98 protein-coding genes and 1 tRNA gene (2 of these 99 cut by a window edge) are annotated in these 113717 nt (G+C 72.7%); 63 read left to right on the forward strand and 36 right to left on the reverse strand.

Translation table 11 applies throughout. From position 1 onward, the window contains the following. On the forward strand, positions 1-1219 hold the end of the coding sequence (gene secA, locus ACWAT2_RS10695; RefSeq protein WP_402375816.1) for a preprotein translocase subunit SecA. 1724 nt of this gene lie to the left of the window's left edge; the window shows 1219 of its 2943 coding nt (coding positions 1725-2943); its start codon lies off the left edge, out of view; it ends in the stop codon at positions 1217-1219. Positions 1220-1254: 35 nt separating this feature from the next. On the opposite strand, the gene ACWAT2_RS10700 is transcribed toward secA, so the two are convergent. Together ACWAT2_RS10700 and ACWAT2_RS10705 are read right to left on the reverse strand one after the other, a co-directional pair. After that, positions 1255-1797: an Rv3235 family protein gene (locus tag ACWAT2_RS10700; RefSeq protein ID WP_402375814.1), complete on the reverse strand. Its 543-nt coding sequence runs from the start codon at positions 1795-1797 to the stop codon at positions 1255-1257. A gap of 53 nt (positions 1798-1850) precedes the next feature. After that, on the reverse strand, positions 1851-2723 hold the full coding sequence (locus ACWAT2_RS10705; protein ID WP_402375812.1) for a LysM peptidoglycan-binding domain-containing protein: 873 nt from the start codon (positions 2721-2723) through the stop codon (positions 1851-1853). Between the two features lie 151 nt (positions 2724-2874). Between ACWAT2_RS10705 and ACWAT2_RS10710 the strand changes: the two genes are divergently transcribed. Next, positions 2875-3426: a hypothetical protein gene (locus ACWAT2_RS10710; RefSeq protein WP_402375810.1), complete on the forward strand. Its 552-nt coding sequence runs from the start codon at positions 2875-2877 to the stop codon at positions 3424-3426. 18 nt (positions 3427-3444) lie between these two features. On the opposite strand, the gene ACWAT2_RS10715 is transcribed toward ACWAT2_RS10710, so the two are convergent. Further along, positions 3445-3654 (reverse strand): helix-turn-helix domain-containing protein, encoded by a 210-nt coding sequence (locus ACWAT2_RS10715; RefSeq protein WP_402375808.1) that lies wholly within the window; start codon positions 3652-3654, stop codon positions 3445-3447. 199 nt (positions 3655-3853) lie between these two features. Here ACWAT2_RS10715 and ACWAT2_RS10720 point away from each other — a divergent pair, with 199 nt between their 5' ends. The 3 genes from ACWAT2_RS10720 to ACWAT2_RS10730 are packed head-to-tail and all read left to right on the forward strand — an operon-like array spanning position 3854 to position 6326. Then, the gene (locus ACWAT2_RS10720) at positions 3854-4504 is read left to right on the forward strand and encodes an SAF domain-containing protein (RefSeq protein WP_402375806.1); all 651 of its coding nucleotides are present in this window, start codon (positions 3854-3856) and stop codon (positions 4502-4504) included. Continuing rightward, positions 4504-5802 (forward strand): CpaE/TadZ family protein, encoded by a 1299-nt coding sequence (locus ACWAT2_RS10725; protein ID WP_402375915.1) that lies wholly within the window; start codon positions 4504-4506, stop codon positions 5800-5802. Before ACWAT2_RS10720 ends, ACWAT2_RS10725 begins: the two co-directional genes overlap by 1 nt. A 26-nt stretch (positions 5803-5828) precedes the next feature. Then, positions 5829-6326, forward strand: coding sequence for a DUF6912 family protein (locus tag ACWAT2_RS10730; RefSeq protein WP_402375804.1), 498 nt, complete (start codon positions 5829-5831; stop codon positions 6324-6326). Between the two features lie 54 nt (positions 6327-6380). Here ACWAT2_RS10730 and hisN read toward each other — a convergent pair whose 3' ends face one another. The 5 genes from hisN to ACWAT2_RS10755 form a co-directional block, all read right to left on the reverse strand. Next, on the reverse strand, positions 6381-7100 hold the full coding sequence (gene hisN, locus ACWAT2_RS10735) for a histidinol-phosphatase (RefSeq protein ID WP_402375913.1): 720 nt from the start codon (positions 7098-7100) through the stop codon (positions 6381-6383). Positions 7101-7202: 102 nt separating this feature from the next. Beyond that, positions 7203-8252, reverse strand: coding sequence for a ribosome small subunit-dependent GTPase A (gene rsgA, locus ACWAT2_RS10740; protein WP_402375802.1), 1050 nt, complete (start codon positions 8250-8252; stop codon positions 7203-7205). Beyond that, the gene (gene aroA, locus ACWAT2_RS10745; protein ID WP_402375800.1) at positions 8252-9574 is read right to left on the reverse strand and encodes a 3-phosphoshikimate 1-carboxyvinyltransferase; all 1323 of its coding nucleotides are present in this window, start codon (positions 9572-9574) and stop codon (positions 8252-8254) included. The genes rsgA and aroA overlap by 1 nt, the downstream gene beginning before the upstream one ends. Before the next feature lie 50 nt (positions 9575-9624). Continuing rightward, positions 9625-10170 carry a DoxX family protein gene (locus tag ACWAT2_RS10750; RefSeq protein WP_402375798.1) on the reverse strand — a complete coding sequence of 182 codons (546 nt, stop codon included), beginning with the start codon at positions 10168-10170 and terminating at the stop codon, positions 9625-9627. 70 nt (positions 10171-10240) lie between these two features. Next, positions 10241-10387, reverse strand: a complete 147-nt coding sequence (locus ACWAT2_RS10755) for a hypothetical protein (protein ID WP_402375797.1) — start codon at positions 10385-10387, stop codon at positions 10241-10243. A 94-nt stretch (positions 10388-10481) separates the two neighbouring features. Between ACWAT2_RS10755 and ACWAT2_RS10760 the strand changes: the two genes are divergently transcribed. From ACWAT2_RS10760 to rsrA, 3 genes are all read left to right on the forward strand, one after another. After that, positions 10482-11447, forward strand: a complete 966-nt coding sequence (locus ACWAT2_RS10760) for a helix-turn-helix domain-containing protein (protein WP_402375795.1) — start codon at positions 10482-10484, stop codon at positions 11445-11447. 112 nt (positions 11448-11559) lie between these two features. Further along, positions 11560-12222 carry a sigma-70 family RNA polymerase sigma factor gene (locus ACWAT2_RS10765; RefSeq protein ID WP_402375793.1) on the forward strand — a complete coding sequence of 221 codons (663 nt, stop codon included), beginning with the start codon at positions 11560-11562 and terminating at the stop codon, positions 12220-12222. Continuing rightward, complete coding sequence (rsrA, locus tag ACWAT2_RS10770; protein WP_402375791.1) at positions 12219-12500, forward strand: mycothiol system anti-sigma-R factor; 282 nt, start codon at positions 12219-12221, stop codon at positions 12498-12500. Before ACWAT2_RS10765 ends, rsrA begins: the two co-directional genes overlap by 4 nt. A gap of 98 nt (positions 12501-12598) precedes the next feature. Here the strand turns inward: rsrA and ACWAT2_RS10775 are convergent, their stop codons facing one another. After that, on the reverse strand, positions 12599-12673 hold the full coding sequence (locus ACWAT2_RS10775; RefSeq protein ID WP_402375911.1) for a 50S ribosomal protein bL37: 75 nt from the start codon (positions 12671-12673) through the stop codon (positions 12599-12601). 100 nt (positions 12674-12773) lie between these two features. Here ACWAT2_RS10775 and ACWAT2_RS10780 point away from each other — a divergent pair, with 100 nt between their 5' ends. Beyond that, a complete protein-coding gene (locus ACWAT2_RS10780; protein WP_402375789.1) occupies positions 12774-13568 on the forward strand; it encodes a DUF4097 family beta strand repeat-containing protein in 795 nt (264 codons plus the stop codon). Between the two features lie 3 nt (positions 13569-13571). On the opposite strand, the gene ACWAT2_RS10785 is transcribed toward ACWAT2_RS10780, so the two are convergent. Next, positions 13572-14183, reverse strand: a complete 612-nt coding sequence (locus ACWAT2_RS10785) for a GDSL-type esterase/lipase family protein (protein ID WP_402375787.1) — start codon at positions 14181-14183, stop codon at positions 13572-13574. A gap of 177 nt (positions 14184-14360) precedes the next feature. Further along, complete coding sequence (locus ACWAT2_RS10790) at positions 14361-15293, reverse strand: aldose 1-epimerase family protein (protein WP_402375785.1); 933 nt, start codon at positions 15291-15293, stop codon at positions 14361-14363. A 75-nt stretch (positions 15294-15368) separates the two neighbouring features. Between ACWAT2_RS10790 and ACWAT2_RS10795 the strand changes: the two genes are divergently transcribed. After that, positions 15369-16364 carry an aldo/keto reductase gene (locus tag ACWAT2_RS10795; RefSeq protein ID WP_402375783.1) on the forward strand — a complete coding sequence of 332 codons (996 nt, stop codon included), beginning with the start codon at positions 15369-15371 and terminating at the stop codon, positions 16362-16364. A 71-nt stretch (positions 16365-16435) separates the two neighbouring features. Here ACWAT2_RS10795 and ACWAT2_RS10800 read toward each other — a convergent pair whose 3' ends face one another. The 3 genes from ACWAT2_RS10800 to ACWAT2_RS10810 all read right to left on the reverse strand — a co-directional run bounded on the left by ACWAT2_RS10800 (position 16436) and on the right by ACWAT2_RS10810 (position 22394). Next, entirely contained in the window at positions 16436-20254 is a 3819-nt protein-coding gene (locus ACWAT2_RS10800; RefSeq protein WP_402375781.1) for a multifunctional oxoglutarate decarboxylase/oxoglutarate dehydrogenase thiamine pyrophosphate-binding subunit/dihydrolipoyllysine-residue succinyltransferase subunit, read from the reverse strand. A gap of 306 nt (positions 20255-20560) precedes the next feature. After that, on the reverse strand, positions 20561-21655 hold the full coding sequence (locus tag ACWAT2_RS10805) for a sensor histidine kinase (RefSeq protein ID WP_402375779.1): 1095 nt from the start codon (positions 21653-21655) through the stop codon (positions 20561-20563). Positions 21656-21665: 10 nt separating this feature from the next. Further along, entirely contained in the window at positions 21666-22394 is a 729-nt protein-coding gene (locus ACWAT2_RS10810; protein ID WP_402375777.1) for a response regulator transcription factor, read from the reverse strand. Between the two features lie 139 nt (positions 22395-22533). On the opposite strand from ACWAT2_RS10810, the gene ACWAT2_RS10815 reads away from it, so the two are divergent. The 3 genes from ACWAT2_RS10815 to ACWAT2_RS10825 all read left to right on the forward strand — a co-directional run bounded on the left by ACWAT2_RS10815 (position 22534) and on the right by ACWAT2_RS10825 (position 25934). Beyond that, positions 22534-23865: a hemolysin family protein gene (locus ACWAT2_RS10815; RefSeq protein WP_402375775.1), complete on the forward strand. Its 1332-nt coding sequence runs from the start codon at positions 22534-22536 to the stop codon at positions 23863-23865. Continuing rightward, positions 23862-24914, forward strand: coding sequence for a hemolysin family protein (locus tag ACWAT2_RS10820; RefSeq protein WP_402375773.1), 1053 nt, complete (start codon positions 23862-23864; stop codon positions 24912-24914). The genes ACWAT2_RS10815 and ACWAT2_RS10820 overlap by 4 nt, the downstream gene beginning before the upstream one ends. A gap of 168 nt (positions 24915-25082) precedes the next feature. Further along, positions 25083-25934: a M15 family metallopeptidase gene (locus ACWAT2_RS10825; protein WP_402375771.1), complete on the forward strand. Its 852-nt coding sequence runs from the start codon at positions 25083-25085 to the stop codon at positions 25932-25934. A 67-nt stretch (positions 25935-26001) separates the two neighbouring features. On the opposite strand, the gene ACWAT2_RS10830 is transcribed toward ACWAT2_RS10825, so the two are convergent. The 5 genes from ACWAT2_RS10830 to ACWAT2_RS10850 all read right to left on the reverse strand — a co-directional run bounded on the left by ACWAT2_RS10830 (position 26002) and on the right by ACWAT2_RS10850 (position 30577). After that, complete coding sequence (locus ACWAT2_RS10830) at positions 26002-26631, reverse strand: CYTH domain-containing protein (RefSeq protein WP_402375769.1); 630 nt, start codon at positions 26629-26631, stop codon at positions 26002-26004. A 26-nt stretch (positions 26632-26657) separates the two neighbouring features. After that, on the reverse strand, positions 26658-27800 hold the full coding sequence (locus ACWAT2_RS10835; RefSeq protein WP_402375767.1) for a bifunctional 2-methylcitrate synthase/citrate synthase: 1143 nt from the start codon (positions 27798-27800) through the stop codon (positions 26658-26660). 48 nt (positions 27801-27848) lie between these two features. Then, a complete protein-coding gene (prpB, locus tag ACWAT2_RS10840; RefSeq protein WP_402375765.1) occupies positions 27849-28772 on the reverse strand; it encodes a methylisocitrate lyase in 924 nt (307 codons plus the stop codon). After that, the gene (locus ACWAT2_RS10845; RefSeq protein ID WP_402375763.1) at positions 28772-30289 is read right to left on the reverse strand and encodes an MmgE/PrpD family protein; all 1518 of its coding nucleotides are present in this window, start codon (positions 30287-30289) and stop codon (positions 28772-28774) included. Before ACWAT2_RS10845 ends, prpB begins: the two co-directional genes overlap by 1 nt. A gap of 215 nt (positions 30290-30504) precedes the next feature. After that, positions 30505-30577: transfer RNA gene (locus ACWAT2_RS10850), tRNA-Arg, on the reverse strand. A gap of 130 nt (positions 30578-30707) precedes the next feature. Between ACWAT2_RS10850 and argS the strand changes: the two genes are divergently transcribed. From argS to ACWAT2_RS10965, 23 genes are all read left to right on the forward strand, one after another. Beyond that, positions 30708-32393, forward strand: coding sequence for an arginine--tRNA ligase (gene argS, locus ACWAT2_RS10855; RefSeq protein ID WP_402375761.1), 1686 nt, complete (start codon positions 30708-30710; stop codon positions 32391-32393). Then, positions 32390-33820: a diaminopimelate decarboxylase gene (gene lysA / locus ACWAT2_RS10860; RefSeq protein WP_402375759.1), complete on the forward strand. Its 1431-nt coding sequence runs from the start codon at positions 32390-32392 to the stop codon at positions 33818-33820. Before argS ends, lysA begins: the two co-directional genes overlap by 4 nt. A gap of 147 nt (positions 33821-33967) precedes the next feature. Next, positions 33968-35347: a homoserine dehydrogenase gene (locus ACWAT2_RS10865; protein ID WP_402375909.1), complete on the forward strand. Its 1380-nt coding sequence runs from the start codon at positions 33968-33970 to the stop codon at positions 35345-35347. 2 nt (positions 35348-35349) lie between these two features. Continuing rightward, positions 35350-36456, forward strand: coding sequence for a threonine synthase (gene thrC, locus ACWAT2_RS10870; RefSeq protein WP_402375757.1), 1107 nt, complete (start codon positions 35350-35352; stop codon positions 36454-36456). A gap of 1 nt (position 36457) precedes the next feature. Next, a complete protein-coding gene (thrB, locus tag ACWAT2_RS10875; RefSeq protein WP_402375755.1) occupies positions 36458-37399 on the forward strand; it encodes a homoserine kinase in 942 nt (313 codons plus the stop codon). A 306-nt stretch (positions 37400-37705) separates the two neighbouring features. Further along, a complete protein-coding gene (gene rho / locus ACWAT2_RS10880; protein WP_402375907.1) occupies positions 37706-39619 on the forward strand; it encodes a transcription termination factor Rho in 1914 nt (637 codons plus the stop codon). A 118-nt stretch (positions 39620-39737) separates the two neighbouring features. Further along, positions 39738-39944, forward strand: a complete 207-nt coding sequence (rpmE, locus tag ACWAT2_RS10885; protein ID WP_106268919.1) for a 50S ribosomal protein L31 — start codon at positions 39738-39740, stop codon at positions 39942-39944. A 158-nt stretch (positions 39945-40102) separates the two neighbouring features. After that, a complete protein-coding gene (gene prfA / locus ACWAT2_RS10890) occupies positions 40103-41194 on the forward strand; it encodes a peptide chain release factor 1 (RefSeq protein WP_402375753.1) in 1092 nt (363 codons plus the stop codon). Next, complete coding sequence (gene prmC / locus ACWAT2_RS10895) at positions 41187-42161, forward strand: peptide chain release factor N(5)-glutamine methyltransferase (protein ID WP_402375752.1); 975 nt, start codon at positions 41187-41189, stop codon at positions 42159-42161. Before prfA ends, prmC begins: the two co-directional genes overlap by 8 nt. A gap of 5 nt (positions 42162-42166) precedes the next feature. Then, the gene (locus ACWAT2_RS10900; protein WP_402375905.1) at positions 42167-42829 is read left to right on the forward strand and encodes an L-threonylcarbamoyladenylate synthase; all 663 of its coding nucleotides are present in this window, start codon (positions 42167-42169) and stop codon (positions 42827-42829) included. Next, positions 42826-44049: a glycosyltransferase family 4 protein gene (locus ACWAT2_RS10905; RefSeq protein WP_402375750.1), complete on the forward strand. Its 1224-nt coding sequence runs from the start codon at positions 42826-42828 to the stop codon at positions 44047-44049. Before ACWAT2_RS10900 ends, ACWAT2_RS10905 begins: the two co-directional genes overlap by 4 nt. Further along, a complete protein-coding gene (locus tag ACWAT2_RS10910; RefSeq protein ID WP_402375748.1) occupies positions 44015-44491 on the forward strand; it encodes a Cg1360 family ATP-synthase-associated protein in 477 nt (158 codons plus the stop codon). Before ACWAT2_RS10905 ends, ACWAT2_RS10910 begins: the two co-directional genes overlap by 35 nt. Positions 44492-44631: 140 nt before the next feature. After that, positions 44632-45519 carry a F0F1 ATP synthase subunit A gene (gene atpB, locus ACWAT2_RS10915; protein ID WP_402375746.1) on the forward strand — a complete coding sequence of 296 codons (888 nt, stop codon included), beginning with the start codon at positions 44632-44634 and terminating at the stop codon, positions 45517-45519. Between the two features lie 99 nt (positions 45520-45618). After that, positions 45619-45855 carry an ATP synthase F0 subunit C gene (locus tag ACWAT2_RS10920; protein ID WP_098464265.1) on the forward strand — a complete coding sequence of 79 codons (237 nt, stop codon included), beginning with the start codon at positions 45619-45621 and terminating at the stop codon, positions 45853-45855. Further along, positions 45855-46439 carry a F0F1 ATP synthase subunit B gene (locus tag ACWAT2_RS10925; RefSeq protein WP_402375744.1) on the forward strand — a complete coding sequence of 195 codons (585 nt, stop codon included), beginning with the start codon at positions 45855-45857 and terminating at the stop codon, positions 46437-46439. Before ACWAT2_RS10920 ends, ACWAT2_RS10925 begins: the two co-directional genes overlap by 1 nt. Continuing rightward, positions 46439-47251, forward strand: coding sequence for a F0F1 ATP synthase subunit delta (locus ACWAT2_RS10930; protein ID WP_402375742.1), 813 nt, complete (start codon positions 46439-46441; stop codon positions 47249-47251). The genes ACWAT2_RS10925 and ACWAT2_RS10930 overlap by 1 nt, the downstream gene beginning before the upstream one ends. A gap of 79 nt (positions 47252-47330) precedes the next feature. Next, positions 47331-48959 (forward strand): F0F1 ATP synthase subunit alpha, encoded by a 1629-nt coding sequence (atpA, locus tag ACWAT2_RS10935; RefSeq protein WP_402375740.1) that lies wholly within the window; start codon positions 47331-47333, stop codon positions 48957-48959. A 4-nt stretch (positions 48960-48963) separates the two neighbouring features. Beyond that, positions 48964-49863 (forward strand): F0F1 ATP synthase subunit gamma, encoded by a 900-nt coding sequence (locus ACWAT2_RS10940; RefSeq protein WP_402375738.1) that lies wholly within the window; start codon positions 48964-48966, stop codon positions 49861-49863. Positions 49864-49930: 67 nt separating this feature from the next. Next, the gene (gene atpD, locus ACWAT2_RS10945) at positions 49931-51412 is read left to right on the forward strand and encodes a F0F1 ATP synthase subunit beta (RefSeq protein WP_402375736.1); all 1482 of its coding nucleotides are present in this window, start codon (positions 49931-49933) and stop codon (positions 51410-51412) included. Positions 51413-51509: 97 nt separating this feature from the next. Next, positions 51510-51797, forward strand: a complete 288-nt coding sequence (locus ACWAT2_RS10950) for a F0F1 ATP synthase subunit epsilon (protein WP_402375734.1) — start codon at positions 51510-51512, stop codon at positions 51795-51797. Positions 51798-51810: 13 nt separating this feature from the next. Further along, positions 51811-52227, forward strand: a complete 417-nt coding sequence (locus ACWAT2_RS10955) for a DUF2550 domain-containing protein (protein ID WP_402375732.1) — start codon at positions 51811-51813, stop codon at positions 52225-52227. 28 nt (positions 52228-52255) lie between these two features. Beyond that, the gene (gene nucS, locus ACWAT2_RS10960) at positions 52256-52951 is read left to right on the forward strand and encodes an endonuclease NucS (RefSeq protein WP_402375730.1); all 696 of its coding nucleotides are present in this window, start codon (positions 52256-52258) and stop codon (positions 52949-52951) included. 66 nt (positions 52952-53017) lie between these two features. Then, on the forward strand, positions 53018-54286 hold the full coding sequence (locus ACWAT2_RS10965) for an N-acetylglucosamine-6-phosphate deacetylase (protein WP_402375728.1): 1269 nt from the start codon (positions 53018-53020) through the stop codon (positions 54284-54286). A 3-nt stretch (positions 54287-54289) separates the two neighbouring features. On the opposite strand, the gene ACWAT2_RS10970 is transcribed toward ACWAT2_RS10965, so the two are convergent. Continuing rightward, positions 54290-57247 (reverse strand): glycoside hydrolase family 3 C-terminal domain-containing protein, encoded by a 2958-nt coding sequence (locus ACWAT2_RS10970; RefSeq protein ID WP_402375726.1) that lies wholly within the window; start codon positions 57245-57247, stop codon positions 54290-54292. 303 nt (positions 57248-57550) lie between these two features. Here ACWAT2_RS10970 and ACWAT2_RS10975 point away from each other — a divergent pair, with 303 nt between their 5' ends. The 3 genes from ACWAT2_RS10975 to ACWAT2_RS10985 are packed head-to-tail and all read left to right on the forward strand — an operon-like array spanning position 57551 to position 61250. After that, positions 57551-59218 carry a type 2 periplasmic-binding domain-containing protein gene (locus ACWAT2_RS10975; RefSeq protein WP_402375724.1) on the forward strand — a complete coding sequence of 556 codons (1668 nt, stop codon included), beginning with the start codon at positions 57551-57553 and terminating at the stop codon, positions 59216-59218. Next, positions 59215-60276 (forward strand): ABC transporter permease, encoded by a 1062-nt coding sequence (locus ACWAT2_RS10980; protein ID WP_402375722.1) that lies wholly within the window; start codon positions 59215-59217, stop codon positions 60274-60276. The genes ACWAT2_RS10975 and ACWAT2_RS10980 overlap by 4 nt, the downstream gene beginning before the upstream one ends. Beyond that, positions 60273-61250 carry a carbohydrate ABC transporter permease gene (locus ACWAT2_RS10985; RefSeq protein WP_402375720.1) on the forward strand — a complete coding sequence of 326 codons (978 nt, stop codon included), beginning with the start codon at positions 60273-60275 and terminating at the stop codon, positions 61248-61250. Before ACWAT2_RS10980 ends, ACWAT2_RS10985 begins: the two co-directional genes overlap by 4 nt. A 22-nt stretch (positions 61251-61272) precedes the next feature. On the opposite strand, the gene ACWAT2_RS10990 is transcribed toward ACWAT2_RS10985, so the two are convergent. Both ACWAT2_RS10990 and ACWAT2_RS10995 read right to left on the reverse strand, forming a co-directional pair. Further along, positions 61273-62298: a LacI family DNA-binding transcriptional regulator gene (locus tag ACWAT2_RS10990; RefSeq protein WP_402375718.1), complete on the reverse strand. Its 1026-nt coding sequence runs from the start codon at positions 62296-62298 to the stop codon at positions 61273-61275. 2 nt (positions 62299-62300) lie between these two features. Then, entirely contained in the window at positions 62301-64817 is a 2517-nt protein-coding gene (locus tag ACWAT2_RS10995) for a glycosyl hydrolase family 95 catalytic domain-containing protein (protein ID WP_402375716.1), read from the reverse strand. Between the two features lie 99 nt (positions 64818-64916). Between ACWAT2_RS10995 and ACWAT2_RS11000 the strand changes: the two genes are divergently transcribed. The 7 genes from ACWAT2_RS11000 (at position 64917) to nrdF (ending at position 75283) form a co-directional block, all read left to right on the forward strand. After that, positions 64917-67025 carry a beta-galactosidase gene (locus tag ACWAT2_RS11000; RefSeq protein ID WP_402375714.1) on the forward strand — a complete coding sequence of 703 codons (2109 nt, stop codon included), beginning with the start codon at positions 64917-64919 and terminating at the stop codon, positions 67023-67025. Then, positions 67022-69322 carry an alpha-xylosidase gene (gene yicI, locus ACWAT2_RS11005; RefSeq protein ID WP_402375712.1) on the forward strand — a complete coding sequence of 767 codons (2301 nt, stop codon included), beginning with the start codon at positions 67022-67024 and terminating at the stop codon, positions 69320-69322. The genes ACWAT2_RS11000 and yicI overlap by 4 nt, the downstream gene beginning before the upstream one ends. Continuing rightward, positions 69319-70770 (forward strand): GH1 family beta-glucosidase, encoded by a 1452-nt coding sequence (locus ACWAT2_RS11010; protein ID WP_402375710.1) that lies wholly within the window; start codon positions 69319-69321, stop codon positions 70768-70770. The genes yicI and ACWAT2_RS11010 overlap by 4 nt, the downstream gene beginning before the upstream one ends. 580 nt (positions 70771-71350) lie before the next feature. Further along, the gene (gene nrdH / locus ACWAT2_RS11015; protein WP_402375708.1) at positions 71351-71593 is read left to right on the forward strand and encodes a glutaredoxin-like protein NrdH; all 243 of its coding nucleotides are present in this window, start codon (positions 71351-71353) and stop codon (positions 71591-71593) included. Positions 71594-71656: 63 nt separating this feature from the next. After that, entirely contained in the window at positions 71657-72088 is a 432-nt protein-coding gene (nrdI, locus tag ACWAT2_RS11020) for a class Ib ribonucleoside-diphosphate reductase assembly flavoprotein NrdI (protein WP_402375706.1), read from the forward strand. After that, complete coding sequence (gene nrdE, locus ACWAT2_RS11025; RefSeq protein WP_402375704.1) at positions 72085-74250, forward strand: class 1b ribonucleoside-diphosphate reductase subunit alpha; 2166 nt, start codon at positions 72085-72087, stop codon at positions 74248-74250. The genes nrdI and nrdE overlap by 4 nt, the downstream gene beginning before the upstream one ends. Positions 74251-74302: 52 nt before the next feature. Further along, positions 74303-75283: a class 1b ribonucleoside-diphosphate reductase subunit beta gene (nrdF, locus tag ACWAT2_RS11030; protein ID WP_402375702.1), complete on the forward strand. Its 981-nt coding sequence runs from the start codon at positions 74303-74305 to the stop codon at positions 75281-75283. Between the two features lie 170 nt (positions 75284-75453). On the opposite strand, the gene ACWAT2_RS11035 is transcribed toward nrdF, so the two are convergent. After that, on the reverse strand, positions 75454-76428 hold the full coding sequence (locus tag ACWAT2_RS11035) for an FKBP-type peptidyl-prolyl cis-trans isomerase (RefSeq protein WP_402375700.1): 975 nt from the start codon (positions 76426-76428) through the stop codon (positions 75454-75456). A gap of 105 nt (positions 76429-76533) precedes the next feature. Between ACWAT2_RS11035 and ACWAT2_RS11040 the strand changes: the two genes are divergently transcribed. From ACWAT2_RS11040 to ACWAT2_RS11050, 3 genes are all read left to right on the forward strand, one after another. Then, entirely contained in the window at positions 76534-76833 is a 300-nt protein-coding gene (locus ACWAT2_RS11040; protein ID WP_402375698.1) for a hypothetical protein, read from the forward strand. Between the two features lie 98 nt (positions 76834-76931). Next, positions 76932-77672 (forward strand): alpha/beta hydrolase, encoded by a 741-nt coding sequence (locus tag ACWAT2_RS11045; protein ID WP_402375903.1) that lies wholly within the window; start codon positions 76932-76934, stop codon positions 77670-77672. Between the two features lie 5 nt (positions 77673-77677). Beyond that, the gene (locus ACWAT2_RS11050; RefSeq protein ID WP_402375697.1) at positions 77678-78463 is read left to right on the forward strand and encodes an alpha/beta fold hydrolase; all 786 of its coding nucleotides are present in this window, start codon (positions 77678-77680) and stop codon (positions 78461-78463) included. Between the two features lie 25 nt (positions 78464-78488). Here ACWAT2_RS11050 and ACWAT2_RS11055 read toward each other — a convergent pair whose 3' ends face one another. Then, on the reverse strand, positions 78489-79931 hold the full coding sequence (locus tag ACWAT2_RS11055; RefSeq protein ID WP_402375695.1) for a coiled-coil domain-containing protein: 1443 nt from the start codon (positions 79929-79931) through the stop codon (positions 78489-78491). A 282-nt stretch (positions 79932-80213) separates the two neighbouring features. Between ACWAT2_RS11055 and ACWAT2_RS11060 the strand changes: the two genes are divergently transcribed. The 3 genes from ACWAT2_RS11060 to ACWAT2_RS11070 are packed head-to-tail and all read left to right on the forward strand — an operon-like array spanning position 80214 to position 83801. After that, complete coding sequence (locus ACWAT2_RS11060; RefSeq protein ID WP_402375692.1) at positions 80214-81737, forward strand: hypothetical protein; 1524 nt, start codon at positions 80214-80216, stop codon at positions 81735-81737. Then, the gene (locus ACWAT2_RS11065; protein WP_402375690.1) at positions 81734-82807 is read left to right on the forward strand and encodes a DUF8094 domain-containing protein; all 1074 of its coding nucleotides are present in this window, start codon (positions 81734-81736) and stop codon (positions 82805-82807) included. The genes ACWAT2_RS11060 and ACWAT2_RS11065 overlap by 4 nt, the downstream gene beginning before the upstream one ends. A gap of 46 nt (positions 82808-82853) precedes the next feature. Further along, positions 82854-83801, forward strand: a complete 948-nt coding sequence (locus tag ACWAT2_RS11070) for a tetratricopeptide repeat protein (RefSeq protein ID WP_402375688.1) — start codon at positions 82854-82856, stop codon at positions 83799-83801. On the opposite strand, the gene glgB is transcribed toward ACWAT2_RS11070, so the two are convergent. Then, positions 83795-86014: a 1,4-alpha-glucan branching protein GlgB gene (glgB, locus tag ACWAT2_RS11075; protein WP_402375686.1), complete on the reverse strand. Its 2220-nt coding sequence runs from the start codon at positions 86012-86014 to the stop codon at positions 83795-83797. The two genes, ACWAT2_RS11070 and glgB, sit on opposite strands and share 7 nt — an antisense overlap. Positions 86015-86125: 111 nt before the next feature. On the opposite strand from glgB, the gene ACWAT2_RS11080 reads away from it, so the two are divergent. From ACWAT2_RS11080 to ACWAT2_RS11110, 7 genes are all read left to right on the forward strand, one after another. Then, a complete protein-coding gene (locus tag ACWAT2_RS11080; protein ID WP_402375684.1) occupies positions 86126-87148 on the forward strand; it encodes a LacI family DNA-binding transcriptional regulator in 1023 nt (340 codons plus the stop codon). A 117-nt stretch (positions 87149-87265) separates the two neighbouring features. Beyond that, positions 87266-88579: an ABC transporter substrate-binding protein gene (locus tag ACWAT2_RS11085; RefSeq protein ID WP_402375682.1), complete on the forward strand. Its 1314-nt coding sequence runs from the start codon at positions 87266-87268 to the stop codon at positions 88577-88579. A gap of 65 nt (positions 88580-88644) precedes the next feature. Next, positions 88645-89592, forward strand: a complete 948-nt coding sequence (locus ACWAT2_RS11090; RefSeq protein ID WP_402375680.1) for a carbohydrate ABC transporter permease — start codon at positions 88645-88647, stop codon at positions 89590-89592. After that, positions 89589-90500 (forward strand): carbohydrate ABC transporter permease, encoded by a 912-nt coding sequence (locus ACWAT2_RS11095; RefSeq protein ID WP_402375678.1) that lies wholly within the window; start codon positions 89589-89591, stop codon positions 90498-90500. Before ACWAT2_RS11090 ends, ACWAT2_RS11095 begins: the two co-directional genes overlap by 4 nt. Further along, positions 90497-93061 (forward strand): glycoside hydrolase family 2 protein, encoded by a 2565-nt coding sequence (locus ACWAT2_RS11100; protein WP_402375676.1) that lies wholly within the window; start codon positions 90497-90499, stop codon positions 93059-93061. The genes ACWAT2_RS11095 and ACWAT2_RS11100 overlap by 4 nt, the downstream gene beginning before the upstream one ends. After that, entirely contained in the window at positions 93058-94041 is a 984-nt protein-coding gene (locus ACWAT2_RS11105) for a glycoside hydrolase family 113 (protein WP_402375675.1), read from the forward strand. Before ACWAT2_RS11100 ends, ACWAT2_RS11105 begins: the two co-directional genes overlap by 4 nt. Continuing rightward, the gene (locus tag ACWAT2_RS11110; protein WP_402375673.1) at positions 94038-96191 is read left to right on the forward strand and encodes an alpha-galactosidase; all 2154 of its coding nucleotides are present in this window, start codon (positions 94038-94040) and stop codon (positions 96189-96191) included. The genes ACWAT2_RS11105 and ACWAT2_RS11110 overlap by 4 nt, the downstream gene beginning before the upstream one ends. Here ACWAT2_RS11110 and ACWAT2_RS11115 read toward each other — a convergent pair. From ACWAT2_RS11115 to ACWAT2_RS11125, 3 genes are read right to left on the reverse strand one after another with little or no spacing between them, the layout of a single operon-like run. Further along, positions 96175-97584 carry a phosphotransferase gene (locus tag ACWAT2_RS11115; protein WP_402375671.1) on the reverse strand — a complete coding sequence of 470 codons (1410 nt, stop codon included), beginning with the start codon at positions 97582-97584 and terminating at the stop codon, positions 96175-96177. The genes ACWAT2_RS11110 and ACWAT2_RS11115 overlap by 17 nt on opposite strands. Continuing rightward, complete coding sequence (treS, locus tag ACWAT2_RS11120; RefSeq protein ID WP_402375669.1) at positions 97581-99377, reverse strand: maltose alpha-D-glucosyltransferase; 1797 nt, start codon at positions 99375-99377, stop codon at positions 97581-97583. Before treS ends, ACWAT2_RS11115 begins: the two co-directional genes overlap by 4 nt. After that, the gene (locus ACWAT2_RS11125; protein WP_402375668.1) at positions 99374-101428 is read right to left on the reverse strand and encodes an alpha-1,4-glucan--maltose-1-phosphate maltosyltransferase; all 2055 of its coding nucleotides are present in this window, start codon (positions 101426-101428) and stop codon (positions 99374-99376) included. Before ACWAT2_RS11125 ends, treS begins: the two co-directional genes overlap by 4 nt. A gap of 411 nt (positions 101429-101839) precedes the next feature. On the opposite strand from ACWAT2_RS11125, the gene ACWAT2_RS11130 reads away from it, so the two are divergent. Continuing rightward, complete coding sequence (locus ACWAT2_RS11130; protein ID WP_402375666.1) at positions 101840-102442, forward strand: hypothetical protein; 603 nt, start codon at positions 101840-101842, stop codon at positions 102440-102442. Positions 102443-102556: 114 nt separating this feature from the next. Here the strand turns inward: ACWAT2_RS11130 and ACWAT2_RS11135 are convergent, their stop codons facing one another. After that, entirely contained in the window at positions 102557-104251 is a 1695-nt protein-coding gene (locus ACWAT2_RS11135; RefSeq protein ID WP_402375664.1) for an FAD-binding dehydrogenase, read from the reverse strand. A gap of 27 nt (positions 104252-104278) precedes the next feature. Then, a complete protein-coding gene (gene glgX, locus ACWAT2_RS11140; RefSeq protein ID WP_402375662.1) occupies positions 104279-106519 on the reverse strand; it encodes a glycogen debranching protein GlgX in 2241 nt (746 codons plus the stop codon). Between the two features lie 176 nt (positions 106520-106695). Between glgX and ACWAT2_RS11145 the strand changes: the two genes are divergently transcribed. From ACWAT2_RS11145 to ACWAT2_RS11155, 3 genes are read left to right on the forward strand one after another with little or no spacing between them, the layout of a single operon-like run. Then, entirely contained in the window at positions 106696-107499 is an 804-nt protein-coding gene (locus tag ACWAT2_RS11145; RefSeq protein WP_402375660.1) for an electron transfer flavoprotein subunit beta/FixA family protein, read from the forward strand. A gap of 14 nt (positions 107500-107513) precedes the next feature. Then, positions 107514-108500, forward strand: a complete 987-nt coding sequence (locus tag ACWAT2_RS11150; RefSeq protein WP_402375658.1) for an electron transfer flavoprotein subunit alpha/FixB family protein — start codon at positions 107514-107516, stop codon at positions 108498-108500. Continuing rightward, positions 108500-109615 carry a ThiF family adenylyltransferase gene (locus ACWAT2_RS11155; RefSeq protein ID WP_402375656.1) on the forward strand — a complete coding sequence of 372 codons (1116 nt, stop codon included), beginning with the start codon at positions 108500-108502 and terminating at the stop codon, positions 109613-109615. Before ACWAT2_RS11150 ends, ACWAT2_RS11155 begins: the two co-directional genes overlap by 1 nt. Here ACWAT2_RS11155 and ACWAT2_RS11160 read toward each other — a convergent pair. From ACWAT2_RS11160 to ACWAT2_RS11185, 6 genes are all read right to left on the reverse strand, one after another. Beyond that, positions 109577-109819 carry a MoaD/ThiS family protein gene (locus ACWAT2_RS11160; protein ID WP_402375654.1) on the reverse strand — a complete coding sequence of 81 codons (243 nt, stop codon included), beginning with the start codon at positions 109817-109819 and terminating at the stop codon, positions 109577-109579. The genes ACWAT2_RS11155 and ACWAT2_RS11160 overlap by 39 nt on opposite strands. Before the next feature lie 3 nt (positions 109820-109822). Next, complete coding sequence (gene moaA / locus ACWAT2_RS11165; RefSeq protein ID WP_402375652.1) at positions 109823-110905, reverse strand: GTP 3',8-cyclase MoaA; 1083 nt, start codon at positions 110903-110905, stop codon at positions 109823-109825. 9 nt (positions 110906-110914) lie between these two features. Further along, positions 110915-111187, reverse strand: coding sequence for a DUF6457 domain-containing protein (locus ACWAT2_RS11170; protein ID WP_402375651.1), 273 nt, complete (start codon positions 111185-111187; stop codon positions 110915-110917). Next, positions 111184-111792 carry a molybdenum cofactor guanylyltransferase gene (gene mobA / locus ACWAT2_RS11175; RefSeq protein WP_402375649.1) on the reverse strand — a complete coding sequence of 203 codons (609 nt, stop codon included), beginning with the start codon at positions 111790-111792 and terminating at the stop codon, positions 111184-111186. Before mobA ends, ACWAT2_RS11170 begins: the two co-directional genes overlap by 4 nt. Beyond that, a complete protein-coding gene (locus tag ACWAT2_RS11180) occupies positions 111789-113084 on the reverse strand; it encodes a molybdopterin molybdotransferase MoeA (RefSeq protein ID WP_402375647.1) in 1296 nt (431 codons plus the stop codon). Before ACWAT2_RS11180 ends, mobA begins: the two co-directional genes overlap by 4 nt. A 74-nt stretch (positions 113085-113158) precedes the next feature. Continuing rightward, positions 113159-113717: the 3' end of an MFS transporter gene (locus ACWAT2_RS11185; protein WP_402375645.1), read on the reverse strand. 665 nt of this gene lie beyond the right edge of the window; the window shows 559 of its 1224 coding nt (coding positions 666-1224); its start codon lies beyond the right edge, outside the window — the gene reads right to left on this strand; the stop codon is at positions 113159-113161.

Raw genomic sequence — 113717 nt, forward strand, 5'->3', positions numbered from 1 at the left:
GGGAGACCCGGGGGAGTCGCGCTTCTACCTGTCGATGCAGGACGACCTGATGCGCCTGTTCAACTCAGGGCTCGCGGAGTCGATGATGGGCCGGGCCGGCTTCCCGGACGACATGCCGCTCGAGTCGAAGATGGTCACCCGCGGCATCCAGAGCGCGCAGTCGCAGGTCGAGTCCCGCAACTTCGAGATCCGCAAGAACGTCCTGAAGTACGACGACGTGCTGTCTCGCCAGCGCACCGTCATCTACGACGAGCGCCACCGGGTCCTCGAGGGCGAGGACCTGCACGAGCAGGTGCAGCACTTCGTCTCGGACGTCGTCACGGCGTACGTGGACGGCGCCGCCGACGACGGCAACGCCGAGGGCTGGGACCTCGACGGTCTCTGGACCGCTCTGCGCTCCGTCTTCCCGGTCTCGATCACGGTGGACGACGTCGTGGCCGAGGCAGGGGGCCGCGACCGCCTGACGCGGGAGATGCTCCTCGAGGAGCTGCTCTCCGACGCGCGGGTGGCCTACGCGGCCCGCGAGGAGTCGCTGGGTTCCCCGGCCATGCGGCAGCTCGAGCGTCGCGTCGTGCTGTCGGTCCTCGACCGCAAGTGGCGTGAGCACCTCTACGAGATGGACTACCTCAAGGAGGGCATCGGTCTGCGCGCCATGGCCCAGCGCGATCCTCTCATCGAGTACCAGCGTGAGGGCTACCAGCTGTTCCAGGCCATGACCGAGGCGATCAAGGAGGAGTCGGTCGGCTACCTCTTCAACCTCGACGTCGAGGTGAAGCAGGCCGGTGACGAGTCGGCGGACTCGGGCGACGAGCCGACGATCTCCGTCAGCGCCGCCGCGGCGACGGCGGGCACGCCCGCCGCGCAGGCGATCGGTGCCGGCGGAGCGACCGTCGTCGGGGCCGACGCCGCCGAGGAGTCCTCGGACGACGAGCCCGAGTCGGCGGGACTTCCCGCGGCGTTCGGCGGCGCGGAGGAGCCGGTCCTGGTCGCGAAGGGTCTGGACGCCCCGAAGCCGCCGCAGAACCTGCAGTACTCCGCTCCGGGCGAGGACGGGTCGGCCACCACCGGCGGGGACTCGCGCGCGGCGCGGCGTGCTCTGCACGGCGAGGCGTCGTCCGCCAGCGCCGACGGTCGGACGTTCCCCGGCACCCCGCGCAACGCGCAGTGCCCCTGCGGGTCGGGCAAGAAGTACAAGATGTGCCACGGCGTCAACGAGTGACCCGCCCGGTGGCGTAGCGGTCTCGGGCGAGCTTCTCAGCCGAGCTCGAGGACCGCGACGCGCCACACGCCGCGCCGTGCCTCGAGCCGGACGGCGGCCGCCCGGACGCGACCGTCGTCCTCCAGGACGACGGTCGCCTCGGCGGTGCTGTCGCCGAGGCGGACCGTGCGGATCCGTCGGACCGACACGGGGACCGCCGTGTGCGGCCCGCGGCGCCGTGCCTGGACGAGCCGTGCACGGTGGACCAGCTGGTCCAGCACCTGCGGGGTCACCCAGCGCGCGATGTGGGCCGCGGGACGCTCGCCCCGCAGGACCTCGACCGCGGCGCGCACGACCGACCCGCACATCGCTGTCGGGTCCGGCAGCCGCGACGGCGCGGCCGGTGCGGAGGGCAGGGGACGACCGGGCACCGGCACGGGATCGGACGGGACGGCGCCGACACGCAGGCGCCGCGGGGACTCCGGGCGGCGGGACGCGCTCGGGGGAGCCGCCGGACGACGACCCCGTGGCGGGCTCGCGACGCGCAGCCGGCGGGAGGCGGCCGTCGGGTCGGGGTTCTCTGAGGTGGTCGTGGTCATGGGGCACTCCGTGTCGGGTAGGGCCGGGCAGGTCGACGTCGGTGGGCGGTCCGTCAGGGCGCGCGGAGCACCTGACCAGGGAGGATGACGTCGGGGTCGTCCCCGATCACGTCGCGGTTGGTCTGGTGCCACGAGGTGACGGCTCGCAGGACGTCGCCGGGGGAGGCGTCGTCCGGGAGCTCGCGGCCGGCGATGTCCCACAGCGTGTCGCCGCGCTTCACGACCACCTCGTCCGCGCCGTCGTCCTGGTGCGACGTGCGCTGGGCGCTGGTGACGGTGGGCGAGACGTCATCGGTGGTCTGGGCCGGCTCAGCGGGCTGCGCCGGTTGGTCCGGCTGTACCGGTTGGTCCGGCTGCGAGGGCTCCGCCGACTCCGCAGGTCCAGCAGGCTCGGCGGGTTCGGCGTCGGGTTCGGGATCGGCGGTCCGGGGAGGTGCGGGCAGCGTCTCGTCGGCCGCCCCGGTCGTGTTCCCGGTCGTCTCCCAGCCGAGCTGCAGCACGACGGCCGGCGTGGTCTCGGGCACGGGCGGCTCGTCGGCGAGCGCGGCGCTGGGCGCGAGCGCGAGACCCGCACCCACCCCTGCCCCGACGGCTCCCCGGGCGAGGCGGCGGACGATCGCCGGCGCCCACCGGCCCACGATCGTCTCGGTGGTGCGGTCGGAGCGACCCCGCCGGACGGCGGCGACCCCCGCGAGCGCGGCGAGGACGCTCAGGAGCATCCATGCGGCGCCGGCGGTCCCGCCGGTCAGGACCAGCAGCTCGACCCACGTCTCGACGCGCGCGGAGCGCACGGCGTCGGCGTCGGTCGGCACGACTGCGCGGAGCCGCAGGGCCAGCAGGAGCAGGGCACCCACGGACGCGACGAGCACGGCGAGGAGCCCCGCCATGCTGCGTGCCGGCCGTGGCGTCGTCGTCGCACGTCCCATCTGCGACCTCCATCGGGTCTTCGTTGATGCGTTTTGGTATCAGTTGATGATGTCTGATGGTGGATATTGAAGCGTAGTGTGGCTCTCCTGTCCAGGGCACGGCATCCTGGGCCGCGGCCCGACCCGGGCCGGGAACCGGAAGGAGACGCGGGTGACGCCGTCGGACACCTCGCGCTGGACACTGCTCTTCGCAGACCTGGAGGCGCAGCTCGCGGCCGAGGAGGCCGCCGAGCGAGAGGGAGCCGTCGCCGAGCTGACGCGCGCGGAGCAGGCGTCCGTGCCGCTCGTCGACCGGCTGCGCGCGGCCCGGGGCAGGCCGCTGCGCCTCGACCTGCGCGACGGCGAGTCGCTCGAGGGGCGGCTCGAGCGGGTCGCGGAAGAGTGGGTCCAGATCGACGCGCGGTCCCCGCGCGGCGGTCGGTGGCAGCACGTCGTGCCGTTGTCCGCGGTCGTGGGCATCGCGGGCCTGGGGCGTCACGCGGCGCCGTCGGCCGCTCGCACGGACCGGCTGGGCCTGGGCACGGCGCTGCGCGGGCTGCAACGAGACCGTGCGCGCGTGCAGGTCCGCACGACGGCGCACGTCGTGCTCGGCAGGATCGCGCGCGTGGGCGCCGATCACCTCGACGTCGAGGAGCTCGACTCGGCGCGTCCCGCCGTGCGCGTCGTGCCGTTCGCCGCGCTGGTCCGGGTCAGCGAGACCTGAACGGTCCCGGGCGACCGGTCAGAGGTCGCCCGCGTCGATGCGCTGTCGGGTGCGGTCGTACTGCTGCGCGATGTACTCCTCGAGCTTCGCGGTCTCGACCCGCCAGACCTTCTTGGGGCCCACCTGGATGGCGGGCAGCTCGCCGCTGCGGACGAGCGAGTAAGCCTGGGCGGCGGAGATGCTGAGCGTCTCCTGCACCTCGGCGAGGGAGAGGAAGCGGCTGGCCATGGCTCGATCCTCCCACAGGGGTCGTTGTTCGTGCCGGTTGTCCACAGGTGATGCGAGATGCTGTCGCGACGGCGTCTCGTCCCGGATGATGGATCGCGCCACCGGCACCCGTCGGGGATCGCTAGCGTGCGAACCGCCCGACGGACAGACCGCCCGTACCGGACGCAGAGGCGCTTCCGGCCGACTCCGAAGGACCACCGTGAGCAACGAAGCAAACCCCGCCCCGGCCGCACCACGCCTGCGCCGGCCGACGTGGCGGGACCCCCGGCTCGTGATCGGGGTCGTCCTGGTGGCGGTCGCGGTCGCGCTGGGTTCGTGGGTCGTCTCGAACGCCGACCGCACCGCACCGGTCTACGCCGCCGCCGGCACGTTGACGCCCGGTGAGCCCGTCGACGAGTCGCAGCTGCGCGTGGTCGACGTCAACCTCGGGGCCGAGGCGGACCGGTACCTGCGAGCCGACGCCGCCGTACCGGAGGGCCAGGTGGCCCTGCGCGTCGTCTCCGAGGGCGAGCTGGTCGCCGCCACCGCCGTGGGTGACGCCGCCACCGTCACCGTGCGATCCGTCGCGGTGCCGGTCGGTGCCGGGCTCTCCGAGCGCATCCACGAGGGCGCCGTCGTCGACCTCTGGTTCGTCCCGGCGGCACAGCAGGGCGCCGACGGCGACGCGGGGGAACCGGAGCCGATCGTGACCGGCGTCGTCGTCGAGCAGGTCGACGCCTCCGAGGGTGGGCTGGTCGTGAGCGACCACGGCACGCTGCACGTCCTGGTGGGCGCCGACGACCTTCCCGCGGTGCTGTCGGCGCTCAGCGCCGAGGGATCGGTGACCGTCGTGCCGGTGGCGGGCGCGTGATGCCCGCCGAGGTCATGGTCCTGTGCGCGGTGAGCGGGCCGTACGAGACCGACGTGGTGCTCGCGCTCGGTGCCCCCGGCGCGGGGACGAGCGTCACGCGGCGCTGCGGGGACCTCGCCGAGCTGCTCGCGGCGGCCGCCGCCGGCGCCGGGACGGTGGCCGTCGTCTCGGCCGACCTCCCGGGCCTCGACCGGGAGGCCGTCGGCCGGCTGCACGGCACGGGGACCCGCGTCGTCGCGATCGCCGACGACGGACCGGCGGAGCGCCTCCAGGCGCTCGGGTTCGAAGCGGTGCTCGATGGTGCCGCCGACCCACGGCTCCTCGACGCGGTCCGTGACACCGCCCGGGTCGACGACCCCCTGGCCACCCACGAGATGGACCTCTCGGCGCTGTCCGGACGCACGCCGGGCGCGCCGGAGCGCCCTGGGGCCGTCGTCGCCGTCTGGGGACCCGTGGGAGCGCCGGGGCGCACGACGACGGCGGTCGAGCTCGCCGCCGAGCTGGCCGGTCTCGGTGGGCACCGCGCCGGGCGTCGCCGACGGCGTCAGGAAGCAGCGCGCCCGCCCGAGGAGTCCGCGCTCCTCGTCGATGCGGACACCTACGGTTCGTGCATCGCCTCCCGGCTCGGTCTGCTCGACGACGCACCCGGGCTCGCGGCGGTCGCTCGGGCGGCGGGTCACGGCACCCTCGACGTCCCCACGCTGGCACGCCACGCGCCGGTCGTGGAGGGCCGGCTCCGCGTGCTGACCGGCATCACCCGCGCGGCCCGGTGGCCCGAGCTGCCCGCCAGCGCGCTCGAGGTGGTGCTCGAGCGCGCACGGTCGCTGGCTGACTGGACGGTGGTGGACTGCGGACCGCTGGTCGAGGCCGACGAGCTGCTCATGTACGACACGCACGCCCCGCAGCGCAACGGTGCGACGCTCGCCGCGCTCCAGGCCGCAGACGTCGTGGTGGCGGTCGGGGCGGCGGACCCGGTGGGGATCCAGCGCCTGGTGCGAGGGCTCGAGGAGCTCGCCGAGGCCCCCGTGCCGGTCTCCGCCACGCGCGTCGTGGTGGCGAACCGTCTGCGGTCCTCCGCCGTCGGGCCGGACCCGGAGCGAGCGGTCGGCGACGCGCTCGTGCGGTACGCCGGGGTCGCCGAGGCGCACCTGGTGCCGGACGACGGCGCCGCTCTCGACGCGGCGCTGCTCGCTGGGCGGACGCTCGCCGAGCATGCTCCGTCGTCGTCCGCCCGGCAGGCCTTCGCCGGGCTCGCGGCGCTGGTGCGCGAGCGGGTCGGCGCGCCCGCCGCGGCCTGACGCCGGGCTCCGGGCACACTGGGGGCATGCGCCTCTACGTGCCCGCGACCCTCGCCGATCTCGACGCCGTCACGGTGACGACGCGCGTCGGGTGGTGGGACGTGCCGCCCCGGGGCGCGCACGCCGTCACCGCCGCCCTGGTGTCCGCGCTGCCCGACGAGGACGACGAGGCCCGGGAGTACGCCGCGTTCCTCGCGGCGGCGGACGCCTCGCTCATGCTCGTCGCCGGGAGCGCCGACGCCGTGCCGCTGCGTGTGATCGTCACCGTGGAGGTCCCGGAGCACGCGGTCTCCGACTCGGCGGGCGACGTGCCGCCGTCCGGTGTCGACGTGGGAGAGGTGCCCGGCACGAAGGTCGAGGCGATCCACGTCGACGAACCGGAGGCCGCTGCCGACGTGCGAGCGGTGCTGGCCGCGGTCGACGCGGACGACGACGCGGCGCTGGAGTCGGCGACCGAGCGCGTCGACCAGCGGGACCTGCTCTGGTACCACCCGACCGAGGCGCACCAGGTGCCGCGTCCGTAGGCCCGCCCCCCTCACCCGCCTCGGTCCGGGGTTGTGGGCGTCGGGGGTCTCGCGTCAGCCGAGGTAGACGAGGGCCTTGTCGTGCAGGTGGCCGTTGGTCGCCAGCGCGTTGCCGCCCCAGGGGCCGTCGGTGCCGTCCAGCGAGGTGAACCGCCCGCCGGCCTCGGTGACGATCGGCACCAGCGCGGCCATGTCGTACAGCTCGAGCTCGGGCTCGGCCGCGACGTCGGCGGCGCCCTCGGCCACCAGCATGTACGACCAGAAGTCGCCGAAGCCCCGCGTCCGCCAGCACTCGCGGGTCAGGTCGAGGAACCCGTTGAGCTTGTCCCGCTCCTCCCAGCCTGCCAGCGAGGAGTACGCGAAGGAGGCGTCGGACAACGACTGCACGCCGGACACGTGCATACGGCTCGCGGCCGCGATGGACTTGCCGGTCCAGGCGCCCGAACCCTTGGCCGCCCACCAGCGCCGGCCCAGCGCCGGGGCCGAGACGAGCCCCATGACGACCTCGTCGCCGTCGGCCAGCGCGATGAGCGTGGCCCACACGGGCACGCCGCGCACGAAGTTCTTGGTCCCGTCGATCGGGTCGATGATCCAGCGCCGCGCCCCGCTGCCCGCCTCACCGAACTCCTCGCCCACGATCGCGTCCCGTGTGCGGGCCCGGGCGAGCTGGGCGCGGATGAACTCCTCGGCGCCTCGGTCGGCGTCCGAGACGGGGGAGTCGTCCGGCTTGGTCTCCACGTGCAGGTCCACCGCCTTGAACCGCGACATCGTCATCGAGTCGACCTGGTCGGCGATCACGTGGGCCAGGCGCAGGTCGTCCTCGTACGTGCGTCCGTGCCCGTGCTGGCTGGAGGTCTGCTGGAAGGTGGCCACGAGTCACACGGTAGCGGTCCGCGAGGCCAGGAGGCGCCGGAACGACGTCAGGCGTGCCGTGCGTGTCGCGCGGGTCGCCTCGTCCGGGGCGTCGGCGGCCCACTCGTCGAGCGCGCAGTCGGGAGCGTCCGCCAGGTGGGTGCAGCCTCGGGGGCACCGGGCCGCGACCTCGTCGAGGTCCTCGAAGGCGGCCAGCAGGTGCCCGGCCTCGACGTGTGCCAGGCCGAAGGAGCGCACGCCCGGGGTGTCGATGACCCAGCCGTCGTGGACGCGCCCGGTGGTCCCGTCGGCCACGGGCAGCCGGAGCGCGACGGCGGAGGTGGAGGTGTGGCGCCCGCGCCCGGTCACGTCGTTGACCACGCCGGTCGCCCGGTGGGCGTCCGGGACCAGGGCGTTGATGAGGGTCGACTTCCCGACGCCGGAGTGCCCGACCAGCACGGACGTGCGGCCGAGCAGGCGCTCGCGGACGGACTCGACCGCGTCGGGCGCGTCACGCCGGGTCACGACCACCTCGACGCCCAGCGGGGTGTAGAGGTCGCGCAGCTCGTCGGGGGAGGCGAGGTCCGCCTTCGTCAGGCACAGCAGGACGTCCATGCCGGCGTCGTACGCCGCGACGACGCAGCGGTCGATCATGCCGGTGCGCGGCTCCGGCTGGGCGAGCGCGGTGACGACGACGAGCTGGTCGGCGTTGGCGACCACGATCCGCTCGTAGGGGTCGGTGTCGTCCGCGGTCCGGCGCAGCACCGAGGTGCGCTCGGTGATGCGGACGATCCGGGCGAGGGTCCCCTCGTCCCCGGAGGTGTCGCCGACGACGTCGACCCGGTCGCCGACGACGGCGCGGGTACGGCTGAGCTCGCGCGCCTTCATGGCGAGGATCTCGCGCTCGTCGGGACCGCCGTCGTCGAGCACGAGGGTGTACCGACCCCGGTCGACGCCGACGACCAGGCCGGTCATGGCGTCGGCGTGCTCGGGTCGCTGCTTGGTGCGTGGCCGAGACCCGTGCTTGGAGGGGCGCGCGTACCGCGCGTGCTCGTCGCGGACCCGGCGGGCCATCAGCCCTGGTCCTCCGCCGGGCGGCCGAGCATGCGCAGCCACATCGCGTCGAAGCCGGGCAGCGTCTTGGCGGTGGTGGCGACGTCCTGGACCTGCAGCCCTGGCACGCGCAGGCCGAGCAGCGCGGCCGACGTCGCCATGCGGTGGTCGGCGTAGGTCCGGAACACGTCGCCGTGCAGGGGGCGCGGAGTGATGACGAGCCCGTCGCGGGTCTCCTCGCAGCGACCGCCGAGGCGCGTGATCTCGGTGGCGAGCGCGGCCAGGCGGTCCGTCTCGTGCCCGCGCAGGTGCGCGATGCCGCGCAGCCGGCTGGGGGAGTCGGCGAGGGCGGCCAGGACGGCGAAGGTCGGGGCGAGCTCGCCACCCGCGTGCAGGTCGACGTCGACGCCGTGGATCTCCCCGGTGCCGGTGACCGTCAGGACGTCGCCGTCCACGGTGGCGGTGCCACCCATCTGCTCCAGCAGGCCGGGGACCATCGCGCCGGGCTGGGTGGTCTGCTCCGGCCATCCCGGCACGCGCACGGTGCCGCCCGCGACGAGGGCGGCGGCGAGGAAGGGGGCGGCGTTGGACAGGTCGGGCTCGACGCGGACGTCGCGCGCGGCGATCGGCCCGGGGGTCACCTGCCAGATGCCGTCGCGGGAGTCGTCCACCTCCACGCCCACGTCGCGCAGGGTCGCGACCGTCATGGCGATGTGCGGCAGGCTCGGCAGGGTGGCGCCGATGTGGCGCAGCACCAGGGGCCGCTCGAACCGCGGCGCGGCGAGCAGCAGCGCGGAGACGAACTGCGAGGAGCCGGAGGCGTCGACGTCGACGGCCCCGCCGGCGACCCGGCCCCGCCCGCGCACGGTGAACGGCAGGTGCGTGGGGAAGTCCGGCCCGGCGCCGGTCACCTGGACGCCGAGGCTGCGCAGCCCCGCGAGCACCGGCAGCATGGGGCGCACCCGCGCCTCGGGGTCGCCGTCGAACCGGACGTCGCCGTCGGCCAGCGCGGCCACGGGCGGCAGGAACCGCATGACGGTCCCGGCGAGGCCGCAGTCGACGTCGGCGTCGCCGGTCAGGGCGCCGGGCGCGACGTGCAGCGTGCTGGCGTGGTCGCCCTCGGTGATGGTGGCGCCCAGGGACCGCAGGGCCTCGATCATCAGGTCGGCGTCGCGCGAACGCAGGGCGCCGCGCAGCGTGCCCTCGCCGTCGGCCAGGGCGGCGAGGACGAGCAGGCGGTTCGTGAGCGACTTGCTGCCCGGCACCTCGACCGTCGCGTCCAGGGGGGCGTCCGCCACCGGGGTGTCCCAGAGCGATGTGGTCTTGTCGGGCGCTGTCGTCATGGGTTCGAGCCTAGTTGACCCGGCCCGGCGCAGGACTCCGCGTCCGGACGTCAGGACACCTTGGCCCGGGCCTTCGCCACGGACGCCTTGGCGTGCTGGGCGGCGGCCTTGGCGTCCTTGGTCGCGGACTCCACGGTGTGCTTCGCCGACCGGGAGGCCGTGGCGCGCGTCTGCCCGATCCGGTAGCCGACGCCCGGGCGGCCCTCGAGGTCGATCCCGGCGATGACCGCGGCGCCGACCGCGCCGAGGTTCCGCACGAACTTCGCCGTCTTCTCCTTGCGCAGCTCGCCCTTGGACGTGAAGGGCTCGTTGACGACGGCCAGGGGGGCGCTGAGCGCCGCCAGCGTGAGGGCGGCGGTCCGTGGCGCGCGGCCGACGGCGAGCAGCAGCCCGGCGGCCACGGTGACGGCCCCGTGGGCGCGCACCAGCAGCGACACCTGGGTGTCGTCGAGCCGGTCGACCCCGAGGGTCTGGGTCACGCGGTCGGCGCCCTCGCGCGCGGCCGGCGTGTGCTCGGCCGGGTGCAGCGCGGCAGAGAGCCCGTCGTACACGAACGGGGCGGCCAGCAGGGGGCGGGCGAGTCGTCGCAGCAGCATGGGTTCACTCTGGCAGAGGCCGCGGATGCATGCGCGGCGACGGTGGTGGCGTGTCGGGACCGCCGTCCGTTCAACCCGACGAGGGCTCGTCCCACCAGGCAGGGTGGGAGCGCGGGGGCTGTCGGGTCCCGAGGCCGTCGCGCCGGACGGTGCGGCCGAGCATGGCGACCCAGGTGGCGAGGAGGAGGGCGACGAGGAGGAGCAGCAGAAGGTTCATGGCAGTAAGTCTTCGCTCGTCTACTTCCAGCCACCAGTGGCAGACATGTCAATGAGCGTCGACTTCCAGCCAACCTCGTGGCAGCATGGCAGGCATGATCCACAAGGTCGCCGCCGTCGTGGTCCCCGGGGTCGCCCCGTTCGAGCTCGGCATCGCCTACGAGGTCTTCGGGATCGACCGGCGCTCCACGGGCGGGCCGACGTTCGACTTCACGCTCTGCACCCCGGAGCCCGGGATGATCCCGACCAAGGGCGGCTTCCCCGTCGGCGTCGAGGCCGGGCTGGACGCCACCGCCGACGCCGACGTCGTCGTCGTGGTCGCCTACGACGTCATCTCCGACGACGGCCGGATCGAGGTCCCACCCGCCTACCTCGAGGCCGTCCGCGACGCCCACGCCCGCGGCGCCTGGATCCTCTCGCTGTGCTCCGGCGCGTTCGTGCTCGCCGCGGCGGGGCTCCTCGACGGCCGTCGCTGCACCACCCACTGGATGTTCTCGGACCGGCTCGCCGCGGTCGCACCCCGGGCCGAGGTCGACCCGGACGTGCTCTACGTCGACGACGGCCGCGTCATCACCAGCGCCGGGACCGCCGCCGGCATCGACGCCGCGCTGCACCTCGTGCGCACCGAGCTGGGCGGGGAGGCGGCGCGGTCCGTCGCCCGCCGGATGGTCGTCCCGCCCCAGCGCGACGGCGGCCAGGCGCAGTACGTCGTCGACCCGCTGCCCTGCGAGGCCGACTCCCTCTCCGACCTGCTCGCCTGGATGCGCGAGAACCTGGCCGAACCGCACACCGTCGCCGCCCTGGCGCGCCGTGCCGTGCTCTCCGAGCGCACGTTCGCGCGGCGGTTCCGCGACGAGACCGGCACCACGCCCGGCGCCTGGCTCACGCGCCAGCGCGTCGCCCGCGCGCAAGAGCTCCTCGAGTCCACCGAGGCGTCGGTGGACGAGGTCGCCCGCCTCGTGGGCTTCGGCAGCGCCCCCGTCATGCGGCACCACTTCGCCCGTCGGCTGGGCACCAGCCCCGTCGCCTACCGGCGGCGCTTCGCGGCGGTCGCGTCGTGATCCGCGAGGCGCCGGGAATGGGACCGGACCTCGGGTCGTTGCACCCATCGTGGCCACGCTTGCACCAGAACGACCGGCCGCCGTCGCGCCGGCTGAACTAGGCTCGACGGTGATGACCGACGAGACCGAGCGCACAGCAGGTGCGCACCCGACCGCGGACGAGATCGGCGAGGACACCGAACGCGCCCCGGAGGAGACGACGGCGGACCGCGCCGCGCGCTTCGAGCGTGACGCGTTGCAGTACCTCGACCAGCTCTACTCGGCCGCCCTGCGCATGACGCGCAACCCTGCCGATGCCGAGGACCTCGTGCAGGAGACGTTCGCGAAGGCCTTCGCGGCGTTCCACCAGTACAAGCCCGGGACGAACCTCAAGGCCTGGCTGTACCGCATCCTCACGAACACCTTCATCAACAACTACCGCAAGAAGCAACGACAGCCCCAGCAGTCGCAGACGGAGGACATCGAGGACTGGCAGATCGCGCGAGCCGCGACGCACACCTCGCAGGGGCTGCGCTCGGCAGAGGTGGAGGCGCTCGACCGCCTCCCCGACTCCGACGTGAAGCGGGCGCTCGCCGAGCTGCCCGAGGACCGCCGCATGGTCGTGTACTACGCCGACGTCGAGGGCTTCCCGTACAAGGAGATCGCCGAGATCATGGGGACACCGATCGGGACGGTGATGTCCCGGCTGCACCGTGGACGACGCCAGCTGCGCGAGCTGCTCGCCGACTACGCCGCGGACCGGGGCCTGGCAGCAGCACGCGGAGGGAAGTCATGAACGCCGACATCACGCCGGTCCCGCACGAGCCCGCGGAGGGCGAGAGCGACTGTCAGCACATCCTCACGCACCTGTACGAGTACCTCGACTCCGAGATGACGCCGGACGACGAGCACCGCATGCGCGCCCACGTGGCGCACTGCTCGCCGTGCCTGGCCGAGCTCAGCCTCGAGGAGCTCGTCAAGAAGCTGGTCAAGCGGTCGTGCGCCGAGCGGGCCCCCGCGGAGCTGCGCGTGCGCATCCATGAGCAGATCACGGTCATGGCAGTGGCTGACTGACCCTGCCGCGTCCGGCGGACCGCCGGACGCGGCAGGGGACGACGAAGGGCCGGACCCCCGTGGGGTCCGGCCCTTCCGTTCGGCTCAGGCCCGGCGGCTCAGGCGTTGGGGCGCTTGCCGTGGTTGGCGGCCTTGCTCTTGCGGCCGCGCCGCTTGCTTCCGCGCTTGCTCATGGCTGTCTCCTCGGGAGAAGGTTGACGGGGGGTCGCTCCATGATCCCACACGGGCGGTCGCCATCGCGGCGCCCTGGCGGTCCGGCACCACGGAGGCACCATGAGCAACGAGTCCTGGGCGGTCGCCGCCCCGCAGACCCTCGACGTGGGCAGGGTCGTCGCGGCGTCCCTGCGGATGCAGGGCGGCCGGGTGGACGTCGTCGTGGACCCCGCCGCCGGACGGACCGTCCTGGAGATCGTCGAGGTCGGCAAGAAGCCCTTGCAGGTGGTGCGCGAGGGCGACCGGCTCCGGGTGGCCTACGAACGGTCGCGGGTCGAGGCGTTCGTCGCGCGGGTCAAGTCCCTGGGAGACTCCGAGCGCGCCGTCGTGCGGCTCGTCGTGCCGCCGGGCGTCAGCGTCGACGTCGGCACCGCGGAGGCCGACATCGACGTCCGCGGCACCACCGGGACCGTCGTCAAGTCCGTCACGGGCGCGATCCGGACCAGCGACACGAGCGGCTCGCTCTACCTCAGGTCCGTCTCCGGCGACGTCGCGGCATCGGCCCACGCCGGCGACGTCTCGGCGCAGGTCGTCTCCGGGGCGCTCGCGGTCGACGGCGCCCTGGGCCGGGTCTCGGCCAGCACCGTCTCCGGGGCGGTGGCGGTCACCGCGACCGGGACCGCGCCGATGGTGACGGCCAAGACCGTCTCGGGCGACGTGGCGCTGCGGCTCGACCCGGACGTCGAGGTCAGCCTCAAGGTACGTGGCGCGGCCGGGCAGGTGGTGCTCGACGGCGAGGTGCAGCCCTCGACGGCGCGGACCCTCGCCGTCGACCGCTCCGCGACGGGCGAGGGGAACGTCGCCTACCTGACGGCGAACGTCACCTCCGCGCGCGTCATCGTCTCGCGCGGCTGACGGTCACGAGCCGTCGGCGTCGTTCGGCAGTCCCAGCCAGGCGTGCCACCCCGTGTGCAGCACGAGCCACGCCATGAGCCCGTAGCCGGCCTGGCCGGGATAGGTCGCCCCCGTCGTCGCGAGATCGGCCAGCCACTGCTCGTGCTGGGCGAGCGGTGTGTACGTGTCCACGTAGGGCACGCGGCGCCGGTTCGCGACGTCCGCGAACGCCGCCGAGAGCTCGGCGATGCGGTCGCCGTCCTCGGGACGTCCGGGCGGGGGCCCGACGACGAACGTCGCCAGCCGGCGGTTGTCGGCCACGTCGAGGATGTTCGCCAGGTTCAGCCGCGACCGCGCCACGGAGAGGTCGGCGTCCAGGTCGTGCCGGCCCAGCGCGACCACGAGGCGGTTGTCGTGGGTCGACTCGGGGCCGAAGCGGGACTCCGTCTCGGACTCCCAGCGCGCGCCGAGGGCCGACGTCGTCTCCCCGGGCACGGCGAGGACGAACGACATCGCCGGCCGGTCGAACCTGGTCCGCGCGAGCACCCGGCCCGTCCAGCCCAGGGCACGGGCGTCCCCGACGCCCACGCCGAGCTCGTCGCCCACCACACAGATGCGCACCTCGCGCTCCGTCACGAACCTTCACCACCCTGCTGTTCCCGTTGGCGCCGCCATTGTTCCGTGCTCGGACGCGGCACCGCATGATCCCACGCCGTCCGGTAGCGCGTCCTGGCGGCCCGCTCGACCACCCGGGTCGCGCCCGCCAGGACGAGGGAGAGCCCTGCGTCCACGCTGATACCCCCCGGGCACCGCTCAGCGCAGCGTCGCACCCCAGCGCACGGTGTGCGAGTCGCCGGGGGCCAGGCGCACCAGCCGGTCACCGGTGTTGAAGGCGTCGGCGTAGCAGCTCATCGGCTCGGCGGCGAGGCCCAGCCGGCGGTGCCCGGCGATGTGGTCCGCGGAGCACACCTGCCAGCAGTCCATCGAGTCGTCCATCCAGACCGCGGGGGTCCGGCCGTCGGGGCAGCCGAGGAGGCACCACGAGAGGCCGTCGGCGTCGCGCGTCGCGCCGACCCAGGCGTCGTCGAGGTCCAGGCCCGCGAGGGAACGGGTCTCGCGCAGGTCGTGGTCCCCGGTGACGGGCTCGACGCCGGTGGGCAGCAGGCGCTCGTCGACCCGCACGTGCTCGGTGGCGTCCAGCCGGACGGTGCACATGTCGAGGTCGGCGCCGCCGGGGGACAGCCACGGGTGGAAGCCCACGCCGTAGGGCGCGGTGCCGCTGCCGACGTTGCGGGTCGTCACGCGCACCTCCAGGCCGTGCTCGGCGTCGAGGGAGTACCGGACCTGGCTCGTGAGCTGGAACGGCCAGCCCTTCTGGGCCGGCAGGGCGAGCTCGAGCGTCACCGAGTCCTCGGACACCTCGACGGGGGTCCAGCGGTACCAGCAGCCGAGCCCGTGCAGAGCCGTGCCACGGTCCGGCTCGCTCACCGCGAGCTGGTGGGTCGCGCCGTCGGCCTGGTAGCGGCCGTCCCGGAGGCGGTTGGGCCAGGGCAGCAGCACGGCGGCGTTGAAGACGGGCGCCGGTTCCGCCTCGTCGAACGGGACGAAGACGTCGCGCCCGCCCACCGTGTACTCCCGGACCATGGCGCCGACCTCGGTGATCGTGGCGGCGTGCGTCCCGGCGGTGAGGCGGTACTGGGTGCCCGACGGCGCCTCGGGCGCAGCGGGGTTCGAGGTCGTGTTCACGGTCACACCGTAGTCGCCGCGCCGATGGGCCCACGTCCGCGTACCGTGTGGTGGTCACTTCAGAGGGGAATTCACATGGATCAGCGGGTACTCGGCCGGACCGGACGGATGGTGTCGGTGGTCGGCCTGGGAACCTGGCAGCTCGGCGCGGACTGGGGCGAGGTCGGCGACGACGAGTCGCGGGCCGTGCTCGAGGCGTCGCTGGAGGCCGGGGTCAGCTTCTACGACACCGCCGACGTGTACGGCGACGGCCGGAGCGAACAGGCGCTGGGGCGGTTCCTCGCGGACCATCCTGGCGAGGGCATCACCGTGGCGACCAAGATGGGCCGTCGAGCGGACCAGGTGCCGGAGAACTACGTGCTGCCGAACTTTCGCGAGTGGACCGACCGGTCGCGGCGGAACCTGGGTGTCGACCGGCTGGACCTGGTGCAGCTGCACTGCCCGCCGACGGCCGTCTACTCCGACGACGAGGTGTACGACGCGCTCGACACCCTGGTCGAGGAGCAGGCGATCGCGGCCTACGGCGTCTCCGTGGAGACGGTCGACGAGGCGCTGACCGCCATCGCCCGTCCCGGCGTCGCGACCGTGCAGATCATCCTCAACGCGTTCCGGCACAAGCCGCTCGAGGACGTCCTGCCGGCGGCCTCCGAGGCGGGCGTCGGGATCATCGCCCGGGTGCCGCTCGCCTCCGGACTGCTCTCCGGGCGCTACACGAAGGACACGACGTTCGCGGAGAACGACCACCGCACGTTCAACCGGTCCGGCGAGGCCTTCGACGTCGGTGAGACGTTCTCCGGCGTGCCGTTCGAGGCGGGCGTCGAGGCGGCGCAGCGGTTCTCGGCCCTGGTCGCGTCGGCCCTGCAGCAGGACCTGACGCCCGCCCAGGCCGCGCTCGCGTGGGTGTGGCAGCGTGCGGGCGTCTCGACCGTGATCCCCGGGGCGCGCAACCCGGAGCAGGCACGCCTCAACGCGGCCGCGGGCGACGCCGACGTGCTGGGACCGCTCTTCGTCTCCGGCGTGCGGGAGCTCTACGACGAGCTGATCAGCGAGCACGTCCACGACCGGTGGTAGACCACCGTCGCTGACGACGAGAGGCCCCGGTCACGCGCTCGGCGTGACCGGGGCCTCTCGTCGTGCGGGCCTCAGCGGGTGAAGACCTCGTCGAGCAGCACCGTCTGCTCCTCCTTGTGGCGCTTGGCCGTGCCGGCGGCGGTGGAGGCGGACGCCGGGCGGGAGATCACGTCGACGCGCGGCATGTCCTCCGGGAGGGCCAGGTGGAGGTACCACCACGCGCCCTGGTTGCGGGGTTCGTCCTGGACCCACACGACCTCGGCGCCCGGGTACTTCGCGAGCTCGTCCCGCAGCTGCTCCTCCGGGAACGGGTAGAGCTGCTCGAGCCGGATGATGGCGGTCGCCTCGTCCCCCCGCCGCTCGCGCTCGGCGACGAGGTCGTAGTAGACGCGACCGGTGCAGAGCACCACGCGCTCGACGGCCGACGGCCGGATCGTGCCCGCGGCGACGGCCACGTCGCCCAGCACCGTCTCGAACGTGCCGGTGGTGAAGTCCTCGACGTCCGAGGCCGCGGCCTTCAGCCGCAGCAGCTGCTTCGGCGTCAGGACCACCAGCGGGCGGCGGGGCCGGTCGTAGGCCTGCTTGCGCAGCAGGTGGAAGTACGAGGCCGGCGTCGACGGCTGGGCGATCGTCATGTTGTTCTCCGCGGCGAGCTGCAGGAACCGCTCGATCCGCGCCGAGGAGTGGTCCGGGCCCTGCCCCTCGTAGCCGTGCGGCAGCAGCATGACGACCGACGAGTTCTGCGCCCACTTCTGCTCGGCGGACGAGATGAACTCGTCGATCACCGTCTGGGCACCGTTGACGAAGTCGCCGAACTGCGCCTCCCAGAGCACCAGGGCGTCAGGGCGCTCGACGGAGTAGCCGTACTCGAAGCCGAGCGCGGCGTACTCGCTGAGCGAGGAGTCGTAGACCCAGAACTTGGCCTGGTCGCCCGACAGGTACAGCAGCGGCGTCCACTCGGCCCCGGTGTTGCGGTCGTGCAGGACGGCGTGCCGCTGGACGAAGGTGCCACGGCGCGAGTCCTGCCCGGCCAGCCGGACCGGCGTGCCCTCGATGAGCAGCGAGCCGAAGGCGAGGAGCTCGCCGAAGCCCCAGTCGATGCCACCCTCCTTGGACATGAGCTGACGCTTCTCCAGCATCTTCGCCAGCTTGGGGTGGATGCTGAAGCCCTCGGGCGGCGAGACGTGGACGTCGCCCACGCGCTCCAGCACGGAGTGGGGGACCGACGTCTTCCAGCCGACCATCGTCCCGGCGTCCTCGCGCTGGGACTCCGGCCGCTCCAGACCGGCGACCTCCTCGGCACCGTCGGGCGCCGTGTACCCGCTGCCCTTGGTCTCGGTGAAGACCCGCTCGAGCTGCGCCTGGTAGTCCTTGAGCGCCTGCTCCGCCTCCTCGACCGTGATGTCACCGCGGGCCACGAGGTTCTTCGTGTAGAGCTTGCGGACCGACTGCTTCGCCTCGATGAGGTTGTACATCAGCGGCTGGGTCATCGACGGGTCGTCACCCTCGTTGTGCCCGCGGCGGCGGTAGCACACGAGGTCGATGATGACGTCGCGGTCGAACTGCTCGCGGTAGGCGAAGGCGAGCTCGGCCACGCGGACGCAGGCCTCCGGGTCGTCGCCGTTCACGTGCAGCACCGGGACCTGGTAGCCCTTGGCGACGTCCGTGGAGTAGGTCGTCGAGCGCGACGACGTCGGCCCGGTGGTGAACCCGACCTGGTTGTTGATGACCACGTGGATGGTGCCGCCGGTGCGGTAGCCGCGCAGCTGGGCGAGGTTCAGCACCTCCGGCACGACACCCTGGCCCGCGAACGCCGCGTCACCGTGCACCAGGATCGGGAGCACGGAGAAGCCGTCGCCACCGAGGTCGATGCGGTCCTGCTTGGCGCGCACGATGCCCTCGAGCACCGGGTCCACCGCCTCCAGGTGGGACGGGTTGGCCGCGAGGTAGACCTTGGTGGTGGCACCGGACTCCGCGGTGAACGTGCCCTCGGTGCCGAGGTGGTACTTGACGTCGCCGGAGCCCTGGACGGACTTCGGGTCGATCTGCCCCTCGAACTCCTTGAAGATCTGCCCGTAGCTCTTGCCGGCGATGTTCGCCAGGACGTTGAGGCGCCCGCGGTGGGCCATGCCGATGCCGACCTCGTCGAGGCCGTTCTCGGCCGACTTCGACAGGATCGCGTCGAGCAGCGGGATGACGGACTCGCCGCCCTCCAGCGAGAAGCGCTTCTGCCCGACGTACTTGGTCGCCAGGAACGTCTCGAACGCCTCGGCGGAGTTGAGCCGGCGCAGGATGCGCAGCTGGTCCTCGCGCGGCGTCCGTGCGTAGCCGTGCTCGAGGCGGTCCTGCAGCCACTTGCGCTGGGCAGGGTCGGCGATGTGCATGTACTCGATGCCGATCGAGCGGCAGTACGAGTCGCGCAGCAGCCCGAGGGTGTCGCGGAGCGTGGCCTTGGGCGTACCGCCGAACCCACCGGTGGGGAAGACCCGGTCGAGGTCCCACAGCGTCAGCCCGTGGTTCTGGATGTCCAGGTCGTGGTGCTTGCGCTGGCGGTAGGCGAGCGGGTCCGTGTCCGCCATGAGATGACCGCGCGAGCGGTAGGAGTGGATGAGCTCGGCGATCTTGGCCGGCTTCGCCGCCTCCACCTCGGCGTCGACGGTGTTGTCGCGCACCCAGCGCACGGGCTCGTACGGCACGCGCAGCGCGGCGAAGACGCGGTCGTAGAACCCGTCCAGGCCGAGCAGCTTGCCGCTGAGGATCTTGAGGAACTCGCCGGACTGCGCACCCTGGATGATGCGGTGGTCGTAGGTCGACGTGATCGTCATGACCTTCGACACCCCGAGCCGGGCGAGCCGTTCCTCGGAGGCGCCGGCGAACTCGGCGGGGTAGTCCATGGCCCCGACGCCGAGGATGGTTCCCTGGCCCTTCATGAGGCGGGGGACGGAGTGGACCGTGCCGATGCCGCCCGGGTTGGTCAGCGAGATGGTCGTGCCGGCGAAGTCGTCCATGCCGAGCTTGCCCCCGCGGGCCTTGCGCACGAGCTCCTCGTAGGCGGCCCAGAAGCCGGCGAAGTCCATCTCCTCCGCCTTCTTGATGCTGGGCACGAGGAGCTGGCGGGTGCCGTCGGGCTTGGCCAGGTCGATCGCCAGGCCGAAGCCGACGTGCGCCGGCTGCACGATGTGCGGCTTGCCGTCCGTCTCCTCGTAGTGGGCGTTCATGACTGGCATGTCGGCCAGCGCCTCGACCAGCGCGAAGCCGATGAGGTGGGTGAAGGAGATCTTGCCGCCGCGACCGCGCTTGAGGTGGTTGTTGATGACGATGCGGTTGTCGACCATCAGCTTGGCGGGCACCGCGCGCACCGACGTCGCCGTCGGGACCGCGATGGACGCCTCCATGTTGGTCACGACCCGGGCCGCCGGTCCGCGGAGCTTCTGGACGTCGTCCGTGGCCTCGCCGTCCTCGTCCTTGGGCGTGGACCGGGCGACCTCGGCGTACGGCGCGGTCGACGGCAGCGCCTCGGCGACCGGCGCGTCGGCGGCGGAGACCTCCGGGTCGGCCGGCACGGGGGCGGGCTCGGACGCCTGCGACGCCTCGGCGGCCGCGGTGCCCGAGGCGGGGGTCGACGCGGTGGCCTCGCCCTCGGCCGGCTGCTTCCGGGCCGGCTCCGAGGTGGTCTGCTCGGCCGGTGCGGCCTTCTTCTCGCCCGTGCTCGCGGCACCGTCGGACGAGTCGTCCGGCGTGTAGTCCGCGAAGAAGTCCCACCACGCGGGATCGACCGCGTTCTTGTCCTTCAGGTACTGCTCGTAGAGCTCGTCCACGAGCCACTCGTTCGCTCCGAACGACGCACTACCGGCGTTGATCGACTCTGACCCAGCCTTTGGGGACACCACGCCCGGATCGCCCACTTTCCCGTATTGCTTGGTTGAATGCTTTGGTTGCACTGCTCGGTCGAACTACGTGCTCGAACTGCTTGCTCGGACTGCGCACCCGTTCTCGGGCCCCTCCAGCCTATGCCCTCGCCCGCTTGTTCGGAGCGGTGGCGGCGGCGGCACGACGCGGTTCGTGGGCCGTCTCTCACCGCCGAGTGGTGTCGGGGTAATAGGGCAGGAAAGCGATGGCAGCAGTTGCGTCGCCAGCGTCATGCAAGGCTCACGGAGAACAGCACAAGACCATGCAGTGTGATGGATCTCACGCGTTCAGGCGGCGGATTCCGTCGTCACTCCCGGAGCCGGTCGGGCGACGGCCGGAAGAGTGACGCGCATGGTCGCGCCCGGCTCCGTGTCCGCCACGGCGACATGACCCCCGTGCAGGTCGACGGCCCATCTCACGATCGCCAGGCCGATGCCGGTGCCGCCGCTCGCGCTGGGCTGGGGCCGGGCGTCCGTCGTGCCGCGCGCGAACCGCTCGAAGACCCGGTTGCGGTCCTCGGCGGGGATGCCGGGGCCCTCGTCGCCCACCTCGATGACGACGTCGTCGCCCTGCGGGTAGGCGTCCAGCCGCACCGTGGCCCCGTGCGGGGAGTGCCGGATCGCGTTCTGGAGCAGGTTGGTGACCACCTGGCGCAGCCGTTCGACGTCCGCCTCCAGGGGCAGGTCCTCGGGCGTGACGTCCACGACGTAGGTGAGTCCCTTGGCGGCGTCGACCATCGACATGGCCTCGGCGCACTCCTCGAGGAAGTCGCCCACCGAGAACCGGGTGAGCATCAGCGCCGACGCGCCGGCCTCCACGCGGGAGAGGTCCAGCAGGTAGGTCACGAGCCGGCTGAGCCGCTCGGTCTGCTCCAGGGAGAGCTCGAGGGACGACGGCGTCGGCTCGGTGACGCCGTCGACCATGTTCTCGAGCTGGGCCTGCAGCGCGGCGACCGGCGTGCGCAGCTCGTGGGACACGTTCGCGATGAGGTCGCGGCGCATACGGTCGGAGGCCTCCAGGTCCCGCGCCATGGTGTTGAACGCCTCGGCGAGCTGACCGACCTCGTCCTGGCTCGTCGAGCGCACGCGGATGGAGTAGTCGCCGTCGGCCATCGTCTGCGCGGCGGCCGTCATCTGCCGCAGCGGCGACGTCATGCCGCGGGCGAGGACCTGGGTGAGCACCAGCGAGACGATGATCGCCAGCGGGAACGTGCGGCTGGGCCCGAGCTCGTTGCGCAGACCCACCCAGGTGATGACCACGGCGACGGTCACGCTCGCGACGACGAGGAGCCCGAGCTTGACCTTCAGGGAGTGGACGGGGTCCAGCGGTCGGACGTCCGGCAGCCGGTGGTCCCGCCACCGCGCATGGTCGTCGTCGCGCACGACGCCCACGTCAGCCCGCCGGGGGCTCGAACGCGTAGCCCACCCCGTGCACGGTACGGATCAGGTCGGGCCCGAGCTTGCGGCGCAGCGCCTTGATGTGCGAGTCGACGGTCCGCGTCCCGCTCGCGTCGGCCCAGTCCCAGACCTCGGCGAGGAGCTTCTCGCGGGTCTGGACGGTCTTCGGTGCGCTCGCGAGCATCACGAGCAGCTCGAACTCCGTCGGGGTCAGGTGGACCTCGTCGCCCGCACGGTGCACCCGGCGCTGGGCCCGGTCGATCGTGACGTCCCCGGCGACGAGCGGCGGGTCGGCGGGCGCGGCGGCGGCGGCCTGCGCGGCCCGCTCCACCCGGCGCAGCAGCGCCTTGACGCGGGCGACCAGCTCGCGCATGGAGAACGGCTTGGTCATGTAGTCGTCGGCGCCGACACCGAGACCGATCAGCATGTCGGTCTCGTCGTCACGAGCGGTCAGCATGAGGATCGGTGTCGGGTGGTCCGCCTGGATGCGGCGGCACACCTCCAGGCCGTCGAGGCCGGGGAGCATGACGTCGAGCACCACGGCGTCGGGGTGGAGCCGTGCGGCGGCGTCGACGCCGGAGATCCCGTCCCGAGCGACCTCGACCCGCCACCCTTCTGCCGAGAGGCGTTGGGCGATCGCCGTCGCGATCGCCGGCTCGTCCTCGACGACGAGGACCGTGGCATTCTGCTGGCCCTGTCCCGGGTTGGTCGCACTGGTGGTCATAGGCCCATCTTGCACTCAGAACCTGGGTGTTCGCTGGGGATGCGCTGGCGTGGCGGCGGGACGGGACGCTGCGTCGACTCCGAGATAGCATCGGTGCCACGATGGACGACAGTCGATATCCCGGCCCGCGAGGCCTGCCGTGCTGACCGAGACGATCATGATCACCGTCGGCGTCCTGCTCACCGCAGGGACCGCGATCTTCGTGGCGAGCGAGTTCTCGCTCGTGACGCTGGACCCCGCGGTCCTCGGCAGCGACGACGAGGAGGGCGACAGTCCACCGCCCGGCCGGAAGGTCCCCGATCGTCGGGACCGCATCGTCCGGGCCGGGCTCAAGCACCTGTCCACGGAGCTCAGCTCCGCGCAGGTGGGCATCACCGTCACCACCGTCCTCCTCGGCTACACCGCGCAGCCGGCCCTGCTGAGCCTGTTCGGTGCCGGGCTCGCCGCGACGCCACTGGGGACCGCCGTGTCCGGGGTCCTGGCCGCTGTCCTCGCGCTGCTGGTCGTCAACGCGTTCTCGATGCTCTTCGGCGAGCTGATCCCGAAGAACTTCGCCCTCTCCGCGCCGCACGCCACCGCGCGGACCGCCGTCCCGTTGCAACGGGTCTTCACGATCGTGTTCGGCCCGCTCATCGCGGTGCTGAACGGCTCGGCGAACGCCATCCTGCGCCGGCTCGGGATCGAGCCGCGCGAGGAGCTGTCCGGCGCACGGTCCGCGACCGAGCTCCTGTCGCTCGTGCGGCGGTCGGCGCAGGAGGGCACCCTCGAGGAGGGCACCGCCACCCTGCTGGCCAACTCGCTGGAGCTCGAGGGCCTCGTCGCGCGTGACGTGATGACGGACCGCACCCGGATGTCCGTCGTCCGGCGCGGGACGAGCGCTGCCGAGGTCGTCGCCCTGGCCCACCGGACCGGGCACTCCCGGTTCCCCGTCATCGGTGACGACCGCGACGACATCGTCGGCCTGGTGCACCTGCGCCGGGCCGTCGGGGTCCCGTACGCCAAGCGGGACGAGGTACCCGCCGGCGCGCTGATGGTCGACGCCCCGCGGGTGCCGGACACCGTCAACCTCGGCCCGCTGCTCGTCGAGCTGCGCGGGCTCGGGCTGCAGATGGCGGTCGTGGTGGACGAGTACGGGGGGACGTCGGGCGTCGTGACCCTGGAGGACGTCGTCGAGGAGCTGGTGGGCGACGTCGCGGACGAGCACGACCGGCGCCGCGGCGGGACGGCGCGCGCGGCGGACGGTTCCTGGATCGTGCCGGGCGTCCTCCGGCCGGACGAGCTGGTCGAGACGACGGGCCTGCGAGTCCCGGAGGGCTCCTCCTACGAGACGTTGGGCGGGCTCGTCATGTCCCACCTCGGCCGACTCCCGGAGGTCGGTGACAGCATCGAGGTCGACGACGTGAGCCTTCGCGTCGAGCTGGTCGACGGCCGTCGCGTCGAGCGCCTGCGCGTCCGGGGGGTGGCCCGATGAGCACGGGGACCGCACTCCTGATCGGGCTGCTGCTGCTCGTCGCCAACGCCTTCTTCGTCGGGGCGGAGTTCGCCGTCCTGTCCGTGCGTCGCAGCACGATCGAGCCGCGGGCCGAGGCGGGGGAGAAGCGGGCGCAGATCGTGCTGTGGGCGATGGAGCACGTCTCGCTCATGCTCGCGTGCGCCCAGCTCGGGATCACCGTGTGCTCGACGGGGCTCGGGATCATCGCCGAGCCCGCGCTGGCGCACCTCCTGGAAGGGCCGTTCGCGGCCCTCGGCATCCCGGAGCAGCTCGTGCACCCGGTGGCGCTCGTCATCGCCCTCAGCATCGTGGTGTACCTGCACGTGGTGCTGGGTGAGATGGTGCCCAAGAACCTCGCCGTCAGCGGCCCGGAGACGGCGGCGCTGTGGTTCGCGCCGCCCCTGGTGCTGGTCGCCCGGGTGCTGCGGCCGATCATCGTGGCGCTCAACTGGGTGGCCAACCACGTGATACGCCTCCTCGGGGTCGAGCCCAAGGACGAGGTGGCCTCGGCGTTCACCGCCGAGGAGGTCCAGTCGATCGTCGAGCACTCGCGTGCCGAGGGCGTCCTCGCCGACGAGCAGGGCCTGCTCTCGGGGGCGTTCGAGTTCTCCTCGCGCACGGCGCGGGACGTCATGGTGCCGCTCGACTCGCTCGTCACGGTGACGCCGGGGGCGACGCCGGACGACGTCGAGCACCTCGTCTCACGTACGGGCTTCAGCCGCTTCCCGGTGGTCGACGCACCGGACGAGGGCGTGCCGGGGGCCCTGGTGGGCTACCTCCACCTCAAGGACGTGCTCTACGCGACCAACGGCGACCGGGACCGGCCCGTGCCCGCGTGGCGGGTCCGCGCCACGGCGCAGGTCGGCCCGGACGACGAGGTCGAGGACGCGCTGCGGGCCATGCAGCGATCAGGTGCGCACCTCGCCCGGGTGGAGGACGGGCCGCGCACTGTCGGCGTCGTCTTCCTCGAGGACATCCTCGAGGAACTTGTCGGCGAGGTCCGCGACGCGATGCAGCGGCTGCGGTGAACAGGTCTTGAACAAGGAGGACTTGGCGGTGGGCCACGTCACGGCTAAGGTGCGTGACGGATCGACCACGGCGTCGGCGTGAGCTCGCCGTCGTCGGTCCGTGAGGACGTGAGACCAACAGCTCGAGAGGGTGTCGCACGGGCGCGGCACGAGAGGCACGGAGGTGGCGTGGACACGACGTCTCAGGGCGATGGCCCCGTTCCGCGCTCCCGGCGTGAGATCCGGGAGGCGGCCGAGGGGCGCTCCGGACGCCCTCCTCGCCGTCGGACGTCGAGCGCGCCGAAGAGCCGCGGCAGAGGTGCGCACGCCGCGCCGACGGGGCACACGTGGGTCACGCGCGCCACGGTCCTCGGATCCCTCGCGGCCGCCACCATCGCCGTACCGCTGACCGGCGCGGCGGATGCGGACGAGCGTTCGCCCTTCGACCTGGACACGGCGCCCACCGGGCCCTCGACGCTGTCGTTGCTGCAGTCGGGTGCGAAGACGCCCGGGACGGCGGCCGCGATCGCGGCGGCGCCTCGCGAGCGGAGCGTCGCGGCCGCCGCCAGCCGGACCACCGAGCGTGACCCGCTGCCGGACTGCGACGCCGGCACCCAGGTCGAGGGCTCCAACGGCCAGCTCACCGACCACTCCCTGTGCGACCTGTGGCAGAGCGGTGAGCAGCTGCGCCCGGACGCGGCGGTCTCGCTCAGCGCGCTCAACGAGGCGTTCCGGGCGCGGTTCGGCCGGGACCTCTGCCTCGTGGACAGCTATCGCTCGCTCTCCTCGCAGTACTCGGTGAAGGCGAGCCGTGGCTTCCTCGCCGCGACCCCGGGCACGTCGATGCACGGCTGGGGGCTGGCGATCGACCTGTGCTCCAAGGAGACGGGCAGCGCCGAGGTCTACAAGTGGCTGTGGGACAACGCCCCGGCCTACGGGTGGGAGAACCCGCCGTGGGCGCAGCGCGGCGGTTCCGGCAAGTACGAGCCCTGGCACTTCGAGTACCGGGCCGGCGTCGAGGAAGTCTCCACCTGGCACTGAGCCCCGCCCGCCGCGAGGTAGTACCGCCCGACCGCGAGGTAGTGCGGCGGCCGCCGAGGGCAGACGGCTACGGTGACTCGAGCCGCTGGTTCTCCCCGAAGTCCTCCCGGAAGCGAGGCCCGGTCCGTGCGAGCTCCTGCGCGTGGTCGGCGGCCCACTGCCCGTACGGGCCGACGGCGAGCGACTCGTTGGAGAACCGGCGGTCGTCGGTGATCTCGGTGACGCAGAAGTCCGGGATCTGCAGCTCCGTCACGGGCCCCGAGCGTTCGCACTCCGCGACGACGAGCGGGCTGTTGGCTCCGCCGAAGACGTCGACGGACCACCCGTCCGCACCCAGCCACACCGCGTACCGGGTCTTGACGACGCGCGCGCCACCGCGGCGCACCAGCTCGACCCCGACCAGCGGGTCGAGCTGGCGCTCCGCCTCGTACCGGGTGCCGCCGGCGGACGGCCCCTTCACCGTGACGGCGGCGAAGTCGAACTGCTCCCGGTGCGCAGCGATGATCTCGGCGGGGTCGCTCTCGCCGTCGACCCCGACGTCGATGCCGCCCGCCTGGATGCGGACCCGCAGCGCGTAGCCGCCGTCCGACAGGAAGTACGACTGGACGATGAGCGACGGGGCGTCGCGGAGCACGTCAGGCAGCCGCCGGACGAGGAATCGGCGCTCGAACTCGAAGTCGGAGTAGCTCGTGGACATGGCCCCGACACTACTGCCGCGCGCTGCTACGGCGACGGCACCTCGCGACGCTCGGGGCCGACGTACTGCGAGAGCGGGCGGATCAGGGAGTTGGCCGCCTGCTGCTCGGCGACGTGCGCCGTCCAACCGGTCACCCGCGCGGCGACGAAGAGCGGGGTGAACGTCGGGGTGTCGAAGCCCATGAGGTGGTAGGCCGGGCCGGCGGGGTAGTCGAGGTTGGGGTAGATGCCCTTGCGCTCCACGAACGCCGACTCGAGCGCGGTGTAGAGCTCGGCCAGGTCGGGGCGGTCGTAGTGCGCCACGAGAGCGTCCAGCGCTGCCTTCATCGAGGGCACCCGCGAGTCACCGTGCCGGTAGACCCGGTGGCCGAACCCCATGACCTTGCGCTTGGCGGCCAGGGCCTCGTCGAGCCAGGCCTCGGCCCGGTCAGCGGTGCCGATCTCGGAGAAGGCGTGCATCACGGCCTCGTTCGCCCCGCCGTGCAGCGGCCCCTTGAGGGCACCGATCGCGCCGGTGACGGCGGAGTACACGTCCGACAGCGTCGAGGCGATGACCCTGGCGGTGAACGTGGAGGCGTTGAACGAGTGCTCGGCGTACAGCACGAGGGAGACGCGGAACGCGTCGACGACGGCGTCGTCCGGGACCTCGCCGAACGTCTGCCACAGGAAGTTGCGCGCGTAGTCGAGGTCGTCGCGCGGGGCGACGGGCTCGAGGCCGTGCCGCCGGCGCTGGCTGTACGCGACGATGCCGGGAAGCTGAGCGAAGAGGTAGACGGCGCGGCCCTGGTTGAGCTCGGGGTCCAGGATGCCGTCCTCCCGGCCGAGCGTGTCGTCCAGGCCACCGAGCTGGCTGACGGCGGTGCGCAGCACGTCCATCGGGTGCGCCTCGACCGGCACGTCGTCGATCGCGCGCCGGGTGCGGTCGTCCATGGGGCGCAGCGACCGTTCGAGCCGCTGGAGCTCGGCCAGCTCCGCGTCGGTGGGCAGCTCGCCGTGCCAGAGCAGGTGGGCCACCGCCTCGAACGGCTGGCTCGTGGCGAGGTCCTGGACCGGGTACCCGCGGTACAGCAGGGAGTTGGTCTCCGGGTCGACCTTCGAGATCGCGGTGGTGTCCGCGACGACTCCGGCCAGGCCCTTGCGGACGTCGGACGGGGTTCGGGGCTCGGTCATCGGTGCTCCTTCGCTCTCAACGACGCCCGGCGCGGGTGGCGCGCCGGTTCAGACGGGGCGGTGGTGGCTGTGGTGCGTCTCCAGGGAGAAGTCGTACACCCCGGCGTCGAACGTGCTGTACGCGGGGTAGTCGAGGAGCTCGTAGAGCTCGGCGCGGGTCTGCATGCTGGGCACGTGCGACGCGAGGGACCCCTCGGTCCGCAGGTCGTCGAGCGCGCGATCCGCGGCGCCCATCGCCAGGCGCAGCAGGGAGACGGGGTAGATCACCAGGGCGACCCCGGCGTCGCGCAGCCGGGCGGCGGTGAACAGCTCGGACTTGCCGAACTCGGTCATGTTCGCGAGCACCGGGACGTCCAGCGCGGCGGCCACGGCCGCGAACTCGTCGAGGTCCTGCATGGCCTCGGGGAAGACGGCGTCGGCACCGGCGTCGACGAGGGCCTGGGCGCGCTCGATCGCCACCTCCAGCCCGGCGCCCGCGCGGATGTCGGTGCGGGCCATGATCAGCAGGTTCTCGTCGCGTCGGGCGGTGACGGCGGCCCGGATGCGCTGGAGCGCCGTGGCGTCGTCGACCACCTGCTTGCCGTCGAGGTGCCCGCACCGTTTGGGGTTGACCTGGTCCTCGATGTGCAGGCCGGCGACGCCGGCGTCCTCCATCGTCTGGACGGTCCGGGCGACGTTCATCGCCTCGCCGAACCCGGTGTCGGCGTCCACGAGGGTCGGCAGGTCGGTCATCCGGGCGATCTGCCCGGCGCGGCCGGCGACCTCGCTCAGCGTGGTGAGCCCCACGTCGGGCAGGCCGAGGTCGGCCGCGACGACCGCACCCGAGACGTAGACGCCGTCGAACTCCTTGGCCTCGATCAGTCGGGCGGAGAGCGGGTTGAACGCGCCGGGAAGCTGCAACAGCTCGCCGGAGCGCAGGCGCTCGCGCAGCGCGGCGCGCTTCGCCGCGGGGGTCTGCGTCGAGTACAGCATCAGAAGATCCCGGGGACGACGGCGGCACGGGCGGCCGGGTCGTCGGCCGGCGTCACGGTCAGCCCGGCCAGCTCGTCGGCGCCGAGCTCCGGCAGCCGCTGGGCGAGGTCCAGGAAGCGCTCGATCTCGTCGCCGGCGAGGACCCCGTCGGCCAGCGTGCGGAACTTCTCCACGTACTGCGCCCGGCCGAACGGCCGCGCACCGAGCGGGTGGGCGTCGGCGACGGCGATCTCCTCGACGACACGCGTGCCGTCGGCGAGCTCGATCTCGACGCGCCCGCCGAACGACTTCTCGTCCGGGTCGGCCGAGTGGTAGCGGCGGGTCCACTCGGGGTCCTCCGCCGTGGTGACCTTGCGCCACAGCTCGATCGTGTCGGGGTGCCCGGCCCGCTCGGGCGCGTAGCTGCCGACGTGGTCCCAGGCGCCGTCCTGCAGCGCCACGGTGAAGATGTACGGGATCGAGTGGTCGAGCGTCTCGCGGCTGGCGGTCGGGTCGTACTTCTGCGGGTCGCCGGACCCGGAGCCGATGACGAAGTGCGTGTGGTGCGAGGTGTGCAGCACGATCGAGCGCACGGCCTGTGGCTGCCGCAGCTCGGGGCGCTCGCGGCCCAGGCGACGCGCGAGGTCGATCCACGCCTGCGCTTGGTACTCGGCGGAGTGCTCCTTGGTGTAGGTGTCGAGGATCGCGGTGCGCGGCTCGCCGCGGGCGGGCAGCGGCACGGTGTAGCGCGCCTCGGGCCCGGAGAGCAGCCAGGCGATGAACCCGTCGGAGCCCTCGTAGATCGGGCTGGGGGAAGTTTGCCCGCGCATGGCCCGGTCGACCGCCTCGATCGCCATCTTCCCGGCGAACGCGGGGGCGTGGGCCTTCCACGTCGAGATCTCGCCCTTGCGCGACTGCCGCGTGGCGGTGGTGGTGTGCAACGCCTGCCCGATCGCCTGGTAGACCGTCTCGGTCGACAGGCCCAGGAGCGTGCCGATGCCGGCCGCGGCACTGGGGCCGAGGTGGGCCACGTGGTCGATCTTGTGCTCGTGCAGGCAGATGCCCTTGACCAGGTCGACCTGGATCTCGTAGCCGGTGACGATCCCGCGCAGCAGGTCGGCGCCGTCGCGGCCCAGGTGCTGCGCGACCGCGAGGATCGGGGGGATGTTGTCACCCGGGTGCGAGTAGTCCGCGGCGAGGAAGGTGTCGTGGTAGTCGAGCTCGCGCACGGCGACGCCGTTGGCCCAGGCCGCCCACTCCGGGCTGGTGAGCTCGCGGCTGCCGACGATCGTGGCACCGGAGCCGCCGCGTGACACGGGGTGCGCCTCGGCCTGGGCCCGCGCCGCGAGGATCGGTGCGCGGCCCAGCGACGCCGTCGCGACGGCGGCGTTGTCGATGATGCGGTTGATCACCATGTCGGTCACCGCGTCGGTCGGGTCGGCCTGCTCGGTGGCGACCTCCGCGATCTTCCAGGCGAGCTGGTCGGTGCGGGCCAGGGGCTCGTCCGACCCGTAGGTGCGCACGGTGTGGTCGATCATGGGTCCTCCGGGTTGCGGGGAGCGGTGGCCACGCGGACCGCCGGGTCGTGCGGAACCACGTGTCGTCGTCGTCGTCGACTGCTGCCTGGAACCTAACGTGTGGGTCCGACGGCGTCCAAGCGGACGTGGCAGGCGCGTCGTGAAGACGTCGTGACGACGCCGGTGGGGACGAGGAAGGCCCGCACCGTGGGTGCACGGTACGGGCCTCGAGACGGTGCGCCTGGAGGGACTCGAACCCCCGACCTTCTGCTCCGGAGGCAGACGCTCTATCCACTGAGCTACAGGCGCGGGTACCGGACGGTTCGCACGAGGCGACCCTTCGGCACGGTGACCGAGACTATCACCGCGGATGTGCAGGTCGGAAACAGGACCGTGGGACGGGAGCCGGCCGCCGTCGCCGGGCCGATAGAATCCCCCGGTGACACCCGACGAGCTCTCGCAAGCACTCAGCACCGCCCTCGCCTCGGCCGTGGCCGACGGCGCCCTCGCGCTCCCCGCCGACGCGGTCCCGGCGTCGGTGCACGTCGAGCGACCCCGTCAGCGCGAGCACGGGGACTGGGCGACGAACGTGGCGCTGCAGCTCGCGAAGAAGGCGGGAACGTCGCCGCGGGCCCTCGCGGAGGAGCTCGCGGGCCGTCTCGGTGCCACGCCGGGCATCCAGGCCGTCCACGTCGCCGGTCCCGGGTTCCTCAACATCACGCTCGACGCGGCCGCGGCCGGCGAGCTCGCCCGCACGATCGTCGAGACGGGCGCCGCTTACGGGCGCGGCGACTCCGAGGCCGGCAAGCGGGTCAACCTGGAGTTCGTCTCCGCGAACCCGACCGGGCCCATCCACATCGGCGGCGTGCGGTGGGCCGCCGTCGGCGACTCGCTGGCCCGGGTGCTCGAGGCCAGCGGTGCCGAGGTGGCGCGCGAGTACTACTTCAACGACCACGGCGCGCAGATCGACCGCTTCGCGCGGTCGCTGCTGGCCCGGGCGCGTGGCGCGGCGGCGCCCGAGGACGGCTACGGCGGGCAGTACATCTCCGAGATCGCGGACGCGGTGATCGCCGACGCGCTGGCCGCGGGCGAGCCGGACCCGCGCGAGCTGCCCGACGTCGAGGCCCAGGAGGTCTTCCGGGCCCGCGGCGTCGACCGCATGTTCACCGAGATCAAGGCGTCGCTGCACGACTTCGGCGTGGACTTCGACGTGTACTTCCACGAGGACTCCCTCCACGAGTCCGGCGCCGTCGACCGCGCGGTCGCCCGGCTGCGGGACGCCGGCCGGATGTTCGAGAAGGACGGCGCCACGTGGCTGCGCACCACCGAGTTCGGGGACGACAAGGACCGGGTGGTCCTCAAGTCGGACGGCGAGGCCGCCTACATCGCCGGTGACATCGCCTACTACCTCGACAAGCGCGAGCGCGGGTTCGACGAGGTCATCATCATGCTCGGCGCGGACCACCACGGGTACGTCGGCCGGATGATGGCGGTGTGCGCCGCGTTCGGCGACACGCCGGGCACCAACCTGCAGCTCCTCATCGGCCAGATGGTCAACCTCGTGAAGGACGGCCAGCCCGTCCGGATGTCCAAGCGCGCCGGGACCGTGGTCACGCTGGAGGACCTGGTCGACGCCGTCGGGGTCGACGCGGCCCGCTACTCGCTCGCGCGGTCGTCGGTCGACTCCACCATCGACCTCGACCTGGACTTGCTCACCCGCGCCACGAACGAGAACCCGGTCTACTACGTGCAGTACGCGCACTCGCGGACCTGCGCGGTGGACCGCAACGCGGCCGACCGCGCGGTGTCGCGGCAGGACGGGTTCGACCCGTCGCTCCTGGACCACGCGACCGAGGCGGCGCTGCTCGGCCGCCTCACGGAGTTCCCGCGGATCGTCGCGCAGGCGGCCGAGCTCCGTGAGCCGCACCGGGTCGCGCGGTACCTCGAGGCGCTCGCCGGTGACTACCACACGTGGTACCAGCAGAAGGACCGCCGCGTCCTGCCCTACCCGGACGAGGCGGTCCAGGACGTCCACCGCACCCGTCTGTGGCTGAACGACGCGGTGCGCCAGGTGCTGGCCAACGGCCTCGCCCTGCTCGGCGTGACCGCGCCGGAGCGGATGTGAGCGCCGTGCCGACCGGGCAGCAGGCGCTGCCGACGGGCGGGCCGGGCGCCGCCGGCGAACCGTGGTCCGCGGGCGTGCGGCGTCGCCAGGACGGCGAGGTCGAGGTCGCCGGCGTCCCGGTGAGCGAGCTCGCGTCCGAGCACGGGACGCCGGCCTACGTGCTGGACGAGGCCGACTTCCGTGCCCGTGCCCGGGCGTACCGGACGGCGTTCGAGGCCGCCTTCGGGGAGGTCGGTGCCGGCGTCGACGTCTACTACGCCGGCAAGGCGCTGCTGACTGTCGCCGTCGCGCGCTGGGCCACGCAGGAGGGCCTGCGGGTGGACACCGCCTCGGGCGGCGAGCTCGCGGTGGCGCTGCGGGCCGGCGTCCCGGGCTCCGCGATCGGGCTGCACGGCAACAACAAGTCCGACGCCGAGATCCTCGCCGCGCTCGACGCCGGGGTGGGCCGGCTCATCGTCGACTCGTTCGTCGAGATCGACCGCGTGGCCGAGCTGGCGGCGTCGCGCGGCGTCACCGCCCCGGTCATGGTGCGGGTCACCACGGGCGTGCACGCGGGCGGCCACGAGTACATCTCGACGGCTCACGAGGACCAGAAGTTCGGGCTCTCGGTCAACCCGGCGTCCGACGGCGGCACCTCGCCGGCGCTCGCGGCCCTCGAGGCCGTCGTGGCCCGGCCCGAGCTGGAGCTGCTGGGCATCCACTCGCACATCGGTTCGCAGATCCTCGACGCCTCGGGCTTCGAGGCGGCGGCGCGGGTGGTGCTGCAGCTGCGCGCCGACCTGGCGGGCCGGACCGGGGTGCTCGTCGACGAGGTCGACCTCGGCGGCGGGTACGGCATCGCCTACCTGCCGGGCGAGCAGGCGCTGGAGCCGGCCCCGGTGGCCCGCTCGGTGGCTCGTGCTGTCGCCACGGCCTCCCGGGAGCTGGGCACGTCCCTGCCGCGGTTCTCGATCGAGCCGGGGCGGGCGGTGGTCGGGCCCGCGGGGCTGACCCTGTACACGGTCGGGACGGTCAAGCCGGTGGCGGTCACGGCCCCGGCCGACGACGCCCCGGAGGGTGCCACGTTCACCCGCCTGTACGTCTCCGTGGACGGCGGCATGAGCGACAACATCCGCCCGGCCCTCTACGGCGCCGACTACCACGCGGAGATCGTGGGCCGGGAGTCGACCGCCGCTCCGGTGCTGTCCCGTGTGGTCGGCAAGCACTGCGAGAGCGGTGATGTCGTCGTCCACGAGGTGATGCTGCCGGGTGACGTCCAGGCCGGCGACCTGCTCGCGGTGGCGGCCACGGGCGCTTACGGCCGGTCGATGGCCTCGAACTACAACGGCCTGACGCGCCCGCCCGTGGTGGCCGTGGCGGACGGCGCCTCCCGCGTCGTCGTCCGGCGCGAGACCCTCGAGGACCTCCTCGGGCTCGACCTCGGCTGACGGCGCCGCCGACGACCTCGCACGACGACCCCGCGCGCGCGGCCCCACCATGCGGGACGGTGGGGCCGCCGTCCGCCGGGCGTGGCTATCCTGAGCCACGTCCTTCCCGTTCTCGACCAAGGTGGTTTCGTGCCTGCTGCAGCTGACCTGCCCACCGTGCCCGCGTCGTCGGGCCCTTCGCGGTCCGAGGTGCGGCCCCTGCGGGTCGCGCTGCTCGGCTGCGGCGTGGTGGGGACCGAGGTGGCGCGCGGGCTGCTGGAGAACTCCACCGAGCTCGCCGCGCGCGCCGGTGCGCCGCTGGAGGTCGTCGGCATCGCGGTCCGCGACGCCTCGCGGCAGCGGGAGGGCATCCCCGCCGGGCTGCTCACCGAGGACGCCGAAGGGCTGGTGGCCGAGGCCGACGTCGTCGTCGAGCTGATGGGCGGCATCGAGCCGGCGCGCACCCTGATCCTGCGTGCCCTCGCCCAGGGCGCCAGCGTGGTCACCGCGAACAAGCAGCTCCTCGCCGAGCAGGGACCGGTCCTGTTCGAGGCGGCGGACGCCGCCCGGGCCGACCTCTCCTTCGAGGCGGCCGTGGCCGGCGCCATCCCGATCGTGCGGCCCGTGCGCGAGTCGCTCGCCGGCGACCAGGTCCAGCGCGTCCTGGGCATCGTCAACGGCACCACGAACTATGTCCTGGACGAGATGACCACCCAGGGACTCGATCTCGAGGACGTGGTCAAGCGGGCACAGGAGCTGGGGTACGCCGAGGCGGACCCGACCGCCGACGTCGACGGGTTCGACGCCGCGGCGAAGGCCGCCATCCTCGCCTCCCTGGCGTTCCACACGCGCGTCTCGATCCACCAGGTCGCGCGTGAGGGGATCCGAGGCATCACCCGCGACGACGTCGACTGGGCCCGCCGGACCGGCTACGTGCTCAAGCTGCTCGCCATCGCGGAGCGGACGTCGGAGGGCGTGGCGGCCCGTGTCCACCCGGCGCTCGTGCCGACGGACCACCCCTTGGCGGCCGTGCGCGGCGCGTTCAACGCCGTCTTCGTGGAGGCCGAGTCGGCCGGTCCGCTGATGTTCTACGGGCAGGGTGCCGGTGGCAGGCCGACGTCGTCGGCGGTGCTCGGCGACCTGGTGTCCGCGGCGCGGGACCGGCTGGTGGGCGGCAAGGGGCCTCGTGAGTCGGCGTACGCCTCGCTGCCGGTCCTGGCGGCCGACGCTGCCGTGACGAGGTACCAGGTACGCCTGGAGGTGGCGGACCGCACGGGCGTGCTCGCCCAGGTGGCCGGGGTCCTCGCCGACCACGGGGTCTCCATCGACACCGTCCGTCAGAGCGAGGCGCTGACCGCGTCCTTCGAGGCGGAGCCCGCCTCGGAGCCTGCGGCGGAGGTCGAGCCCGAGGAGACCGAGCCGGTCGCTCGTCTGGTCATCACGACCCACGCGGCGCGCGAGGCGTCGCTGGCCGCGACGGTCGCGGCCCTGGACGGGCTCGATCCCGTCCGTCAGATCACGTCCGTCCTGCGAGTCGAGGGAGTCTGAGAATGCCGGCACACCAGTGGCGGGGTGTCATCACCGAGTACGCCGACCGCCTGCCGGCCCACGTCACCGAGAAGATCGTCACCCTGGGGGAGGGCGGCACCCCGCTCGTCGAGGCCCCCGCGCTCTCGCAGCGCACGGGTGCCGAGGTGTACGTCAAGGTCGAGGGCATGAACCCGACGGGCTCCTTCAAGGACCGCGGCATGACGACGGCGATGTCGGCGGCGGCCGGCCGCGGCGCGAAGGTGGTGGTGTGCGCCTCGACGGGCAACACCTCGGCGTCGGCGGCCGCGTACGCGACCCGAGCGGGCATGACCTGCGCCGTGCTCGTCCCCGAGGGCAAGATCGCGATGGGCAAGCTCAGCCAGGCGATCGCGCACGGTGCTCGGCTGCTCCAGGTCGACGGAAACTTCGACGACTGCCTCGTCGTCGCGCGCAAGCTGGCCGAGGCCTACCCGGTCGAGCTGGTGAACTCCGTGAACCCGGACCGTATCGAGGGCCAGAAGACGGGTGCGTTCGAGGTGGTCGACGCGCTCGGCGACGCCCCGGACGTCCACGCGCTGCCCGTGGGCAACGCCGGCAACATCACGGCGTACTGGAAGGGCTACCGCGAGTACGCGGGCATCGTCACCAGCGAGCACGGCCCGGGCTCGGCCCCGCAGGCCGTCGCCACGCGCACACCGGCGATGTGGGGCTTCCAGGCGGAGGGTGCGGCGCCGATCGTCAAGGGCCATCCCGTCGACCCCGAGACCGTCGCGACCGCGATCCGGATCGGGAACCCGGCTTCGTGGGCCCAGGCGGAGGCCGCGCGCGACGACTCCGGCGGCGTCATCGAGGCCGTCTCGGACGCGGAGATCCTCGCGGCGCACCGACTGCTCTCGGCCGACGTCGGGGTGTTCGTCGAGCCCGCCTCGGCGGCCGGCGTGGCCGGGGTCCTTTCCCGTGCGGAGCGAGGTCTGGTGCCGGCCGGTGCCCGCATCGTGATCACGGTGACGGGGCACGGCCTGAAGGACCCGCAGTGGGCGCTGCGCACGCTCGACGGTGAAGAGGTGGCCCCGACCCGCGTGTCGGCCGACGTCGTGTCCGTCGCGGACGCGCTCGGGCTGGAGTGACATGAGGCTCGGTGCCGACCACGTCCTGGTCCGGGTCCCCGCCACGAGCGCGAACCTGGGTCCCGGCTTCGACGCGATGGGACTCGCGCTCGGCCTGCACGACGAGATCGAGGTGCAGCTCGTCGCGAGCGACGAGGTCCACGTCGAGGTCGTGGGGGAGGGCGCCGGCGCGGTGCCCGACGGCGCCGACCACCTCGTGGTGCGCGCCCTGCAGCACACGCTGGAGCTGGCCGGTGCGCCGCTGACGGGCGTCCACCTGCGGTGCACGAACCGGATCCCGCACGGCCGCGGCCTGGGATCGTCCGCGGCGGCCGTCGTCTCGGGAATCGTGGCTGCGCGGGGTCTCCTCGCCGACCCGCAGGCACTGGACGCCCGGACGATGCTCGGTGTCGCCACACAGTTCGAGGGGCACCCCGACAACGCCGCCCCGGCGCTACGAGGCGGTGTCACGCTGGCCTGGTCCGGGGTGGACGGGCCGCGAGCGGTGGACCTGGAGCTCGACCCGCGGATCCGGGCGACGGTGCTCGTCCCGGACGTACAGCTGGCCACCAGCCGCGCCCGGGGTGTGCTTCCCGAGCAGGTGCCGCACGCCGATGCGGCGTTCACCGCCGGACGCGCCGCGCTGCTGGTCGAGGCGCTCGCGCGCCGCCCCGAGCTGCTGCTGGACGCGACGGAGGACCGGCTGCACCAGGACTACCGGGCGGAGGTCATGGCCGCCACGGCGGAGCTCGTCCGTTCGGTGCGTGCCGCCGGGCTGGCGGCGACCGTCTCGGGGGCCGGGCCGACGGTGCTCGTGCTCACGGCCGTCGGGCAGGAGTCGGAGCTCGAGTCCGTCCTCGGGGATCTCCTGGGTGACCCGCACGGGGGAGCCGGCTGGCACGTCGGCCATCCGGCGATCGACACGACGGGCACGACGTGTCGTAGCGCCCCGCATGGGTGGTAGCATGAAGCAAGCCTTCAGCATCGACCACGACGGCACCCACCCCCTCTGCGCCGCGCTCACGCGCGCATCGTCGCAGTCCGAGGTGTGTCAGGGCGCGGCGGCAGCCGTATCGTCACCGACGTCCCGTGCAGGAGGCCGACAGCAACCCCGTCAGCCGACGTCGTCGTACCACTGACGTGAGGTTCCGCGTCCAGGCGCCCCCTGCGCCCGGGCGCCCACCACCCCGGTCCGAGCGGATGAAACCGCCGGACCGCATACGAGGGGGAAGGGTCCTTCGTGACGAACACCACCGACAACCTGAGCTCGATGAAGCTTGCCGAGCTCCAGGCACTGGCGTCCCAGATGGGCGTCAAGGGGACGAGCCGCATGCGCAAGGGCGACCTTGCCGAGACCATCCGCGCCAGGCGCGGGGGCGCGTCCGGCTCGCAGCCCACGACCGAGAAGGCTCCCGCGCAGCAGCGCGGCGCCGCCGCGGTCGAGACCGCCCCGGCCGTCGAGCGGGCCTCGTCCGCCGCTCCGGTCGCCGCCGCGTCCACCGGGACGCCGACGGTGCGCACCGACGCACCGGCCGAGTCCGGGCAGCGTCGCCGACGCGCCACGCGCCCGACCGGCTCCTCGGCCGACGCCGGGGCCGACCGCTCCGGCGGCGCCTCCGGCGAGAGCGGTGCGGACCGGGAGGCGCGCCTCGCCGAGCTCGCCGACGCCGTCGCCGCGCCCCGTGAGCGGGAACAGCGCCAGCGAGGCAACCAGGGCAGCCAAAGGGGACAGGCCGGCCAGGGCAACCAGGGTGGTCAGACCCAGAGCGCCAGGGGCTCCGACCAGGGCGGGGACTCCGAGGACCGCAACCAGGGCGGTCAGGGCGACCGCCAGCGCGGCGGCGACCAGCAGGACCGCAACGGCTCGCGCCGTCGTCGGGGCCGGGACCGCGGCCGTGACCGCAAGCGCAACCGCGGCGGCCAGGGTGGCGGCCGCGGCGGCAACGGCCCCGACCTGGGACCCGAGGAGGTCGAGGTCCGCGAGGACGACGTCCTGGTCCCCGTCGCGGGCATCCTCGACATCCTCGACAACTACGCCTTCGTGCGCACGAGCGGCTACCTGCCCGGCCCGAAGGACGTCTACGTCTCCCTCAACCAGGTCCGCAAGTCGGGTCTGCGCCGGGGTGACGCCGTCGTCGGGGCGATCCGTCAGCCGCGCGAGGGCGAGGAGCCGCCCAGCGGCGGCACCCAGACCGGCAAGAACGTGCGCAGCAAGTTCGCGGCGCTCGTGCGGCTCGACTCCGTGAACGGCATGACGCCCGACGAGGCGCGGCAGCGCTCGGAGTTCAACAAGCTGACGCCGCTGTACCCGCAGGACCGGCTCCGCCTGGAGAACCCCGAGGCGACCCGGCTCACGCCGCGCGTGATCGACATCGTCGCCCCGATCGGCAAGGGCCAGCGTGGTCTCATCGTCTCGCCGCCCAAGGCCGGCAAGACGATCATCATGCAGCAGATCGCCAACGCGATCACCGCGAACAACCCCGAGGTCCACCTCATGGTGGTGCTCGTGGACGAGCGGCCCGAAGAGGTCACCGACATGGAGCGGACGGTCAAGGGCGAGGTCATCGCCTCGACGTTCGACCGTCCGGCCTCGGACCACACGATCGTCGCCGAGCTGGCCATCGAGCGCGCCAAGCGCCTCGTCGAGCTGGGCCAGGACGTCGTCGTGCTGCTCGACTCCATCACCCGCCTGTCGCGCGCCTACAACCTGGCCGCGCCGGCGTCGGGCCGCATCCTCTCCGGTGGTGTGGACGCCGCGGCGCTCTACCCGCCGAAGAAGTTCTTCGGCGCCGCCCGGAACATCGAGGAGGGCGGCTCGCTGACCATCCTCGGTTCCGCGCTGGTCGAGACGGGCTCGAAGATGGACGAGGTGATCTTCGAGGAGTTCAAGGGCACGGGCAACATGGAGCTGCGCCTGTCCCGCAACCTCGCGGACAAGCGGATCTTCCCGGCCGTGGACGTCAACGCGTCGGGCACGCGCCGCGAGGAGATCCTGCTGTCGAAGGACGAGCTCGGGATCGTCTACAAGCTACGGCGCGTCATGGGCGCGCTGGACCAGCAGCAGGCGATCGAGCTCCTGCTCGGGCAGCTCCGCAAGACCAAGACCAACGTCGAGTTCCTCCTGCACGTGCAGAAGACGACGCCGGCGGGCCTCTCGGACGGGGACCCGGGCGAGACCATCTGACGTCACAGCGGAGAACATTCCAGGCGCGCACGCGTTCTGGCACAATGGTTCGTCGGCTGTCCGGTTCACGGCTCGCTGTCCTGCGAGGCGACCCGGCGGCATCACACCAAGGAGCATCATGAAGTCCGGAATCCACCCCGAGTACGTCGTCACCGAGGTGACCTGTACCTGTGGCAACACGTTCACGACCCGCAGCACCGAGAAGTCGGGCAAGATCGCGGCGGACGTGTGCAGCGCCTGCCACCCGTTCTACACGGGCAAGCAGAAGATCCTGGACACCGGTGGCCGCGTCGCCCGGTTCCAGGCCCGCTACGGCAAGAAGTAGCACCTCCGCAGCGCCGGTGGTCCGCCCGACAACCTCTCCAGGGGCAGTCGGACGTCGGACCACCGGCGCTGTCGTGTCTCCCCACCGTCCGTCGGGGGCAAGGAGATCTGCGGACCGACGTCGACGGCCTGCGCGATCCATGAGAGAGAAGAGCTGACGTGACCGAAGACTTCGCGGTGGCGGAGCCCCTGCTCGCCGAGCACGCCGAGATCGAGGGCGAGCTGGCGGACCCGGCGGTGCACGCGGACGCCGGCCGGGCCCGCACGCTCGGGCGACGGTACGCGGAGCTCAACCGGGTCGTGGGTGCGTACCGAACGTGGCAGGCTGCGCGCGACGACGCGGAGACGGCCGCCGAGCTGGCCCGGGACGACGCGACGTTCGCCGCCGAGCTGCCCGCCATGCGGTCGGCCCTGGACGACGCCGCCGAGCACCTGCGGCGGGTGCTCGTCCCGCGCGACCCGGACGACGGCCGCGACGTCATCCTCGAGATCAAGGCGGGGGAGGGCGGCGACGAGTCGGCACTCTTCGCCGGCGACCTGTTGCGCATGTACCTGCGGTACGCCGAGCGGCACGGTTGGAGCACCCAGGTGCTCGAGGCCACCGACACCGAGCTCGGCGGGTACAAGGACGTCCAGGTCGCGATCAAGTCCAAGGGCACGCCTCAGGATCCGGGCGACGGCGTCTGGGCCCACCTCAAGTACGAGGGTGGCGTGCACCGGGTCCAGCGGGTGCCCGTCACCGAGTCGCAGGGCCGCATCCACACCTCGGCCGCCGGTGTGCTCGTCTTCCCGGAGGTCGACGACCCGGGCGAGGTCGAGATCGACACGAACGACCTGCGCATCGACGTGTACCGGTCCTCCGGCCCGGGCGGCCAGTCCGTGAACACGACCGACTCCGCGGTGCGCATCACCCACCTGCCCACCGGCATCGTGGTGTCGATGCAGAACGAGAAGTCGCAGCTCCAGAACAAGGAGCAGGCGATGCGCGTGCTCCGGGCGCGGCTGCTCGCCGCGCAGCAGGAGGCGGCGGCCGCGGCGGCGGCCGACATCCGGCGTTCCCAGATCCGGACCGTCGACCGGTCGGAGCGGATCCGCACCTACAACTTCCCGGAGAACCGGATCGCGGACCACCGCACCGGCTACAAGGCGTACAACCTCGACCACGTGCTGGCGGGGGACCTGGACCCGGTGGTGCAGTCGGCGATCGACGCCGACGAGGCGGCCCGGCTGGCCGCGGCCGGCGATGCCTGACCGCGTGACCGTGCCGGGTGCTGCCGCCCTGCTGCGCGCGGCGACCGCGACGCTCGCCGACGCGGCGGTGCCGTCGCCCCGGGTGGACGCCGAGGTCCTGCTCGCCCACGTGCTCGGCGTGGACCGCGGCGAGGTGCGACGCCTCGCCCTGCTGGACACCCCGGTCGCGAACACCGTGCCCGACGGCGGTGCCCCGGACGACGGCGCCGTCACCGATCGCTTCGCCCGCCTCGTGGCGCGCCGCGTCCGCCGCGAGCCGCTGCAGCACCTCACCGGGTCGGCCGCGTTCCGGCACCTCGAGCTCGCGGTGGGGCCGGGTGTCTTCGTGCCTCGCCCGGAGACGGAGGAGGTCGCCCAGGTGGCGATCGACGCCGCGGCCCGCGCTGTCGCCGACCGGGGCAGCGCCGTCGTCGTCGACCTGTGCACCGGTTCGGGTGCGATCGCGCTGTCCGTCGCGACGGAGGTCCCGGGGGCGGTCGTGCACGCCGTGGAGCTCGACGCCGCCGCTCACGGGTGGGCGGCGCGCAACGTCGAGACGGTCACGTCCGCCGGGGCCGCCGTCGTGCACCTGGTGCGAGGCGACGCCCGGACGGCCCTGACGGAGCTCGACGGGACCGCCGACGTCGTGGTCTCCAACCCGCCGTACGTACCGCCGGGCGCCGTGCCGCACGACCCGGAGGTCGCCGACCACGACCCGGCGGTGGCGCTCTACGGGCTGGGCGACGACGGGCTCGAGGTGCCCCGCGGGGTGACGGCCGCGGCCGTGCGGCTCCTGCGACCCGGCGGCCTCTACGTCATGGAGCACGCCGAGGTGCAGGCCGAGGCGGCTCGCGCGACCGCCGCCCGTGCGGGGCTGGTGGACGCGGTCACCCGACCGGACCTCGCCGGACGGCCTCGGATGGTCGTCGCGCGGCGACCGACGCGTGCACGGGACGCCCTACGAACCGTGACAGACTGGGACGTGTGAGCAGCGTGCACGACGTCACCGACGCGAACACCTGGGGACCCGGCATCGACGAGGCGGTCAACGCGATCTCCCGCGGCGGACTCGTGGTCCTCCCGACCGACACCGTCTACGGCATCGGGGCCGACGCCTTCGACGCCGCCGCGGTCGCCGCGCTCCTGGCGGCCAAGGGGCGGGGGCGCCAGATGCCGCCGCCGGTGCTCGTGCCGGACGCGCGCACCCTGGACGGGCTGGCGACCGAGGTGCCCGACGCGGCGCGGGCTCTCGTCGAGGCCTTCTGGCCCGGCGGCTTCACCATCATCCTGCGTGCCCAGCCCTCCCTGCAGTGGGACCTGGGGGAGACGCACGGGACCGTGGCCCTGCGCATGCCCGACCACGAGGCCGCGCTGGCGCTGCTGCGTCGCACCGGACCGCTCGCCGTCTCCAGCGCGAACCGCACCGGTCAGGCCGCGGCGCGCGAGGCGGGCGACGCCTTCGAGCAGCTCGGGGACGCCGTCCGCTGCTACCTCGACGGGGGGACCGCGCCCGGTGGTGTGGCGTCCACCATCGTGGACGCGACGGGCGAGCACCTGCGCGTCGCGCGCGACGGCGCCGTGTCCCTGGAGCAGCTCCGTGAGGTCGCGCCCGTGCTGGGCGTCGGCGAGGAGACGAGCGAGGTGCCGGCCGGGTGAGGGCCTACCTCCTGGTCATGCTCATCGCCGCGGCGGTGACGTACCTGGCCACCCCCGGAGCGCGGTGGGTCGCCAACAAGACGAACGCCATCTCCGCCGTCCGCGCGCGCGACGTCCACGTGCTGCCGACGCCGCGCCTCGGTGGCCTGGCGATGCTGCTGGGGATCGTCGTCGCCGTGCTGGTCGCCGGGCAGATGCCGTTCCTCGACGGGGTGGCGGAAGAGCCGCAGGTGCTCGGCATCCTCGGGGGAGCGGTCATCGTCTGCCTGCTCGGGTGGGCCGACGACGTCTGGGACCTCGACTGGATGACCAAGCTGGCCGGCCAGGTGCTCGCCGCCGGCTTCATGGCGTTCAACCAGGTCCAGCTCACGTCGCTGCCGACTCCCGGCGGGCTCACCATCCCGTCGGCCAGGCTGTCGCTGTTCGTCACCGTGCTGGTGGTGGTCGTGGCGATGAACGCCGTGAACTTCGTCGACGGGCTCGACGGGCTGGCGGCCGGGATCGTGGCGATCGGCGGCTCCGCGTTCTTCCTGTACACCTACTCGCTCACGACGCAGGCGAGCCCCACGGACTTCTCGAGCCTCGCGGCCATGATGACGGCCGTGCTGGTCGGCGTCTGTCTCGGCTTCCTGCCGCACAACTTCTACCCGTCGCACATCTTCATGGGCGACTCGGGCTCGATGGTGCTCGGGCTGGTCCTCGCCGGTGCGGCGATCTCGGTGACCGGTCGGATCGACCCGACGATCACCGACGCGCTGTCCGGCGCCCAGCGTGCGCCGCTGTTCATCCCCCTGCTGCTGCCGCTCGCGGTCGCGATGCTGCCGCTGCTCGACATGACGATGGCCGTGGTGCGGCGGCTCGCCGCGGGCAAGTCGCCCATGGCCCCGGACCGGATGCACCTGCACCACCGGATGCTGGCCCTCGGGCACTCGCACCGCCGTGCCGTGCTGATCCTGTACGTCTGGACGGCGGTGTTCGCGTTCGGCGCGTCCGCGTTCGTCCGCTGGCGCTGGCAGGTGGTCCTCGTCTGGTTGCTCGTCGCCGTCGTCGTCGCCCTGCTGCTGACGCTCGGACCGCTGCGCACCAGGGGTCGCTTCCTGGACGACGACGTCGCCTCCGGTGCGTTGCCGACAGCGCAGGTAGCCGCCCCGCCCCCCGTGAAACCGCAGTCGAAGGAGTCGGACCATGACCGCACAGCCACCCGCCCCGGACAACCCTGACGAGCCGGCCGGGGCTCCGGGCCGCTCGTTCGACGAGGTCCAGGCCGGCGAGCGCGCCATGCTGCGCCGCGCGATGCGGTGGACGCTCGTCCTCGTGGGGGCGCTCGTGGTGCTGGGCTCTGCCGTCGGTGTGCTCGTCGCGGGGACCGAAGGGCTCTGGGGTGCTCTCGTCGGAGCCGCGCTCGCCGCGCTCTTCTGCGCCACGACCGTCTGGTCGATGCAGCGCACGGTGGGCAAGCCCCCCACGGTGATGGCTGGCGTGGTCATGGGGACCTGGCTGGCCAAGATCGTCGTGCTGGTCGTCGTCCTGGCCGTGCTGCGGGGTGCCGACTTCTACGACCCGTACGTGCTCTTCGTGGTGCTGGCGATCGGGGCGATCGGTTCCGCGCTGCTCGACTACCTGGCGGTCAAGGGTGCGCGGATGCCATACGTCCAGCCCTGACCCCGTGCCCCGGCCGCCCGCGCGGCCCGCCGGTCGGACGCGAGAAAGTGCGGTCGTTCACAAGGCGCAGGATTGCAGCCTCGGATCGTCGTGGATGTGTCGGAGCACGGCACAGCGTCCGGTAGGCTGTACCCGAATCCATGACGGCCAGGTCCGACGGCGTGCCCACGACCGTGGGAGTGCTGCAAGACCTTCGACCTCCGGGAGTCCTCCTGTTTACGTCAGCGACCCCCACGCTGTTCGCCGCCTCCGAGGGTGAGGGCGGCTTCCACGTGCCGTCCATCGACGAGTTCTTCCCGCCGGCGATCCTCTTCGAGGACACGATCTTCCAGATCGACCGGATCTGGATCATCCGTGTCCTCGCGGTGATCGTGCTGCTCGCGGTCTTCGTCGTCGCCGCCCGGCGGGCCAGGCTCGTGCCCGGCCGGTTCCAGGGCGCCATCGAGATGATCCTCGACTTCGTGCGGGTCCAGATCGCTGAGGAGATCCTCGGCAAGGCGAACGCCCGGCGCTTCGTCCCCATGCTGACGACGATCTTCCTGGCGATCCTCGTCTTCAACATCACGGGGATCATCCCGTTCCTCAACCTGGCGGGAACGTCCCGGATCGGTCTGCCGCTGGTGCTTGCCCTGTGGGTCTTCGCCACCTACTGGTGGGTGGGCATCCGCCAGCACGGGCTCGGCGGCTACCTGAAGAACAACCTCTTCCCGCCCGGCATCCCGTGGCCGATCTACTTCATCGTGACGCCGATCGAGCTGCTGCAGATCCTCGTGGTCCGTCCGCTCTCGCTCGCGCTGCGACTCGCGGCCAACATGATCGCCGGGCACATCATGCTCGTGCTGTGCTTCGCGGCGACGCACTTCTTCCTGCTCGAGGCGGCTCCGGCCCTCAAGGGGATCGGCGTGCTCACGCTCGCCGGCGGTTTCGCCATCACGCTGTTCGAGATCCTGGTGGCGCTGCTGCAGGCGTACATCTTCGCCCTGCTCGCCGCGGTCTACATCAGCCTCTCGCTGGAGGAGGAGCACTGACCTCGCGGTCGGCTCCTCGACTGATCACGCCCACCACCCACACAGACGCAAGTCAGCGACGTCGGACCGCCGGTCCGTCGCCCAACGGAAGGAAACCCAGTGGACGTCACCACCCTCGCCGAGGTCACCGGTAACCTCAACGCTGTCGGCTACGGCCTCGCCGCCGTCGGCCCGGGCATCGGCCTCGGTATCCTCATCGGCAAGACCATCGAGGGCATGGCCCGTCAGCCCGAGGTCGCCGGCCAGCTGCGCGCCACCATGTTCCTCGGTGTCGCGTTCGTCGAGCTCCTCGCGCTCCTCGGCCTCGTCGCCGGCTTCCTGTTCCCGGCCGCGTGATGGCGGCGGCGCAGAACGCCGCCCCGGTCATCGTGGCGGCGGAGGGGACCGCGGAGGGCATCGACCTCTTCATCCCCGCCTGGTACGACATCATCTGGTCGTCGGTCGTCATGCTCGTCATCGCCGTCGTCTTCTACAAGTACGTGCTGCCGAAGTTCCAGGCCGTCCTGGACGAGCGCACGGCGAAGATCGAGGGCGGCCTCGCCAAGGCCGAGAAGGCGCAGGAGGAGGCCGCGGCAGCGCTGGCGGAGTACCACCAGCAGCTCGCCGAGGCTCGCGCCGAGGCGTCGAAGACCCGCGAGGAGGCCCGCGCCGAGGGCACGGCCATCGTCGCGGAGCTGAAGACGAAGGCCAGCGACGAGGCGGCGCGTATCGTCGAGACCGCACACCGGCAGATCGAGGCCGAGCGGCAGTCCGCGGCGGTCTCGCTGCGGGCCGAGGTCGGCACGCTGGCCACCGAGCTCGCGTCGAAGATCGTCGGCGAGTCCCTCGAGGACAGCGCGCGCCAGTCGCGCGTGGTCGACCGGTTCCTCGACGAGCTCGAGGCGGACCAGTCGGCGACGACGAGCGTCAAGGAGGGCTGATGCGAGGAACGAGCGGAGCATCGCTGGCGGCCGCCCAGGAGCGGCTCGAGCCGGTGCTGCGGTCCGCGGCCGGCGAGTCGGTCACGCTCGGTGAGCAGCTGTTCGCCGTCGTGACCGCGCTCGACGAGTCCGGTGCGCTGCGCCGCTCGCTCGCGGACCCGTCGCGGAACGGTGAGGACAAGGCACGCCTCGTGTCGGCCGTGCTGACCGGGTTCGACGAGCGTGTGGTCGACCTCGTGTCGGGTCTCACCCGGTCGCGCTGGTCGAGCGACGCCGACCTGGTCGACGCCGTCGAGCGGCTCGGCGTGGACGCGCTGCTGGCCGCGGCGGAGTCGCGCGGTGCGCTCGAGACGGTGGAGGACGAGCTCTTCCGCCTGACGCGTGCGCTGGTCGGTCAGCGCGAGGCCCGGCAGATCCTGTCCGACGAGACCACCGACCCGGCCCGCCGCACGGCGCTGGTCGACGCGCTGGTCGAAGGCAAGGTCGACGAGGTCACGCTGGCGCTGGTGCGTCGCGCGACCACGACGCTGCGCGGCCGCCGGTTCGTGCCGACGCTCACGTGGTACGGGGACGTGGCGGCCGAGCGCCGCCAGCGCCTCGTCGCCACCGTGACGAGCGGCTCGGTGCTGACCGGGGCGCAGGAGCAGCGTCTCGGCGAGATCCTCGAGCGCGCCTACGGCCGCCCCGTGCAGCTCAACGTGACGGTCGACCCGGCCGTCGTGGGCGGGCTGCGAATCCAGGTCGGCGCAGACGTCGTCGACTCCACCGTGCTGTCCCGCCTGGCTGACGCCCGTCGCCGGCTGGCCGGCTGATCCATTCGACGCCCAGCCGGCCACCGGTCGGCGCAGATGAACGTTCGGTCGCAGACGCGGCCACGACAGGAGAAGAGCAATGGCTGAGCTGACGATCAGGCCGGAGGAGATCCGCGCCGCTCTGGACAGCTTCGTGAAGTCCTACGAGCCCGAGGGCGCGGTGACCGAGGAGGTCGGCCGCGTCACCTTCGCCGCCGACGGTATCGCCAATGTCGAGGGCCTTCCCGGCGCCATGGCCAACGAGCTGCTTCGTTTCGAGGACGGCACGCTGGGCCTTGCGCTGAACCTGGACGTGCGCACGATCGGTGTCGTCGTCCTGGGCGAGTTCACCGGCATCGAGGAGGGCCAGGAGGTCCGCCGTACCGGTGAGGTGCTCTCGGTCCCGGTCGGCGAGGGCTACCTGGGCCGCGTCGTCGACCCGCTGGGCAACCCGATCGACGGCCTCGGCGAGATCGAGACCGACGGTCGCCGCGCCCTGGAGCTCCAGGCGCCCGGCGTGATGCAGCGCAAGTCGGTGCACGAGCCGCTGCAGACCGGCATCAAGGCGATCGACTCGATGATCCCCGTGGGCCGTGGCCAGCGACAGCTGATCATCGGCGACCGCCAGACCGGCAAGACGGCGATCGCGGTCGACACGATCATCAACCAGAAGGCCAACTGGGAGTCGGGCGACCCGACGAAGCAGGTTCGCTGCATCTACGTCGCCATCGGCCAGAAGGGCTCGACGATCGCCTCCGTGCGCGGCGCCCTCGAGGAGGCCGGCGCGCTCGACTACACGACGATCGTGGCCGCCCCGGCGTCCGACCCGGCCGGTTTCAAGTACCTCGCCCCGTACACCGGCTCGGCCATCGGCCAGCACTGGATGTACGACGGCAAGCACGTCCTCATCATCTTCGACGACCTGTCGAAGCAGGCGGACGCCTACCGCGCCGTGTCGCTGCTGCTGCGCCGTCCGCCGGGCCGCGAGGCGTACCCCGGCGACGTCTTCTACCTGCACTCCCGCCTCCTCGAGCGTTGCGCCAAGCTCTCGGACGAGCTCGGTGCCGGTTCGATGACGGGTCTGCCGATCATCGAGACGAAGGCGAACGACGTGTCGGCCTTCATCCCGACCAACGTCATCTCCATCACCGACGGGCAGATCTTCCTGCAGTCGGACCTCTTCAACGCCGACCAGCGCCCGGCCGTCGACGTCGGTATCTCCGTCTCCCGAGTCGGTGGTGACGCACAGGTCAAGGCGATGAAGAAGGTCTCCGGCACGCTGAAGCTCGAACTCGCGCAGTACCGCTCGCTCGAGGCCTTCGCGATGTTCGCCTCCGACCTCGACGCCGCGTCGCGCGGCCAGCTCGCCCGTGGTGCGGTGCTCATGGAGCTGCTCAAGCAGCCGCAGTACACGCCGTACCCGGTCGAGGAGCAGGTCGCGTCCATCTGGGCCGGCACCAAGGGCAAGATCGACGACGTTCCCGTGCCGGACGTCAAGCGGTTCGAGTCTGAGCTGCTCGACCACCTGCGCCGCAACACCGACGTCTTCACCACGATCGAGAAGACGGGCAAGCTGGAGCAGGAGACGGAGGACGCGCTCGCCGCGGCCGTGGACGACTTCCGCAACGGGTTCCTCAAGGGCGACGGGAGCCCGCTCGTCGGTGGCGACACCGCGGACGAGGAGACCGACGTCGAGCAGGAGCAGCTCGTCGTGCAGAAGAAGGCTTGATCGTATGGCCGGAGGATCCCAGCGCGTCTACAAGCAGCGGATCAAGTCGACGCAGTCGCTGAAGAAGATGTTCCGCGCGCAGGAGCTGATCGCGGCGTCCCGCATCAGCAAGGCGCGCGGTCGCACCGCGGCGGCGGCCCCGTACGAGCGGGCGATCACCCGTGCCGTCTCGGCGGTCGCGACGCACACGTCGATGGATCACCCGCTGACGAGCGAGCGGCCCGACACGAACCGGGTCGCGGTCCTCGTGATCGCCTCGGACCGTGGCATGGCCGGCTCCTACTCGGCGTCGCTCATCCGTGAGTCGGAGCGTCTGGTCGCCCAGCTCACGGCCGAGGGCAAGGAGGTCAGCCTCTACGCCGCCGGCCGCCGGGCGATCTCGTTCTACCGCTACCGAGGGCGCGAGCTCGCCGGTCAGTGGTCGTACGGCTCGGACCACCCGCAGTCGGACACGGCCACGGAGATCGCGGACACCCTCCTCGGGGCGTTCCTCGCGCCGGTGGCCGAGGGCGGTGTGGGCGAGCTGCACGTCGTGTACACGCAGTTCGTCAACATGGTCACCCAGCGACCGCGCGTCGTGCGGATGCTGCCGCTCGAGGTCGTCGAGGGCGTCGCCGTCCCCGGCGAGCACGAGACGTTGCCGCTGTACGACTTCGAGCCGTCGCCCGAGCAGGTGCTCGACTCCCTGCTCCCGAGGTACGTGCGCAGCCGGATCTTCAGCTTCATGCTCGACGCCGCTGCCTCCGAGCTGGCTTCCCGCCAGCGCGCGATGCACACGGCGACGGACAACGCCGAGGACCTGATCCGTACCTACACGCGCCTGGCGAACCAGGCCCGCCAGGCGGACATCACCCAGGAGATCAGCGAGATCGTCTCGGGTGCTGACGCCCTCGCGGCATCGTGACGACCACCCGCGCACGACGCCGTCGACCGACGAACTCACACCCGAACCTTTCGAAGCGAGGCAAGCAATGACCGCCACCACCGTGGACTCACGCGGCGCGGCCCCGGCTGAGCCGGCAACTGGCCGCGTTGCCCGCGTGATCGGCCCTGTCGTCGACATCGAGTTCCCCGAGGACTCGATCCCCGACATCTACAACGCCCTGACCGTCGAGCTGGACCTGTCCGGCATGGGCGAGGGGGAGAACAAGTTCACCCTCACCCTCGAGACCGCCCAGCACCTCGGCGACTCGCTCATCCGTGCGATCGCGCTGAAGCCGACCGACGGCCTCGTCCGCGGCGCCGTGGTCACGGACACCGGTGAGCCGATCTCGGTGCCCGTCGGTGACGTCACCAAGGGCAAGGTCTTCAACGTCACGGGCGAGGTCCTCAACCTCGCCGAGGGCGAGGAGCTCGAGGTCACCGAGCGCTGGCCGATCCACCGCAAGCCGCCGAGCTTCGACCAGCTCGAGTCGAAGACGCAGATGTTCGAGACGGGCATCAAGTCGATCGACCTCCTCACCCCGTACGTGCTGGGTGGGAAGATCGGTCTGTTCGGTGGTGCGGGCGTCGGCAAGACCGTCCTCATCCAGGAGATGATCCAGCGCGTGGCGCAGGACCACGGTGGTGTCTCGGTGTTCGCCGGTGTCGGTGAGCGCACCCGTGAGGGCAACGACCTCATCGCCGAGATGGAGGAGGCGGGCGTCTTCGACAAGACCGCCCTGGTCTTCGGCCAGATGGACGAGCCGCCGGGCACGCGCCTGCGGGTCGCGCTGTCCGCGCTCACGATGGCGGAGTACTTCCGCGACGTGCGCAAGCAGGACGTGCTGCTCTTCATCGACAACATCTTCCGCTTCACGCAGGCGGGTTCCGAGGTCTCGACGCTGCTCGGCCGCATGCCGTCCGCCGTCGGCTACCAGCCGAACCTCGCGGACGAGATGGGCATCCTGCAGGAGCGCATCACCTCGACGCGTGGGCACTCGATCACCTCGCTGCAGGCGATCTACGTGCCGGCCGACGACTACACGGACCCGGCGCCGGCGACCACGTTCGCCCACCTGGACGCGACGACCGAGCTGTCGCGAGAGATCGCCTCGAAGGGTCTGTACCCCGCGATCGACCCGCTCACCTCGACGTCCCGCATCCTCGACCCGCGCTACGTGGGTCAGGAGCACTACGACGTCGCGACGAACGTCAAGCAGATCCTCCAGCGCAACAAGGAGCTGCAGGACATCATCGCGATCCTCGGTGTGGACGAGCTCTCGGAGGAGGACAAGACGCTGGTGGCGCGTGCGCGTCGCATCCAGCAGTTCCTCTCCCAGAACACCTACATGGCCAAGAAGTTCACGGGCGTCGAGGGTTCGACCGTGCCGCTGAGCGAGACCATCGAGGCGTTCAAGAAGATCTCGGAGGGCGAGTTCGACCACGTGGCCGAGCAGGCCTTCTACAACATCGGTGGGCTCGAGGACCTCGAGCAGAACTGGGCGCGCATCCAGAAGGAGTACGGGGCCTGAGCCCTCGTCCTCGGACGCCCCCGCGTCGTCCTGCCGGCCCGGTCACGGGTCGGCAGGACGACGTGCCACCCTCGACTGAAGAACCCGGGAGCCCGACATGGCAGAGCTGAACGTCGACCTCGTCGCAGCCGACCGCAAGGTCTGGTCCGGCGCGGCGCGCGAGGTCAGCGCCCCGTCCGCCGACGGTCAGATCGGCATCCTCGCCGGCCACACGCCGCTGCTCGCCGTGCTGCGACCCGGCACCGTGAAGGTCTCCACCGCGCCTGGACAGGTCGCGGTCGAGGCGCAGGTGAGCGGAGGCTTCGTCTCGGTGGACGCGAACGTCGTGACGATCGTCGTCGACCAGATCACCGAGGTCTCCGGCCGCGAGAGCTCGCTGGCCTGAGGCGGGCCGCACGGTGGGGTACACGCTCGGGGTCGTCATCGCGGTCGCGGTGGTGCTCGCCCTCGGGCTGGTGCTCGGAGCATCACGCCTGCGCACGCTCTCGCGCCGCGTGGGTTCCTTCCCGTGCGGCGCCCGGCCGGCGCGGCCCCAGGCGCCGTGGTCGGCCGGCATCGCCCAGTACGGCGTCGGGCGGATCGACTGGTGGCGCTGCTGGTCGCTCGCTCCGCGCCCGACCCGCACCTGGCACCGCGACCGGCTCACCGTGACCGGTCGCGCCCCGCTGGACCAGGCGGGCCAGGTCGACCAGTACCTCGTCCGCTGCCGCTACGACGGTGTCGACTTCGAGCTGACCATGTCCTCGGGCGCCTACGCCGGTCTCGCGTCGTGGCTCGAGTCCGCACCTCCGGGCCGCCGCGGCCTCGTCGTCTGACCGACCACACCGCACCCGAAGGGGGACCGTGCGACTCGTCGTCGCCCGCTGCTCGGCTCGTTACACCGGCCGACTCAACGCGCACCTGCCGCAGGCCACGCGCCTGCTCGTCGTCAAGAGCGACGGGAGCGTGCTGCTCCACTCCGACGGCGGGTCGTACAAGCCGTTGAACTGGATGAGCCCGCCCTGCACGCTGACCGTCTCGGAGCCGGACGCGGAGGCGGCCGACCGCGGCGTGACCGCCGTGTGGACCGTGCAGCACCAGAAGTCGGACGACCGCCTGGAGATCGACCTGCACGAGGTGCACCACGACTCGGCGCACGACCTGGGCGTCGACCCCGGCCTGGTGAAGGACGGCGTCGAGGCGCACCTCCAGGAGCTGCTCGCCGCCCAGATCGAGCTCCTCGGCACGGGCCACACGCTGGTCCGCCGCGAGTACATGACGGCGATCGGTCCGGTCGACATCCTCGCCAAGGACGCCGAGGGCGGGACGGTCGCGATCGAGATCAAGCGCCGGGGCGAGATCGACGGCGTCGAACAGCTCACGCGCTACCTGGACCTACTCAACCGGGACCCCCTGCTGGCCCCGGTACGGGGCGTCTTCGCGGCGCAGGAGATCAAGCCGCAGGCCCGGGTCCTCGCGACCGACCGGGGGATCGGCTGCCTCCTCCTCGACTACGACGCGATGCGCGGCGTCGACGACGCGGACTCCCGCCTCTTCTGAGCGACGGTTCGCGACGGTTCGGCAGGAAAGCTACCTAACCACTCCGCCGTGGTGCAGGATGGAGGGATGGCCCTCGAACCTCCTCCGCCGCCGCCGACCGACACGCCCTCCGCACCGGCGGTCTTCGCCGTCCGTGGGGACGTCGTCACGCCGACGGCCCTCGTCCCCGACGCCGCCGTCGTCGTCGCGGGGGACCGCATCGTGTGGGTCGGCCCGCTGGAGGATGCCGCCGCGGCCGGGGTGGGCGACGCCGTGCGGGCTGCCGACGAGCCGGCGCCGGGGACGTACGTCCTCCCCGGTCTCGTGGACCTGCACGACCACGGTGGCGGTGGCGCGAGCTTCCCGGACGCCACGACGTACGACGAGGCGATGACCGCCGTCCACGAGCACCGCAGGCACGGCACGACGACGATGCTCGCCTCGCTGGTGACCGCCGACCGCGCCACGCTCCTGGCGCGGGCCGCCGTCCTCGCGGACCTGGCCGACGACGGGGAGATCGCCGGGATCCACGCCGAGGGACCCTTCCTGGCGCCCGCCCGCCGCGGCGCCCACGACCCCGCGCACCTGCTGACCGGTGACGTCACGCTGGTGCGCGAGCTGGCCGAGGCCTCCCGCGGTCACCTGCGCACGATGACGATCGCTCCCGACGTCGAGGGCGTCGCCGGGGCCGGCGGGGTCGCCGACGCGCTCGTGCGTGCCGGCGTCGTCCCGTCGATCGGTCACACCGACGCGACGACGCAGGAGGCCGAGGATCTCGTCGCCCAGGTCGTCGCGCGGCTGCGTGCCGCCGAGGTGCCGCGCCGGATGACGGCGACGCACCTGTTCAACGCCATGCGGCCGCTGCACCACCGCGACGCCGGACCGATCCCGGCCTGTCTCGCCGCCGCGCGCAGCGGGAACCTCGTCGTGGAGCTCGTCGCGGACGGCGTGCACCTCGACCCGGCGCTGGTCCGCACCCTGCTCCAGACCGTGGGCGTCGACCAGGTCGCGCTCGTCACCGACGCCATGGCAGCGGCCGGCATGGCGGACGGTGCCTACGACCTCGGGCCGATGTCGGTCACCGTGACCGACGGCGTCGCGCGCGTCGTCGACGCCGACCACCCCGAGGGTGGAGCCATCGCCGGCGGTACCGCCCACCTCGTCGACGTCGTCCGTGCCACGGTCGCGGCGGGCGTCCCGCTCGCGGTGGCGGTGCGGTGCGCGTCGTGGGTGCCTGCTGGGGTGCTGGGGCTCGACGACGTCGGCGGTCTGGTCGCGGGCCGCCGCGCCGATCTCCTCGTGACCGACCGGGAGCTCGTGGTGCAGCACGTGTGCCGGGGCGGTCGGAGGGTCTGAGCCTCAGGCGCTGATCGTCGCCAGGCGCGTCCCTGGTGGCAGCGTGACGCGGAGGTCGACGGGCCCGGCGGGGGCGTCCCCGAGTGCGACCGACGTCTCCTGCCAGCGGTAGCGGGCGTCGCTGCCGGTGGGTCGGGGCGCCGCGACCGACGCGAGCGGCAGCCACGGCGCCCCGGAGTCGCCGGCAGGACGCCAGGCCAGATCCACCCGGGACGCGGCCGGTCGTCGGGTCGCGAGACGCAGGCGCAGGACGCTGCACCCGGCGAGGTCCACGCCGTCGTACCGCACGACGCCGGGGGAGCCGGCGCCGGCCGGCGTCTCGACGCAGGCGCCGGACTCCCGGCTCAGGTCGCCCACGACCACGCCGCTGCCGGTGTGGAACGCATGGCCGTGCAGGGGTCCGTCGGCGATCCGTCGCGTGCGCGGGCCGCTACCGGTGACGCGCAGGGTGGACCGGACCGGCAGGTCGGCGGCCGACGGACCTGCGGCGAGGGCGTACGAGCCGGGCTGCACCCGCAGCGCCCCGACGTGCACCCAGTCCGCGGGGGCACCGGGAACCTGCTCGGCGACGTCCCAGACGGCCAGCCGGGCGACGTCGAAGGCGAGCGTCACCTCGCGGGCCTCACCCGGCGCCAGCACGACGCGGTCGTGGGCGACGAGCACGCGCCGCGGGCCGGGGACGGGCAGCTCGCCGGGCAGCGCGTAGAGCTGGACGAGCTCGTGCGCCGGTCGTGCGCCGGTGTTGCGCAGGGAGACCCGCACCTGGACCGCGTGCTCCGGGTCGGACGGCGCGTCCCCGTACGCGGGGTGCCGGTGCGTCGGTCCGGGGGCGTCGACGTCGGGCCGCTCGACGGCCAGGCCGGTGTACTCGACCGTGGTGTACGTCAGTCCGTGGCCGAACGCGAAGGCGGGCTCCGCGTCGGCGTACCGGTAGGTGGCGCGCTGGGCGGCGAGGTCGTGGTCGAGCAGGTCGCCGGGGTCGGTCTCGGCCGCGGGCCAGGTCTGGGCGAGCCGCCCGGTGGGCTCCATGTCGCCGACGAGGACGTCGGCGACCCCGTGCCCCAGCTCCTGCCCGCCGTGGGCGGACCACAGCACCGCGCGGGCGTCGGCGGTCTCCGGGCCGAGCACGTACGGGTAGCTCGAGACGAGCGCGAGCACGGCGTCGGGGTGCTCCTCGCGGGCGGTGCGCCACACCTCGACCGCGGCGTCGGGCAGGCGCAGATGGGGTCGGTCCTCCGTCTCCCGGCCGGACAGGTGGGGGTCGTTGCCGACGACCACGACGACGGCGTCGGCCCGGGCGGCGGCCGCAGCGACGGAAACATGCCCGGAGCGGACGGTGCGAGCGGTGAAGCGTTCCGCCTCGGCGGCACCGTGCGCCTCGGCGACGACCAGGCCGGAGCCGTGCTGGACGCGCAGCCATCGCCCCGAGCCGACGTGCTGGAGGGACCAGCTGCCGTCGGCATGGTGGTGGCGGCGGAAGCTCTCCTGGGCGACCCAGCCGCCGACCCGCCGTGCGGTGGCACGCACGATCCATCCGGCCCCGGTGAGCAGCCGGTCGTGCGAGACCGAGCGCAGGGTGAGCAGGCCGTCCCCCCAGTCCGTGACCTCGAGGTGGGTAGCGGGTGCGGCGTCGGGCGACGCGGCCACCAGCACGGGGCCTTCGTCGTCGTCGGTGACGGTCAGGTAGGCGTGCGCCGTGGTCGACCGTAGGGCCAGGACGTCCGCGCCGGTCGTCACGGTGACCTCGGCGTCCGGCCACCGCTCGCGCAGCGCGGTGCCGACGCCGACGGCGTACGGCGGCGTGCCGGAGTACCAGTCGGTGAGCACGCGGTCGGCGAGCGGGCCGACGACCGCGACGTGGCCCGGTGCCGCCGGCTGGCCCAGGGGCAGCACGTCCGCGTTGCGCAGCAGCACCACCGCGCGGGCGGCGGCCTCCCGGGCGAGCGCCCGGTGCGCGGGCGGGTCGATCGCTCCCGGGCCGATCTGCGCGTACGGGTCGGCGTCGCCGTCGAGCTCCCCGGTGCGCAGGCGCAGCTCGAGGAGCCGGAGCACGGCCCGGTCCACGTGCTCGGCGCTGACGAGCCCCTGGTCGAGGGCGTGGGTGATCCGTTCGACGGTGGGTCCGGCGTCGGCGTCGTTGTCGGTGAAGGAGTCCACCCCGGCCCGCAAGGCTGCCGCGTGCGAGGTGACGTGGTCGTCGAAGTAGCGCTCGCCGGTGACCAGGTTGGTGGGTGCCGCAGCGTCGGAGACGACGGCGAGCGAGCCGTCGAGCGATCCGCCGGTCCAGCGGCGCAGCTCGTCGAGCAGCTCGCCGGAGACGTGGCACGGCCGGCCGTCGACGAGGTTGTAGGCGGGCATGACGGCGCCGACGACGCCGGCCTCGACGGGCCCGCGGTAGGCGGCCAGCTCGTGCTCGTGGAGCGTGCGCAGGGTGAGGTTCGAGCTCGTCGCCGCCCGGTCCGTCTCGTGGTCGTACCCGAGGAAGTGCTTGAGGGTCGGAACCGTCTTCCACACCCGGTGGCTGCCCCGCAGCCCGGCCGCGTAGGCGGCGCCCAGGTGCGCGGTGAGGTGGGCGTCCTCGGACCAGCCCTCCTCGGTGCGACCCCAGCGGGGGTGGCGCAACGGGTTCACCACGGGCGCCCACACGTTGAGGCTGACCGTGGGGTCGGCGGCGTGCTTGGCCCGCACCTCGGTGGCGACCGCGTCCCCGACGCGGCGCAGCAGGTCGGTGTCCCAGGTGGCGGCGAGGCCGACCGGTTGCGGGAACACCGTCGCGGTGCCCAGCCAGGCCACGCCGTGGAGGCCCTCGGTGCCGGTGCGGAACGGGCCCAGGCCGAGGCGGTCGACGGCGGGAGAGACCTGGTGGAGCATCGCGACGCGCTCGCCCGGGTCGAGGCGGCCGAGCAGGTCGAGCGCGCGTTCGGCCAGCGGCAGGGTGGGGTCGCGGAAGGGGTGGGTCACGACGGCGTGATCCTTTCCATCAAGATCGAAACGGTTCGACAACATGGGGGCCCGTAGGGCGCGTGGCCAGACACTACGGCATGGCTCGCGGTCACGCCGTCCTCGGTTCTCGGCACGGCCGGTCCGGGCCGGCGCGCGAACATCCGTGCGGCCAAGCGGCCGTCGCACGGATTCCGGGCGAGGTGTTGTCAGGGGCGGTGGAGGTGGCTACGCTGCGATGTCGAAGCGCTTCGACGGAGAATCGCGGAGCAGTTGTCTGCACGGCGCCAACGGGTGCCGTGGTGTCCACGAAGGAGTGTCCGCATGACGACGAAGTCTCCCGGAACCTCGCCGGCCCGGTATCGGGTCGGCCGCAGAGGGTTTCTCGGCCTGATGGGACTCGGTGCCGCGGCGATCGGTACGCCGTCGCTGCTCGCCGCCTGCAGCAGCGGTGGTGGAGCCGTCGGCTCGGCCGGTGGCGGAGGAGCGGTGAGCACCGGCGTGCTGCCGAACTACCTGCCGATCGAGTACATCGCGCCCGACTTCCCGGGCGTCAACGGCTCGACGGTCGGCTACTCCTCCATCCCGAGCGACCTGGTCAAGGCATTCTCCGCGCCGCCGGGAGCCGGCAGCAGCTTCACGGCCATGACGCCGCTGTGGGGCACGATCCCGCCCACGGAGGGCAACCAGTACTACGACGCCGTCAACGAGGCGCTCGGCTCGACCATCCGGTTCCAGATCTCCGACGGCAACACCTACGGTGACAAGCTCGCCGCCGTCCTGGCCTCCGCCGACGACGTCCCGGACTGGGTCAGCATCCCCACCTGGAACGTGCCGCCACGGTTCACCGAGGCCGTCGAGGGCCTCTTCGAGGACCTGACCCCGTACCTGTCCGGCGCCAACGTCGAGAAGTACAAGAACCTCGCCAACATCCCCACCGACGTGTGGAAGTTCTGCGTCTTCAACGACAAGCTCTACGCCCTGCCGTTCCCCGGCGAGGTCATCAACAACGCCATCTTCTATCGCAAGGACATCCTCGACGGGCTCGGCATCGCGGACCAGCCCACCGACGCCCAGGGCCTGCTGGACCTGGCCAAGGAGCTCACGAGCCCCGGGGAGCAGCGCTGGGGCTGCGAGGACCTCTGGGGCGCCGCCACGATGATGTTCGCCGTCCCCGAGAAGTGGACGCAGGACGACGCGGGCAACCTGGTCCACCGCATCGAGACCGAGCAGTACCGTGCCGCGCTGGAGTGGCACGTCGCCCTCTACGCCTCCGGTGCCGTCCACCCGGACGCGGTCGCCGACAAGACGGAGGAGTCCAAGCAGCGGTTCGAGTCGGGTGAGTCGCTCATCGCGACCGACGGCGTGGGCGGCTGGCACGAGGCGCTGTCGCGCCAGCTCCAGTCGAACCCCGGCTACGACCAGCAGGCGTTCGCTCCCATCGCGGCCGACGGCGGCACCCCGGTCCTCTACAAGAGCGCCCCGGCCAACATCTTCTCGTTCCTCCGGAAGAGTGACGACCCGGCCAGGATCGAGGAGCTCCTCGCGGTGGCCGACTTCCTCGCGGCGCCGTTCGGCACCGAGGAGTACCACCTCGTCAACTTCGGCGTCGAGGGCGTGCACTACGAGACGGACGGCGACGGCCTGCCGGTGGCGACCGACCTGGCCGCGACCGAGCTGCAGCCCACCTACACCTTCCTCGTCGACCCGCCCGTGGTGAACACCAAGGTCCAGTACCCCGGCTTCGTCGAGGACTACTGCACGTGGATGGCGGACGCGGCGCAGTACCTCGTCGACCCGCTGTTCTACGGCATGCAGATCAGCGAGCCGAGCCGGTTCGCCGCGCTGGACGCCCCGTTCGAGGATCTCGAGAAGGACGTCTCCCGCGGTCGCAAGTCGATGGCGGACATGGACGAGGCGATCGAGACGTGGCGAGCGTCCGGCGGCGACGAGCTGCGGCAGTTCTACCAGGACATCCTGGACGCGCAGTGACGTACGGCTCGTCCCAGGACGTCCGCGGCCGGGGGGACGCGGACGACCCGGCGCTCGCGACGGTCGCACCGGCCGCCGCGAGCGCCGCGGCCGGCACCGCCGCCCCGACGCTCGCGACCGGGGGCCCGACCGCCCCGCCCCGTCGGAAGGTCTCGTGGCGGGCACGGTTCGCCCGTGACCGGTCACTGATCATCATGACGATGCCGGCCGTGCTCCTGCTGCTCGTGTTCGCCTACGTGCCCATCGCGGGCAACGTCGTCGCCTGGCAGGACTACTCGCCGTTCCTCGGGATCGCGGACAGCCAGTGGGTCGGCTGGTACAACTTCCAGCGGCTGTTCGTCAACGCCGCGTTCTGGCACGCGGTGGGCAACACCCTGCTCATCACGGCGTTCCAGCTCGTCTTCTTCTTCCCGATCCCCATCGCGATGGCGCTGCTGCTCAACAGCGTGATGACGCCCCGGGTGCGGACCACGATCCAGTCGATCGTGTACCTGCCGCACTTCTTCTCGTGGGTGATCGTGGTGACGGTCTTCCAGCAGCTCTTCGGCGGCGCCGGGTTCGTGGCCCAGCGGCTGGCCGACCTGGGCTACGACGGGTTCGACCTGATGACGAACCCAGACACGTTCCTGGTGCTCATCACCATGCAGAGCGTCTGGAAGGACGCCGGGTGGGGGATGATCATCTTCCTGGCGGCCCTGTCCACCATCGACCCGGCGCTCTACGAGGCCTCCGTGGTGGACGGTGCCGACCGCTGGCGTCGCATCTGGCACATCACGCTGCCCGCGCTGCGGCCCGTCATCATCCTGCTGCTCATCCTGCGGCTCGGCGACGCGCTGACGGTCGGCTTCGAGCAGCTCATCCTGCAACGAGGAGCGGTCGGCGTGGACGCCTCCGAGGTCCTCGACACGTTCGTCTACTACCAGGGCGTCATCAACGGCGACTGGTCCTTCGCGGCGGCGGCCGGGCTCCTCAAGGGCATCGTCTCGCTCGTGCTCGTCGTCGGTGCCAACAAGCTCGCCCACGTGTTCGGCGAGGCGGGGGTGTACAAGCGCGCATGACTTCCACGACACACGTCCCGTCCCCGAGAACCGCCGGGGACACCTCGCGCCCGACGGCGGCCCGCCGTCGTCGGCGCTCCAAGCACCGGGCCGTCTGGGAGGAGGCCCCGGGGCCGGTCGGGTTCACCGGCAAGGTGGTCCTGCTGGCGTTCATCGTGCTGGCCGTGGCGTTCCCCCTCTACACGATCATGCTCACGAGCGTCTCGACGCAGGCGGACGTCACGCGCTCCGGCGGTCTGGTCACGGTGCCCGGCGAGCTGTCGCTGGCGGCCTACGAGCAGATCCTCTCGGGCGGCATCGTCACGCGGGCCGCGCTGGTGTCGATCGGCATCACCGCGGTCGGCACCCTGTTGTCGACGGTCGTCTCCGTGCTGGCGGCGTTCGGGCTCTCCCGGCCCGGCTCGTTCGGCCACCGACCGCTGCTGTTCGTCCTGCTGATCACCATGTTCTTCGGCGCCGGGATGATCCCGACCTACCTGCTGGTCTCGGCGCTGGGGCTGATCGACTCCTACTGGGCGCTGATCCTGCCGACGGCGGTCTCGGCGTTCAACGTGCTCATCCTGCGGTCGTTCTTCATGGGCATCGACCCCGCCATCACCGACGCCGCCCGGATCGACGGGGCGGGGGACTGGCGGGTCCTGTTCCAGATCGTCACGCCGATGTCCAAGGCGGCGATCGCCGTCGTCGCCCTGTTCTACGGGGTGGGGTACTGGAACGCGTTCTTCAACGCGATGCTGTACATCAACGACAATGCCAAGTGGCCGCTGCAGCTGGTGCTGCGCTCGTACGTGCTGCAGGGGGCGACCCTGCCAGGGTCGGGTACGGGGCAGGTCGACGTCGCCACGGGTGCCGTGACGGGCCTGCCGGTGAAGATGGCGGTGCTGGTGCTGGCCGTGGTCCCGATCCTGTTGGTCTACCCGTTCGTCCAGCGGCACTTCACCAAGGGCGTCATCTTCGGGGCCATCAAGGGGTGAGCCGCGCGGGCGAGGCGCCGCGTCAGACGTCGACCTCGGCACGGGCGTACGGCCCCGGGGCGGAGCTGCCGCGCTCGGTGAGCACCGGGGCGAGGAGCCGGGTCTCGGACGGGTGGGTGCCGTCGAGACGCGTCATCGCCATCTCGACCGCCACCGCACCGATCACCTCGCCGGGGATGTCGATGCTCGTCATCGGCACGTGCTGCGCCAGCGCCGTGTCGTGCGGGCACACGGCGACCACCGAGGTGTCCCGTCCCACGATCCGCCCCCGCTCGCGCAACCGGTCCAGGACGTGCGGGAGCGCCCGCTCGTTGTGCACCACGAACCCTGAGGTCTCCGGCGCGCGGTCGAGCAACGCGTCGACGGCCGTCCGGGCGCCGTCGGGCGTGGGCTCGCAAGGCTCCACCGTGCCGGTCAGCGCGTTCTCGTCGCACTCGGCGGTGAAGCCGCGGTGCACGCGGTCCGCGTACGAGGTGTGCCGGGCCATCACCTCGGGAGGGGACCCGATGAGGGCGACGTCGCGGTGACCCGTCTGCCGCAGGTGCCGGGCGGCGAGACGCCCGGTCGCCTCGAAGTCCAGGTCGACGCAGCTCAGGCCGTCCGCCTCACGGGGCAGGCCGATCAGGACGGCGGGCTGCTTGAGCGCGCCGAGCACGGGGATGCGCCGGTCCTCGGCCTCGACGTCCATGACGATGATCGCGTCGACCATGGAACCCGCGGCCACCCGCTCGATCCCGCCGATGTCGTCCTGGGTGAGCAGGAGCACGTCGTGCTCGAACTCCTTGGCGCGCGAGACCACCCCGGCCACGAACTGCATGATGACCGACACGTCGACCCCGGACCGCAGCGGGGCCATGAGGCCGATGACGCTGGTCCGCCGGGAGGCCAGCGCCCGCGCACCCATGTGCGGGCGGTAGCCGAGCTCGGCGATGGCCTGCTCGACGCGGCGCCGGGTCGGCGGGGAGATCGACCGCTTGCCGGACAGCACGTACGACACCGTGGACGACGAGACCTCGGCCGCGCGGGCGACGTCCTCGATGGTGGCCATGGTCAGCTCCTCGCGGTCGGTGCGGCGGACTCGGGTCCGGTGAGGCTCACGGTAGCGCCCCGCAGGAGCCGTTCCGTCGTGGACGGCGCTCCCGGCCGGGTGATCATCACCTCGGTGTCGCAGGTGGCGTGCAGGGCGGCCGAGGTGAGCCGACCGCCACGCCAGTCGACGTCGACGACGACACCGCCACGAGCGCGCAGCCCGCGGACGCTGCCGTCGGGCCAGCCGGCGGGCAGGGCGGGCAGCAGGTCGATCCGGACGGACCGGCCGGCCCTGCGGTGGGACTGGACCAGCATCTCGGCCACGCCCGCGGTCAGACCGCAGTTGCCGTCCATCTGGTAGGGCGGGTGTGCGCTGAACAGGTTCGGGTAGACGCCACCGCGCTCGCCGTGCCCGTCCAGGGCCGGGCGCAGCGCCCGGCGGACCTGGTCGGCGGCGAGCTCGGCCTCGCCCAGCCGTGCCCACAGGGCCGTGCGCCACGCGAGCGACCAGCCGGTGCTCTCCGGCCCGCGCAACGCGATGCTGCGAGCGGCGGCGGCCGCCGTCGCGGGTGTGGTCTCCAGGTCGATCTGGTCGAAGGGGAACAGCCCGACCAGGTGGGACAGGTGGCGGTGCTCGGGTTCGGCCTCGGGCAGGTCCGCGGCCCACTCGGCCACCGCGCCGCGAGCGTCCACGCGGAGGTCGGGCAGCGCGTCCGCGACGGCCTCGAGCCGCGCGAGCCAGGCGGGTGCGGCGCCCAGCTCGTCGGCCACCGTGCGGCAGGAGTCCGCGAGGCGCCGCACGAGAGCCACGTCCATGGTGGCGGACGTCGTCACGGCGGCGGGGTGCGCGTCGGCGGCGGTGAAGTGGTTCTCGGGCGACGTCGACGGCGTGGTCCGTGCGTGCAGGGCGCCGTCGTCGGAGGTCTGCACCCAGTCCAGGCAGAACTGTGCGGCGCCGGTCAGGACGGGCCAGGCGACCTCGCGCAGGAGCTGGCGGTCGGGGCGGAACCGGTGGCGTTCGACGAGGTGGTCCGCCAGCCAGATGCCGCCCCAGGGCCAGGCGGCCCAGGCGGCGTCACCGCGACCGTCCCCGACGGGTGCGGCGTGCCCCCAGACGTCGGAGTTGTGGTGGCAGGTCCAGCCGTCCGCGCCGTAGAGGGCACGGGCGACCTCGGCTCCCGGGCCGGCGGCGAGGCGGCCCACGAAGTCCAGCAACGGCTCGTGGCACTCGCCGAGCCCGGTGACCTCGGCGGGCCAGTAGACCATCTGCAGGTTGATGTTCGTGGTGTAGGCGCTCGACCACGGCGCCGGCAGCTCGGTGTTCCAGATGCCCTGCAGGGTGGCGGGCGCCCCGCCGGGGCGGGACGAGCACAGCAGCAGGTAGCGGCCGTAGTGGACGGCCAGGGCGACGAGGCCGGGGTCGGCGTGCTCGACGTTCGCGACGACGCGGGCGTCGGTCGCCGTCGCGGCGGCGCCGTCGGCGGAGGGCAGCCACAGGGCGAACCGGTCGTACAGGTCGGCGTGGGCGGCCACGTGCTCGCGCCGCAGCTCGTCCAGGCTCTCGCCGCCGAGTGCACCGGCCTGGTCCGCGGGTGTCGGGGCGGTGTCGCTCGTCGACGTGTCGATGCGGAGCACGTGCCGGTGGCGGGCGGACGTGCGCAGCTTCCCGCCGGTCACCCGCGCGCCCTCGTCGTCGAGCGCCGTCACCGTCACCCGACCGGTCCGCCCGCGGGCGGTGTCGTAGCGGACCGGCTCGTCGAGGCCGGCGTGCGGAGGGGCGACGTCGACCGGCAGGTGCCAGGTATGCACCAGGTCCGACGAGGGGTGGGCGCCGGCCGTCGACGGCCGCAGGAGGCTGGAGAGCTCGACGGACAGCTCGACCGGTTCGGTGGCGTGCACCACGTGGACGATCGCGCCGCCGCGGGCGTCCGCCCACGTCTCCTGCGTGACCTCTCCGATCCCCGTGGCCGACCAGGTGTGGCGGGCGACGGCGGTGCGCAGGTCGAGCTCGCGACGGTGCAGCCGGGTGTCGGCCGGGCGGGGACCGGACGCGCCGTCGGCGGGCCGGACCGTGACGTCCGCGGACGCCAGGGGCAGGTAGGCCTGTGCCCAGGGGCTCTGCATCTCGGCGAGGAGCTCCTCGGCGCGGCGCACGTCGCCGGCGTCGAGAGCCGCCCGGACCGCGGCGAGGTGCGCGGGCCCGCGGGCGGCGACCCCGGAGAGCGGGTCACGCCCAGGCAGCCCCGACCAGGCGGCGACGTCGTTCAGCCAGAGGTGCTCGGTCCCGGGGCGGCCGGCGCAGAGCGCCGCACGGTGGCCGTTTCCCACCGGAAGCGCTTCGACCCATCGAGTGGCCGCGGTGTCGAAGAACAGTCGATGGAGCTCGTCGTCTCCCCGTGGCGGATCGTTCGGGCCGGGCCGGGGTGGGCGGCCTTCCGCAGCCTCAGGAAGCGCGTCATGGTGCGGCTGATAGTCGGTGGCGAAGCGCTCTGCGAGCGGGGGCGAGGGCGCGGCCGTTCGACGCTGGACACCGGGCATGGGGACAGGCTAGCGTGTTGAAACGCTTCGACAACATGGTCGACACCCGCGACGAGCGGACCCACGCGACGAGGCGTGCCGAGCGACAGGAGGGCGACGGTGCCGCAGACCCACAGCGCCGACCGGCGCCCGGTCGACCCCACCCGGTTCGCCGCGCTGACCGCCGATCTGGGGATCCTCTACGGCGGCGACTACAACCCGGAGCAGTGGGACCGCGACACCTGGGGCGAGGACGTCCGCCTGATGGGCAGGGCCGGAGTCAACCTCGTCACGGTGGGGGTCTTCTCGTGGGCGCGCTACGAGCCGCGTCCCGGTGTCCGCGACTTCGGCTGGCTCGACGAGGTGCTGGACCTGCTGCACGCCGGCGGTATCGCGGTGGACCTCGCCACGCCCACCGCGTCGCCCCCGCCATGGCTCGGCCGGCTGCACCCGGACACGCTGCCGGTCGACGCCGACGGGGTGCGGCTCGTGGCCGGCTCGCGCAACCAGTTCAGCCCGGCCTCGCGCGTCTATCGCGAGCACGCGCTGGCGATCACCCGCGACCTCGTGGACCGCTACGCCGGCCACCCCGCCGTCCGCATGTGGCACGTCGGCAACGAGCTCGGTCAGGTCTGCTACGGGCCGGAGTCCGCCACGCAGTTCCGGCAGTGGCTGCGTGAGCGCTACGGGACGATCGGGGCCCTCAACGAGGCCTGGGCCACCACCGTCTGGTCCCAGCACTACGCCGACTTCACCGAGATCCTGCCGCCGCGGCGCACGCCGTACCACGTCAACCCCTCGCAGGCGCTGGACTTCCGCCGCTACTCCTCGGACCAGCTGCGCGCCCTGTACCGCGAGCAGCGCGAGGTCGTCCGCGCCGTCGACCCGGAACGTCCGGTGACCACCAACCTCATGGGGTTCTTCGCCCTGGCCGACTACTGGTCGTGGGCGCAGGACCTCGACGTCGTCGCGGACGACGCCTACCCCGACCCCGGGGACCCGCGCTCCCCGGCCGACGCCGCGCTGACGGCCGACCTCGTGCGCTCGCTCGGCGGAGGACGGCCCTGGATGCTCATGGAGGCTGCGGTCGGCGCCGTGAGCTGGCGGGAGCACAACCTGCCCAAGTCGCCCGCACGGTCACGTCGCGAGGCGCTGCAGGCGGTGGCGCACGGGGCCGACGGCGTGTGCTACTTCCAGTGGCGGGCCTCCCGGGCGGGGGCCGAACGCTTCCACTCGGCGATGCTCCCGCACGCGGGCCCGGACACCAGGGTGCACGCTGGAGTCGTGCGCGTCGGTGGCGACCTGGCGCGGCTGCGTGGCGTCGTCGGGCAGCGGGTCCCGGCACGCGTGGTCGCGCTCTTCGACTGGGAGTCCTGGTGGGCGGCCGAGGAACAGGCCCGGCCCACCGGACGGCTGCGCACCCTGGACGTCCTGCGTTCCTGGTACCGCGTGCTGTGGGACGCGGGCGTCGCGGTCGACCTGGCCCACCCGGACGACCTCGCGGTCACCGGTGCGGCCGGCTACGACGTCCTCCTCGTGCCGCAGAGCTATCTGCTGTCGCCCGCGGCGGCCGACGCGGTGGCGGGCGCGGCGGCCCGCGGCGCGAGCGTCGTCGTCGGGTGCTTCACGGGTGTCGCCGACCGTGACGCGCACGTCCGCGGCGGCAGGTTCCCCGTGCTCCTGGCCGACCTGCTCGGCGTCAGCGGCGAGGAGTGGGCCGCGCTGCCCGACGACGGCGTGCCGCTGACCGGACCGCTCGCCACCGCCGAGACCACCGTCGGCACCGACGACGCACCACGCGCCCGCGTGCTCGGCGAGCTGCTGCGCGCCGAGGGGGCGGAGGTGCTGGCGAGCTACGCCGTCGGCCACCTCGCCCGAGCCCCTGCCGTCACCCGGCGCCGGGTACCCGGGCCCGACGGCGCGACCGCCACGCACGCCGGCACCGCCTGGTACCTGGGCACGGTCCTGCCCGAACCGTTGCTGCGCCGCGTGCTGACCGACGCCTGCGAGCGGGCCGGGGTGGCCGGCGTCGTCCCCGGCCTGGCCGACCTGCCCGGCGTGGAGGCCGTGCGCCGCGGCGACCACCTCTTCCTGCTCAACCACTCCGGGTCCGCGGCGCGCGTGCCCGTGGCCGGAGAGCACGCCGACGTGCTGAGCGGTGCCCACTTCACCGACGTGATCGACGTGCCCGCGGGCGAGGCCGTCGTCCTGACCGAGAGGAACGCATGAAGTTCACCGACGGCTACTGGCTGTCCCGGCCCGGGCTTCACCCGCTGTACGCGACGGAGGTCGACGACGTCCGGGTGGACGAGGCGGCCGGGACGATGACGGTCTTCGCACCCACGTCCGTGGTCCACCACCGGGGGGACACCCTCAACCGGCCCGTGCTCACGCTGACCTACTCCTCGCCGGCGCCGGGCGTCGTGACGGTGCGCGTGGAGCACCACGCGGGTGCCGTCCGGCGAGGCCCGGACTTCGCGGTGCACGCCGAACCCGGGTTCCGACCCGTCGTCAAGGTCGACGAGGCGGCGGGCGTGCTGGAGACCGGAGGGCTCACCGTGCGGGTGCACCGGCAGGGCGCCTGGCGGGTCGACTTCGAGCACGAGGGGCGGGTGATCACCTCGAGCCTGCCCAAGTCCGTCGCCGCGATCTCCGCGGACACCGGCGAGCGCTGGGTGCACGAGCAGCTCGCCCTCGCGCCGGGAGAGCACGTGTACGGGCTGGGGGAGCGGTTCGGCCCGTTCGTCAAGAACGGTCAGGAGGTCGAGGTCTGGAACGCCGACGGCGGCACCTCCAGCGAGCAGGCCTACAAGAACGTCCCCTTCTACGTCACGTCCGCCGGGTACGGCGTCTTCGTCGCCCACCCCGAGAAGGTGTCGCTCGAGGTGGCCTCCGAGGTGAACTCGCGGGTCCAGCTCTCCGTCCCGGGGCAGTCGCTCACGTACCACGTGGTCGCGGGCCCGACGCCGAAGGACGTGCTGCGGCGCTACACGGCGCTCACCGGACGCCCGCCCCGCGTGCCGGCCTGGTCGTACGGGCTGTGGTTGTCGACGTCGTTCACCACGGACTACGACGAGAAGACCGTCACCTCGTTCATCGAGGGGATGGCCGAGCGCGACCTGCCGCTGAGCGTCTTCCACTTCGACTGCTTCTGGATGCGCGAGTACCAGTGGTGCGACTTCGAGTGGGACCCGCGCACCTTCCCGGACCCGGAGGGCATGCTCGCGCGCCTGCACGATCGCGGCCTGAAGGTCAGCGCGTGGATCAACCCGTACATCGCGCAGCGCTCGCCGTTGTTCGCCGAGGGCGCCGAGCGAGGCTATCTGCTGCGCACCGAGGACGGCGGGGTGTGGCAGTGGGACCTGTGGCAGGCGGGCATGGGGCTGGTGGACTTCACCAACCCGGAGGCCACCGCCTGGTACCTGGGGTACCTCGAACGGCTCCTCGACCAGGGAGTGGACTGCTTCAAGACCGACTTCGGCGAGCGGGTGCCCGCCGAGGGCGTGGTCTGGCACGACGGGTCCGACCCGCAGCGGATGCACAACTACTACGCCCAGCTCTACAACGAGGCCGTGTTCGGGATGCTCGAGCGGCGGCGGGGTGCGGGCGAGGCGGTCGTCTTCGCCCGGGCCGCGACCGCGGGCGGGCAGCGGATGCCCGTGCACTGGGGCGGGGACTGCGACTCGACGTACACGGCCATGGCGGAGTCGCTGCGTGGCGGGCTCTCCCTGGCGATGTCCGGGTTCGGGTACTGGAGCCACGACATCGGCGGCTTCGAGGGGACGCCCGACGCGGGCGTCTTCAAGCGGTGGCTCGCGTTCGGCCTGCTCTCGAGCCACTCGCGCCTGCACGGTTCGTCGTCGTACCGGGTGCCGTGGGCCTTCGACGACGAGGCGGTGGACGTCGCCCGGCGGTTCACGCACCTGAAGATGCGCCTGATGCCCTACCTCGGCCGGCTCGCCGAGGAGGTCGTGGACGCCGGTACGCCGATGATGCGCCCGATGGTCCTGGAGTTCCCCGACGACCGCGCGACCTATGGTGTCGATACCCAGTACATGCTGGGCGACTCGCTGCTGGTCGCCCCCGTCCTGCGCGAGGACGGCGTGGCGGAGGTCTACGTGCCCGAGGGCCGCTGGACGCTCCTCGACCCGGGCGCGACCGCCGACGGCGGAGCGGTCGACGGACGCGTCGTCACCGGTCCGCGGTGGGTCGCGCAGACGCACGGGTTCGCGAGTCTGCCGCTGCTGGTGCGACCGGGTAGCGTGCTCCCCGTCGGGGCCCGCACCGACCGTCCCGACTATGCCTGGGCCGAGGGCGTGACCCTCCACTGCGTCGAGCTCGCGGTGGGTCACGACTCCGAGGTCAGTGTGCCCGGTGGCGAGGGCGCACCGGCAACTTTCCGCGTACGACGCACCGAGAGCGCCGTCGTCGTCTCGAGTGGGAACGCTTCCACACGATGGGCGGTCCAGGTCGGTGGCCTGCGGACCGAGGCGAACGGTCCGGAAGAAGTGAGGATCGAGCTGTGAGCACCATCAGCACCACCGGGCAGTTCCCGGACGGCTTCCTGTGGGGGACCGCCACCGCGGCCTACCAGATCGAGGGCGCGGCCGCGGAGGGCGGGCGCGGCCCGTCCATCTGGGACACGCTCTGCCGCGTGCCGGGCGCCATCCAGGGCGGCGACACCGGTGACGTCGCCTGCGACCACTACCACCGCTGGGCCGAGGACGTGGACCACCTGGCGCGGCTCGGCGTCAGCGCCTACCGCCTGTCGATCTCGTGGTCCCGCGTCCAGCCCGGCGGCACGGGACCGCTCAACGCCGAGGGCGTCGAGTTCTACCGGAACCTGCTCGACGCGCTCCGGGAGCGGGGCATCACGCCCTACGTGACCCTCTACCACTGGGACCTGCCCCAGGAGCTGGAGGACGCCGGCGGCTGGGCCGCCCGCGAGACGGCCTACGCCTTCGCCGACTACGCCCGGGCGATGGCCCGCGAGCTCGGCGACCGTGTCGCGCTGTGGACCACGCTGAACGAGCCCTGGTGCTCCGCGTACCTCGGCTACGCGTCCGGCGTGCACGCACCCGGTCGTACCGAGCCGGCGGCGGCGCTCGCGGCCGTGCACCACCTCAACCTGGCGCACGGCCTGGCCGCGCGTGCGATCCGCGAGGAGATCCCCGGGGCGGCGTGCTCGATCACGCTGAACCTGCACGTGTTCCGTGCGGCCTCGGACTCGGCTGCCGACGCCGACGCCGTGCGCCAGGTCGACGGGCTGGCCAACCGGGTGTTCCTCGGACCGCTGCTGGAGGGCACCTACCCGGCCGACGTCCAGGCGGACACGGCGAGCGTCACGGACTGGTCCTTCGTCCAGGACGGTGACCTCGACGTCGTGCGCCAGCCCTTGGACGTGCTGGGGGTCAACTACTACTCGTCGACCCGTGTGCGCCGGTTCGACGGCGAGGGTGAGCCCGTGCGGGCCGACGGGCACAAGACCACGGCCGTCTCGCCGTGGGTCGCGGCCGACGACGTCGAGTTCCTGCCGCAGCCGGGGCCGTACACCGCGATGGGCTGGAACGTCGAGCCGGGCGGCCTGACGGAGCTGCTGCTGGACCTGCACGAGCGTTACCCGGACCAGCCGCTGGCCGTGACCGAGAACGGGGCGTCGTTCACCGACGAGGTCGTCCAGGACCCGGCACTGGGCATCGCGCGCGTCCACGACGTCTCGCGGGTGGCGTACCTGCGGGACCACGTGGCGGCCGTGGCCGCCGCGATCGACGCCGGGGCGGACGTGCGGGGCTACTTCGCGTGGTCGCTGATGGACAACTTCGAGTGGGCCTACGGCTACTCGAAGCGGTTCGGCATCCTGCACGTCGACTACCCGACGGGGGAGCGGACCTGGAAGGACTCCGCGTACTGGTACGCCCGGCTGACCCGGACGGGCCGCATCCCGGCGGTGTTCGAGGCCGGCCCGCCCGTCTGACCCTCGTTCGTGACTCGTCCGTGGGGACGACGGCGACGCGCCCGGACGTGCGAGACACGCCCGGGCGCGTCAGGTGTGAGGAAGATCTGAGGTCGTCTGGTCCGACCGACGCACGGCGCCGTCGGGGCGCCGTGCACAGGGTGTGGACCGCCGTCGTCCACGGGTTGTGGACGGGTGTCCGCCAGGCGCACGACGGCGCGCCCCAGCAGCACCCGGACCGGTGGACCGAGCAGTGGACGGGCGATGGTGTCAGAGGTGCGTGCGACGATGCTCGCAGGAGTCTCCCGGAGGCTCCTGACGGCCATTTCGGGCGAATCACACCGGTGTAACAACAACCGTGTCGACCACAACATGTCGTAGGCGAGCAGTCCGCGAACACTAGGTGTAGTGTTTGTGGGACGCGGAGGCCACTGGCCGCCGCAGCAGCAACATCGGCGTAGTTCCACCGGTGTCGTCACTGGTCACGGACCCTCGGAAGGGGGCCTCGGGGTCGGTCGAGACCGTCGTGGACCGCACGTCAGGACGCGACACACGAGACATCGGACGACCGCCGATCGGGCGGCGAGACAGGGAGTGCGACATGAGCATCACGGTCTACAGCAAGCCGGCCTGCGTGCAGTGCGACGCGACCTATCGTGCCCTCGACCGGAAGGGCGTCGAGTACACGGTCGTGGACATCACCGAGGACGCCGACGCCCTCGAGATGGTCCGCGGGCTCGGATACCTGCAGGCCCCGGTCGTCGTCGCCGGCGACACGCACTGGTCGGGCTTCCGTCCCGACCAGATCAGCGCCGTCGCGGCGCAGCAGGCCGTCTCGGCCTGACGACCCCGCCCGATCGCGGCGCGGTCGGGCGGTACGCAGCACGTTTTTTCGGGGGAGGGTGACATGGGGTCGCTCGTCTACTTCTCCAGCGTCTCGGAGAACACGCACCGGTTCGTCCAGCGCCTCGACCTCGAGGAGCTGGGGATGCCGGTCCACCGCATCCCGTTGCGCCCCGCCGACGGATTCCTGACGGTCGACGAGCCGTACGTCCTCATGGTCCCCACCTACGGCGGGGGCAACGAGGGCGGGTCGGTACCGCGCCAGGTCCGCCGGTTCCTCGGCGACGCGCACAACCGGTCGCTGATCCGCGGCGTCATCGCTGCGGGCAACACCAACTTCGGCGCTGCGTACTGCATCGCCGGCGACATCATCTCGGCGAAGTGCCAGGTGCCGTACCTGTATGCCTTCGAGCTGCTCGGGACGGCCGAGGACGCCCAGCGCGTCCGTGACGGATTGGGACGATTTTGGCAACGACAGTCACTGATCTCGGCGTGAACAGCACGTCGGTGGACGCTCCGCAGGCGGCAGCGGTCCCGCTGCAGCAGTCGGAGCTCGACTACCACGCGCTCAACGCGATGCTGAACCTGTACGGACCGGACGGCAAGATCCAGTTCGACAAGGACCACGAGGCCGCGTCGGCGTACTTCCGGCAGCACGTGCTGCCCCACACGATCGAGTTCGACACGCTCGACGAGAAGCTCGACCACCTGGTCGAGAACAAGTACTACGACCCCACCGTGCTGGCGAAGTATCCGCGCGCGTTCGTCAAGGAGCTCTTCCAGCGCGCCTACGCCGCGGACTTCCGCTTCGAGTCGTTCCTCGGCGCGTTCAAGTACTACACCTCGTACACGCTCAAGACGTTCGACGGGAAGAACTACCTCGAGCGGTTCGAGGACCGGGTCTCGATGGTCGCGCTCGGGCTGGCCGACGGTGACGAGCAGACGGCCCGCGACATCGTCGACGAGGTCATCTCCGGTCGGTTCCAGCCCGCCACCCCGACGTTCCTCAACGTGGGCAAGGCGCAGCGCGGCGAGCCCGTGTCCTGCTTCCTGCTGCGCATCGAGGACAACATGGAGTCCATCGCGCGCGGCATCAACTCCGCGCTGCAGCTCTCCAAGCGCGGCGGTGGCGTCGCGCTGCTGCTCAGCAACGTCCGTGAGCACGGTGCGCCGATCAAGCACATCCAGAACCAGTCGTCCGGCGTCATCCCCGTGATGAAGCTGCTCGAGGACTCGTTCTCCTACGCCAACCAGCTCGGTGCCCGCCAGGGTGCCGGCGCCGTGTACCTGCACGCGCACCACCCCGACATCCTGCGGTTCCTCGACACCAAGCGCGAGAACGCCGACGAGAAGATCCGGATCAAGACCCTCTCGCTCGGCGTCGTGATCCCGGACATCACGTTCGAGCTCGCCAAGCGCAACGAGGACATGCACCTGTTCAGCCCGTACGACGTCGAGCGCGTCTACGGCAAGCCGTTCGCGGACGTCTCGATCACCGAGAAGTACGACGAGCTGGTCGCCGACGAGCGGATCCGGTCCACGACGATCAAGGCGCGCGACTTCTTCCAGACGATCGCCGAGCTGCAGTTCGAGTCGGGCTACCCGTACGTCATGTTCGAGGACACGGTGAACCGTGCGAACCCGATCAAGGGCCGCATCACCCACTCGAACCTGTGCTCCGAGATCCTGCAGGTCTCCACCCCGTCCACGTTCCACGAGGACCTGTCCTACGACGAGGTCGGCCGGGACATCTCCTGCAACCTCGGATCGCTGAACATCGCCAAGACGATGGACTCGCCGGACTTCGGTGCGACGATCGACACGGCGATCCGTGCCCTCACCGCGGTCTCCGACCAGACGAGCATCGAGTCGGTGCCGTCGGTCAAGCGGGCCAACGAGATGGGCCACGCCATCGGTCTCGGGCAGATGAACCTGCACGGCTACCTCGCGCGCGAGCGGATCTACTACGGCTCCGACGAGGGCATCGACTTCACGAACATCTACTTCTACACCGTGGCGTACCACGCGATCGCGGCCTCCAACCGGCTCGCCGAGCAGCGGGGGCGTGCGTTCGGCGGCTTCGAGGACTCGAAGTACGCCACCGGCGAGTACTTCGACAAGTACACGGACGCCGAGTGGAAGCCCGCCACCGAGCGGGTGGCGCGGCTCTTCGCCGAGGCCGGCGTGCACATCCCGACGCAGGACGACTGGCGCCGGCTCAAGGCGTCCGTCATGGAGCACGGCATCTACAACCAGAACCTCCAGGCGGTGCCGCCGACCGGCTCGATCAGCTACATCAACAACTCGACGTCCTCCATCCACCCGGTGGCGGCGAAGATCGAGATCCGCAAGGAAGGCAAGCTCGGTCGGGCGTACTACCCGGCGCCGTACATGACGAACGACAACCTGGAGTACTACCAGGACGCGTACGAGATCGGCTACGAGAAGATCATCGACACCTACGCGGCGGCCACCCAGCACGTCGACCAAGGGCTGTCTCTGACGCTGTTCTTCCCGGACACGGTCACCACGCGCGACGTCAACAAGGCGCAGATCTACGCCTGGCGCAAGGGCATCAAGACGCTCTACTACATCCGCCTGCGACAGCTGGCGCTCGAGGGGACCGAGGTGGACAACTGCGTCAGCTGCATGCTGTGACGCCGACCCGCTCTCGACCGCACCCCGTCACCCGCACCTGAAGGAACCTGCCATGGCACCCACCGGCCAGCTCAAGCTCATCGACCGCGTCAGCGCGATCAACTGGAACCGTGTCCAGGACGACAAGGACCTCGAGGTCTGGGATCGCCTGGTCGGCAACTTCTGGCTGCCGGAGAAGGTCCCGGTGTCCAACGACATCCAGTCGTGGAACACGCTCTCGGACGCCGAGAAGCTCATGACCACGCGCGTGTTCACCGGCCTGACGCTCCTGGACACGATCCAGGGCACGGTCGGTGCCGTGTCGCTCATCCCGGACGCGATCACACCGCACGAGGAGGCGGTGTACACCAACATCGCGTTCATGGAGTCGGTGCACGCCAAGAGCTACTCCTCGATCTTCTCCACCCTGATCTCGACCAAGGAGATCGACGAGGCGTTCGCCTGGTCGGAGGAGAACCCGTACCTGCAGCGCAAGGCGGAGATCGTCCTCGACTACTACCGCGGCGACGACCCGCTGAAGCGCAAGGTCGCCTCGACGATGCTCGAGTCGTTCCTGTTCTACTCCGGCTTCTACGCCCCGATGTACTGGTCCAGCCGCGCGAAGCTGACCAACACGGCCGACCTCATCCGCCTCATCATCCGCGACGAGGCCGTGCACGGTTACTACATCGGCTACAAGTTCCAGAAGGGTCTGGCCCGGCTCAGCTCGACCGAGCAGGACGAGATGAAGGCCTACACCTTCGAGCTGCTCTTCGAGCTGTACGAGAACGAGGTCGAGTACACCGACGCGCTCTACGGCGAGCTCGGCCTCACGGAGGACGTCAAGAAGTTCCTGCGGTACAACGCCAACAAGGCCCTGATGAACCTGGGCTACGAAGGCCTGTTCCCCAAGGACGAGACGGACGTCAACCCGGCGATCCTCGCGGCGCTGAGCCCGAACGCGGACGAGAACCACGACTTCTTCTCAGGGTCGGGGTCCTCCTACGTCATCGGCAAGGCGGTCCACACCGAGGACGACGACTGGGACTTCTGATCCCTCGCCCGCCGTGGTGACCACCGACGGCCCTGCGCTCAGCCGAGCGCAGGGCCGTCGTCGTCCTCCGCCGTCGGGCCGGTACTACCTCGGCGGGATGGCGAAGGGCGGACCCTCGCGTGAAGCGAGGGCCCGCCCCTTCGTCGGTCCGGGCCGTGGCCCGGGGAGGGTCAGTCGGCGTCGAGGATGTCGACGACGAAGATCAGATCCTCACCGGCGAGCTCGCTGCTCCCGTCCGCCTCGGCCCCGTAGGCCTGGTCGGCGGGGATGACGAGCAGCACCTGGCTGCCCACCGTCTGGCCGGAGATCCCGTCGGTCCAGCCCGGGATGACCTGCTGCAGGGAGAACGAGGACGGCTCGCCGCGCTCCCAGGACGAGTCGAAGACCTCGCCGTCCAGCGTCCAGCCGGTGTAGTGCGCGGTGACCGTCTGGTCGGCGCTCACCTCGTCACCCTCGCCCTCGATCAGGGTCTGCGCGACGAGCTCGTCCGGAGCCTCGTAGCCCTCGGGGATCTCGACCGACGGGGCGCCGTCGTCTCCGAGGGTCACGGCCGGCAGGCCGTCGGCCGGCTCGACGGCCTCGCCCTCGGCGCGCGCGGGGATCTGGACCGCCTTGGTGATCTCGACGAGGTTGACGACGGTCGACGGCTCGTTCTGCGCGTCGACGGTGGGGTTCGCGATGAGCAGCCGCGTGCCCACCGGCTGCCCGAGCAGCGGGTCGGTGAGCAGGTCGTAGCTGGGGTCGCCGAGCACGAAGCTCTCCGGGGCGTCGTTCTCCCACGTGGACCCGAGGCGCTCGCCTGCGGCGTCGTAGGCGACGTACTGCATGGTGACCTTCATGCCCTCGGCCAGCTCGTCGCCGTCGCCTTCGTCGACCACGCGTGTGGTCGGCACCGAGACCTCGAGCTCTTCGAAGGCGAGCTCGGGCTCGGAGCCCGGGTCGCCGGTGACCTTGATCGCCGCGACCGCGGCGACGTCCGCCTCGGTGGGCTCGGGCTGGTCGGTGGCCTCGGCCGACTCCGACGTCCCGGCGGAGGCGGACGAGGAGTTCTCCTCGGGCGCGCTGTCGCCGTCGGCACAGCCTGCCAGCGCGAGGGAGGCGGCCAGCACGACGCCGGCGGCGCCGACGGAGGTACGGAGCTTCACGAGGTGCCCTTCGGTCGAAAGTGGATCCGGGATACTGTAGCGGCCGAACCTCAACCCCGTTGCCAGGTGTGTCGGCAAGGTCGTGGACGCGTGACAATGGATGACATGCCGTCGCGTCGACCCTCCCGGAAGCGCCCCTGGGGCGCCGAGCACCAGCCCCTGGACATGGACCGCGCCCTCGGAGGCGTCCAGCACGTCAGCGCCGGTGACGGGGAGTGGACTGTCCGCCGCGTGCGCGGCGGTGACAAGGCGTACACGTGCCCGACGTGCCGCCAGCAGATCCCCGCAGGAACTCCCCACGTGGTCGCGTGGGCCCGGGACGCGATCGGGGGCGAGGCGGCCGGCCTCGAGGCGCGCCGGCACTGGCACACCGCATGCTGGGAGCGGCGCGAACGGTTGCGCTGACCTGGCCGCACGCGCCGTCCTGGGCGAGCGTGAGCCGACACCCGAACTAGGGTGGAAGAGTGAACGACGACGCCGCCACCGGCCACCAGATCCGCTCCATGACCGTCCTGCCTGCCCGTCGCGAGGACGTCGAGCTGCATACCGCGGACGGGCTGACGCTCGTCGGGGAGCTCGCTCTGCCGGCCGCGCAGGAACCGGTGGCCAGCCTGCTGACGCTCCACCCCCTGCCGACGCACGGCGGATTCATGGACTCCCACGTGTACCGCAAGGCGGCCTGGCGCCTGCCGGAGCTCGCCGACCTGGCCGTCCTGCGCTTCAACACGCGCGGCACGACGTCGGCTCGCGGCACCTCGCAGGGGGAGTTCGACGGCGGCGACGCGGAACGTTTCGACGTCGCGGCGGCGCTGGAGCTCGCCGAGTTCCGCGAGCTGCCGCACCCCTGGCTCGTCGGGTGGTCGTTCGGGACGGAGCTCGTGCTCAAGCACGGCGCGGACCCGAGCATCGAGGGGGCGATCCTGCTCTCGCCGCCGCTGCACCGCGCCACCGACGCCGACCTCGACCGCTGGGCCGAGTTCGGCAAGCCGCTCGTGGTCCTCGTCCCGGAGCACGACGACTACCTCCAGCCGGCCGAGGCACGGGAGCGGTTCGCCCGCGTGCCCCAGGCGGAGGTGATCGGGGTGGACGGCGCCAAGCACCTGTGGGTGGGGGAGCCCGCCGTGCGTCGCGTGCTCGACGAGATCGTCCAGCACGTGCTGCCGGGCCACGCCCCGCTGCCCACGCACTACGACGGCGAGGTGCAGCACGCCTCGGACGTCGCCCCGGCCACGACGAGAGGATGAGGACCATGACGAGCCCGACCCTGGCCACCTACCTGCTGCGCGACGGTGCCGGCGTCCCGGTGGTGCTGCTGCACGGCTTCCCGCTCGACCACCGCATGTGGGTCTCCATGGTCGACGCGCTGCCGGACGGCCTGCGCATCATCGCCGTCGACCTGCCGGGCCACGGGCACAGCGACCTCGGCCAGCTCCCCGCCAGCCTCGACGCGACGGCCGACCTCGTGCACGCGACGCTCCGCGAGCAGGGGGAGGGCAACGCCGTCGTGGTCGGGCTCTCGATGGGAGGGTACGTGGCGCTCGCGATGGCGGAGCGCCACCCCGGGTTCGTGCGGGGCCTCGGCCTCGTCGACACCAAGTCGACCGCCGACGACGACGCGGCCCGCGAGGGACGGCTGCAGGTCGCTGCCGCCGTCGAGTCGACGCAGACCCTCGACGCCGTGATGGGCATGCCGGCCAAGCTCCTCGGGCCCACCTCGGAGCTGGAACGGCGGTCGCTGTACCCGACGGTGTACGCCTGGATCCGCTCCCAGGCGGTGGCCGGCGTGGCCTGGGCGCAGCGTGCGATGGCGGCGCGGCCGGACCGGACCGACGTCCTGCGCTCCTTCGAGGGCCCGGTGGCCGTCGTCGTCGGGGCGGAGGACCGCGTGACGACCGTCGATGACGCGCACCACATGGCCGACGCGGCCCGCGACGCGACACTCTCCGTGGTGCCGGAGGCGGCACACCTCAGCGCGGTCGAGGAGCCCGCCGCGGTGGCCCGGGCCGTGGCCGCCCTGCACACCAGGCTGCGGTGACGGTGCCCGACCGGGCCTGACGGCCTCAGGCCCGGCTGGTCGCCGCCTCGTCCGTGGGCGAGGACGCCTCCTCCGCCGATTGGGCGGAGGCCGCGCGGGCACGCTGGGCGGGCGTCTGGTCGAGAGGGTTCTCGGACGGCGGGCTCTCGGCGCTGTCGGTGCTGTCGGCGTGGCGCGTCTCTGCGGACGTCGCGCTGCCGGTCGGGCTCGACGGGGCGTCGACCGTGGCGACCGGGACGACGTCCGCCGCCTTCTCGCTGCCCAGGAGCCCGCGCAGCTCCTCGAGATAGGAGTTGATGGAGTCGTGCCGGCGTGTCAGGTCCTCGAGCTGGCGCTCCGCCGTCGTGCGGCTCTGCTCGGCCTCGGCCTGGGCGTCGGAGACGGTCTGGTCGGCGAAGGTCCGTGCCTCGGCCACGATGGAGTCCGCGGTGCGCCGGGCGTCGGCGACGAGCTCCTTGATGTAGGCGTCGGACTCGGTGCGCACCTGGTCGGCCTGCTGGAGGGCGACGGCGACCCGCTTCTCGGCCTCGGCGGCGTGCTCCTCGGCCGCGGCGACGAGACGCTCGGTCTCGGCCCGGGCCACCTCGTGGCGCTCGGCGGCCTCGTTCTCGACCCGCTCGCGCATCTGGGCGGCCTCGAGCTCGGCGTCCGAGAGGGCGCGGCGTGCCCGCTCGCGGAGGTCCTCGAGCTCGGTCGTGACGGCGTTGGCCGCCTCGGCAGCCTGGTGCTTGGCCTCCGCCACGATGCGCGCGGCCTCGGTCCGCGTCCGTTCGAGGAGGTCGTTGGACTCGCGCTCGGCCTCCTCGCGCAGAGCGGCCGACTCGGCGGCCGCCTCGGCACGGAGCTGGGCGACCTCGCGGTCCGTCGTGACCCGTGCCTCGGTCACCTCCCGCTCGGCGGTGGAGCGCATCGTGCCGATCTCGCGCTCGAGCGACGCTCGTCGCTCGCTCTCCTCCGTGGTGAGGGTGCTCATGATGAGCGCGGACTCCCGCTCGGCCGACCCGACGAGCTCCTCGGCCCGGCGCTGGGCGCCCTGCAGGATGCCCTCGGCCTCCGACCCGGTGGTCGACCGGATCTCCTCGGCCTCCCGACGGGCGCTGGAGAGCAGCTCGGATGCCTCGGTCTCGGCTCGCTGGCGGACCTGGCCGGCCGACAGCTTGGCTCGCGCCATGACGTCGGACGCCTGCTGGTTCGCCTGCGTCAGGACCTCGGCGGCCTGCTCGTCGGCCGAGCGCAGCAGTCGCTCGGCGCGAGCGCCGAGCCCGGCGTAGGACGGCTTGTCGTTCTCCCGCAGCTGGCGGTGCGCCTCGGCGAGCTCGGAGGAGAGCTGCATGGCGCGAGCGTCGGTCGCCTCGACGTTGCGTCGAGCCTCCTCGACGGCCTGCTCGAGGCGGGAGATCTGGTTCTCGACCGCGGCGCGGTCGTATCCGCGCATGGTGATCGGGAAGAGCGTGCGCTCGTCGGACACGTGTAGACCTCCGTCTGTCGTGGGTGCCGAGGCTCCGGCCAGGATAGACGTCACGTGGAACCTCCGACACCTGAACCGGACGTCCGATCCTCGCGAAACGGAAAGATCACCGTCGTGCGGCGGCGGTTCAGTGGTCGTAGGGCCCGCGGCCGTGGGAGGCTCGGGAATGCTGGTACCGGACTCGTGAAGGGTTCGTGAACCGATCCGTCCAGGGTGCCCTCGTGGTCCGGGGCGATCGCCACGCCTCCCTATCCTGAGGAGTCCACGTCGAAGGGAAGCTTGGTGCTGCAACGCATTCTCGGTGCCGTCTTGGTGATCGCCGGTCTGGCCGCCATCGCGTTCGGGGTCGCGACAGCGACCGTCCTGCGCGAGTCGGACACGGTGGTCGCCACGGCCCGGCCCGTCGGTGACGGCACGCTCGTCGTCACGGACCCCGGGGTCCTCGACCTCGTCGACTCCGACGTGACGGTCACCGCCTCGGTGCCGGAGGGCCAAGAGGTCACGGTGGTCGTCGGCCGTGACGTCGACGTGCTCGGCTGGCTCGAGGGCGACCCCTACACCCGGGTCACCGGCCTCCAGGACTGGGACACCCTGACCACCTCCGAGATGCTTCCCGAGGCCCCCGAGGGTGAGGAGGCCGAGGCCGCCGAGGGCGAGGAGCCCGAGGAGGTCGAGCTGCCGGACCCGGCGGGCTCCGACATGTGGATCACCGAGCTGACCGCCGCCGAGGAGGTCAGCCTGCGCTGGAACGACGGGCCCGGACCGTGGGTGCTGCTCGCCGCCGGTACCGGCGCGGCCCCGGTGGAGGAAGCCGAGGCTGGCGAGGGTGAGGAGGCGCCGGCCGAGGCGTCCGACGCCGACGCCGTGGCACCCACCCTCGAGCTCAGCTGGGACCGCGAGGTCGGCACACCGTGGCTGTGGCCCGCCGTCGGCCTCGGTGGCCTGCTCCTGCTGCTCGGCATCGTGCTGCTCGTGCTCGGCCGCCGGAAGAGGAAGTCGGGGCGTGGGCGCCGTGCGGGCGGGGGCGCGGCCGGGGATGCCGCTGCGACGCCGGGGACGGCGTCGTCCGGCCCGGTGGGCGGCAGCCCGGCCGAGCCCGCGTCGCCCGAGTCACCCGCGTCGCCCGAGTCACCCGACGCACCGGCGTCGCCCTTCGGGTCGACGACGTCGGCAGCCGCTCCGGTCTGGACCGCACCTGCCGCCGGCGCGGCTGCGGGAGCCGGCTGGGCCGCGACGGCGGGCACCTCGGACACGACGGTCTCCGCACCCGTCCCGGCACCCGCGGACGAGGGCTCGACCGACGGCCCCGAGCAGGGCGCGACCGGGTCCTCCCCGGAGGACCCCGGCGAGAGCAGGACGGGCACGGCGCCGGTCCCGGTCGCCGGACGGTTCTCCCGCCGGTCGACCAGGCTGCGTCGCACGCGGTCCGCGCCGGAGCCGGCGGCCGAGGACGGTGCGCAGCAGGACGCCGCACCGGCGTCCCCGTCGGTGCCGGCCGAACCGCCGACCACGACGACCGGGTCGCTGCCGATGCTCGACGGCCGCCCGCTCACGCGGCGCGAGCTGCGGCGTCGCGAGGAGGAACGCCGCGCCGACGGGCAGTCCGGCGTCGGGCGGGCGTTCCGCGCGCTCACGGGTCAGACGCCCGTGGTGCCACCGGCACCGGCCACGCCCCCGGCAGCCGACGACCCGCCGCCCATCTCGGGACGGCGTGCGGCGGCGTGGCGGGAGACGTGGGGCTTCGACGCCACGGCCGCCCGCCCCGACGAGCAGCAGGACGACCACACCGACGGGAGGACCCGATGACTGCCAGGAACACGCGCGTCGCGCGGCGCGCGGGCGCCGCCGTCGGGCTCGCGGCCGCTGCCGCGCTCCTCGCCGGCTGCGCCGAGGAGCTCCCGACCCCGGTCGCCGACGAGCCCTTCGAAGGGCCCGTGCTGACGATGGAGCAGGAGACCGCCGTCGTGCAGGACGTCGCGGGAGTCCTCGACAAGGCGGAGGAGGAGAACGACCCGAAGGCCCTCCGCAGCCGCGTCGGCGGACCGGCGCTGGAGGTCCGCAAGAGCCAGATCAAGGTGGCCGAGGAACGGGGCGACGACTCGCTCGTGACCCAGATCCCGACGGACCTCCGGGCCGCGATCATCCCCACCACCGAGACCTGGCCGCGGGTCACGTACACGATCACGCAGCCGACGGAGAACCTCGAGGTCCCCCGCATGGTGGCCTACCAGCAGGAGTCCGCGCGGGACAGCTACAAGCTGTGGTCGTGGGTGCAGCTCATCCCCGGCACCACGATGCCGAACTTCGCCGACCCGGAGGCCATCGGCTCCGAGGAGGTGGCGCCCGACGACGACTCGCTGGCGGTGACCCCCGCCGACGCCGTCGCCCGGTACGCCGACCTGGTGGCCAAGGGCACCGACGACTCGGAGCATGCCGACGCGTTCGAGCTGCCCGGCGAGAGCCAGGACCTCGTCAAGCGGATCCAGGCCGACGCGCGCAACGTGCGCGAGGCCGAGACGTTCGACACGGCCGACGGCCGGTACCGGCTGGCGTTCGCCGCGCGGGACGACCCCCTCACGGTGCGGACGTCCGACGGCGGCGCCGTGGTCATGGGCGTCCTCGACGGCAACGTCCGGATCGACGTCGAGGAGGGCGGCACGATCCCGCCGCTCACCGAGACGCAGTCCGCGCTCCTGGCGGGCGAGGACGAGACGAACGAGCTGTACGTCGAGTACACCGACCAGGTGGCGCTCTACGTCCCGCCGGCGGGCTCGGAGGACCCGATCCGACCGCTCGGGTACTCCCACGTGGCGGTCGCTGCGGCCAACGAGATCCCCAAGAAGCGCAACACCGACCGCGAGGAGTCCGAGGAGTAGTCGCGCCCCGGTCCGTCCCTCCCGCCCGACTTCGTAGGATGAGTGCATGAGCAACCCCGTGCCCGACCCGAGCTTCAGCCCGCGCGGCGCCGTCGACCTGTCGGCGCTGAACCGCCCGCAGTCACCGCCCCCGGGCGAGCCGGGCGGTGCGCCCACGGCCGGTGGCTTCGTCGTCGACCTCACCGACGCCAACTTCCAGCAGGTCGTGCAGGACTCGACCAAGCACCTCGTGGTCGTCCTGCTGTGGAAGCCCACCGACCAGGCGAACGCCGACCTGGCCACCAGCCTCGGGGCGGTCGCCGACGAGTACGCCGGGCGGTTCATGCTGGGCCGCCTCGACGTCGACGCGTACCCGCAGCTCGCCGCGGCCTTCCAGCCGGAGGGTGTGCCGACCGTCGTCGCCGTGCTGCAGGGCCAGCCTGTGCCGCTCTTCGCCGGTGGGGCCTCCGAGGAGCAGGTCCGCGGAGTACTGGACCAGCTCCTGGCCGCCGCCGAGCAGAACGGTGTGACCGGGCGGGTACCGGCGCAGGACGGGTCCGAGCCGGCTGCCGAAGCGCCGGTCGAGGAGCCCGAGGAGCCGCTGCCGCCGCTGCACCAGGAGGCCTACGACGCGATCGAGCGCGACGACCTGGACGCTGCGGCCGCGGCGTACGGCAAGGCGCTCAAGCAGGACCCGAAGGACGCGCAGGCCGTCGCCGGGCTCGCCCAGGTGGCGCTCATGCAGCGCACCCGTGGGGCCGACCTGCAGCAGGTCAGGCAGGCTGCGGCGGACGCTCCGACGGACGTCGACGCCCAGCTCGCGGTGGCCGACATGGACATGCTCGGTGGCAAGGTCGACGACGCGCTGGCTCGCCTGCTCGACCTCCTGCCGGGGGCGGACGACGATGCCAAGGAGAAGCTGCGCGGCCGGCTCGTCGACTACTTCGAGGTCGTCGGCGCGTCCGACCCGCGGGTCGCCAAGGCCCGTCGGCGCCTGGCGATGTACCTCTACTGACGGCGCAGGACGAGGCCGCCCAGGGGCGGGACCCGGAGCGCGAGGGAGTGCCGCCGCCCGTGTGACGGCACGTCCTCGGCGTGCAGCTCACCGGTGTTCACCACGCCGGATCCTCCGTACTCCGGCGCGTCCGAGCAGAACGCCTCGACCCACGTGCCGCCGTCGGGCAGCCCGATCCGGTAGCCCTCGTGCGGCACCCCGGCGAAGTTGACCACGACGACGACCGGGGTGCCGTCGGCGGCGCGGCGGGCGTAGACCAGCACGTTGCGGGCGGCGTCGTCGGCCTCGAGCCACTCGAAGCCCGAGGCGTCGAAGTCGCGTTCCCAGAGCGCGGGCGTGGCGCGGTAGAGCGCGTTGAGGTCGCGCACCGTCCGCTGGACGCCCGCGTGCCCGGGATCGTCCAGGTGCCACCAGTCGAGGCCCTGGCTCTCGCTCCACTCGGCGTCCTGGGCGAGCTCCGATCCCATGAAGAGCAGCTGCTTGCCCGGGTGCGTCCACTGGTAGGTGAGGAAGGCGCGCACGCCGGCGAGCTGCTGCCAACGGTCACCCGGCATCTTGCGCAGCAGCGAGCCCTTGCCGTGCACGACCTCGTCGTGGCTGATCGGCAGGACGTACTGCTCGGAGAACGCGTAGACCAGCGAGAAGGTCAGCTCGCCGTGGTGGTGGCTGCGGTACATCGGGTCCTTGGCGACGTACCGCAGCGAGTCGTTCATCCAGCCCATGTTCCACTTCAGGCCGAACCCGAGGCCGCCGGTGTCGGTGGGGCGGGTGACGCCCGGGAACGCGGTGGACTCCTCGGCGATCATCATCACGCCGGGGCTGCGGCGGTAGGCCGTGGCGTTCGCCTCCTGGAGGAACGAGATCGCCTCGAGGTTCTCCCGTCCGCCGTGCACGTTGGGCGTCCAGCCGCCCTCCTCGCGCGAGTAGTCGAGGTAGAGCATCGAGGCGACAGCGTCCACCCGCAGCCCGTCCACGTGGAACTCCTCGAACCAGTAGGAGGCGTTCGCCACCAGGAAGTTGCGCACCTCGCGGCGGCCGAAGTCGAAGACGAGCGTGCCCCAGTCGGGCTGCTCGCCGCGCCGCGGGTCCGGGTGCTCGTACAGGGGAGTTCCGTCGAACCGGGCGAGGGCGAACTCGTCGCGGGGGAAGTGCGCCGGCACCCAGTCGAGGATCACGCCGATGCCCGCCTGGTGGAGCCGGTCGACGAGGTACCGGAAGTCGTCGGGGGAGCCGAGCCGTGCGGTGGGCGCGTAGTAGCCCGTCACCTGGTAGCCCCACGAGCCGCCGAACGGGTGCTCGGCCACGGGCATCAGCTCCACGTGCGTGAAGCCTTGGTCGGTGACGTACGCCGTCAGCTCCTCGGCGAGCTCGCGGTACCCGAGGCCCGGACGCCACGAGGCGAGGTGGACCTCGTAGACGCTGATCGGCCCGCCGTGCGGGTCGGACGACGCGCGGCGCGCCATCCAGTCGCCGTCGCTCCACCGGTGCTCGCTCGCTGCGACGACGGAGGCGGTCGCCGGGGGCGTCTCGCTCGCCTTGGCCATCGGGTCGGCCTTCGCGCGCCAGCCGCCGTCCGGGCCGCAGATCTCGTACTTGTAGCGGGTCCCGGCACCCACGGCCGGCACGAAGATCTCCCACACGCCGCTGGAGCCGAGCGACCGCAGGGGGTGCACCGACGACCAGCGGTTGTGGTCGCCCACGAGCCGGACGCCGCGGGCGTTCGGCGCCCACACGGCGAACGAGGTTCCGGTGATGTCCCCGTCGGCCGCGGGATAGGTCCGCAGGTTCGCGCCGAGCACCTGCCACAGCGTCTCGTGGCGGCCCTCGCCGATCAGGTGCAGGTCCATCTCGCCCAGGGACGGCAGGAACCGGTACGGGTCGTCGGCGGTGGTCGTCTCGTCGCCGTACCGCGAGCGGACGCGGTAGTCGGGCGCGTGGCGGGTGCCGTCGTCGTCCACCGGGGCGGGGACGACGACGGACCACACGCCGGCGGCCTCGTGCACCGTCGGGTGCTCGGTGACGCCGGGCCCGTCCGGGTCGCCGGTGAGGACGACGACCTCGTCGGCCAGCGGTCGCAGCACCCGGACCACGGCGTACGGCCCCTCGTCGGCGGGGAGCAGGTGGGGGCCGAGCACCGCGTGGGGGTCGTGGGTGGTGCCCTGCGCGACGGCGGTGAGGACCTCGGTGTCGACGGCGGGAGGCTCGGGTGTCATGCGTCCACCCTTCCACCGCGTCCACGAGTTGTCTCCATGGGCGCACCGACGTGTCGGCGTCCGGGCGCGACCCGGGAAGGACGTACGATCCTTGGCGAGGAGAGGTGAGGAATGGCTCGCATCACGATCGCCGACATCGCCGACCGCGCCGGGGTGTCGACCGGAGCCGTCTCGTACGCCCTGAACGACCGGCCGGGGGTGTCGGCGCGGACCCGTGAGCGCATCCTCGAGATCGCCGCCGAGATGGGTTGGCAGCCCAGCCAGGCCGCCCGGTCGTTGTCCGGCGCGCGGGCGGAGACCATCGGTCTGATCCTGGCGCGGGCGCCGGAGACGCTCGGGTTCGAGTCCTTCTACATGCAGTTCGTGGCCGGCATCGAGCAGGTGCTCTCCGAGCGGTCCTACGGTCTGCTGCTGCAGGTCGTGCCCGACGTCGACGCCGAGGTCGTCGCGCACCGGCGGTGGCGGGCGGCGCGCCGGGTCGACGGCGTCGTCGTGGTGGACCCGCGCCAGGACGACCCGCGGCTGCCCCTGCTCACGGACGCGGCCGCGCTGCCCGCCGTCGTCGTGGGGGACCCGTCCCTCGCGGGCGGGGCCACGGCGGTGTGGACCGACGACGCGGCCGCGCTGCGGGAGTGCGTGGGCTACCTGGCGGGACTGGGTCACCGCAGGATCGGGAGGGTGACGGGGACCGAGGCGTTCGGCCACACGCACATCCGCGACCTCGCGTTCTTCGACGAGGCGCGACGGCGGGGGGTGGAGGCCCGGGTGGAGCGTGCCGACTTCACCCCGGAGGCCGGGGCGGCGGCCACGCGGACGCTGCTGACCGCGGACCGGCCGGTGACCGCCATCGTCTTCGACAACGATGTCATGGCGCTCGCGGGCCTGGGGGTGGCCCACGAGCTGGGCGTGCGCGTCCCGCAGGACGTCTCGCTGGTGGCCTGGGACGACTCCCCGCTGTGCGAGGCCGCGTTCCCGCAGCTCACCGCGCTGAGCCACGACGTCACGAGCTACGGGGCGCACGTCGCCCGCCGGCTGTTCGAGCGCATCGAGGGCGCCCCGCACGGGAGCTTCCTCGACGCGACGCCGGTGCTGCGCGTGCGGGGCTCGACGGGGCCGGCTCCCGCGCGAGCCTGACGGCCGCGGGCCCGGCGCGGGTCACGCTGAGATCGAGCGAGGGTGTTGACCTCTCGCTACTTAAGCGCTTAATGTGGGGTCGTCACCCCGTCAACGACGACCGGAATCGAGCACGACATGGCAACGAGGCACAACATCACCGGCGTGGCCGCCACAGCGGCCGCCGCGCTCGCCCTGTCCGCCTGCGGCGGCGGCACCGACCCGGGCGAGGCCGCCGACGACGGCGAGCCGTCCGGCGAGATCACCGTCATCACGCAGCGCACCGACATCGTCGACACCGTCTTCGCCGACTACAAGGAGCAGTTCGAGGCGGAGTACCCGCAGGTCACGGTCAACTTCGAGGCGCTCACCGACTACGAGGGCGAGATCGCCGTCCGGATGAACACGTCCGACTACGGCGACGTCCTGCTCATCCCCAACAGCGTGACCAAGGACCAGTACGCGAGCTTCTTCGAGCCGCTGGGCACCGTGGACGAGCTGGGCCAGACCTACCGCCTCGTGGAGGAGGCGGCGTTCGAGGACGAGGTCTACGGCGTCTCCATCACCGTCAACACCCAGGGTCTCGTCTACAACAAGAAGGTCTGGCAGGAGGCCGGGATCACCGACCTGCCCACCACGCCGGACGAGTTCCTGGCCGACCTGCAGGCCATCGCGGACGAGACCGACGCCGTCCCGTACTACACCAACTACGCCGACGGCTGGCCGCTGAGCCAGTGGGACGGCAACCGCGGGGCCATGGGCGACCCCGACTACCAGAACACCCACGTGGCCCACTCCGACACCCCCTGGGCCGCCGACGAGTGGCACGGCATCTCCGACGGGCTGCTGTACGACGTGGTCGCGAAGGGCCTCAGCGAGGACGACCCGACCACGACGAACTGGGAGGAGTCCAAGACGCTGCTCGGTACGGGCCAGGTCGCCACCATGCTGCTCGGCTCCTGGGCCATCACCCAGATGCAGCAGTCTGCCGAGGACGCCGGGGCGTCGGCGGACGACATCGGGTACATGCCGTTCCCGCACCAGGTCGACGGCACGTTCCACGCCCAGGTCGCCGGGGACTACAAGAACGCCGTCAACGTCAACAGCGAGCACAAGGCCGCGGCCCGCGCCTGGATCGACTGGTTCGCCGAGGAGTCCGGCTACGCCTTCGACGAGGGTGGCATCTCCCCGCTGCTCGACGGCCCGACGCCGGACACCCTGGGTGACTTCGAGGCGGCCGGCGTGGAGTACGTGGAGATGACGCCCGCCCCGGCGGGCCAGGAGGCCCACGAGACCGACGTCGTCAACACCGCCGAGATCGACCTCTACGGCAACATCTACCGGCAGAAGCTCGTGGACATCGCCCGCGGTGCCGCGGACGGGGACAAGGAGTCGTACTTCGCCGAGCTGAACCAGCGCTGGGCCGACGCCCGCGCGACCGTCGGCGAGTGACCGAACGCCCCGGGGCGGCGACCTGGCGTCCTCGCCCCGGGGACCCCACCGAGAGGAGGACCGCCATGTCGACGGTCTCGTCCCCGGTCCGTGGAGCGGCAGCCCGCTCCACGGCCCTCCCGGCACCGGCGCCACGACGGCGTGGGCCCGGTCGCGGCTGGAAGGTCACCCCGTGGCTCTTCCTGCTCGTGCCCCTGGGTCTGCTGGTGCTGTTCACGTACGTCCCGGTCGCCAACATGGTCTGGTACAGCTTCACGAGCTGGGACGGGATGGCGCCGGTCAAGGAGCCCGTCGGGTTGGACAACTACCAGCGGATCTTCACCGACCCGGACATGTTCAGCGTCTTCCTCGTGAGCCTGTACTACCTGGCGGGCGCGTTCCTGCAGCTCGTGCTGGCCCTGTACTTCGCGACCGTCCTCAGCTTCCGCACCCGCGTGCGGAACCTCTTCAAGGGGATCCTGTTCTTCCCCTACCTGATCAACGGCGTCGCGATCGGGCTGGTGTTCCTGTTCTTCCTGCGCCCCGGGGGCACCCTGGATGCGGTGCTGGCGCTCGTCGGCGTCGCCGAGCCCCCGCAGTGGCTGGGCGACCCCGACCTGGCGAACATCTCCCTGGCGTCGACCAGCGTCTGGCGCTACATGGGGCTGAACTTCGTGCTGTTCCTCGGGGCGATCCAGTCGATCCCGGCCGAGCTCTTCGAGGCTGCGGACCTGGACGGCGCCACGAGCTGGCAGAAGTTCCGCTTCATCATCGCCCCGGGGATCAAGCAGGTGATCGGCCTCATGACGATCCTGGCGATCTCCGGCTCCCTGGCGGTGTTCGAGATCCCCTGGATCATGACCGGCGGGGCCAACGGCACGACGACGTTCGTCATCCAGACCGTCCAGCAGGCTTTCGAGTTCAAGAAGTTCGGCCTCGCGTCGGCGATGGCCGTGGTCCTGCTGCTCATCGTGCTGCTCATCACCTGGGTCCAGCGCCGGATCCTCCCGGACGAGAAGGTGGACCTGACATGAGCGCGACGACGCTGCCCGGCCGGACCGGACCCGTCGAGCGGACGGTGCTGCGCGCCCGGCACGGCCTGCGTGCCATGCACCCGCTGCTCGGCCCCGTGGCCACCACCGCGAAGTACGCCAGCCTCGTGGTGGCCTGCGCCGCCGCGATCATCCCGCTGGTGACGGTGTTCATGGCGGCCTTCAAGTCGAAGGAGGAGTTCGCGACCTCCGACCCCCTGGCACCCCCGCAGAGCTGGACCAACCTCGACAACTTCGCCACCGCCTTCGTCGACGGTGGCATGGTGCAGGGGTTCCTCAACACCTCGATCATCCTGGTCGTGGCGCTCGTCGGCACCATCATCATCGGCACGATGACGGCCTACGCCGTCGACCGCTTCGACTTCCGTGGCCGGCGCCTCGTCATGGGGGCGTTCCTGCTCGCGACGCTCGTGCCGGCGGTGACCACACAGGTCGCCACGTTCCAGGTGGTCAACGGGCTCGGGCTGTTCAACACCCGCTGGGCCGCGATCGTCCTGTTCACGGGGACCGACATCATCTCGATCTACATCTTCCTGCAGTTCATGCGGGGCATCTCCCGGTCGCTGGACGAGGCCGCGATGCTCGACGGCGCGAACCGCCTGACCATCTACGCACGGATCATCTTCCCGCTGCTGCGCCCCGCGATCGCGACGGTCGTCATCGTCAAGGGCATCGCGATCTACAACGAGTACTACATCCCGTTCCTCTACATGCCCTCGCGCGACCTCGGCGTGGTCTCGACGTCACTGTTCCGGTTCATGGGCCCGTTCGGCGCCCAGTGGGAGGTCATCTCCGCCGGTGCGGTGCTCGTCATCGTCCCGACCCTCGTCGCGTTCCTCCTGCTGCAGCGGCAGATCTACAGCGGACTGACCTCCGGAGCCACCAAGTGACCCATCCTTCCTCCCGTCGCACCGCCCCGCTCCACACCGGGTGGACCGCCCGGAGCGCGAGCGCCGGCGTCCCCGAGCCCCTGGCCGGACGCCTCGCCGGCCAGGGCGTCGCGGCCACCGTGCCGGGCTGCATCCACACCGACCTGATGGCCGCCGGGCTGATCCCCGACCCGTACCTCGACGACCACGAACGGCTGCTCGGCTGGATCGGCCGGTGCGACTGGGAGTACACGACGACGTTCACCCACGGGGCCGGTACCGGCGACGAGCATCACGAGCTGGCCTTCGACGGACTGGACACCGTCGCCACCGTGCTGCTCAACGGCACCGAGGTCGCCCGGACCGCCAACCAGCACCGCTCCTACCGGCTCGACGTCACCGAGCTGCTGGCCGACGGTGACAACGAGCTCGTCGTCCGCTTCGCCGCTCCCGTGCCGTACGCCGACGCCCAGAGCCTCGCGCTGGGGCAGCGGCCGCAGGTCAACCACCATCCCTTCAACGCGATGCGCAAGATGGCGGCCAACTTCGGGTGGGACTGGGGGATCGACGCCGCCACCGTCGGGATCTGGCGCCCCGTGCGCCTCGAGACCTGGCGCACCGCCCGGCTCGGCACCGTCCGCGTGCTCGCGACCGCATCCGTCGGGCGGGACGAGGCGGCTCAGGGGACGCGCGACCAGGCAGGGCCCGCGGAGGGCGCTCGCGGGCACCTCGAGGTCCGCGCCGACGTCGTGACGGCACCGGGTGCGCCGTCCGGCACCGTGTCGGTCCGCCTCGCCGGCGGCCGGGGCGAGCCGACGGCTAGCGCGACCGTCCCCGCCGACGGCGGCCCCGCCGTCGTCCGCCTCGAGGTGGACGACGTCGACCTGTGGTGGCCGCGCGGCCACGGCGCCCAGCCGTTGTACGATGTCGAGGTCACCCTCGCCGCCGACGGCGCGCTCCTGGACACCTGGCGCACGCGCACCGGGTTCCGCTCGGTCCGGCTGGACCAGACCCCGGACGACGACGGCACCTCCTTCACGCTGGTGGTCAACGACAGACCGGTGTGGGTCAAGGGCGCCAACTGGATCCCGGACGACGCGTTCGTGCACCGCGTGGACCGTGCACGCTACGGGCGCCGGCTCGACCACGCCGAGCAGGCGGGCGTCAACCTGCTGCGCGTGTGGGGCGGCGGGATCTACGAGGCCGACGACTTCTACGAGCTGTGCGACGAGCGCGGCATCCTCACCTGGCAGGACTTCGCCTTCGCCTGCGCCGCCTACAGCGAGGACGAGCCGTTGCGCTCCGAGGTGGAGGCGGAAGCCCGCGAGAACGTCGCGCGGCTGACCCCGCACCCGTCGCTGGTGCTGTGGAACGGCTCCAACGAGAACGTGTGGGGCGTGCGGGAGTGGGGCTGGGAGCCGCTCCTGGCCGGCAGGTCGTGGGGCTGGGGCTACTACACCGAGCTGCTGCCCACCGTGGTGTCCGAGGAGGACGGCACCCGCCCGTACACGCCGTCGTCACCCTGGTCGGACGACCCGGCCGTCCCCCCGAACGACCCCGACCACGGCTCCATGCACTCCTGGGAGGTGTGGAACCGCCTCGACTGGACCCGCTACCGCGACGACGTCCCACGGTTCATGGCGGAGTTCGGCTGGCAGGGACCGCCCACGTGGGCCACGCTCACCCGTGCGATCAGCGACGACCCGCTGACCCCCGAGTCGCCCGGCATGCAGGTCCACCAGAAGGCGATCGAGGGCCACAAGAAGCTGAGCCTGGGGCTCGTGCGCCACCTGGCGATACCGGACGACATGGACGACTGGCACTGGGCCATGTCGTGGAACCAGGCCACGGCGGTGCAGGTCGCCGTGGAGCACCTGCGCTCCTGGTCGCCGCGCTGCACGGGCTCCGTCGTGTGGCAGCTCAACGACTGCTGGCCGGTGACGTCCTGGTCGGCGGTGGACGGCGACGAACGTCCCAAGCCTCTGCTGTACGCGCTGCGGCACGCCCACGCGGACCGCCTGGTCACCGTGCAGCCGCGACGCACGCACGGGCGCGACGGGCTCGCCGCCGTGCTCGTCAACGACAGCGACGAACGCTGGTCGGGTGACGTCGTCGTGCAACGCCTGGGTGACGACGGCACCGAGCTCGCGAAGGCCCACGAACGGGTGGACGTCGCGCCGCGCACCACCTTCACGCTGCCGCTGCCCGACGACGTCGCCACCGCGGGTGAGGCAGCCGGCGAGCTGGTGCGCGCCCACCTGGGCGACGCGCGCGGGCTGTGGTTCTTCGCCGAACCCCGTGACTCGGCGCTCGCGGCGCCGGTGCTGGAGACCACGCTCGAACCCTGCCCCGGCGGGTACCGGGTCCGGGTCCGGGCGCAGAACCTGGTGCGCGACCTGACGCTGCTCGCCGACAAGCTGCACCCGGACGCACGGGTGGACGACCAGCTCGTCACGCTCCTGCCCGGCGAGGAGGCCACGCTGCACGTCGCGGTGCCCGACGGCGTCACGCTCGACGCGGAGGCCGTGTCGGCGCCCCGAGTGCTGCGCTCGCTCAACCAGCTCGTGGAGGCGGGCCGATGAGCGGGCAGGTGCCGGTGGTCCCGCTGCCCGGCGGGCCGGTGCTCGGGATGACGTGGGGCTGGACCGGGGTGCGCGGCACGTGGGGCACGGAGGCGGCCGAGCGGTCGATGGACGCGATGGTGGACTCGTTGGCCACCACCTGGACGGCGGTGACGTACGCCGCCGAGCAGGCCACCGCGCAGTCCACCGAGATCCCGTTCCGGGACGCCCCGACGCTCACCGACGACGAGGTCCGCTGGGCCGTGCGGGCCGCCAAGGCGCGCGGCCAGCGGGTGTGCCTCAAGCCGGTGGTCAACGTGGCCGACGGCACGTGGCGCGCCCACATCGGGTTCCTCGAGCCGGACGTGCCGAACGAGCCCACCTGGTCGCAGTGGTTCGCCGCGTACACCCGGTTCGTGGTGCACCATGCGCGGATCGCGGCCACCGAGGGCGTGGACATGTTCTGCGTGGGCTGCGAGATGGTTCGCGCGGACGCTCACGCGGACTACTGGCGCGCCGTCGTCGCCGCCGTGCGGGAGGTCTACGACGGGCTGATCACCTACAACTGCGACAAGTACCAGGAGGACCGCCTCACCTGGTGGGACGCCGTCGACGTGATGAGCGCGTCCGGCTACTACCCGCTCGGGGAGTGGGAGGCCCAGCTCGACCGCATCGAGAAGGTGGTCGCCCGGGAGGGCAAGCCGTTCTTCTTCATGGAGACCGGCTGCCCCAGCAGGACCGGGTCCGCGGCCCTGCCCAACGACTGGACGCTCGAGGGGCCCCCCGACGGCGACGAGCAGGCACGCTGGTACGCGGACATGCTCACCGCGAGTGGCGCCCGGCCGTGGGTGCAGGGCTGGGTGCTGTGGGACTGGCCCGCCGAGCTGTACGCGCCGCAGGACGCCGCGACGAACGACGACTACTGCCCCTACGGCAAGCCGGCCGCCGACGTGATCGCCGCGACGTACCGCCGGCTCGGCGAGGGAGCATCGAGCGCATGAGGAGCCTGCACCACCTGCGCGCCGGTGGGGTCAGCCTCGTGCTCGCCGTCACCGGCGACCGCCTGCCCACGGTGGTCCACTGGGGCGCCGACCTCGGCGCGACCACCGACGAGCTGCACGCGCTCGCGCTCGGCGTCGCGCCCCAGCCGTTCGGATATCCCGTCGACGGACCGATGCCCGTGTCGGTGCTGCCCGAGGCCTCGACCGGCTGGCCCGGGGTACGCGGTGTCGCCGGCCACCGGGCCGGTGCGGCGCCGTCCACCCGGTTCGTCGTCACGGACGTCGCCCGGACCGAGCGCCCCGCGCCCTGGTCGGCGGCCCTGACCCTCGACGCGACCGACACCGACGCCGGGCTCGACCTGCGCCTGGAGATCGAGCAGGCGCGCACCGGCCTGCTCCGGTTGCGGGCGACGCTCACCTCCCGCACGGACGGCGTGTACGACCTGGTCGGCGTCCTGCCCGCGCTGCCCGTGCCGGACCGCGCACGCGAGCTGCTCGACTTCACCGGCCACCAGCTGCGCGAGCGCAGCCCTCAGCGGCAGCCGTTCACGCACGGCACGCACGAGCGCAACGGCCACCGCGGGCGGCCCGGGTTCGACAGCGGGTTCCTGCTCTGCGCCGGCGAACCCGGGTTCGGCGCCCGCGCGGGCGAGGTCTGGGCCGTGCACCCCGGGTGGTCGGGCAACCAGCGGATGCTTGCCGAGCGCAGCTACCACGGCGTGTCGCTGCTGGGTGCCGGGGAGCTCCTGGAGCCGGGGGAGGTCCGGCTCGGCCCCGGTGAGCGGTACACCTCGCCCTGGACCTACGCCACCTACGGCGTCGGCCTCGACGACGCGAGCGCGCGGGTGCACGACTGGTTGCGCTCACGCCCTGAGCACCCCCGCCGCCCGCGACCCGTCGTCGTCAACACGTGGGAGGCGGTCACGTTCGACCACTCCCTCGCGCGGCTCACGGCGCTCGCGGACGCGGCCGCCGAGGTGGGCGCGGAACGGTTCGTGCTCGACGACGGCTGGTTCGGCGCGCGGCGGGACGACACCGCGGGGCTCGGGGACTGGGTGGTCTCGCGCGAGGTCTACCCCGACGGGCTGCAGCCGTTGGTGGACCACGTGCGCGGGCTCGGCATGGACGTCGGCCTGTGGGTGGAGCCGGAGATGGTCAACCCGGACTCCGACCTCGCGCGCGCCCACCCCGAGTGGATCCTCACCGCCCCCGGCGGACGTCGGGCAGCGCCGGGCCGCCACCAGCAGGTGCTCGACCTGAGCGCCCCCGGCGCCTACGCCCACGTGCTCGGCCAGCTCGACGCGCTGCTCGACGAGCACCCGATCGCGTACCTCAAGTGGGACCACAACCGGGAGGTCGGTGAGGCGGGCCTGCCGCCGTCGGGCCGCGGCGCCGTCCACGTCCAGACCCGCGCCGTCCTCCGGCTGATGGACGAGCTGCGCTCACGCCACCCGGGCCTGGAGATCGAGACCTGCGCCTCGGGCGGCGGCCGCGTCGACCTGGGGATCCTGCAGCACACCGACCGGGTCTGGACGTCGGACTCCACCGACGCCCACGAGCGGCTCGGCATCCAGCGCTGGACGTCGCTGCTCGTGCCGTACGAGCTCCTCGGTGCGCACGTCTCCGCGCCCGTCGCGCCGACCTCGGACCGGGCGCTGCCGCTCGACTTCCGGTGCGCCGTCGCCCTGTTCGGCCACTTCGGCATCGAGTGGGACGTCACCGAGGCCGACCCGGCGGAGCGCCGGCGGCTGGCCGAGTGGGTGGCGTTCTACAAGGAGCGGCGCGGCCTCCTGCACTCCGGCCGCGTGGTGCACGCCGACGTGCCCGACCCGGCGTACGACCTGCACGGCGTCGTGGCGCCCGAGCGCGACGAAGCCCTGTACGGGTGGGTGTGCACGGCGTCGTCAGAGGTGTGGCCGCCGCCGCCCGTGCGGCTCCCGGGCCTGGACCCGCGGCGCCGCTACCGGGTGACGCTCGACGGGCCGGTGCGCGACCTCGAGGGCATCGCCGCCCGCTGGGGGGCGGGACTGCCGTGGGTCGAGGCCGGCGGAGCGGAGCTGCCGGGCCGGCTGCTGGGCGAGGTGGGCCTGGCGATGCCGGTGCTCTTCGCCGACCGCGCGCTGCTGCTGCGCGTCACCGCCGCCAGGTGAAGACCCGGTCGACGGCACCGAGCGGGATGGGCAGCCACTGCGGGCGGTGGTGGGTCTCGTAGACCACCTCGTAGAGCGCCTTGTCGAGCACCAGCGCGCGCAGCACCAGCGCCGCGGTGTCGTCGTCCAGGCCGGTGCCCGACGGCGGGACGGCGGCCGTGCGGCAGCCCGCCAGGAAGGCGCGGGTCGCCTCGTCCTGCCAGGTGGCCGGGTCGGGCGCCGCGCCGACCGCGGCGGCGTAGTCGAAGGACCGCAGCATCCCCGCGACGTCGCGTAACGGCAGGTCGGGGCGCGTGCGCTCGGCGACGGGACGCTGCGGCTCGCCCTCGAAGTCGAGGATCTTCCAGGTGCCGTCGCCGAACAGCGTCTGCCCCAGGTGCAGGTCGCCGTGGATGCGCTGGGTCGGGACCGGCTCCGGCAGGGCGGTCAACCGGTCCTCGAGCGCGTCGAGCAGGGCGGCGATCTCGATCGTGTGGTCCGCCAGCGACGGTGCGTCCGCCACGGCGCGTGCGGCCCGGCCGCGCAGCCCTGCCACGAATCGCCTCGCGTCCAGGGGCGGGCCCGGCGGGAGCACGCGCGCCATCCGCCCGTGCAGCTCGGCGACCCGCCGCCCGAGGGCCGCCGCATGGTCCGCGAACGACTCGCCCCGGCTCGCGACGTCGCAGGCCAGCTCGAACCCGTCGGCGGCGTGCGGCACCAGCTCCGACATGATCGCCAGGTGCACCGGCAGCACCCGGCCGGCGTCGCCGGCGTCGACCTCGAGCGCGCCGAGGAACCGTGGCACCCCGTCCCAGCCGTCCGCCGTCAGGGCCTGGGGCACCACCACGTCGGGATGCGGGCCGTCCGCGACCGTCCGCAAGATCTTCAGCATCCCACCCGCACCTCCGGCGGACGGCACGCCGGGCAGGATCACCGAGGTGTTCGACTGCTCGCCGGCCAGCACGCGCCCCCGCTCCGTCAGGGTGACCGGGTCGCCTCCGATGCCCATCGCTCGAGCCAGGGTGAGCCAGCAGACCGGGTGCGCACCGCCGTCGTGCACCGCGACGTCCCCCGACGACGTGGTCACGGTGTCGATGTACCCCGGGCCGCGCGCCGCCGGGTCGCAGATCACCAGCGGGACCTGCACGGTGACGGCGCCACCGGGCAGCGCGGTGCCCTCGAGGCGGGTGAGCAGCAGCACGACGTCCGCCGGTGTCGCGTCGAGGGTCGCACCGTCTGGCCCGGCCGTGGTCTCGCCGTCGTCGCCAGGATCGAAGGTCACCGCGAGCCAGGCCTCCGCGCGGACCTCGCCGCGCCCCGGGTACCAGCGCCGTGTGGGTAGCCACGTGGCCAGCAGGGCCGCGACGCTCGGGTCGGGTCCCTGCGCGGCGGCCCGCACGGCGAGGTCGGTCACGGCGACCCGCTGCCGTCGTCCGCGGCGCCGTCGGGCGGGGTCGCGACCAGCCAGTAGAAGTCGCGCGACCCCCACGAGAGCCTGACGCGTCCGTCCTTGCCGACGTCAGGGAACTTCCCACCACCGAACAGGTCGGTGAGCGACCAGCCCTCGAGACCTTCCAGCGTGATCGTCGCCGACCGCGCCGTGGCGGACAGGTTCGCCGCGACGACCAGCGTCTCGCCCTCCGTGCGTGTGAAGGCCAGGACCGCCTCGTCGTCGGCCGCGCACGCCGTGAAGGTCCCCGTGCCGAAGGCCGGGTGAAGACGCCGCACGGCCAGCATGCCGTGCACCCAGTGCAGCAGCGACGAGGGCTGGGCGAGCTGAGCCTCGACGTTCGCGTACTCGTAGTGGTGCACCAGCGACTGGATCAGCGGCAGGTACAGCTTGCCGGGGTCCGACGTGGAGAACCCCGCGTTGCGGTCCGGGGTCCACTGCATCGGGGTGCGGACGGCGTCGCGGTCCGGGAGCCAGATGTTGTCGCCCATGCCGATCTCGTCGCCGTAGTACAGGCACGGACTGCCCGGCAGCGACAGCAGCAGGGCATGGACGAGCTCGATCTCCTTGCGCGAGTTGTCCAGCAGCGGGGCGAGCCGACGGCGGATGCCCACGTTCGCGCGCATGCGCGGGTCGTGCGCGTACCAGCCGTACATGGCGGCGCGCTCCTCGGTCGAGACCATCTCCAGGGTGAGCTCGTCGTGGTTGCGCAGGAACGTGCTCCACTGCCCGCCCGGGGCGGGGATGTCCGGCGTGTCGGCCATGATGTCCAGGAGCTGGTTGGCGCGCTGGTCCTTGATCGCGTAGAAGATGCGCGGCATCACCGGGAAGTGGAAGCACATGTGGCACTCGGGCTCGTCGGCGGTGCCGAAGTACTCCACGACGTCCTGCGGCCACTGGTTGGCCTCGGCGAGCATGATCCGGCCGGGGAACTCGTCGTCGATCATCCGGCGCACCTGGCGCAGGAACTGGTGCGTGCGGGGCAGGTTCTCGCAGTTGGTGCCCTCCTCCTCGAAGAGGTACGGCACGGCGTCGAGCCGGAACCCGTCCACACCGATCCGCAACCAGAACCGGGCGACGTCGATCATCGCCTGCGTCACCTTCGGGTTCTCGAAGTTGAGGTCCGGCTGGTGGCTGAAGAACCGGTGCCAGTAGTACTGGCGGCGCACCGGGTCGAACGTCCAGTTCGAGGTCTCGGTGTCGACGAAGATGATCCGCGCGTCCGGGTAGCGCGTGTCGTCGTCCGACCACACGTAGAAGTCGCCGTACGGTCCCTCCGGGTCCGAGCGGGACGCCTGGAACCACGGGTGCTGGTCGCTCGTGTGGTTCATGACCAGGTCGATCACCACCCGGATGCCGCGCGCGTGCGCCGCCTCGATGAGGCGCTGGAAGTCCTGCAGCGTGCCGTACTGGGGAGCGATCGCCGTGAAGTCGGCGACGTCGTACCCGCCGTCGCGCTGCGGCGACGGGTAGAACGGGGGCAGCCACAGGCAGTCGACGCCGAGCCACTGCAGGTAGTCGAGCCGGTCGACGATCCCTCGCAGGTCACCCGAGCCCGCCCCCTCCGTGTCGGAGAAGGCGCGGACGATGACCTCGTAGAAGACGGCCTTGCGGTACCAGTCCGGGTCGTCGCTCAGGCCCGGCTTGGCCAGCGGTGGCGGTTCCGGCTGCTGTCGCGGAGGCAGTGCCTGCACGGGGATCTGCCGGGTGATCGGGCGGGGCACCTCGACGCCCCCGGCGCTCACGGACGCGTTCATGCCGGACCGATCCTCAGGACGTGGGCCACCCGCTGCCGGGGGTCCAGGCGGACGTACGGATGCTGCCCCCAGGGGTAGGACTCGCCGGAGAGCAGGTCGTGCGCCGTGAAGAACGGCTGGTCCTCGACACCGTCCGGCCGGGTCAGCCCCAACGACTCGAGGTCCAGGAGGACGGTGGACTCCTGGACCTGGTGGGGGTCGAGCGTCAGCACGACCAGGACGACGTCGTCCTGCGTGGCGCCGGGGCGGCCGGCAGCCGGGAGGTGCTCGGCCCGCACCCGGCGGGAGAAGGCGACGACCTGGTCGTTGGTGGTGGTGTGCACGGTCAGGTTGCGCAGCTGCTGCAGGGCCGGGTGGGCGCGGCGCAGCTCGTTGAGGCGCCCCAGCAGCATCGAGATGCCGATCTCGTCCGCCCGCTCCCAGTCGCGCGGCCGGTACTCGTACTTCTCGTTGTCGATCTGTTCGTCGGCGCCGGGCCGCGGTACGTCCTCGACGAGCTCGTAGCCGGAGTAGATGCCCCAAGTGGGGGCCCCTGTCGCCGCGAGGACGGCGCGGATCGCGAAACCCGCGACGCCGCCCTCCTGCAGGTAGGGCGGCAGGATGTCGTGGGTGGTCGGCCAGAAGCTCGGCCGCATCACCGACCCCGCCTCGCCCGAGACCTCCTCGAGGTACTCGAGGACCTCCTCCTTGGTGTTGCGCCAGGTGAAGTACGTGTACGACTGGTGGAACCCGATGCGGGCGAGGGTCTCCATCATGGCGGGCTTCGTGAACGCCTCCGACAGGAAGATGACGTCAGGGTCGGTCGCGTGGACCTCCGCGAGCAGCCACTCCCAGAAGTCCAGCGGCTTCGTGTGCGGGTTGTCCACCCGGAACAGGGTGACCCCCCGGGCGATCCACAACCGCACGACCCGCAGCACCTCGGCGTAGATGCCCGCCGGGTCGTTGTCGAAGTTCAGCGGGTAGATGTCCTGGTACTTCTTCGGCGGGTTCTCCGCGTACGCGATCGACCCGTCGGCGCGCACCGTGAACCACTCCGGGTGCTCGGTGACCCACGGGTGGTCGGGCGAGCACTGCAGCGCCAGGTCGAGCGCGACCTCCAGGCCGTTCTCCTGGGCCTGCGCGACGAACGCCTTGAACCCGCGCTCCGTCCCGAGCTCGGGATGGATCGCGTCGTGCCCGCCCTCCGGCGAGCCGATCGCGTAAGGACTGCCCGGGTCGCCGGGCTGGGCGTCCAGCGTGTTGTTGCGTCCCTTGCGGAACGTGGTGCCGATGGGGTGGACCGGGGTGAGGTAGACGACGTCGAACCCCATCGCCGCGATCGCGGGCAGCCGCTTCGCCGCCGAGACGAACGTGCCGGACCGCCAGGTGCCGTCCCGGCGCTGCGTCGCACCCTCCGACCGGGGGAACATCTCGTACCAGGAGCCGGCCAGCGCGAGCCGGCGGTGGACGCGCAGAGGATACGTGGCGCTCGGGCTCATCAGGCGCCGCAGCGGGATGCGACGCAGCGCGGCCCGGACGTCGTGGGTGGTGGCCATCGCGAGGCGGGCCTCGGCCGGGCGGGACGTGTCGGCGAGCTCCCGGGCGACGTCGGCGAGCAGCTCGGCGTCCTGCGGGGTGCGGCGCCGCTGGAGGCTCCGCGCGGTGATCTGCTCGAACAGCCGCGCTCCCTCGGCGAGCATGAGGTCGACGTCCTGCCCGGCGTCGATCTTGATCGTGGCGTCGTGCGCCCACGTCGAGTACGGGTCGGACCAGGCCTCGACCCGGAACGACCAGTCACCGGTGGCGTCGGGCTGGAGGAACCCGCGGAACCGGTCCAGACCCGGCGCGACGTCCTCCATCGGCGCCCACGAGTGGACCCTGCGGTCCGGGCCGAAGAGGACGGCGGTGGCGGCGACGGCGTCGTGGCCCTCCCGGAACACCGTCGCCTCGACGGGCACGACCTCGCCGGGCGTGGCCTTGGCGGGCCAGCGTCCCCCTTCGATCACGGGGGAGACCTCGAGCACGGGGATGCGTCCGATGGGCCGGGGCGGTGCTGGTTGGGGCGACGTCACGGCTCCACGCTATCCACCCCCGACGTCCGGTGCGCGCGCACCCGGCTGGCGAGTCCTGTCGTCGTCCGCCGCCGTCGTCGTCCGTCATTGTCCGCCGCCTCCTCGTGTCGCGAAGTAGAGCCTCCCGTACTCCATTCGAGTCCCGGGGGCGCTACTTCGCGGCAGGGACGGTTGGTTGTCCACAGGGGGTCCGCGACGACCGGGCCGGCCCTGCCACGATCGGCGCCATGGACGACGACGCAGCACCTCCGAGCACGACGACGGCGAGCATGACGATGGCGAGCACGACGGCGAGTACGCGACGGCGTGGCCCGCGACCGACCATGACGGCGCCCCCGCGGGACGGCACCGCGCAGCGCCGACCCAGCCGGCGCCGGCCCGGCGCTCCGGCGCGAACGTCGCGTCCTGGAGATGGCCGCGGCGACGGCGGAGACCCTGCAGAACGACTTCGTGTTCAGCCACGAGACGGCGGCCCTGATCCATGGCCTGAGCGTCTACCGGCTCGCCGAGGAGGTCCATGTCACGCAACGGTCGAAGCCCACGGTGCGCCGCGCGGACCCGCACCTGCACCGCCATGCGATCACGCTGCCTGGGCGGGACCGCACCGTCGTCGGCGGCCGACCGGTGACGACGGTCGAGCGCACGCTCGTCGACTGTGCCCGATGGCTGCCCGGACCACGGGCACTGGTGGTGGCCGACTCCGCCCTGCGTGCCGGTGCGGATCTCGACCTGGTCGACGTGCTGCTGCGGGAGGCGGCGGGACGGCCGGGCATCCGGCAGGGCCGGTGGGTGGTCGAGCTCGCCGATGCTCGTGCCGAGTCCGCCGCCGAGTCGCTGGTGCGATGGTTCGTGCTGCAGGCCGGTCTCGACCGGCCCGACCTGGCGGTGCCTGCGCAGACCGACCGGGGCACCTACTGGTTCGACCTGCGTGACCCGGCTGCGCTGATCGGCCGGATCCGTGCGGCCCTCGTCGTTGCGGTGGCGCGACAGCGAACCGGTCGCCGCCCCCTCTGACCGCGAAGTAGAGCCTCCGGTACCGCGGAGGTGTCCCCAGACCTCGACTCGAGAACAGGAGGCTCTACTTCGCGGTGAGGCGTTCGGGGACTGAGCGGCTCGGACGGTCAGGAGTCAGGCGTCGGCGGCCAGCGCACGCCCCGTGACGCGCCCGGTGTGCAGGCACCCGCCGAGGAACGTGCCCTCGAGCGCCCGGTGGCCGTGCACCCCGCCCCCGCCGAACCCTGCTGCCTCACCGACGGCCCACAGCCCGTCCAGCACGGTGCCGTCGGTCCGGAGCACGCGTCCGGACGGGTCGCACCACAGGCCCCCGAGGGTCTTGCGGGTCAGCACCGACAGCCGCACGGCCAGGAGCGGGCCGTCCTTCGGGGTGGTCAACGGTCGCGGCGGGGACACGCGGATCATCTTGTCGACCTTGAAGTCCCGGGCCGCACGGGTGGCGACGACCTGAGGGTCCTTGCCGAGGCCGGAGGCGACCTGCGCGTCGCGCGCGCGGACGACGGCGGCCAGTGCGACCGGGTCCACGTGCCCGGTCGAGCCCGGCGTCGCCTCGGTCAGCGCGTTCATCGCTCCGGCGAGCTCCTCCGGGGTGTCGGCCCAAAGGAACTCGGGGGACTCGCGGGCGAACCGTGCGACCGGTCCCACGGCTCCGGGCAGCACCCGCTGGGCGAGCAGCCGGACGTCCTTGCCCGTCAGGTCGGGGTTCTGCTCCGAGCCGGACAGGGCGAACTCGGCGTCCATGATCGCCTTGTTGAGCACGAACCAGGAGTGGTCGTCGCCGCGCCGGGTGACGTGCTGCAGCGCGCCGAGGGCGTCGAAGCCGGGGAACAGGGGCGCGGGCAGGCGCCGTCCGTCGGCGTCCAGCCACAGGGAGGACGGCCCGGGCAGGATGCGGATCCCGTGGTTCGTCCAGACGGGGGAGTGGTTCGCGATGCCCTCGGGGTAGTGCCACATGCGGTCCTCGTGCACGAGGGCGGCACCGGAGTCGGCGGCGTGGCCCAGCATGAGGCCGTCGGTGGAGTCGGGGACGCCGGAGAGCATGCGGTCCGGCAGCGTGCCGGCCTCGTGGTCCCACCGGGACCGGGCGAGGTCGTGGTTCGCCCCGATCCCGCCCGAGGCGACGACGACGGCGCCGGCCGAGATCTCCTCGATGCCCACCACCTCGCGGGAGGAGGGAGCGCCGCGCAGGGCGTCGTCGTCGGACAGGATCTCGGTGCGGACGCCGGTGACCCGACCGTCCGTCACGACGAGCTCGACGGCCCGACGGCGGAAGCGCAGGTCGAGCAGGCCGGCGGACCGGGCGTCCAGCGCGGCCCGGACGAAGGGCTCGATGATGGCGGGGCCGGTGCCCCACGTGACGTGGAAGCGCGGCACGGTGTTCCCGTGCGCGGTGCCGTGGTCCGGTCCGAACGCGTAGCCGCCCCGCTCGGCCCACTGCACCAGCGGGAACCAGCGGACGCCCTTGCCGTGCAGCCACGAGCGCAGGTCGCCGCTCGCGGTCTCCACGAAGTGTCGCGCCCAGGCGTACCCGTGGCGGTCGGGCCCCTCCCCGCGCTCGGCACCAGGCGCGAACTGGGCCGAGCCGAGCCAGTCCGACCAGGCGAGCTCGGCGCTGTCGTGGACCCCGAGGCGGCGCTGCTCGGGGGAGTCGACGAGGAACAGCCCGCCGAACGACCACCATGCTTGCCCGCCGAGCGAGGCTTCAGGTTCCTGGTCGAGCAGGACCACCTTGCGTCCGGCAGCGGTGAGCTCGGTGGCGGTGACGAGGCCTGACAGACCGGCCCCGATCACGATGACGTCGGCGTCCATGCTCGCAGTCTGCCAGAGCCAGGTCGGTCAGCGGCGGGCGACGAGCACGTCGACGCTGAGGGACTCGAGCACCACGTGGCCGGGCTCGACCGCCTCGTCGGCCTGCTCCGGGCCCTCGGGGGTGTCCCACGTCGAGCTCCAGACGCGTTCCCACGCGCCCTCCCCGGTCAGGGGACGGGGCAGCGTCACGTCGGCGTCGTCCAGCCCTCCGTTGATCACGAGCAGCACGTCCGCCTCGCCGTCGTCCGGCCCCGGCCTCAGCATCTGGATGATCCGCCGGCCCTGCACGGCCCAGGCACCGTGGTCCATCGCCTCGCCGGCGTCGTCGAACCAGAGCAGGTCGGGCACCTCCTCGCCGGGCCGCGGCGACCCGAGGAAGAACGACTCCGCCCGGAGCGCGGCGTGCTCGGCCCGCAGGCCGGTGAGGAACCGGGCCGTGGCGAGCAGGTCTCGGCCCGCGGCGTCCAGATCCCAGTCCAGCCAGGAGACGGGGGAGTCCTGGGTGTAGGCGTTGTTGTTCCCGCGCTGGCTGCGACCCAGCTCGTCCCCGGCGGTCAGCATGGGCGTCCCCGCCGAGAGCAGGAGGGTGGCCAGCAGGTTGCGCTGCGAGCGGCGACGCAGCGGGACGACGGCGGACCACGGCTCGGTCGTGGCGTCGTCGGCGCCATCCGGGGCGTGCCCCTCCACGCCGTGGTTCCACGAGCGGTTGTCGTCCGTGCCGTCCCGGTTGTCCTCACCGTTGGCCTCGTTGTGCTTGCGGTCGAACGCCACGAGGTCGGCGAGGGTGAAGCCGTCGTGCGCGGTCACGTAGTTGATCGAGGCGACCGGGCCGCGCATCAGGGGTGGGTCGGAGGGGCCGAAGAGGTCGGCCGAGCCGGCCAGGCGGGTGGTCAGCTCGCGCATGCCGAACATGGCCTCACCCTGCGAGCCCGCGCGCGGCGACTCGAGCCAGAACGAGCGGACCGCGTTGCGGAACCGGTCGTTCCACTCGGCCATCGGGGCGGGGAACTGGCCGGTCTGCCAGCCGCCCGGTCCCACGTCCCACGGCTCGGCGACGAGCTTGAGCCCGGAGAGCACCGGGTCCGTCTGCAGCGCGACCAGGAACGGGTGGTCCGCCGTGAAACCCTCGTGGTCGCGCCCCAGGGTGACTGCCAGGTCGAACCGGAAGCCGTCCACGCCGACGACGTCCGCCCAGAAGCGCAGGGAGTCCAGGGTGAGCTGCACCACGCGGTGCCGTCGGAAGTCGAGGGTGTTGCCCGTCCCGGTGACGTCGGCGATCGCGGCCGGGCTGCCGCCGTCGTGCAGGTAGTAGAGCGGGTTGTCGAGGCCTCGCCAGGACAGGAACAGCGCGTCGTCGCCGCCCTCGCACGTGTGGTTGTAGACGACGTCGAGCAGCACCTCGATGCCGGCCTCGTGCAGCAGGTGCACCATGCCGCGCACCTCGTCCAGCACGGCGGCCGGGCCGGCCTCCTGCGCGGCGCGGGTCGCGTACGCCGCGTGCGGCGCGAAGAACCCCATCGTGGAGTAGCCCCAGTAGTTGGTCAGGCCGCGGTCGGCCAACCACGGCTCCGCCGTCGAGGCGTGGATGGGCAGCAGCTCGAGGGTCGTCACACCGAGCGACGTCAGGTGCTCGATCATCGCCGGGTGCGCCAGGCCCGCGTAGGTGCCCCGCAGCTCCTCCGGGATCTCGGGGTGCTGCAGCGTCAGCCCGCGCACGTGCGCCTCGTAGACCACGGTGTCCGCCCAGGGGATCCGCGGCCGGCTCAGCGGGGGCGCCTCGGGCAGCCCGTCCAGGACGACGGCGTGGGGCACGAACGGCAGCGAGTCCTCCTCGTCCGGGCCGCCGTCGTCGGCCGCCCCGCCGCCGAGTGTCGCCGGGACGTACGCGAGCTCGCCGGCGTAGCCGCGGGCGTACGGGTCGAGCAGCAGCTTGGCCGGGTTGTGTCGCATGCCGGCGTCGGGGTCCCAGGGACCGTGCGCACGAAACCCGTAGCGCTGCCCGGGCGGGACGTCGGGGACGTGCCCGTGCCAGACGCCGTACGTCGGCCCGTCCAGGGCGATGCGCCGCTCGACGTACCGCGCCGGGTCGTGCTCGTCCCTCTCGGGGGCGACGACGTCGATCAGGCACAGCTCGACGCCGGAGGCGTGCGAGGCCAGCACAGCGACGTCGATGCCGCCGTCGGACGTGATGCGCACTCCGAGCGGCGGGACGTGGCTGCGCGTCCGGTTGGGGCGGGTCAGCGGGGTGACCTTGGGGCGGGCCTGCATGGGCCCATCCTGGACCAGGCCACCGACAGCGACGAGCGGAGCCATGCCACGAGGTCGAGGTGCGTCACGCCATGCGGACGAGGGCGGAGCGCACGGCCGGGGCCGAGTAGGCTCGGCCCCGGTGGCCCCTGGTCGCCAGCGTCCATCCGTCGAGCACCTGGATCGGAAGGTTCCCCGTGCGCATCGCCGTTCTCGTGAAGTACGTGCCGGACATCAACGCCGAGCGGCGTTTCGAGGACTGTCGCGTCGTGCGTGACCCGGCGGAGGGGACCCTCAACGAGCTCGACGAGAACGCGCTCGAGGCCGCGCTGCGGATCGTCGAGGCCCTGCCCGACGACGAGCGCGAGGCCAGCGAGGTCGTCGCCGTGACGGTGGCCCCGCCGGAGGGCGACATCGCGGTCCGCAAGTCCTTCCAGATGGGTGTGGACCGCGGCATCCGCGTCTCCGACGACGCCCTGGCCGGCTCGGACTACTTCGGCACGACGGCGGCCCTGGCGGCCGCGGTCCGCCGGCTCGAGACCGAGGGCCCGGTCGACCTGGTCGTGACCGGGATGGCGGCGCTCGACGGGCTCGGCTCCGTGGTGCCCGCGCTGCTCGCCGCCGAGCTCGGCCGGCCCGCGGTGACCTTCGCGAAGAAGGTCGCCGTCGACGGCGGGACCCTCGAGGTCACCCGTGAGACGGACGAGGCGACCGAGACGCTGTCGGCACCGTTGCCCGCCGTGCTGTCCGTCGCGGACACCGCGAACACCCCGCGGTTCCCGAACTTCAAGCTCATCATGGCCGCGCGCACCAAGCAGATCGAGACGTGGTCCGCGGCCGACCTGGACCTCGACCTGGCCGCGGTGGGTGCTGCCGGCGCGCGCACCGAGACGACGCAGGCGTCCCCGCGGCCGGAGAAGCCCGAGGTCGAGCTCGTCCAGGACAAGGGCTCGGGCGGCCGGGCCCTGGCCGAGTACCTCATCCGCAACGACCTGGTCTGATCGGAGACGCCGACATGCCTGCGCCTACCCACAACCGCACCGTGCTGGTCCTGCTCGACCCCGCCACGGAAGTCCGCTCGAGCGTCCTCGAGCTGTTCACGATCGGCCGCTCGCTGGGGCGCGTCGAGGCCGTCACGCTCGAGGCCCCCACCGTCGAGGTGCTCGCGCAGCTCGGCGCCCACGGCGTCGAGACGGTCCACCAGGCCGAGCTCCCGCCGTCCGCGCAGGGCGAGGCCCGCCACCTGTCGGCCGTGGTCGCGGCGACCCTCGCGGCCGCCGTCCGGCTCACCGACGCCGACGTCGTGCTGACGCCGTCGTCGTTCACCGCGAAGGAGGCCGCCGCGCTGACCGCGCGCGAGCTCGGCGCCGGCGTCGTCATCGACGCCGCGAGCGTCACGCAGGACGACGAGGGCCGGATCGTCGCCGGCAAGCGGGTCTTCGCCGGCTCGTGGGACACCACGAGCGTGGTCCGTACCCCGGCGGCCGTGGTGACGGTCCGCGCCAACTCCGTGGTCCCGCAGCCCGCGGACGCCGCCGTCAGCACCGTGGTCGAAGGGTTCGCCGTGACGGTCGACGGCGTCGTCCCGACCGTCGTGGAGCGCACCCCCACCGAGCGTGACGCGGCCCGCCCCACCCTCGAGGAGGCGGCGGTCGTCGTCGCCGGGGGCCGGGGTACCGGAGGAGACTTCGGGCCGGTCACCGAGCTGGCCGACGCGCTCGGCGCGGCCGTCGGAGCCTCCCGGGACGCCGTGTTCGAGGGCTGGTTCGACCGCTACGTCGGGCAGACCGGCGTCACCGTCGCGCCCCGCGTGTACATCGGCGCGGGCATCTCCGGCGCGCCGCACCACCGGGGCGGCATGCAGGCCTCCCAGGTCGTCGTCGCGGTCAACAACGACCCGGAGGCGCCGATCTTCGAGATCTGCGACTTCGCCGTCGTCGGCGACCTCGCCGACGTGCTCCCGCAGGCCGCTGAGATCATCCGGGCCCACAAGGAGCAGTAGTGCCGCTCGACCCGGTGGTGCCGGCCCGTGGCGTGCTGCCCGCCGAGGAGCGGCGGCGCACCGCGCGGCACCTCCTGCTCGAGGGTTTCGGCCGTGCGGCGCAGGAGCGGCTCGCCGGCGCGCGCGTCCTGGTGATCGGTGCCGGTGGCCTCGGTTCGCCGGCGCTGCAGTACCTGGCCGCTGCCGGGGTCGGCACCCTGGGCGTCGTGGACGACGACGTCGTGGAGCTCTCCAACCTGCAGCGCCAGGTGCTGCACGGCGAGGGCACCGTCGGGTCGCCCAAGACGACGTCCGCCGCGGCCGCCCTGCGGCGCCTCGCCCCGGGGGTGCGGGTCGTCGAGCACCGCGAGCGCCTCGACGAGGCGAACGCTCGTCGCGTCCTCGCGGGGTACGACGTGGTCGTGGACGGCTGCGACACCTTCGCCACCCGCTACGCCGTCTCCGAGGCCGCGGCGGCGTTGGGCCTGCCCGTCGTGTGGGGGAGCGTGCTGGGCTGGGACGGACAGGTCGCCGTCTGGTGGTCGGCGGCGCCGGACGGCCGGTCGATCACCTACCCGGACGTGTTCGGCCCGCAGCCGTCCGCCGAGGGCGAGTCCTGCGAGACCGTCGGGGTGCTCTCACCGGCGTGCGGCGTCGTCGGCGCCACGATGGCGGTGGAGGCTGTCAAGCTGCTCACCGGGACGGGGGAGCCGGCGCTGGGCCGGTTGCTGTCGTACGACGCACGGACGTCGGCCTGGGACGAGGTGCGGTTGGCTCCGCTTGCGTCGGGGGTCGAGCCGCCCGCCGCTGCGGCGCTGAGGTCCGAAGGCCCCGGCCCCGTCGGTCGTGAGGTGGAAGAGGGGGTGCTGGTGGTGGACGTGTCGCTCGTGGCCGGCGGCAGGCCCGAGGGGTCCGTGTGGGCGCGGCTCGAGGACCTCGCGGCGGGGGAGTACCCGCCGGAGCTGGCGGCTCATCCGAAGGACGGCCCCGTCGTCGTCGTGTGCCCGTACGGCCTGCGGTCGCGCGGGGCTGCCGCACTGCTCGCGGACGACGGTTGGACGGCCGTCGAACCCCGAGCTCTCGATATCTCGGCAGCGTCAGCCGCCGGCGAAGGGCGGCAGCAGGTCGACCCGTGACCCGTCCGGCACGACGTCGGTCGGCGCGGCACGGCGCCCGTCCAGCAGCACGGCGCAGCGAGCCAGCACCGGTCCGGCCTCGGGGGAGGCGCCGGTGAGGTGCCCGACGACGTCACCGACGGTTGCGCCGTCGGGTACGTCCATCGTGTCGGTCGAGCGTCCCAGGGCCGCTCGGGCGGCGGCGAAGTAGCGCAGCTCCACCATGCTCTAGCCTCCGATCGCGCTCATGGTTCGTTCCGGCTGCGTGAAGGACGGGTCGTCCATGCCGTGCCCGGCGCCCTTGCCCCACATGGCGGTGCGCCACAGGTCGGCCAGCTCGGCGTCGGAGGCGCCCGCGCGCAGCGGGCCGAGGAGGTCCGACTCGTCGTGCGCGAACAGGCAGTCGCGCACGCCGCCCTCCGCGGTGAGGCGGGTGCGGCGGCAGTCGGCGCAGAACGGCTCGGTGACCGACGCGATGATGCCGACCCGGCCGAGCAGCGCGCCGGTCGCGGGCGAGCGGACCGTGAACCGTTCCGCCGGAGCGCCGTCGCGGGGCTCGTCGTCGGGCGCCAGCGTGAAGCGGCGACCCAGAAGCTCCCGCACCTCCGCCGCGGTCACCATGGCGGCCCGGTCCCACGAGTGGTCGGCGTCCAGGGGCATCTGCTCGATGAAGCGCAGCTCGAACCCGCGCTCCAGCGACCAGGCCAGCAGGTCTGCGGCGTGGTCGAGGTTGACCCCGCGCACCAGCACGGCGTTGATCTTGACCAGGTCGAACACGCGGGCGGCGGCGTCGATCCCCGCGAGGGTGCGCTCGAGGAACGGGCGCCGGGCGAGGGTGGCGAACGTGTCCGGGTCCAGGGTGTCCAGGGAGACGTTGACGCGGTCCAGCCCGGCGTCGCGCAGGGCGTCGGCCCGCGAGTCGAGCCCGACCGCGTTGGTGGTCAGGCTGATCTCCGGCCGGTGCTCCAGGGCGGCCACGTCGCGCACGACCTCGACCAGGTCGCGACGCAGCAGGGGCTCTCCGCCGGTGAAGCGCACCTGGCGCACCCCGAGCTCACCCGTCGCGACGCCGACGAGCCGCGCGATCTCCGCGCGAGTCATGACCGAGTCCTTCGGCAGGGCGGGCAGGCCCTCGGCGGGCATGCAGTACGTGCAGCGCAGGTTGCAGCGGTCGGTCAGGGAGACGCGGAGGTCTGTGGCCGTGCGCCCGTAGCGGTCCACCAGGCCGCCCGTGGTGGGCCGGTCGGTGGGCAGCACGGCGTCCTGCCAGGGAGTGGGGATCGCGGGGATCCCGAGGTCGACGGGGGGCACGGTGCCTCCTCAGGTCCGGTCGGGCTGCCAGCCCAGCGCGAGGCGGGAGGCGCGCTCGGCGACGACGTCGTCCGGGGTGGGGCGGCTGGACGCCGCCGCGAGCCCGTGCGCGTAGCCGACGAGGTAGGTGGTCACGGGGGCGGCGGGCCGGGCGACGTGGTGCGCGGCGTCCCGGGCCAGGTCGAGGATCTCGTGGAGGTCGACGCTGCCGGCGGGCAGCTCGAGCTCGGCCTCGAGGGCCTCGACCCAACGTGCCAGCACGTCGGCGGTGTCCTGGGTCATCGTTCTCCCTCCTCGGTGTGGCCTACCGCGTGCCGCGCGGTGAGCCTGTTCACATCCTCCCAGGTGTCGACGTCGTCGCTCGTCCCCGTCTCGTCCGGCACGGTGATCAGCCGCATCGACGCGACGAGCCTGCGGACCGCTGCGCCGTGCGGGTCGACCGCTCGCAGCGCCGCTCCCAGCGCGGCCCGCCGGTAGATCCCGACGAGCCACTGGGCGCGGTCCGCGCGCACCAGGTGGGCGCCGTCGGCGTCGGGTTCGTCGCTGAGGGCGGCGCACAGGGCGGGTACGGCGGCCGCCGCCCCGGGGACGTCGACGGCGAGCAGCAGGACCCAGGGCGGCGCACCGGGTCGGTCGAGCGCGCGCAACCCCGCGTCGAGTCCCGCCACGGGCCCGCCGAACGGCGGGTCCTCTCGGGTGACGACGAGCGAGCGGCAGGGCTGCGCGACGGCGTCCCGGGGGCCGACGACGGCGGTCGACTCGGCCTCGGCGGTGGCGGCCAGCGCGTGGTCGAGCAGCGACGCGCCCCCGACGACGATGCCCGGCTTGGGGGTGCCGCCCAGCCGCGTGGCACGACCGCCGGCGAGGATCACGGCGTCGTACCTCATGCGTCGTCCCCGAGCGGGAGGACCGTGACCTCGTCGCCGGGAGAGACCCGCGTGACGTCGGCGGGGACGACGGCCAGCGCGTCGGCCGTCGGGAGGGCGGACAGGTGGTGACCGTCGTGCGCGGCCGGGGCGACGCCGTCGTGCCCGGTGATAACGGGGAGCACCTGCTCGGCGCCCGCCGGGCTGGCCCAGCCGCGCGCCGCCCGCGCCGTGCGGTCGTGCGGCAGGCCGCGGCGCCCGCCGAGGCGGTGCACCGCGGGCCGCGCGAAGAGCGTGAACGACACGAGGGCGCTGACGGGGTTGCCGGGCACGGCGACCCACGGCACGCCACGCCAGGTGGCCAGCGCCTGCGGGCGGCCGGGACGCATGGCGACCGCGGCGACGTCGACGTGCTGGGCGGTCCCCGCCGCGAGCACCTCGCGGACCACGTCGCTGGCGCCCGCCGAGACGCCACCCGAGGTGACGATCAGGTCGGCGTCGCCGGCCACGCGGTCGAGGACGGCGGCCAGCGCACCGGGGTCGTCCGGCACGGCGCCCACGCGCACGACGTCGGCGCCCGCCGCGCGGGCCAGGGCGGCCAGCATGAGCGAGTTCGAGTCCGGGATCGTGCCCGGGGCGGTCGACCCGAGGCCGGCGAGCTCGGAGCCGGTCGAGACGACCGCGACGCGGGGGCGCCGGTGCACGGGCAGCGTCGTGAGACCCGCGGCGGCGGACGCGGCGAGGGCCCCCGGGGTGACGACGGCGCCGGCGGCGGCGACCAGGTCACCGGCGGCGAGGTCGGTCCCGGCGCGGCGCACGTGGTCGCGGTGCTGGCGGCCCAGGGTGACGGACCGCTCCGTCGTCGGGCGGCCCGCGACGAACCGGCCGGTCGAGGTCCGCTCGACGGGGACGACGGCGTCGTACCCGTGGGGCAGGGGAGCCCCGGTCATGATCCGCACCGCGCCCCATGGTTGCGGGCGCAGTTCCTGGCCCGACGTGTCCTCTGAATCGGGGCAGAACGGACCAGAAATTGCGCCCACAACACCGGCGGGGTGGCCGGGACGGATGTCGGCCAGCACCGGCAGCGTGACCTGCGCGCCGTCGTCGGGCAGGTCGGTGAGCCGCACCGCGTAGCCGTCCATCGCGGAGTTGTCGAAGGCCGGCACCGGTGCGACCGCCACGACGTTGCGGGCGAGGACGAGCCCGAGCACGCCCTCCGCGTCCAGCCGGACGCCGGTCGTCTCGAGCGGGTGCACGCGAGCCAGCGTCGCCGCGAGGTGCTCGGCGATGGTGCGCGGCGTCGGACCGGTCATGCCCGCCACCGTAGGCGGCGGATGTGTCGCCCGTGCAGCACCGACCTCACAGCGTGTCGACCGTGCCGGTGAGATCACCGTGCCTGCGCACGGACGCGGCGTCGCACCGGCCCCAGCGTGACCAGCAGCGTGAACAGGGTCGTCACCGCCAGCAGGCCGAAGCCGAGGTCGTAGGTGCCGTCCGCGCTGTACACCGCGCCCATGATCAGCGGTGGGATGAACCCGCCGAGGCCACCGGCCGCGCCGACGACGCCGGTCACCCCGCCGACCTTGTCCGCCGGCGCCATCTTCGCCACCAGTGCGAACGTCGCTCCCGACGAGGCGCCCAACCCGGCGGCCATCCCCAGGAACGCGATCGTCGCACCGGGCATCAGCGCCGGCTGGAGCACGATCACGGCGGCGAACACCGCGACGACGGCGTAGCAGGCCGCGTTGACCGCGACCCCGCCGAACCTGTCCGACAGGCCGCCGCCCACCGGGCGCATCACCACGGCGAGCACCACGAATCCCGCCGTCCGGAACGACGCGTCCGACGGCTCCAGGCCATAGGCGTTCTCGAGGAACGTCGGCAGGTACACCGAGAACGCGACGAAGCCGCCGAACCCGATGGCGTACAGCCAGGACAGCTGCAGC

The organism is Isoptericola sp. GX10416 (genome assembly GCF_056590155.1).

Excerpts from the sequence above, each read along its gene's own strand:
- ACWAT2_RS10700 (WP_402375814.1), bottom strand. The coding sequence starts at position 1,797 with ATGACCACGACCACCTCAGAGAACCCCGACCCGACGGCCGCCTCCCGC.
- ACWAT2_RS10705 (WP_402375812.1), bottom strand. The coding sequence starts at position 2,723 with ATGGGACGTGCGACGACGACGCCACGGCCGGCACGCAGCATGGCGGGG.
- ACWAT2_RS10715 (WP_402375808.1), bottom strand. The coding sequence starts at position 3,654 with ATGGCCAGCCGCTTCCTCTCCCTCGCCGAGGTGCAGGAGACGCTCAGC.
- ACWAT2_RS10725 (WP_402375915.1), top strand. The coding sequence starts at position 4,504 with ATGCCCGCCGAGGTCATGGTCCTGTGCGCGGTGAGCGGGCCGTACGAG.
- ACWAT2_RS10730 (WP_402375804.1), top strand. The coding sequence starts at position 5,829 with ATGCGCCTCTACGTGCCCGCGACCCTCGCCGATCTCGACGCCGTCACG.
- hisN (WP_402375913.1), bottom strand. The coding sequence starts at position 7,100 with ATGACGATGTCGCGGTTCAAGGCGGTGGACCTGCACGTGGAGACCAAG.
- rsgA (WP_402375802.1), bottom strand. The coding sequence starts at position 8,252 with ATGGCCCGCCGGGTCCGCGACGAGCACGCGCGGTACGCGCGCCCCTCC.
- aroA (WP_402375800.1), bottom strand. The coding sequence starts at position 9,574 with ATGACGACAGCGCCCGACAAGACCACATCGCTCTGGGACACCCCGGTG.
- ACWAT2_RS10750 (WP_402375798.1), bottom strand. The coding sequence starts at position 10,170 with ATGCTGCTGCGACGACTCGCCCGCCCCCTGCTGGCCGCCCCGTTCGTG.
- ACWAT2_RS10755 (WP_402375797.1), bottom strand. The coding sequence starts at position 10,387 with ATGAACCTTCTGCTGCTCCTCCTCGTCGCCCTCCTCCTCGCCACCTGG.
- ACWAT2_RS10760 (WP_402375795.1), top strand. The coding sequence starts at position 10,482 with ATGATCCACAAGGTCGCCGCCGTCGTGGTCCCCGGGGTCGCCCCGTTC.
- ACWAT2_RS10765 (WP_402375793.1), top strand. The coding sequence starts at position 11,560 with ATGACCGACGAGACCGAGCGCACAGCAGGTGCGCACCCGACCGCGGAC.
- rsrA (WP_402375791.1), top strand. The coding sequence starts at position 12,219 with ATGAACGCCGACATCACGCCGGTCCCGCACGAGCCCGCGGAGGGCGAG.
- ACWAT2_RS10780 (WP_402375789.1), top strand. The coding sequence starts at position 12,774 with ATGAGCAACGAGTCCTGGGCGGTCGCCGCCCCGCAGACCCTCGACGTG.
- ACWAT2_RS10795 (WP_402375783.1), top strand. The coding sequence starts at position 15,369 with ATGGATCAGCGGGTACTCGGCCGGACCGGACGGATGGTGTCGGTGGTC.
- ACWAT2_RS10810 (WP_402375777.1), bottom strand. The coding sequence starts at position 22,394 with ATGACCACCAGTGCGACCAACCCGGGACAGGGCCAGCAGAATGCCACG.
- ACWAT2_RS10820 (WP_402375773.1), top strand. The coding sequence starts at position 23,862 with ATGAGCACGGGGACCGCACTCCTGATCGGGCTGCTGCTGCTCGTCGCC.
- ACWAT2_RS10830 (WP_402375769.1), bottom strand. The coding sequence starts at position 26,631 with ATGTCCACGAGCTACTCCGACTTCGAGTTCGAGCGCCGATTCCTCGTC.
- ACWAT2_RS10835 (WP_402375767.1), bottom strand. The coding sequence starts at position 27,800 with ATGACCGAGCCCCGAACCCCGTCCGACGTCCGCAAGGGCCTGGCCGGA.
- prpB (WP_402375765.1), bottom strand. The coding sequence starts at position 28,772 with ATGCTGTACTCGACGCAGACCCCCGCGGCGAAGCGCGCCGCGCTGCGC.
- ACWAT2_RS10845 (WP_402375763.1), bottom strand. The coding sequence starts at position 30,289 with ATGATCGACCACACCGTGCGCACCTACGGGTCGGACGAGCCCCTGGCC.
- thrC (WP_402375757.1), top strand. The coding sequence starts at position 35,350 with ATGCCGGCACACCAGTGGCGGGGTGTCATCACCGAGTACGCCGACCGC.
- thrB (WP_402375755.1), top strand. The coding sequence starts at position 36,458 with ATGAGGCTCGGTGCCGACCACGTCCTGGTCCGGGTCCCCGCCACGAGC.
- rho (WP_402375907.1), top strand. The coding sequence starts at position 37,706 with ATGAAGCTTGCCGAGCTCCAGGCACTGGCGTCCCAGATGGGCGTCAAG.
- rpmE (WP_106268919.1), top strand. The coding sequence starts at position 39,738 with ATGAAGTCCGGAATCCACCCCGAGTACGTCGTCACCGAGGTGACCTGT.
- prmC (WP_402375752.1), top strand. The coding sequence starts at position 41,187 with ATGCCTGACCGCGTGACCGTGCCGGGTGCTGCCGCCCTGCTGCGCGCG.
- ACWAT2_RS10910 (WP_402375748.1), top strand. The coding sequence starts at position 44,015 with ATGACCGCACAGCCACCCGCCCCGGACAACCCTGACGAGCCGGCCGGG.
- atpB (WP_402375746.1), top strand. The coding sequence starts at position 44,632 with ATGACGGCCAGGTCCGACGGCGTGCCCACGACCGTGGGAGTGCTGCAA.
- ACWAT2_RS10925 (WP_402375744.1), top strand. The coding sequence starts at position 45,855 with ATGGCGGCGGCGCAGAACGCCGCCCCGGTCATCGTGGCGGCGGAGGGG.
- ACWAT2_RS10930 (WP_402375742.1), top strand. The coding sequence starts at position 46,439 with ATGCGAGGAACGAGCGGAGCATCGCTGGCGGCCGCCCAGGAGCGGCTC.
- atpA (WP_402375740.1), top strand. The coding sequence starts at position 47,331 with ATGGCTGAGCTGACGATCAGGCCGGAGGAGATCCGCGCCGCTCTGGAC.
- ACWAT2_RS10940 (WP_402375738.1), top strand. The coding sequence starts at position 48,964 with ATGGCCGGAGGATCCCAGCGCGTCTACAAGCAGCGGATCAAGTCGACG.
- atpD (WP_402375736.1), top strand. The coding sequence starts at position 49,931 with ATGACCGCCACCACCGTGGACTCACGCGGCGCGGCCCCGGCTGAGCCG.
- ACWAT2_RS10950 (WP_402375734.1), top strand. The coding sequence starts at position 51,510 with ATGGCAGAGCTGAACGTCGACCTCGTCGCAGCCGACCGCAAGGTCTGG.
- ACWAT2_RS10965 (WP_402375728.1), top strand. The coding sequence starts at position 53,018 with ATGGCCCTCGAACCTCCTCCGCCGCCGCCGACCGACACGCCCTCCGCA.
- ACWAT2_RS10975 (WP_402375724.1), top strand. The coding sequence starts at position 57,551 with ATGACGACGAAGTCTCCCGGAACCTCGCCGGCCCGGTATCGGGTCGGC.
- ACWAT2_RS10985 (WP_402375720.1), top strand. The coding sequence starts at position 60,273 with ATGACTTCCACGACACACGTCCCGTCCCCGAGAACCGCCGGGGACACC.
- ACWAT2_RS10990 (WP_402375718.1), bottom strand. The coding sequence starts at position 62,298 with ATGGCCACCATCGAGGACGTCGCCCGCGCGGCCGAGGTCTCGTCGTCC.
- ACWAT2_RS10995 (WP_402375716.1), bottom strand. The coding sequence starts at position 64,817 with ATGCCCGGTGTCCAGCGTCGAACGGCCGCGCCCTCGCCCCCGCTCGCA.
- yicI (WP_402375712.1), top strand. The coding sequence starts at position 67,022 with ATGAAGTTCACCGACGGCTACTGGCTGTCCCGGCCCGGGCTTCACCCG.
- nrdH (WP_402375708.1), top strand. The coding sequence starts at position 71,351 with ATGAGCATCACGGTCTACAGCAAGCCGGCCTGCGTGCAGTGCGACGCG.
- nrdI (WP_402375706.1), top strand. The coding sequence starts at position 71,657 with ATGGGGTCGCTCGTCTACTTCTCCAGCGTCTCGGAGAACACGCACCGG.
- nrdF (WP_402375702.1), top strand. The coding sequence starts at position 74,303 with ATGGCACCCACCGGCCAGCTCAAGCTCATCGACCGCGTCAGCGCGATC.
- ACWAT2_RS11040 (WP_402375698.1), top strand. The coding sequence starts at position 76,534 with ATGCCGTCGCGTCGACCCTCCCGGAAGCGCCCCTGGGGCGCCGAGCAC.
- ACWAT2_RS11045 (WP_402375903.1), top strand. The coding sequence starts at position 76,932 with ATGACCGTCCTGCCTGCCCGTCGCGAGGACGTCGAGCTGCATACCGCG.
- ACWAT2_RS11050 (WP_402375697.1), top strand. The coding sequence starts at position 77,678 with ATGACGAGCCCGACCCTGGCCACCTACCTGCTGCGCGACGGTGCCGGC.
- ACWAT2_RS11065 (WP_402375690.1), top strand. The coding sequence starts at position 81,734 with ATGACTGCCAGGAACACGCGCGTCGCGCGGCGCGCGGGCGCCGCCGTC.
- ACWAT2_RS11070 (WP_402375688.1), top strand. The coding sequence starts at position 82,854 with ATGAGCAACCCCGTGCCCGACCCGAGCTTCAGCCCGCGCGGCGCCGTC.
- glgB (WP_402375686.1), bottom strand. The coding sequence starts at position 86,014 with ATGACACCCGAGCCTCCCGCCGTCGACACCGAGGTCCTCACCGCCGTC.
- ACWAT2_RS11080 (WP_402375684.1), top strand. The coding sequence starts at position 86,126 with ATGGCTCGCATCACGATCGCCGACATCGCCGACCGCGCCGGGGTGTCG.
- ACWAT2_RS11085 (WP_402375682.1), top strand. The coding sequence starts at position 87,266 with ATGGCAACGAGGCACAACATCACCGGCGTGGCCGCCACAGCGGCCGCC.
- ACWAT2_RS11090 (WP_402375680.1), top strand. The coding sequence starts at position 88,645 with ATGTCGACGGTCTCGTCCCCGGTCCGTGGAGCGGCAGCCCGCTCCACG.
- ACWAT2_RS11095 (WP_402375678.1), top strand. The coding sequence starts at position 89,589 with ATGAGCGCGACGACGCTGCCCGGCCGGACCGGACCCGTCGAGCGGACG.
- ACWAT2_RS11105 (WP_402375675.1), top strand. The coding sequence starts at position 93,058 with ATGAGCGGGCAGGTGCCGGTGGTCCCGCTGCCCGGCGGGCCGGTGCTC.
- ACWAT2_RS11110 (WP_402375673.1), top strand. The coding sequence starts at position 94,038 with ATGAGGAGCCTGCACCACCTGCGCGCCGGTGGGGTCAGCCTCGTGCTC.
- treS (WP_402375669.1), bottom strand. The coding sequence starts at position 99,377 with ATGAACGCGTCCGTGAGCGCCGGGGGCGTCGAGGTGCCCCGCCCGATC.
- ACWAT2_RS11130 (WP_402375666.1), top strand. The coding sequence starts at position 101,840 with ATGGCCGCGGCGACGGCGGAGACCCTGCAGAACGACTTCGTGTTCAGC.
- ACWAT2_RS11135 (WP_402375664.1), bottom strand. The coding sequence starts at position 104,251 with ATGGACGCCGACGTCATCGTGATCGGGGCCGGTCTGTCAGGCCTCGTC.
- glgX (WP_402375662.1), bottom strand. The coding sequence starts at position 106,519 with ATGCAGGCCCGCCCCAAGGTCACCCCGCTGACCCGCCCCAACCGGACG.
- ACWAT2_RS11150 (WP_402375658.1), top strand. The coding sequence starts at position 107,514 with ATGCCTGCGCCTACCCACAACCGCACCGTGCTGGTCCTGCTCGACCCC.
- ACWAT2_RS11160 (WP_402375654.1), bottom strand. The coding sequence starts at position 109,819 with ATGGTGGAGCTGCGCTACTTCGCCGCCGCCCGAGCGGCCCTGGGACGC.
- ACWAT2_RS11170 (WP_402375651.1), bottom strand. The coding sequence starts at position 111,187 with ATGACCCAGGACACCGCCGACGTGCTGGCACGTTGGGTCGAGGCCCTC.
- mobA (WP_402375649.1), bottom strand. The coding sequence starts at position 111,792 with ATGAGGTACGACGCCGTGATCCTCGCCGGCGGTCGTGCCACGCGGCTG.
- ACWAT2_RS11180 (WP_402375647.1), bottom strand. The coding sequence starts at position 113,084 with ATGACCGGTCCGACGCCGCGCACCATCGCCGAGCACCTCGCGGCGACG.